General features: G+C 46.1%; 95 protein-coding genes, 1 rRNA gene and 2 riboswitches. Of the genes, 33 read left to right on the top strand and 63 right to left on the bottom strand.

Features of this window, described 5'->3' with window-relative positions; all coding sequences use genetic code 11:
- Positions 1-229: 229 nt before the first annotated feature.
- The 6 genes from BMW94_RS09160 to BMW94_RS09135 all read right to left on the bottom strand — a co-directional run bounded on the left by BMW94_RS09160 (position 230) and on the right by BMW94_RS09135 (position 10,784).
- The gene (locus BMW94_RS09160; protein WP_090997374.1) at positions 230-2,665 is read right to left on the bottom strand and encodes a DEAD/DEAH box helicase family protein; all 2,436 of its coding nucleotides are present in this window, start codon (positions 2,663-2,665) and stop codon (positions 230-232) included.
- On the bottom strand, positions 2,649-2,975 hold the full coding sequence (locus tag BMW94_RS09155) for a nucleoside triphosphate pyrophosphohydrolase (RefSeq protein WP_090997371.1): 327 nt from the start codon (positions 2,973-2,975) through the stop codon (positions 2,649-2,651). The genes BMW94_RS09160 and BMW94_RS09155 overlap by 17 nt, the downstream gene beginning before the upstream one ends.
- Before the next feature lie 334 nt (positions 2,976-3,309).
- On the bottom strand, positions 3,310-6,465 hold the full coding sequence (locus BMW94_RS09150; protein ID WP_090997368.1) for a type I restriction endonuclease subunit R: 3,156 nt from the start codon (positions 6,463-6,465) through the stop codon (positions 3,310-3,312).
- Between the two features lie 23 nt (positions 6,466-6,488).
- Positions 6,489-7,706 carry a restriction endonuclease subunit S gene (locus BMW94_RS09145; RefSeq protein ID WP_090997364.1) on the bottom strand — a complete coding sequence of 406 codons (1,218 nt, stop codon included), beginning with the start codon at positions 7,704-7,706 and terminating at the stop codon, positions 6,489-6,491.
- The gene (locus BMW94_RS09140) at positions 7,696-9,288 is read right to left on the bottom strand and encodes a type I restriction-modification system subunit M (protein WP_090997360.1); all 1,593 of its coding nucleotides are present in this window, start codon (positions 9,286-9,288) and stop codon (positions 7,696-7,698) included. The genes BMW94_RS09145 and BMW94_RS09140 overlap by 11 nt, the downstream gene beginning before the upstream one ends.
- Positions 9,289-10,277: 989 nt before the next feature.
- The gene (locus BMW94_RS09135; RefSeq protein WP_090997357.1) at positions 10,278-10,784 is read right to left on the bottom strand and encodes a hypothetical protein; all 507 of its coding nucleotides are present in this window, start codon (positions 10,782-10,784) and stop codon (positions 10,278-10,280) included.
- A 141-nt stretch (positions 10,785-10,925) separates the two neighbouring features.
- Here BMW94_RS09135 and BMW94_RS09130 point away from each other — a divergent pair, with 141 nt between their 5' ends.
- Complete coding sequence (locus BMW94_RS09130; RefSeq protein WP_090997354.1) at positions 10,926-11,267, top strand: helix-turn-helix domain-containing protein; 342 nt, start codon at positions 10,926-10,928, stop codon at positions 11,265-11,267.
- An 80-nt stretch (positions 11,268-11,347) separates the two neighbouring features.
- On the opposite strand, the gene BMW94_RS09125 is transcribed toward BMW94_RS09130, so the two are convergent.
- From BMW94_RS09125 to BMW94_RS09080, 10 genes are all read right to left on the bottom strand, one after another.
- Positions 11,348-12,082: a restriction endonuclease gene (locus BMW94_RS09125; RefSeq protein ID WP_090997351.1), complete on the bottom strand. Its 735-nt coding sequence runs from the start codon at positions 12,080-12,082 to the stop codon at positions 11,348-11,350.
- A gap of 11 nt (positions 12,083-12,093) precedes the next feature.
- Positions 12,094-12,555 carry a hypothetical protein gene (locus BMW94_RS09120; protein WP_063565988.1) on the bottom strand — a complete coding sequence of 154 codons (462 nt, stop codon included), beginning with the start codon at positions 12,553-12,555 and terminating at the stop codon, positions 12,094-12,096.
- Between the two features lie 19 nt (positions 12,556-12,574).
- Positions 12,575-15,142, bottom strand: coding sequence for a hypothetical protein (locus BMW94_RS09115; RefSeq protein ID WP_090997348.1), 2,568 nt, complete (start codon positions 15,140-15,142; stop codon positions 12,575-12,577).
- 160 nt (positions 15,143-15,302) lie between these two features.
- Positions 15,303-18,440, bottom strand: coding sequence for a DUF3427 domain-containing protein (locus tag BMW94_RS09110; protein WP_090997345.1), 3,138 nt, complete (start codon positions 18,438-18,440; stop codon positions 15,303-15,305).
- 232 nt (positions 18,441-18,672) lie between these two features.
- Positions 18,673-19,044, bottom strand: coding sequence for a hypothetical protein (locus tag BMW94_RS09105; protein WP_175480631.1), 372 nt, complete (start codon positions 19,042-19,044; stop codon positions 18,673-18,675).
- 23 nt (positions 19,045-19,067) lie between these two features.
- Positions 19,068-19,331, bottom strand: coding sequence for a hypothetical protein (locus BMW94_RS09100; protein ID WP_090997340.1), 264 nt, complete (start codon positions 19,329-19,331; stop codon positions 19,068-19,070).
- Positions 19,332-19,432: 101 nt separating this feature from the next.
- Positions 19,433-19,921 (bottom strand): hypothetical protein, encoded by a 489-nt coding sequence (locus BMW94_RS09095; RefSeq protein ID WP_090997337.1) that lies wholly within the window; start codon positions 19,919-19,921, stop codon positions 19,433-19,435.
- 313 nt (positions 19,922-20,234) lie between these two features.
- Positions 20,235-20,666 (bottom strand): hypothetical protein, encoded by a 432-nt coding sequence (locus tag BMW94_RS09090; RefSeq protein ID WP_072735082.1) that lies wholly within the window; start codon positions 20,664-20,666, stop codon positions 20,235-20,237.
- Positions 20,667-20,690: 24 nt separating this feature from the next.
- Positions 20,691-21,131, bottom strand: coding sequence for a hypothetical protein (locus tag BMW94_RS09085; RefSeq protein WP_072735215.1), 441 nt, complete (start codon positions 21,129-21,131; stop codon positions 20,691-20,693).
- A 49-nt stretch (positions 21,132-21,180) separates the two neighbouring features.
- Positions 21,181-22,317, bottom strand: a complete 1,137-nt coding sequence (locus BMW94_RS09080) for an EndoU domain-containing protein (RefSeq protein WP_175480630.1) — start codon at positions 22,315-22,317, stop codon at positions 21,181-21,183.
- 238 nt (positions 22,318-22,555) lie between these two features.
- Between BMW94_RS09080 and BMW94_RS31140 the strand changes: the two genes are divergently transcribed.
- Together BMW94_RS31140 and BMW94_RS09075 are read left to right on the top strand one after the other, a co-directional pair.
- The gene (locus BMW94_RS31140) at positions 22,556-22,690 is read left to right on the top strand and encodes a hypothetical protein (protein ID WP_256336499.1); all 135 of its coding nucleotides are present in this window, start codon (positions 22,556-22,558) and stop codon (positions 22,688-22,690) included.
- A gap of 78 nt (positions 22,691-22,768) precedes the next feature.
- Complete coding sequence (locus tag BMW94_RS09075) at positions 22,769-22,978, top strand: VOC family protein (protein WP_090997331.1); 210 nt, start codon at positions 22,769-22,771, stop codon at positions 22,976-22,978.
- Positions 22,979-23,106: 128 nt separating this feature from the next.
- Here the strand turns inward: BMW94_RS09075 and BMW94_RS09070 are convergent, their stop codons facing one another.
- Entirely contained in the window at positions 23,107-23,577 is a 471-nt protein-coding gene (locus BMW94_RS09070) for a DUF4362 domain-containing protein (RefSeq protein ID WP_090997328.1), read from the bottom strand.
- A 199-nt stretch (positions 23,578-23,776) separates the two neighbouring features.
- Between BMW94_RS09070 and BMW94_RS09065 the strand changes: the two genes are divergently transcribed.
- Positions 23,777-23,974 (top strand): hypothetical protein, encoded by a 198-nt coding sequence (locus BMW94_RS09065; RefSeq protein WP_090997324.1) that lies wholly within the window; start codon positions 23,777-23,779, stop codon positions 23,972-23,974.
- Between the two features lie 264 nt (positions 23,975-24,238).
- On the opposite strand, the gene BMW94_RS09060 is transcribed toward BMW94_RS09065, so the two are convergent.
- Both BMW94_RS09060 and BMW94_RS09055 read right to left on the bottom strand, forming a co-directional pair.
- Entirely contained in the window at positions 24,239-27,718 is a 3,480-nt protein-coding gene (locus tag BMW94_RS09060) for a glycoside hydrolase family 2 TIM barrel-domain containing protein (protein ID WP_090997321.1), read from the bottom strand.
- Positions 27,719-27,984: 266 nt separating this feature from the next.
- Positions 27,985-30,069, bottom strand: a complete 2,085-nt coding sequence (locus BMW94_RS09055; RefSeq protein WP_254790192.1) for a pectate lyase family protein — start codon at positions 30,067-30,069, stop codon at positions 27,985-27,987.
- Positions 30,070-30,455: 386 nt separating this feature from the next.
- On the opposite strand from BMW94_RS09055, the gene BMW94_RS09050 reads away from it, so the two are divergent.
- Both BMW94_RS09050 and BMW94_RS09045 read left to right on the top strand, forming a co-directional pair.
- Entirely contained in the window at positions 30,456-31,034 is a 579-nt protein-coding gene (locus BMW94_RS09050) for a hypothetical protein (protein ID WP_090997318.1), read from the top strand.
- Between the two features lie 199 nt (positions 31,035-31,233).
- Positions 31,234-33,003 carry an alpha-glycosidase gene (locus BMW94_RS09045; protein WP_090997315.1) on the top strand — a complete coding sequence of 590 codons (1,770 nt, stop codon included), beginning with the start codon at positions 31,234-31,236 and terminating at the stop codon, positions 33,001-33,003.
- Between the two features lie 232 nt (positions 33,004-33,235).
- On the opposite strand, the gene BMW94_RS09040 is transcribed toward BMW94_RS09045, so the two are convergent.
- Genes BMW94_RS09040 through BMW94_RS09030 form a run of 3 tightly spaced genes read right to left on the bottom strand, consistent with a single transcriptional unit; the run spans position 33,236 to position 37,442 of the window.
- A complete protein-coding gene (locus BMW94_RS09040; protein ID WP_090997312.1) occupies positions 33,236-34,648 on the bottom strand; it encodes an ANL family adenylate-forming protein in 1,413 nt (470 codons plus the stop codon).
- Positions 34,645-36,066, bottom strand: coding sequence for a hypothetical protein (locus BMW94_RS09035; protein WP_090997309.1), 1,422 nt, complete (start codon positions 36,064-36,066; stop codon positions 34,645-34,647). The genes BMW94_RS09040 and BMW94_RS09035 overlap by 4 nt, the downstream gene beginning before the upstream one ends.
- Positions 36,067-36,068: 2 nt before the next feature.
- Positions 36,069-37,442, bottom strand: coding sequence for an alpha/beta hydrolase (locus tag BMW94_RS09030; protein ID WP_090997306.1), 1,374 nt, complete (start codon positions 37,440-37,442; stop codon positions 36,069-36,071).
- Between the two features lie 482 nt (positions 37,443-37,924).
- Here BMW94_RS09030 and BMW94_RS09025 point away from each other — a divergent pair, with 482 nt between their 5' ends.
- Positions 37,925-40,084 carry an alpha-amylase family glycosyl hydrolase gene (locus BMW94_RS09025; protein WP_090997303.1) on the top strand — a complete coding sequence of 720 codons (2,160 nt, stop codon included), beginning with the start codon at positions 37,925-37,927 and terminating at the stop codon, positions 40,082-40,084.
- Positions 40,085-40,187: 103 nt separating this feature from the next.
- On the opposite strand, the gene BMW94_RS09020 is transcribed toward BMW94_RS09025, so the two are convergent.
- From BMW94_RS09020 to BMW94_RS09005, 4 genes are all read right to left on the bottom strand, one after another.
- On the bottom strand, positions 40,188-41,474 hold the full coding sequence (locus tag BMW94_RS09020; protein WP_090997300.1) for an MFS transporter: 1,287 nt from the start codon (positions 41,472-41,474) through the stop codon (positions 40,188-40,190).
- A gap of 159 nt (positions 41,475-41,633) precedes the next feature.
- Positions 41,634-42,470 (bottom strand): sugar ABC transporter permease, encoded by an 837-nt coding sequence (locus BMW94_RS09015; RefSeq protein ID WP_090997298.1) that lies wholly within the window; start codon positions 42,468-42,470, stop codon positions 41,634-41,636.
- Positions 42,467-43,822, bottom strand: a complete 1,356-nt coding sequence (locus BMW94_RS09010; protein WP_090997295.1) for a carbohydrate ABC transporter permease — start codon at positions 43,820-43,822, stop codon at positions 42,467-42,469. The genes BMW94_RS09015 and BMW94_RS09010 overlap by 4 nt, the downstream gene beginning before the upstream one ends.
- Positions 43,823-43,916: 94 nt before the next feature.
- The gene (locus tag BMW94_RS09005; RefSeq protein WP_090997291.1) at positions 43,917-45,203 is read right to left on the bottom strand and encodes a sugar ABC transporter substrate-binding protein; all 1,287 of its coding nucleotides are present in this window, start codon (positions 45,201-45,203) and stop codon (positions 43,917-43,919) included.
- A 455-nt stretch (positions 45,204-45,658) separates the two neighbouring features.
- Here BMW94_RS09005 and BMW94_RS09000 point away from each other — a divergent pair, with 455 nt between their 5' ends.
- A complete protein-coding gene (locus BMW94_RS09000; protein ID WP_090997288.1) occupies positions 45,659-46,687 on the top strand; it encodes a LacI family DNA-binding transcriptional regulator in 1,029 nt (342 codons plus the stop codon).
- A gap of 202 nt (positions 46,688-46,889) precedes the next feature.
- Here BMW94_RS09000 and BMW94_RS08995 read toward each other — a convergent pair whose 3' ends face one another.
- Complete coding sequence (locus tag BMW94_RS08995; RefSeq protein ID WP_064640518.1) at positions 46,890-47,648, bottom strand: SDR family oxidoreductase; 759 nt, start codon at positions 47,646-47,648, stop codon at positions 46,890-46,892.
- Between the two features lie 190 nt (positions 47,649-47,838).
- Between BMW94_RS08995 and BMW94_RS08990 the strand changes: the two genes are divergently transcribed.
- Both BMW94_RS08990 and BMW94_RS08985 read left to right on the top strand, forming a co-directional pair.
- The gene (locus BMW94_RS08990) at positions 47,839-48,432 is read left to right on the top strand and encodes a TetR/AcrR family transcriptional regulator (protein WP_090997283.1); all 594 of its coding nucleotides are present in this window, start codon (positions 47,839-47,841) and stop codon (positions 48,430-48,432) included.
- 154 nt (positions 48,433-48,586) lie between these two features.
- Positions 48,587-49,204 (top strand): hypothetical protein, encoded by a 618-nt coding sequence (locus BMW94_RS08985; protein WP_139209326.1) that lies wholly within the window; start codon positions 48,587-48,589, stop codon positions 49,202-49,204.
- A gap of 119 nt (positions 49,205-49,323) precedes the next feature.
- Here the strand turns inward: BMW94_RS08985 and BMW94_RS08980 are convergent, their stop codons facing one another.
- From BMW94_RS08980 to BMW94_RS08960, 5 genes are all read right to left on the bottom strand, one after another.
- Positions 49,324-50,463 carry a toxic anion resistance protein gene (locus BMW94_RS08980; protein WP_090997276.1) on the bottom strand — a complete coding sequence of 380 codons (1,140 nt, stop codon included), beginning with the start codon at positions 50,461-50,463 and terminating at the stop codon, positions 49,324-49,326.
- 81 nt (positions 50,464-50,544) lie between these two features.
- Positions 50,545-52,233 (bottom strand): vWA domain-containing protein, encoded by a 1,689-nt coding sequence (locus BMW94_RS08975; protein WP_090997273.1) that lies wholly within the window; start codon positions 52,231-52,233, stop codon positions 50,545-50,547.
- A gap of 12 nt (positions 52,234-52,245) precedes the next feature.
- Entirely contained in the window at positions 52,246-52,977 is a 732-nt protein-coding gene (locus BMW94_RS08970; protein ID WP_254790191.1) for a hypothetical protein, read from the bottom strand.
- A 362-nt stretch (positions 52,978-53,339) separates the two neighbouring features.
- Positions 53,340-53,906 (bottom strand): Uma2 family endonuclease, encoded by a 567-nt coding sequence (locus tag BMW94_RS08965; protein WP_090997267.1) that lies wholly within the window; start codon positions 53,904-53,906, stop codon positions 53,340-53,342.
- Between the two features lie 82 nt (positions 53,907-53,988).
- A complete protein-coding gene (locus BMW94_RS08960; protein ID WP_090997264.1) occupies positions 53,989-56,310 on the bottom strand; it encodes a glycoside hydrolase family 127 protein in 2,322 nt (773 codons plus the stop codon).
- A gap of 192 nt (positions 56,311-56,502) precedes the next feature.
- Here BMW94_RS08960 and BMW94_RS08955 point away from each other — a divergent pair, with 192 nt between their 5' ends.
- Together BMW94_RS08955 and BMW94_RS08950 are read left to right on the top strand one after the other, a co-directional pair.
- A complete protein-coding gene (locus BMW94_RS08955; protein ID WP_139209325.1) occupies positions 56,503-57,270 on the top strand; it encodes an AraC family transcriptional regulator in 768 nt (255 codons plus the stop codon).
- A gap of 184 nt (positions 57,271-57,454) precedes the next feature.
- Positions 57,455-57,964: a GNAT family N-acetyltransferase gene (locus tag BMW94_RS08950; protein WP_090997261.1), complete on the top strand. Its 510-nt coding sequence runs from the start codon at positions 57,455-57,457 to the stop codon at positions 57,962-57,964.
- A gap of 197 nt (positions 57,965-58,161) precedes the next feature.
- On the opposite strand, the gene BMW94_RS08945 is transcribed toward BMW94_RS08950, so the two are convergent.
- From BMW94_RS08945 to BMW94_RS08935, 3 genes are all read right to left on the bottom strand, one after another.
- Positions 58,162-59,916 carry a methyl-accepting chemotaxis protein gene (locus tag BMW94_RS08945; protein WP_090997258.1) on the bottom strand — a complete coding sequence of 585 codons (1,755 nt, stop codon included), beginning with the start codon at positions 59,914-59,916 and terminating at the stop codon, positions 58,162-58,164.
- Positions 59,917-60,096: 180 nt separating this feature from the next.
- Positions 60,097-61,437 (bottom strand): amino acid permease, encoded by a 1,341-nt coding sequence (locus BMW94_RS08940; RefSeq protein WP_302847999.1) that lies wholly within the window; start codon positions 61,435-61,437, stop codon positions 60,097-60,099.
- Between the two features lie 358 nt (positions 61,438-61,795).
- Positions 61,796-62,251 (bottom strand): GNAT family N-acetyltransferase, encoded by a 456-nt coding sequence (locus BMW94_RS08935; protein ID WP_090997250.1) that lies wholly within the window; start codon positions 62,249-62,251, stop codon positions 61,796-61,798.
- A gap of 183 nt (positions 62,252-62,434) precedes the next feature.
- On the opposite strand from BMW94_RS08935, the gene BMW94_RS08930 reads away from it, so the two are divergent.
- Positions 62,435-63,010, top strand: a complete 576-nt coding sequence (locus tag BMW94_RS08930; protein WP_090997246.1) for a GNAT family N-acetyltransferase — start codon at positions 62,435-62,437, stop codon at positions 63,008-63,010.
- A gap of 423 nt (positions 63,011-63,433) precedes the next feature.
- Here the strand turns inward: BMW94_RS08930 and BMW94_RS08920 are convergent, their stop codons facing one another.
- From BMW94_RS08920 to BMW94_RS08910, 3 genes are all read right to left on the bottom strand, one after another.
- Positions 63,434-64,738, bottom strand: a complete 1,305-nt coding sequence (locus tag BMW94_RS08920; RefSeq protein ID WP_090997240.1) for a DUF1963 domain-containing protein — start codon at positions 64,736-64,738, stop codon at positions 63,434-63,436.
- A 76-nt stretch (positions 64,739-64,814) separates the two neighbouring features.
- On the bottom strand, positions 64,815-65,990 hold the full coding sequence (locus tag BMW94_RS08915) for an alanyl-tRNA editing protein (protein WP_090997237.1): 1,176 nt from the start codon (positions 65,988-65,990) through the stop codon (positions 64,815-64,817).
- 265 nt (positions 65,991-66,255) lie between these two features.
- A complete protein-coding gene (locus BMW94_RS08910) occupies positions 66,256-67,173 on the bottom strand; it encodes a ketopantoate reductase family protein (protein ID WP_302847998.1) in 918 nt (305 codons plus the stop codon).
- A 142-nt stretch (positions 67,174-67,315) separates the two neighbouring features.
- On the opposite strand from BMW94_RS08910, the gene BMW94_RS08905 reads away from it, so the two are divergent.
- Positions 67,316-67,867: a TetR/AcrR family transcriptional regulator gene (locus tag BMW94_RS08905; protein ID WP_090997234.1), complete on the top strand. Its 552-nt coding sequence runs from the start codon at positions 67,316-67,318 to the stop codon at positions 67,865-67,867.
- 583 nt (positions 67,868-68,450) lie between these two features.
- Here BMW94_RS08905 and dhaK read toward each other — a convergent pair.
- Positions 68,451-70,220, bottom strand: a complete 1,770-nt coding sequence (gene dhaK / locus BMW94_RS08900; RefSeq protein ID WP_090997230.1) for a dihydroxyacetone kinase subunit DhaK — start codon at positions 70,218-70,220, stop codon at positions 68,451-68,453.
- Positions 70,221-71,363, bottom strand: coding sequence for a glycerol dehydrogenase (locus BMW94_RS08895; RefSeq protein WP_090997227.1), 1,143 nt, complete (start codon positions 71,361-71,363; stop codon positions 70,221-70,223).
- Positions 71,364-71,733: 370 nt separating this feature from the next.
- Between BMW94_RS08895 and BMW94_RS08890 the strand changes: the two genes are divergently transcribed.
- Positions 71,734-72,765, top strand: coding sequence for a PocR ligand-binding domain-containing protein (locus BMW94_RS08890; RefSeq protein WP_090997222.1), 1,032 nt, complete (start codon positions 71,734-71,736; stop codon positions 72,763-72,765).
- Positions 72,766-72,905: 140 nt separating this feature from the next.
- Positions 72,906-73,895 (top strand): aldo/keto reductase family protein, encoded by a 990-nt coding sequence (locus BMW94_RS08885; protein ID WP_090997219.1) that lies wholly within the window; start codon positions 72,906-72,908, stop codon positions 73,893-73,895.
- A gap of 41 nt (positions 73,896-73,936) precedes the next feature.
- Here the strand turns inward: BMW94_RS08885 and BMW94_RS08880 are convergent, their stop codons facing one another.
- The 4 genes from BMW94_RS08880 to BMW94_RS08865 form a co-directional block, all read right to left on the bottom strand.
- Complete coding sequence (locus BMW94_RS08880; protein ID WP_090997214.1) at positions 73,937-74,836, bottom strand: LysR substrate-binding domain-containing protein; 900 nt, start codon at positions 74,834-74,836, stop codon at positions 73,937-73,939.
- 32 nt (positions 74,837-74,868) lie between these two features.
- On the bottom strand, positions 74,869-75,339 hold the full coding sequence (locus tag BMW94_RS08875) for an SMI1/KNR4 family protein (RefSeq protein ID WP_090997212.1): 471 nt from the start codon (positions 75,337-75,339) through the stop codon (positions 74,869-74,871).
- 200 nt (positions 75,340-75,539) lie between these two features.
- Positions 75,540-76,640: a threonine aldolase family protein gene (locus BMW94_RS08870; protein ID WP_090997209.1), complete on the bottom strand. Its 1,101-nt coding sequence runs from the start codon at positions 76,638-76,640 to the stop codon at positions 75,540-75,542.
- Positions 76,641-76,646: 6 nt separating this feature from the next.
- On the bottom strand, positions 76,647-77,522 hold the full coding sequence (locus BMW94_RS08865) for a LysR family transcriptional regulator (protein WP_090997206.1): 876 nt from the start codon (positions 77,520-77,522) through the stop codon (positions 76,647-76,649).
- A gap of 137 nt (positions 77,523-77,659) precedes the next feature.
- Between BMW94_RS08865 and BMW94_RS08860 the strand changes: the two genes are divergently transcribed.
- From BMW94_RS08860 to BMW94_RS08850, 3 genes are all read left to right on the top strand, one after another.
- Entirely contained in the window at positions 77,660-78,649 is a 990-nt protein-coding gene (locus tag BMW94_RS08860) for a zinc-binding dehydrogenase (protein ID WP_090997203.1), read from the top strand.
- 225 nt (positions 78,650-78,874) lie between these two features.
- A complete protein-coding gene (locus BMW94_RS08855) occupies positions 78,875-79,093 on the top strand; it encodes a bacteriocin immunity protein (protein ID WP_090997200.1) in 219 nt (72 codons plus the stop codon).
- Positions 79,094-79,197: 104 nt separating this feature from the next.
- Complete coding sequence (locus BMW94_RS08850) at positions 79,198-79,986, top strand: formate/nitrite transporter family protein (RefSeq protein ID WP_053784134.1); 789 nt, start codon at positions 79,198-79,200, stop codon at positions 79,984-79,986.
- A gap of 203 nt (positions 79,987-80,189) precedes the next feature.
- Here BMW94_RS08850 and BMW94_RS08845 read toward each other — a convergent pair whose 3' ends face one another.
- The 5 genes from BMW94_RS08845 to fabF all read right to left on the bottom strand — a co-directional run bounded on the left by BMW94_RS08845 (position 80,190) and on the right by fabF (position 88,814).
- Positions 80,190-81,176: a WXG100 family type VII secretion target gene (locus BMW94_RS08845; RefSeq protein WP_090952727.1), complete on the bottom strand. Its 987-nt coding sequence runs from the start codon at positions 81,174-81,176 to the stop codon at positions 80,190-80,192.
- Between the two features lie 51 nt (positions 81,177-81,227).
- The gene (locus BMW94_RS08840; protein ID WP_090997197.1) at positions 81,228-81,530 is read right to left on the bottom strand and encodes a GNAT family protein; all 303 of its coding nucleotides are present in this window, start codon (positions 81,528-81,530) and stop codon (positions 81,228-81,230) included.
- A 306-nt stretch (positions 81,531-81,836) separates the two neighbouring features.
- A complete protein-coding gene (locus BMW94_RS08835; RefSeq protein WP_090997194.1) occupies positions 81,837-86,822 on the bottom strand; it encodes a DUF4132 domain-containing protein in 4,986 nt (1,661 codons plus the stop codon).
- A 26-nt stretch (positions 86,823-86,848) separates the two neighbouring features.
- On the bottom strand, positions 86,849-87,268 hold the full coding sequence (locus tag BMW94_RS08830) for a hypothetical protein (RefSeq protein ID WP_090997191.1): 420 nt from the start codon (positions 87,266-87,268) through the stop codon (positions 86,849-86,851).
- 307 nt (positions 87,269-87,575) lie between these two features.
- Positions 87,576-88,814: a beta-ketoacyl-ACP synthase II gene (gene fabF / locus BMW94_RS08825; RefSeq protein ID WP_090997188.1), complete on the bottom strand. Its 1,239-nt coding sequence runs from the start codon at positions 88,812-88,814 to the stop codon at positions 87,576-87,578.
- 142 nt (positions 88,815-88,956) lie between these two features.
- Here fabF and BMW94_RS08820 point away from each other — a divergent pair, with 142 nt between their 5' ends.
- Positions 88,957-89,820 carry a helix-turn-helix transcriptional regulator gene (locus BMW94_RS08820; RefSeq protein ID WP_090997185.1) on the top strand — a complete coding sequence of 288 codons (864 nt, stop codon included), beginning with the start codon at positions 88,957-88,959 and terminating at the stop codon, positions 89,818-89,820.
- 124 nt (positions 89,821-89,944) lie between these two features.
- Here the strand turns inward: BMW94_RS08820 and BMW94_RS08815 are convergent, their stop codons facing one another.
- The 10 genes from BMW94_RS08815 to BMW94_RS08770 form a co-directional block, all read right to left on the bottom strand.
- On the bottom strand, positions 89,945-90,784 hold the full coding sequence (locus BMW94_RS08815; protein WP_090893494.1) for a MetQ/NlpA family ABC transporter substrate-binding protein: 840 nt from the start codon (positions 90,782-90,784) through the stop codon (positions 89,945-89,947).
- A gap of 77 nt (positions 90,785-90,861) precedes the next feature.
- The gene (locus BMW94_RS08810) at positions 90,862-91,530 is read right to left on the bottom strand and encodes a methionine ABC transporter permease (protein WP_082350946.1); all 669 of its coding nucleotides are present in this window, start codon (positions 91,528-91,530) and stop codon (positions 90,862-90,864) included.
- A complete protein-coding gene (locus BMW94_RS08805) occupies positions 91,520-92,338 on the bottom strand; it encodes a methionine ABC transporter ATP-binding protein (RefSeq protein ID WP_090997182.1) in 819 nt (272 codons plus the stop codon). Before BMW94_RS08805 ends, BMW94_RS08810 begins: the two co-directional genes overlap by 11 nt.
- A 131-nt stretch (positions 92,339-92,469) precedes the next feature.
- Complete coding sequence (locus BMW94_RS08800) at positions 92,470-93,414, bottom strand: outer membrane protein assembly factor BamB family protein (RefSeq protein ID WP_090997179.1); 945 nt, start codon at positions 93,412-93,414, stop codon at positions 92,470-92,472.
- Complete coding sequence (locus tag BMW94_RS08795) at positions 93,411-94,751, bottom strand: hypothetical protein (protein ID WP_090997176.1); 1,341 nt, start codon at positions 94,749-94,751, stop codon at positions 93,411-93,413. Before BMW94_RS08795 ends, BMW94_RS08800 begins: the two co-directional genes overlap by 4 nt.
- Before the next feature lie 114 nt (positions 94,752-94,865).
- Positions 94,866-95,660 carry an energy-coupling factor transporter transmembrane component T family protein gene (locus tag BMW94_RS08790; RefSeq protein WP_090997173.1) on the bottom strand — a complete coding sequence of 265 codons (795 nt, stop codon included), beginning with the start codon at positions 95,658-95,660 and terminating at the stop codon, positions 94,866-94,868.
- Positions 95,635-97,143 (bottom strand): ABC transporter ATP-binding protein, encoded by a 1,509-nt coding sequence (locus BMW94_RS08785; RefSeq protein WP_090997170.1) that lies wholly within the window; start codon positions 97,141-97,143, stop codon positions 95,635-95,637. The genes BMW94_RS08790 and BMW94_RS08785 overlap by 26 nt, the downstream gene beginning before the upstream one ends.
- The gene (locus BMW94_RS08780; protein WP_079694965.1) at positions 97,144-97,737 is read right to left on the bottom strand and encodes an ECF transporter S component; all 594 of its coding nucleotides are present in this window, start codon (positions 97,735-97,737) and stop codon (positions 97,144-97,146) included.
- 228 nt (positions 97,738-97,965) lie between these two features.
- Positions 97,966-98,076, bottom strand: a riboswitch (TPP riboswitch).
- A gap of 319 nt (positions 98,077-98,395) precedes the next feature.
- Positions 98,396-99,064, bottom strand: coding sequence for a pectate lyase (locus tag BMW94_RS08775; RefSeq protein WP_090997168.1), 669 nt, complete (start codon positions 99,062-99,064; stop codon positions 98,396-98,398).
- A 365-nt stretch (positions 99,065-99,429) separates the two neighbouring features.
- Positions 99,430-100,305, bottom strand: coding sequence for a radical SAM/SPASM domain-containing protein (locus tag BMW94_RS08770; RefSeq protein ID WP_090997165.1), 876 nt, complete (start codon positions 100,303-100,305; stop codon positions 99,430-99,432).
- 296 nt (positions 100,306-100,601) lie between these two features.
- Between BMW94_RS08770 and BMW94_RS08765 the strand changes: the two genes are divergently transcribed.
- From BMW94_RS08765 to BMW94_RS08710, 12 genes are all read left to right on the top strand, one after another.
- On the top strand, positions 100,602-101,744 hold the full coding sequence (locus BMW94_RS08765; protein ID WP_090997162.1) for an iron-containing alcohol dehydrogenase family protein: 1,143 nt from the start codon (positions 100,602-100,604) through the stop codon (positions 101,742-101,744).
- Complete coding sequence (locus tag BMW94_RS08760; protein ID WP_254790189.1) at positions 101,741-102,796, top strand: ABC transporter substrate-binding protein; 1,056 nt, start codon at positions 101,741-101,743, stop codon at positions 102,794-102,796. The genes BMW94_RS08765 and BMW94_RS08760 overlap by 4 nt, the downstream gene beginning before the upstream one ends.
- 27 nt (positions 102,797-102,823) lie before the next feature.
- On the top strand, positions 102,824-103,609 hold the full coding sequence (locus BMW94_RS08755; protein WP_090997160.1) for an ABC transporter permease subunit: 786 nt from the start codon (positions 102,824-102,826) through the stop codon (positions 103,607-103,609).
- A gap of 23 nt (positions 103,610-103,632) precedes the next feature.
- Positions 103,633-104,409: an ATP-binding cassette domain-containing protein gene (locus BMW94_RS08750; protein WP_090997157.1), complete on the top strand. Its 777-nt coding sequence runs from the start codon at positions 103,633-103,635 to the stop codon at positions 104,407-104,409.
- 24 nt (positions 104,410-104,433) lie between these two features.
- A complete protein-coding gene (hisC, locus tag BMW94_RS08745; protein WP_090997154.1) occupies positions 104,434-105,555 on the top strand; it encodes a histidinol-phosphate transaminase in 1,122 nt (373 codons plus the stop codon).
- Positions 105,556-105,660: 105 nt separating this feature from the next.
- A riboswitch (TPP riboswitch) is annotated at positions 105,661-105,763 on the top strand.
- Positions 105,764-105,930: 167 nt separating this feature from the next.
- The gene (locus tag BMW94_RS08740; protein WP_090997151.1) at positions 105,931-106,698 is read left to right on the top strand and encodes an ABC transporter ATP-binding protein; all 768 of its coding nucleotides are present in this window, start codon (positions 105,931-105,933) and stop codon (positions 106,696-106,698) included.
- A complete protein-coding gene (locus BMW94_RS08735; protein ID WP_090997148.1) occupies positions 106,685-107,530 on the top strand; it encodes an ABC transporter permease in 846 nt (281 codons plus the stop codon). The genes BMW94_RS08740 and BMW94_RS08735 overlap by 14 nt, the downstream gene beginning before the upstream one ends.
- 48 nt (positions 107,531-107,578) lie before the next feature.
- Positions 107,579-108,646, top strand: a complete 1,068-nt coding sequence (locus BMW94_RS08730) for an ABC transporter substrate-binding protein (protein ID WP_090997896.1) — start codon at positions 107,579-107,581, stop codon at positions 108,644-108,646.
- 296 nt (positions 108,647-108,942) lie between these two features.
- Entirely contained in the window at positions 108,943-109,752 is an 810-nt protein-coding gene (gene thiM / locus BMW94_RS08725; RefSeq protein ID WP_090997147.1) for a hydroxyethylthiazole kinase, read from the top strand.
- Positions 109,752-110,564 carry a bifunctional hydroxymethylpyrimidine kinase/phosphomethylpyrimidine kinase gene (thiD, locus tag BMW94_RS08720; protein ID WP_090997145.1) on the top strand — a complete coding sequence of 271 codons (813 nt, stop codon included), beginning with the start codon at positions 109,752-109,754 and terminating at the stop codon, positions 110,562-110,564. The genes thiM and thiD overlap by 1 nt, the downstream gene beginning before the upstream one ends.
- The gene (gene thiE / locus BMW94_RS08715) at positions 110,564-111,229 is read left to right on the top strand and encodes a thiamine phosphate synthase (RefSeq protein WP_090997142.1); all 666 of its coding nucleotides are present in this window, start codon (positions 110,564-110,566) and stop codon (positions 111,227-111,229) included. The genes thiD and thiE overlap by 1 nt, the downstream gene beginning before the upstream one ends.
- Before the next feature lie 163 nt (positions 111,230-111,392).
- Positions 111,393-112,136, top strand: coding sequence for a MerR family transcriptional regulator (locus BMW94_RS08710; protein ID WP_090997140.1), 744 nt, complete (start codon positions 111,393-111,395; stop codon positions 112,134-112,136).
- Positions 112,137-112,522: 386 nt separating this feature from the next.
- Here BMW94_RS08710 and BMW94_RS08705 read toward each other — a convergent pair whose 3' ends face one another.
- Positions 112,523-113,005: a hypothetical protein gene (locus BMW94_RS08705; RefSeq protein WP_090997137.1), complete on the bottom strand. Its 483-nt coding sequence runs from the start codon at positions 113,003-113,005 to the stop codon at positions 112,523-112,525.
- Between the two features lie 192 nt (positions 113,006-113,197).
- Here BMW94_RS08705 and BMW94_RS08700 point away from each other — a divergent pair, with 192 nt between their 5' ends.
- Positions 113,198-113,659 carry a ferritin-like domain-containing protein gene (locus BMW94_RS08700; RefSeq protein WP_090997133.1) on the top strand — a complete coding sequence of 154 codons (462 nt, stop codon included), beginning with the start codon at positions 113,198-113,200 and terminating at the stop codon, positions 113,657-113,659.
- A gap of 94 nt (positions 113,660-113,753) precedes the next feature.
- On the opposite strand, the gene BMW94_RS08695 is transcribed toward BMW94_RS08700, so the two are convergent.
- The 3 genes from BMW94_RS08695 to rrf all read right to left on the bottom strand — a co-directional run.
- Positions 113,754-114,404 (bottom strand): deoxynucleoside kinase, encoded by a 651-nt coding sequence (locus tag BMW94_RS08695; protein WP_090893473.1) that lies wholly within the window; start codon positions 114,402-114,404, stop codon positions 113,754-113,756.
- The gene (locus tag BMW94_RS08690; protein ID WP_090997130.1) at positions 114,401-115,024 is read right to left on the bottom strand and encodes a deoxynucleoside kinase; all 624 of its coding nucleotides are present in this window, start codon (positions 115,022-115,024) and stop codon (positions 114,401-114,403) included. Before BMW94_RS08690 ends, BMW94_RS08695 begins: the two co-directional genes overlap by 4 nt.
- A 224-nt stretch (positions 115,025-115,248) precedes the next feature.
- A 5S ribosomal RNA gene (rrf, locus tag BMW94_RS08685) occupies positions 115,249-115,343 on the bottom strand; the annotation flags it as partial.

Below are 115,343 nucleotides of genomic sequence, written 5' to 3'. Positions count from 1 at the left end.
TAGCCTCTGTACTCGGTTACGGACTTTTAATTACTCTTTTTATTTTTTTTCTTATTGCACTAATTGCTATTATAATTCTGGCTATCTATGAATTTAAAAACTAGATTGATAAGCAAATTAATCGTTATGAATCGATTAAAAAAATATAAGTGGCAACAAAGCAAGGGTCTTACCAGCTTCGTTGCCACTTATCCTTTATTAAACAACTTCAATGAATCTCAATAGAGGATTACCCCCGCTCAAAATACGTATGCAAACGATACAAACAAATCTCCTTCGTCCAACGATACAGTAGCGCCCGTTCCTCTGCATCCTCCACCTGCACATTCAGCGAGAACACACCATCCTCGAAACGGGTCATACTACCCTTCGCCCCGCTCCACTTGGACATCGGCATATCAACGATCAGCTTCTCGACTTCAGCTGCCGTTTTCTCGTTCCATCCCCAGAGCGCTTGCTTGTCCTTGTCTGAAAAGTCTTTCCGTTTCCGGTACTCCTTCTCCGTCAGGTACGTATGGAAGAACCTTGCCATCTCTCCCGGTGTGATCGAATCCATCCAGTGCGCTTCTCCTCGCTCCAGCATGTACAGCAGCACGATCATTTTGTAGCTTTTGTTCATGATTGTCTTCTCCACATCACGCAGCCACGCCTCATGCCGGACGTACATCTCTCCCTCATATGGGGACAGCAGCTCCGCCCAATACAGAAACCCAACATACGAACCAAATTCACTCCGGTACCCGATACTCTTCGAACGTCCCATCAGATGCAGCTCCAGATACGTCGGAATACGCCCCAGCTCTCGTTTCACATCCAGAAAATCCTGATGCAGCTTCTCTCGCCGTGGCAGCCGTTTGCGGCTTAGCTCCTGAAGCAGATTCACCACTCGGGTCTCCAGATGAATCCCGCAGTTGTCTGGAACTTCCGGTACAGCCGAATCCCGGTCTTTCGCGGTTCCCTCCAGCTCCCCGCGCACATCCAGCAAACTCAGCTTCACATCCGCATTGCGGTAATTCCCGATCAGGTCGATGATGACACAATGCGATTTGCCCTCCGCCAGCCGCAGACCGCGACCCACTTGCTGGGTAAACACCGTGAGTGACTCCGTTGGACGCACAAAGAGCAGCGTGTCCACACGCGGAATATCCGTCCCCTCATTGAACAGATCCACCGTCAGCACAACCTCCAGATCGCCCGCATCAAGCTGGCGAATGGCTTCCTCCCGCGACATCTCCGTTGTACGCGAATGCAAGCTGAGTACCTTCACGCCCTGACTTCGAAAATACGCAGCCAAATAATCCGCCTGCCGGATCGACGAGCAAAAGCCAATCGTTCTCGTCTGCTTGTGCCGCCGCCAGGCTTCATAGATCGTTTCCACATGCTCCTCTTGCAGTTGAACGGCCATGAGCTGTTCTTCATCATATTTTGTCCCGATCCAGCGAATCTGGGAATAATCCGTATCGTCGAATACTCCGTAATATTGAAATGGCGCCAGCCAACCTCGCCGGATCGCTTCAATAAAATGCATCTGGTACGCCACATTCCCATCACAGAGCGCATACACATCTTTGCCATCCAGTCGATCCGGAGTTGCCGTAATGCCCAGCAAGAACTTCGGCTGAAAATGCTCAATCACCGACATATACGTCTTCGCCGCCGCATGATGGAATTCGTCCACCACGATCAGATCAAATGCATCCACCGCAAAACCATCCCGGTGCTTCTGCATACTCAGCGTAAAGATCGAAGCATACACACAATCCGCGGTTCCATCCTTATACTGTCCGTTATAGATCCCATGACTGCGCTCCGGCATGATCCGTTGAAAAGATTTCTTCGCCTGGAACAGAATCTCTTCCCGATGCGCCACAAACAACACCCGCTGGAACCGCTGGGCGAAGAAACCCGCCAGATACGTTTTGCCAAGCCCGGTCGCCATGACGACCATCGCCTTGTCGTACTGCTCCTCCATCGTGCCATGGAGTGCTTCGAGGGCATCCAACTGCGCAAAGCGCGGTTGAATCGGCACCAGCGACAGCTCGGCGGTTTCTTCCTCTTTGTCCTCCGGTAGACCTGTGCCATATTCGGCTTCTTCCATCTCCGTGATTCGCTGGATCATCTCCGGGTTCTTCTGGTGATATTTGCGGTACTCTTCCTCATACAGTTCAATCGAATCCGGGTTCACCGGCAGGGTCGTCTCGTGGTAGAAGCTCTGCATGAACTTGTCCAACGCCATCTGAAACGTATACGGCTCCGCCTCCGCATTCATCGCGAGATTCCATTCATACCCCGTCTTCAGCGCAGTGAACGAAAAGTTGGACGAGCCAACGATCAGTAGTCCTTCCCCGTTGTCATGATCGAACAGATACGCTTTCGGGTGAAAAGAAGTCCCCATACTTCGCCACAGCCGCGCTTCAATTCGTGGATCAACCTCACAGAGTGCCCGCAAACCTTCGGGCTGTGTGATATACAGATAGTCTCCCGCGAGCATCCTTACTTCTGCCCCACGTTCTGCTGCCAACTTCAAATGCGGGGCAAGCAGCTTCACCCCAGACTGCATAATAAAGGACGTCATAATATAAATCCCGGATGCATGCTGCATCCGGGCAATCAGTTCGTCTGCCAAGTTATCTGTAATGAGTTTAACGTTAAGCTTCGTCGACATCGATCAGATACACTCTCTCCTGAAATCCACCGCGCGCCTCGGCTTTGTCTGCCCGAAGCTTATCCAGCTGTGCCGCATTCGCTCCATGCACCTCCGCCAGCGCCCGGATGACCTCCAGCATGTCGGCTAGTTCTTCTACCGCTTCCTGATCGGTTCCTGCACTCATGTACTCATCCGATTCTTCTTGCAGCTTCGTTCTTAGTTCTTGCTTATATTCCTCAGGGTCCAGAATGCGTGTGCGGCATTCCTTGCCACTGGATGTGATAATATGCGGAATCTTGTCCCGCACCAATTTGTTATATGTAGGCATGTGGTATAACATCCTTTCTGCTGTGAGAGCCTTCAAGCCTCGCGCCAGAATCTCCTTTTTGCCATTATACCATTTGCTATGGGGAACGGTTGATTTTGTAAAGTGTTGGAGTATCATTTGTGGTTAATTAAAAAACCCATTCCAACTTATATACGAGTTGAAATGGGCGATTATGAGTTTGAGTATTTTCTATTTTCGAATCCTCTCTAGATCAGAAGGATTCTCGTCTATATCTACTCACCATTTCTGTTGTGAAGCAAAGTAATTACTAACGCACCCTTTACCTCATTGCTTCTGATATAGTAAAAAAATTACCAGCAGGAGACGAGTGAATCTAGCGCAATTCATCATCCAACGGCACAATAACTTCATCTAAGGCAATCTTCCATTGACGCTTCATTTCTGGTGCGTATTTCAATGGCTTAGCATCTGGATGTATAGCTTTATACTTATCAAACTGCTTACTATCAATGATTCCTCCGATATTTGGGATTGGATCCATGCCTATGACGTATTGAACCGCAGATAAATAAAGTTCATTTTCCTCCACAAACCAAGTTTGTGCAAATTCATGAATTGCTGTGTTGCGAGCGTTCTTGAAAAATCTCCTCTTCACAACAAGAATATCTTCCTCCGTGTCTACCTCTTTGGTGTCAATCGCATTTAAAATGGCCCGATATACATCCTTAACCATTTCTGATTTTTTCAGTTTTTGGAGAGCTTTTTCGATCTCGTCACGGATATTTTGATTATTGGCCAAGTAGGATTCTAGTAATCGGTCAATATAAGTTGAGTCAATATCATAGATTTTAATCGTGTTATCCCCATAAAATTCAATGTCTGAAAAGTTGGGAGGTAATCCTTCGTTATCATCACCTTCAGCGAGTAATGATCCCTTAACCGTATTATAAATGCCAATGTATTCTTCTAGAGTCTTCGCCTGTTCTTGAAGTATCGTTGATTTCTCCATTTCATCGTTGTAATCATCGTAGGTGACCAATGCTTCAAAGGCGTTGTTTAACTCCTGGAATGCCTTTACAAATTCAATTCGGGTTTCTAGGGCTGAATGTTCGTTGATGTCACTTGGATCTGGAACTAGTTTTGTTAGCTTTTTGTGAGCTTTTTGGAAGCGTTCCTTGGATTCACCATAAGTTGGATATACAAGCGTAGATTCCTCTTGTGCATGTGAATACAACTTCGTGGCATCCTCCACATTTTTCTCCATTGTCGCAGGCTTTCGGAAAGTGACAATCAACCCTTTTTTCTTATCCGGGTAAGTACGATTCGTCCGAGAAAAGGCTTGGATCAAATTCGCGTAACTCAAATTCCGATCCACAAATAACGTTTGGATCGTTGGTGCATCAAATCCAGTCAACAGGCGATCTACAACAATGACCAGGTCAATCTGTTTTCCAAGTTGTTTAAATTCCGCTTTTTTTCGGGCTAACCGATTATTGATATCGCCATTATATCGTTCAATATCCTCTATAGACCAAGCTGTACGATAGTAATTGTTATAATCGTTTATTACTCCCTTCATCTCATCTTGAATTTGTTTGGAATTCTCTTCATTTTCCTGCATCGAATAGGTGATGGCAATCCGAGGGAAGTCTGGATCCTCAATGGTACGGCCTGTTCGAATTGGTTGTCCTGCAAATTCTTTCGTTAACCATTCAGGATCCTGAGTCATCTCTTTAATCGCCTGGTAATACCGTTTGGCCATATCAATAGAGCTTGTGGTTAAGATCGCAGACTTTTGCGGGCGGCCATTTTGAAAATCAAATTTGATGTAGGCATTATCGGGCCGGAAGATCTTATGGATTACCTTCTCGATATGTTCATCACTTTCAAATGTGGAAGGATCAAGATAAGACTCCTTTTCTATTCCTTCCATTTGATCGATTCGTTCATTAATATCATCATCACTGTCATCAGGGAACTTTATACGAAGTTGATTAAAAATATAATTATTTAACGAAGTAGGCTCAATTGTATCCTCATGCTCTACCTGAAATCCCAATACAGCCCCGTCATCCAAAGCATTCTTAATCGTATAAGTATGTAAGACTTCTCCATACTGATCATGTGTGGTACGAGCTAGTTGTCCTTTAGACTGCTTTTTATTTTCCTTCAATATCGGTGTGCCTGTGAAACCAAACCATGTTGAATTGGGGAAGAATTCCTTAATAGATTCCATCCCTTCTGCACTTAGCGCCCGGTGGCATTCATCAACCACAAACACAATGTGCTGCCCCAGAAGCTTCTTGAAACGCTGGGTGCCTTTTTGTTCTTCTTGCTTCTCAGCATAGCGTAAGGCTGCCTCTAATTTTTGACGAGTCGTGATGATCACGACATTAGAATTGGCATCCGATAGTAAAGTTTGGCTCAGATCCTTCGCACTTCCGGTTCCAACAATTAAACTGTTCGACCTCACATGACCTGAAGAAATACCTGTATTATATTCAGAAGCAAATTTAGTAAACTCCGTCGTGGTTTGGCTATCTAAGTCTTTTCGGTCAATGAGCATAATGGTACGATCTACACCGGGCTTACGAGCCAATAACTTCGTAGAAACAAAGCTGGTCAATGTTTTCCCTGACCCGGTCGCATGCCATATATGACCAGATTGATGTTTCATGGCAGCAGTAAATAAAGCTTCGATCGCATGGATTTGATACGGCTGCAACACCATTAAGGCTTTGTTATCTTGATCTTCACTCACAATGGTGTAATTGGCGATCAAACGATGCGCATCCGGAATATTTAAGACCTGTTTTACAAATTCATAGAGATTTTCTACTTTTCGATTTTCCGTTGTCCGCCAACCGAAAATAAGTTTTTTATGCATATACTTAGGTAAAGCATTCGCAAAATAGCGAGTGGTTTGCTCATTTGAAATGACAAAGATTTGCAATGTGGAGAAAATATTACCTCGAAACATTCCTTCCTCTGCGTATTTCTTAATTTGATTATAAGCTTGAAACACACCATCCTTGGCGCTAGCTTGTTTGAGTTCAATTTGAACAATAGGTAGGCCATTAATTAAAAGAGTCACATCAAACCGGCGATCACGCTCATCAATGTTTATCTTCTTTTTCGCAATCTGATGAACAACTTCATATGTAGAAATCCCACCGCCAATGTCTTGATTCGAGTAGAGCACTAACGACATCGACCCTAGTGATACATCTTCACGTTCAATAGTGATTCGAGCTATTCCATTCTCCCCTTTGAGCCATTTAGCAGCATCAAAGGGGGTTTGAGTTTTGAGTAGTAATTCAGTTTTAATTGTGTCAAATTCCTTATCTGAAATAGGGTTTTCCCCAATTTCAGATAAGTTGTTTTGCGTAATTTTTTGACGCAAGTTCTTCCATAAGTCTTGTTCTGATTTTAGGTCTGGACGATAATTCCATTGATTACGTCCTTCGCCAAGCACTTCAATGAGGCGCCGTTCGATTTCAGCTTCATCATTATGGGGTATCTTTGTCACGCTTCTCCCTCTCTTCTCGTTGATTAGACAAACATTTTTTGGATGAAAGCTCTCTTGATTTCTTTTAAATCTTCTAACTCGCGTTGATAAAGGGCTATTGTATTATCAATTAATTTGAAAAAGTTACCAATTGCTAGTTGTTCTTCATATGTTGGGATATCAACCAGAAAGACTTTCATCTCGGATGCTAAAATATGCTTGACAGTATTTCCTGTTGTAATATTCCCTAACTTTTTTTTTGAATTATGGGTTTGGAACTGATAATTTAAGAAGTGAGGATCAGTTTTTTCTAGATAGTTAGAAAACATAATCAAAGCATGGGCAGCAGTATTATCTAATTCTTCTGGAATCACTGCTGTATGACCAACGTGTCCAGATTGGACCATAACTAAGTCACCAGTATGAAGCCAGTTATCTTTTTGTTTCTCGTAAAATTCATCATTAATGAATACTTCCGTATTTTTATTTATCTGTCCATCCTTAACATTGTTTGATTCTAGGTAAAAATGACCATCTTCTACATAATAAGGTGTAGCAGTACCAACAAAAGCATTTCGGATTTTCCCATAAATACTTTCTAGCTTCTGCTGTTTCCAATTACCAGAAAACCCTGGGAATCGAACCTCGGGTATGATCTCCCCTTCTTTTGGAAACATTTTTTGCAAGAATCCCTGTTTTGTTTGTTTAAGGGCGGTTAGTTCTTGCTGTTGAAGAGTGACAGCATCGTCTAAATTTTTGAAGAGGTATCCTATATCGGATTGTTCGTCCATTGTAGGAACAATCAGAGGCATCTCAAAAAATGTTTCTGAGTGAATTCTTTTAGCTTTTCGAGAACCATTTGCAATTGTTCCTTGATATAAATAAAATTCTCTCCTTGATACATATTCGAGAAAGAAAGATGAGTTCAGATTGTTTGCGATATCAAACGCAGGTGAATCTAATGTTGATTCATAGCCATCTAGCTTATCGGGAATAATTCCAAAAGCTTGATGAAGAAAATCTAATTTCCCATAAATAAATTGTCTTGCCTTGCGAGTATAGTATTTGGTTGCTTCGCTTCCTTGATAGATTTCATCTTTTGGAACGACGCCTTTCCCCCAAAGTTTAACGGTTAATTTCCTTGCTGAAAGACCATTTGTTCCCGGAAGTTTACTTTCTGTCAAAAAGTCCCCGATTTTACACTGATCCCAGTCCCCAGTATATCCAGGAAATCTAATTTCTGGTCTACGATTATTCTTCACGTTTAAACACCTCTAATGCACCCTTAATCCATTCTGCGTTTTCCTCTTCATGTTGCAGTGAAGAAATCATGTTATATAGGTTGGATTCGAGTTTTTCTTTTTCTTTTCGGATATCTTGAATAGTTGAACCAATCTTCGCCATATCAACAGGCTCTTCTTCCTTAAAGGTATCAACGTATCGAGGTATGTTTAGATTGAAATCGTTGCCCTTAATCTCTTCAAATGTAGCGACATGGGCATATTTCTCGACATTTTCTCGTCTTCTATATGCCTCGAGAATCTTATCAATATTTTTTTTGGAAAGATTGTTTTGGTTCTTACCTTTTGTGAATTCATGACTTGCATCAATAAATAACACATCACGAGTAGTGCGGTTTTTCTTTAAAATGATTACAGTTGTTGGAATTGAGGTCCCGTAAAACAGGTTAGCTGGCATACCAATGACAGTATCAATACTACCATCTTCTAATAGTTTCTTCCGTATCACCCCTTCTGCAGCTCCACGGAAAAGTACTCCATGCGGTAAAACGATAGCCATGGTTCCGGAATCTTTCAAATGGTAGAACCCGTGCAGTAGAAAAGCAAAATCTGCTTTGGATTTAGGCGCTAATTTCCCGTACCGATTAAAACGTGAATCATCTAATAATGTATCATCTGAAGACCAATTAGCAGAGTAAGGCGGATTCATAAGGACAGAATCAAAGGTATATGGCTCATCTGTCGGCCAATCTTTGTTCAAAGTGTCCCCGTTGCGTAAACGCATGTCTTCCTTATCTACACCATGCAAGATCAAATTCATCTTTGCTAGATTATAGGTCGTTGTATTAAGCTCCTGACCATGATACTTGACATTATCCGGATGATTAAGGTAATTTCGGACATTCAGCATCAAGGAACCAGATCCCATTGTCGGGTCAAATACGCTAAACAATTTTTTGTCTTCTTGGCCAATGACAGCTATACGAGCCATCATGTCAGAGACTTCGTGAGGGGTATAAAATTCACCAGCTTTTTTACCTGCCTCAGAAGCAAATTGGCTAATCAAAAACTCATAAGCATCCCCAATGATATCGCCGTTATGACCGATCACATCAATATCATTTAGTTTCTTCAAAACCTCGGTAATGGTAATGTTTCGTTGTTGGTCATCGGATCCTAGTTTTTTGGATGTCAGATCGACATCATCAAACAATCCATTAAACTGATCATACTTTGTAGACAGATCGATAAAAGCTTTATTCAAATCATTTAACTGAAATACGTTTTGTTTAGCCTGATTGGTTAGTACATTAAATAAATAATCTGGTCCAATATCATAGCCCAAAGTATCTACTAAAGTGTCAATAAGATCCTTCTCCACTTCTTTATCCGCTAATAAGTTTCTGTACAGTTGGGTTTGTTTTTCTTGTGTGCTGTATTCTTCTTTCGATTCATCGGCGATTTCAACAACTTTTTCTAATAACTTATCGGATAAATACTTGTAGAAGATCAATCCCAATAAGTAATTTTTGTATTCCGATGCATCCATTTTGCTGCGCAGATTGTCTGCAGCACTAAATAATTTAGAGTTTAATTCAGCCATGTTAAAGTCCTCACTTGTCTATTGTTGTAGGTCTAATTAATTCAATATTTCTAATTAAAGTTCCTCTTAAATTTGGACTTGCTTCTTAGCTAAAGAGTGCTGCTTTTTTAAAAGTAAAATAAGCTTTACCGATAATTACCAATATCCATTTTTTGGCAAATGGGAATCCACCCCAAATCTATGTTACGAGGTTCTAACAAGTTGCACTTAGAACAACAGTACCCTTACCTAAACAAATCCACGGCTAAGACACACTCACTTTATCCACTCCAAGCCACTAAGATTGCTTCTCTCACGATATTATTGTTGTGCATATCAATTGACTAAGCGCCTCCACTCACTGACTGTGGAATTACGCAACTAAATAGTTGCCCTTTGAATGGATGAGCAGCAACTTTCTACTATTATACCATTTTGCAAAGCGGTGAATTGCTTCGAAAGATAAAAAAACAGCCCACAACCACTCGAATAGGAGTAGACATGGACTTTCGCTTGGAAATTTCATGTTACTGAATTACTGAGTTAGCCTTGCAAAACCTCAAAAATTTATATATCCCTTCTTTTGATGACTCATTACAATCCTCAGCTAACAATCTTTTGAATAGCTTTTCGAATTAGACCTATAAGACTTCCGTCTAAATCATCAACTTTTAATCATATCGGTATATCTTTAAAATCACTCCACCATCTGTCTGTTACATGAAATAACAATTCATTTTCGATAAAAAGTTTAGTTGTATTCCTATACAAAATTTCAAAATTTCCTTGTATTGACCCTAGTCGGACATATTGTATATACGCTCAGCATAACGAAAGCAAACTGTGCCAAAAGAGTCGCTCCTACTCCAGAAAATAACATTCAGTTTACTTCCAACTGCTGTCTACCATATGTGAATCTGTAATACTTTATTTAAGTACATCTACTCACCTAGTACCTATTTTGTCTGAAAGAACCGCTTCAACATCTTACACCAACATTAGATATCAGACTATGCTAAGTTTAATCGACTCTCTATCTCCTTTAATATTTCTTCTGTTCGTTGAAGTAGCTTCTCGATATTGTTTGGCTTTTGTGTCTGATCCTGGTCAAACTCCTCTACGGAGGATATATGTTGAATAGTACCAATGAACAAAGCAATGTCCAATCCAGATTCAGTATCAGTGTGTACCAAAGGTAAAATATCATTCATAGTAAGCTCCTTCGGTAGATGTGTTGAATGATACTTATAACTATATAACGCCTTGATCATGGAGGATAGAGCCCAATCACATAGAATCAGGCAGGCTTTAAACTGATTATGATTACTCATGATGGCGGCAAGTTTGAGATGATAATTAGCATGTTGATGATATTCCATGATTGTAGTATGTAGCATGTGGTAAGCAGGAGTATGTTTAGACCTTGGTTGTGTGGAGTTATCATGGTATTGCAAACGTGGGGTAGAATCTACTTGGTGATTACAATGCGCTTCGGTTTTGGACCAATTTCTTGCCATTGCCATCCCTCCAAAGAGTTAATACCATTATTATACAATAAAATGATACATATAGTAATCAAATAAATTATTTGTATTCTTTGTTTGGTGTTTACCTTGAGGAAACTTGTCTACACTTTTGAACATAGAGAGGTGAATACCATGAACGAGGACAGAGAAGTTCTGAAGCTGGTCGGAGCCAGAATTCGCGCACTACGCAAAGAAAGAGGGTATTCACAGGAATCCCTCGGAGAAAAAGGCGGATTTCATTTTTCATACATAGGACAGATCGAACGTGGAGAAAAGAATGTTTCTTTGGTGAACTTGGCGAAGATCGCTGAGTCACTTGAAGTAAACTTAATACAGCTTTTCGCTTATGTAGACGAGGAATTTCATTTCACAGAGTCAGAAGTAGTTATACAGGAGATTGTAGCCATGTTGAGAGACGCCTCCCCTGACAGTATTCAACTAACCAAAAATGTGATACGGGAAATATTAAAGTGATCTTGAACATATAAAAACAAAGGCAAGGCAGCTTACAAGCTGCCTTGCCTTTGTTTTCTCCGTCATTTTAGTGAAGTCACTCAGATAGCTTTCGTTTTTCTACAAGTAGGGTAGCTGCTACATCCCAAAAATTCCGCCCCAGCTTTATTCTTACGTTTAACCATTGCAGCACCACAACTGCACTTGATATTAGATACGGTTTTAGATAAAGATCGTTCTTTCTTGGTCGTAGTAGTTTTTACTTTTCTATTGGAAGGCGTCCATTTCCCCCAACTGCGTAGCTTGCTGTCTACTAAACCACCGTGCCAATAATCCACTTTGAATTGATCAGCTTCTTTTCTTGCTGGACCCGTAAGATCAGATGTCGTCACGATCAGAGACAAAATACAGTCATGATTCCTTTTCGCACCTACCAGCTCACGAACAGTCATCACCTGAACCTTGTTATGATCCGCATAACATTTTGCCTGTACCGCTGTTTTTTCGCCACGCTTATCGGTGATAACCAAATCTACTCCACCATCTCTACCTCCAACACCAACTTCTTTTACCGTGTACCCATTGTCTCTAAAATATAGTGTCAGTAGTCGCTCGAACTCTGCTCCCGTCATTTTATCTAGTGGCAAGGTTAGAATTACTTCGTCAGTTCTGCACGTAGAGGATGAGCGATTAAATCCAGTATTCGCAGATTTCTTGATAGCTGGATTCTTAGTTCTTTTAGATCTTCTAGTTTTTTTCTTTTTAGAAGGTTGTAATACCCCCGCAATAACTGCTAGACAGAATATTCCTACAATAAAAATTATTATTGAATTCATGTATGTTGTTTCTACTCCTTCTGAAGTAACTGTAGTGAATCACCTATCACAAATTCTATTCCATAATCTAACCATAACGCTGTGCAGGTTTTTTCGTTTTGCTGTATCCTTTGATACATCAAATTGTCTTTAATTTCATTTCTAAATCTCTCATGTCCAAGTTTTTTTAATCGCTCTAGTCTGACTGGCAAATTTTTTAATTCTTTGAAGTTCTCAAATAATATTATAGGTATGAAATCATTATAATTAGTAATGCTTATATTTGTAATATTACCACTATTATTTTCTAAAATAATTATATTTGCATCGTGAAATACATAACTATAATAAGTATCATATTTAAAGATTTCAAACTCAGGGTTATATAAACTTAAAATATTTCTCTTTAGATCATTCATAAAAATATCAACATAAGAGCTGACTGCACTATTTTCAACTGTATTTAATGATTCGGAGTAACCCCTATTAAACATAAGCTCCTCCCTCGCAATCTTAGATATCTAAAATTTCCTCTCTTACTAGATCCGTTGACAAAACATTAATTTCAGCCTGTTCTCTTTTTAATATTATATTAAAACTTTTGTTTATATCATCTACCGTTAACTGACAACCTTCAGAAGTAAACAGTTTAAACAGATTCTTTTTAAAAACATTAGGTGAATCACGTATTACTTCAAAATTTTCTAAATACAGATTATACATGTGCACAAGCGTTTCTGAATCTAAAAAGATAGGTCTTGTGTCATAGTCATTACCTAGCATTTTATAAAAATGCTCTTGCATAGTGCTAAAATTATTTTCGTCAAATCTATTAGAAATAAAAATATGAGCTGATAGCTGATTTCTTCTACTAAAACGATTAACAAAACTATTTCTATTTAAATCTACAACATAATCTAGCGCTTTTCTTTGCTCATCCTTCCCTAAATCGTAGCCCTTCTCTTTTTTAGTTAGTTTACAATCGTAGGAGAAAACATAACTTTCAACATCGGTATTATTACCATTGGTTCTCGTCCAAGACATTGCAAAAATCCCTTCTGGAACCGCCTTTCCACTCATCTCTTTTCCCCATTTCTCACAGTTTGAGAACATATCTTTAAAGATAGCAAATACATCATCTTCAAACTCTTTATCCTTATATTTTTTGTCGATATCAACTGTTCCTGCTGTCTTCATAATAGATTCAAGGGCTTTATTTGCAGCATCAGATAGAAAAGTCTTTGTTCTACGATCTAACAAATCGTGAATTTTATCAACTAAAAATGAGAACTCACGTTCCTGTTTTATATATATATTACCAAATGTTACTGGATAAATGCAATTAGTATTATAATTTTCGATATTTTTTTCTTGTTCCCCTATAAATATAATCATAGTAGGAGTAAGCATTTTTTCGATTCTACGAATGACCCGACTAGGTAAACTATTTTCTGCAACAATCACTTGGAGCTTCTTATTGCTCGTTTGATTAGAAAGGTTTATAAACTTATATTTTTCGTCATAAAGACTGAGTTCGCTATCTTGAAGTACACTCCAATCAGTTAAAGATTTCAAAGTCCTCTTTATATAACTGTAGACCTCTTTCTTATTGACAGAATAGTTCTCAAACATTTTTTCTTTCAAAGCAGTCCCACATTCCTCAGGACATACTGTTGGGATACTACTCGATTGTTCAAAAACCTCTTTATACCCACAAGTACCACATGAAATCTCTCTTCTGTTGATTGAATTTAAAATATTTTCATCTATAAGATGCCTGTATAACTGTTTGGTTTCATCCGTATAAAAATCATCTGTACTGATCTTACTCATGATCAAATCCACTTTATCTACTTTTCCATCGTCAAATTTCTCATTAGAGATTACCGTGTTAAGTGGAAAGCCAAATCTATTCTTGAATTCTATATCGATTGACAATTTTGTATGATTAGCAATTCCGCTATCATCCATTAAAAAAATGATATTCCCGTCATCTTTCATTACGGTTCTAATCGTTCTATTAACATCACCATAAGTTAGATGCAGAGAAGAAATGTCTTTCAAGCTTTCCATCTCAATTATCCCTTTTTCATAAGCATGCTCTACAGAAGGCCATATTTCGATATTTTTTAAAGCTAACGTCAAATTAGGAGAATTCTTCAATTGACTCCCTCGAAAACTAATTTTATGAATCTTTAGGATAGAACCAGCATCAGAAACAGGAGTACCGTGAATTAACGCTGCCTTAATCTTCTCAGGGCTATACTCAGTAAACAAATCACTGGAAACCAATGTTAATTTACAATCAAATACATCTGACACAAACTCTTTTATTGCTTCCTTTTCTAACTTAGTACTTGATTTAACCTGAATAGTCCCATCTGAAATATTAATCGTAAATAGAACTGGTGCCACTTCTTTGTTCCGAATAGCTTCCTCAAAATCTGGTCTTGGTGCATCATTTATTTGCCTATACAGAACTACTAACAAATTTTCATTCCGTAGCGTTGCGTAAGAATGAACCTTGTAATTATTTTTCCGACCAGTTTTCTTATAAAGTGAATTAACTAATTTATCCTTCCCCTCTCTAGGTATCTTGAGAGCTTGCTCCATTGTTATCTTTTCACTCATTGTAAATTGTTCATCTGATCCTTTGTTGTCCCATAAATACCACGCTAAAACTTCAATAAGATTAGTCTGACTCTCATAAAACAAATGAAGAACTTGAGAAATGGTATGAACGAATTTAGTTTCCGCCTTTTGCAATCTATCATTATAAAAGTTTCTTAATGTTTTCTTTTTTCTCAACTGAAAATCTCGGCATAATAATATTTGCAACTTCTGTTCTTTAGTAAGAGATTTAAAAGAATCTTGAATTTCACCCTTTCCATTTAACTCATTATCTATTTTGAAAAGCGTACCAAGCTCAATTAAAGCCTCTAAACTTAACGTGCTCAGAATCACTAATAATTCGTTATCTAATCTAGCATCAGTGAGTTCATTAAAAGCATCAAATTTGACCCCAATCTCACGCCAAAATTTTGAATCAGTCTTATCTATATACTCCCTATTCAAAGTCATAAGGTCACTCCTTCTAAAATAAGTAGTTCAAATTGATTATTTCACATTATAAAAATAGGCTTATAGAATCATTATCCAATAAAGATCCACTTAATTCCACAATTAAATACATAATTAAACAAAAAAACCTGCTTTACATAGCAGGTCCAATGATTTCAATCTACATAATACATTTATTCGCCACTGCCACCATCTTCGCAGGCATCTCTTCCCGCAGTCGCCATACAAAGCTCATCGGTTTGTTCCCTTCATGACTCACATAATCGGCTTCCCCCAAGAAAACAAATGGAGACGTATAGCCATGCTCCTCCTTATACTCTCGTACGAACAGCGCGATCCGGTTGCCTGTCTCTCGATGATGAATATATCGCTGCGCAGTAGCCGTATGCTCCGACACCCGGCTCTGTGTCTGCCAGTGGAATAAACGCTCGTTGATCGCATAATCCTCATACAGCGTAGATGGAGAGAAATCTTTGTCCGATTTGTTCAATGTAATGAAGAAGATATCCGTCTGTTCGTCTGCAAAATACTTCACCCCTTCACGGAAGGCGGGTGATTGCTCAGCGTTCCAGTAGCCAAAGGCGGCAAGCACTTGATCGATGGAGTACATACAGTGGATATCCAGTGGACAAGTGTACGGGAACGAATTGCTTTTATCCACAAATCGCAGATGAGCCAGATTATATTTGAAAATATCCACAAGCTCTGCTCGGAATGCCTCACTAGACAGCACACACTGCAAACCCTCTTCGATGCTGATCAACCCTAGTTTCTCAGGCGCTGCCCGGTGGAAAGTGTAATAGAACATAATCAACATGCGCTGTTCATCCGCGTTCTTTGGTTCTTTGCCTTTTTCAATAAAGTCGATCAGGAACGTCAGCCAGCTTCTGGAGTTGATCGTCAGCACAGATGGCATTCTGCGGATATATTCCTCCTGCTCGCCCTCAATCGGCGCTGTTAATCCGGCTTCGGCCAGCATACCCCGGAAATACCTTTTCCCCGTACGTCCACCATACAATTCATATAGTGTCATCCCATGGTGCTCTACAAAATGAGCCAAGGTCAGCGGCAGTCCAGTGTCTTGCTGGAACGTTTGCAGCTTCTGGATCAACGCTCTGCGATTACGACTCATCTGCTTGAGGTTGCGCATGACGTATTCCTTCGCTTGTTTTTCCAATTGAATGAACGTGCCGCGAGGTAGATTTGAAAAGCCGTTCTCGACGTAGTGCGAGATGGAATGTTTGGTAGCGCCAATCAGGGCGCGGAATTTATCCTGGAACCTGTATTCCTGATGAGCTTGTCCGATGAAGTCGAGCACGGTCAGGCACTCTTTGCCATCCGCCATCCGTAGTCCACGTCCTAACTGTTGCAGAAATACGGTCAGACTTTCGGTAGGACGCAGGAACAGAATGGTGTTCACCTCAGGGATATCCACGCCCTCATTGTACAGATCCACGACAAAGATCATGCGCAGTTCCCCGTTCACCAGCTGTCCTTTCGCAGAATGACGTTCCTGTTCGCTCGACCCGCCATGCAGGGCTATGGATGGAATGCCGACTTCGTTAAATATTTTTGCCATATACATCGCATGATCCACCCCTACGCAGAAACCAAGCCCCTTTACATCGTCCAGATCGGTTACGTATTTGTTCAGACTTTGGATGATCTGGTTGGCACGGATTTTGTTATGGGTATAGAGCTTCTCCAGTTCATTCAGGTCGTAGCCTTTACGCGACCATTTCACCTGGGATAGATCGACAGTATCGGTAACGCCAAAATATTGAAAAGGACTCAGCAGCTTCCGGTCAATGGCATCGGTAAGACGGATCTCGGCGGCAATCGTATGATCGAAGTAGGCGGTAATGTCTTTGCCATCCATCCGTTCCGGGGTCGCTGTGAGTCCCAGCAAAATCTTCGGTTCGTAATGGGATAACAGCTTCTGGTATGAAGGAGCAGCCGCATGATGGAATTCATCCACAATAATGTAATCGTAATAGTCTGGACTGGTGATCTCCGTCAGCTTCATAGCGTTAAGGCTCTGAATGCTAACAAACAAGTGGTCCAGCGCCTCTGCTCGGTGATTCCCGACATGCAGCTCGCCAAAGTTCATATCCTTCAGGATATACCGGAACGTGTCCCGGCTTTGCTTCAAGATTTCTTCCCGATGGGCGACAAAAAGAAGCTTTGCTCCCGCATGGCTTGTACGAAAAAGCTTGTAGTCAAAGGCAGAGATGACCGTTTTGCCAACACCTGTGGCGGCGACGATCAGGTTGCGGGTTCGTCCATACAGCGTACGCTCGGCGTCCAGCTGTTCCAGCACTTCTTTTTGATAATCGTAAGGCTGAATGTCGAGGTGAAAGTGGTTAGATTGATCTTTTTTACGATTCAGAGCCGCCTTCAACTTTGCCTCATGGCCTTCCTCCTCAGCCACATACCGCGTGAATTCACGGTCATTCCAGTAGCTCTCGAAGGTCGCTTCAATCTTGCGCAGCACATCGAGTGAATCCTTCTCCGTCACCTTGAGGTTCCACTCCATACCACTGGTCAGCGCCGGGTTGGATAGGTTGGAAGAGCCAACATAGGCTGTGGTGAATCCAGTATCGCGGTGGAAAATGTACGTTTTGGCGTGCAGCCGAGTCACTTTGGTATCATACGAAATCTGGATTTCCGTGTTAGGCAGTTTGCTAAGTTCAGTAATGGCCTTGAGGTCGGTTGCTTCCATATAAGTCGTCGTGATGATCCTCAGCTTGCCTCCGCTAGCCGTAAATTGCTGGAGCTGTTCCAGCAGCAGGCGAAGCCCGCTGAATTTGATAAATGACACCAACCAGTCGATCCGATCGGCGGTCACGATCTCCTTTTGCAACTCCAGTAACATGCTCGGCTCGGACTTCGCACCTGTGAACAAAGAGCTTTGGGAGATTGGCGTATCTGGACGAACGATCTTGGTATCCCGGACCGCACGAATGCTGTTCAGTTTGGAATACACATGGGTCAGCACTTCCCCCTGCTCATCCAGTTGCAATTCGTTGTACTCTTCTTCCCCAAGCGTGCCTTTCAAGGTAGCAATAATCTCATTACACGTTCGAATCTGCGCCAATACTGCCGTCTTATCTTCCGTCTGTTCCCGTACAATCTTGAGCGCTCGCCGGGTCACCGCCGCCAAATACGTGGACAGCAGCTTGCGCGCTTCCTCTGCATCCAACTTCTCGGTCCCAATGTTATACACATCCGGGTCCAGCGCCGAAATGTCTTGCCTGGTGATAGTGTTGATAAGCTGTTCATATATACCTTGTTTCATGAATGTACCTCGTGAGAGTTAGGATAGTTGTGGATAGTTCTCTATGTATATGGTGAACTAAATAATTGGTATAACTAAGTATTACTTCTACTATATTATCGTCCAGTATGGGAATAATTTCATTAGTTGTTTTGATATAAAAAAAGTGGAGTTCTTCCTATTGCCTCTAAACGGCAGGAGTACTCCACTTTGAATGTGCATCTCATATCTAGTATCAATTAGCTCTTCTTCATCATTCGTATCTTGGATTCAAAGCGTCTTTCCAAACGTCATCATCCACGAAATTAACCTTTTTCTCACTAAAATAAGCTCGGGTCACTTGCTCCAGATCATTCAAGATTTGGGGCCAATCATTCTCGTTAATTTCCTTGGATTCAAAGTCCCCAACAATGTTCAGCCATCGATGATTTAACTGCTGGTACTCCTCGATTCTGGCTTTAAGTTCAGCTTTTACAGGATAACTGGTTATATCCAGCCTCTCGAACGTCATTCGCATGCGGTGAAGTGTAGGTGGCAAAATGTCATCTTGGCCTAAGTCGTTTGTAAATAATGCTGCGGGTTGTAGCAGCCAGTTGGCTTCTTCGCTGAAACTTAGATTCATCAAGTTATACTTATCTATAATCTGCGTCATATCTGTAAAGTTGTAATAGAGCTGGCTTGTTCTCCATCCTCAACCATCTCGTTTGTTATTATTTCATTCGTAAGTATTCGGTTAAATAAAATATCATTATTTATGATCGCACTCTTCATATCAACGATATCTTGGCGGACATTCATCGTTAGATACTGTTCATACATTCTTTTCTCTTTATAAAAGCTATAAGTTAGAACAAGTAAGATCACAAAGGCAATACAACATCCGATTATTAAAAGTCGTTTTTTTAGTATCATGGCACTTTGTTCTCCTAGATTTTATAGTAAGAACACCTCTACGATTGTGTGTAGAAGTGCTCTTCCATAATACGTTTATTTGACATACTAACCTGAATGATCTAAAAATTATTAATATCAATCGGATTTTTATCCACAAACTTCTCATACCAATTGTTTAGTGGGAAATGTGAGACTTTAATAATTTCTAGAGAAAGTGGCTTAATCGTGAAAGCTCCTCCACGTTCAAAAAGTTTAATTAATGGTTCATATATCTCTAAATATTGACTAATCCCCGGCCTTTCCTCTGAGTAGTTCGCCAGTTGTAGATAATATTCAAATATTCTTTTTACATATGAGTTTTGATTCAAATAAGCAACAGCATCTGAACTACAATAAGCTGAAATATCTAATTCCTCTTCTTGATCTCCTAGCAGTTTCGCTACATTTGTAAACGCAGGCGGCATAGGCTTCAGCTGCTCCACTTTATAAAATTGAGCCATTCTTCTGAGGAATTCATAACCGAGGTTAGCATCCTCCTCAGAGATAACAGTACCTACTGAGCCCCAATTTATACTATTTAGTTTGGATACTGCATTTTCCAATAACATTCTGTTTCACCTCAACATTTAGTAATCAATCTCATAATCGTAGTACTTGCTAGTATCCTTACTAAGCCCAAAACCTGAAAAGGGTGGCGCCCTCTCTATTGCATCTGAACGGCAGGGCTACCAAATTTCTCCATATGTATATTTCTGTAGGAACTGTAATTGGACTTAATATCCACAGACATTAACTGTAAGCTCCATACAAAGTATCATCCAGAAAACACCATCCATTATTAAATTCCATAAAAATGCACCTCTACTTTTTGTCTGGTAGAAGTGCCTGTAAGCATTATCAATTAATGGACATGTTGGTTTTTTACATGTTCTTGCGATCAATATAGCACCAATTATTATTGTAGGATGCCTTTATCTTTTTCATATTTTTCAAATTGTAAAACCAATCTTTCTCAATCCATACTCTTGCATCGGGGAATTCGCTCAGAAAAGCAAAAAGGAATTTAAATAATAAATCCTCATTATCATCAAAATCATCAGATACTACTGCTTTAAAATATTCATTTTGCGTATCATCCCAGTCATAAGTAACGGTTTGAAATTCATAAGGTTCATCATATACACTAAAGCTAAGCGTCCTTGAGTAATTCTCCTTGAATGGCGTGTCACTTATATATAGTCGAGTATATTTTAATGCACCTTCGCTATTGTAAGTTTCTTCATCCTTATCAAAGAAAAGTTTCTCTTTTCTACATATGTTCCGAGCAGCACTCGATAAAAGATAAGTCGGCATGATCAGGGATGAGCTTTATATCAGCTATTGTATAGATTCATTTTCTATACTCTCAACTTCTAACATCTTTTGTTCAACCCATTTCATAACCATTTCTGCCTCCTTTAAAGCAATCACTCCCTTTTTACTTTTAAATTTGTAAGTTTCGTAAGCCCATAGTAATATTATTTTTACGAATTCAACTGTCTCTAACTTACAAATCGGTTCAATTTCATCTTCTTCCTCATCATAAAATGGATCTTCAATTATTGTGTAATCTTTATGTGATATGACGCTGGATGCATTTCCTCCATGTCTATATTCGGGGATTCCTCCCCTTAATAAATCAAAATAATTCTCAATATCTTTTCTCAAATCTTCAAATCTCCAAGGTATATCAGATCCTAAAGGATCACTTATCATAGTGGCGAACTCAAGTGATTTTTCCTCGTCAAAATCCATTACAACCATATTAAATTCATCCATGTATTTCAATTTATAATTATATTTTATCTTCACTAATGTACCCTCCAATTCAGTATATTGGGTATGCTGAGATTATCTTATCATTTCTCAAAATAAGCTCTATTTCCATACCTGTGCTTGTTTTCCCTATATATTTATTGTTTTTTATATTTACTTTACTATTAAAAGCTTCATTTACTGAATCAATTACCTGTTGTGGTGTCCATTCCTTTGGAAAAAATGTGGATTTGGGTCCTTTTGGTACTCCATTAATTTCAACATTGGCTTGATAGACACCAAACTCATTAGGTGTATCAACTTTCCCGACAATTTTGCCGTTACTATTTGGCATCCCTTCATAATGAAAACCATTGGCATTCCCATTTTTGAGTATTTCACCACCAAAAATATGGCTTAATCCGTTTTCTTTAGTTCCTGTTTTAAAGTTTTCTGTATTTTGTAGACTCCCCAGCCACCTCTCTTTATCTACAACAGGTTTACCATCTTGTCCAGGCCCTTCTTTACCCTTATCCGATTCTTTCTTACCTCCCCCTAATCCCCCGCCCATATCCTCTTTCGAACGAAGCGCCCTGCCAACAAAGGCGTAGGCCAATACCTGACCCATCACAGAACCACTATAATATCCTGCCCCACTCTCATCCATCTGTTTCTTCTGCTCATCTACAAACTGCTCAATGTCAGACCTGGCTGTTCCTGTGCCCCAAGCGGCATCCCATGCGAATCCGATTCCTCGCCCAACATCGACCACTCTGCCCAAGGTCATAGCATAAGCCACACTGGTCACCGTGCCGAATGGATCATAAAAGAGCGCCTCCGCCGTCTGTCCAATTCCGGTTACGGTCTCTCCAACCGACTTATCGAGCAACCCAACACCGAAATTTCGTTTCAGTTCTTCAGGTATATATAGAGCAACCTCACCCGAACCATCGGCTGTTCTGAAATTCTTCGCTATAAAAATAAATTCGTTCTGAATTTTATCCAAAAGACCCAGTGTAGCAGGAAAAACTTCTTTCACCTGCATAAAATCCCAGAAGAACCGCTCTCCAGTGACACCAGACCATTCGGACTGCAACAGGTAAATTGACTTTTCCAGTTCCCGTACCATTCGCTCCAGTTCCAGCTTCTTCTGCTGGACGAGCCGGGCTTTTTCCTCTAATACATCGGGATGTACCTGAATACGCTGCATTCTATCTTCACCGCCAACCTGACCGTAGTATATGTACCTAAATTTTAACAAGTTAGAAAGTAGATTGGAATCAAACGGAGGATTCATTTTCACATATATCATCCGGCGCCGTGGTAAACACTCTTCGTCAGAACTATTGCGCATTCGTGCATATTACTCCAAATTTCAATCAATTGGTTAATATATAGGTTATATACCCATTGTGCTAGATTCTATTTTTCCGAAAGGAGCCTGTAAATTGAACAAAAAGAGTATCATCACCGCCGTAATCATCGGTCTAATCTTGCTCGCTCTTCCCTTTATATTCTACTTTTCCACTAATATGTCCGAAGGATCGGCGTTGCCTAAACCGATTAACCACACCAAGCTCTAAGGTATAATAAATGACATACTATTATATACAACCCTCGTTTTACAGGAGCTAATAATCCATTTCAAAGGAGGCTTATCCATAAAAATAGAACGACTCGATCATCTCGTGTTAACCGTGGAAAATCTGGAAGCGACGATTGCATTTTATACGAATGTATTAGGCATGCAGGTAGTTGAATTCGAAGAAGGACCAGTAAAGCGGACAGGTGCTCTGGGGCCAATCTGTTCGGTATATATACGTGATCCTGACGGTAATCTGATTGAACTATCCAATGTTTTGTATGCATAAACCACCAGCTCTCACTCTCCATATAGCAGCAAAAAGATCCTGAAAAGCTTCGGCTTCGCAGGATCTTTTTTGATTTACAGCATGAATAATTACATATCTCAACTATTTACGGTTAGATAGAACTCTCATCACTTGGGAATCGAAAAGGTACTGCCTTCCTTCTCACAACCGGTTAACACGTAAAAAACACGTCCCTGCTCACTCTTCATCGTACCGATCCCTTGGCAGGTGTTGGTCGTAATCCCCTGTTTGGAGCCATAGAGATCCCTTGAATCATCATAAGTCGATTGAATGGCTGAACCATCGTAAATCAATTCATAGATGATGGCCCCACCTTCAATGGTATACTTCGTCACACGAACCTGATCCTGCTGTTTGTTCTTCACATTCTTCACAAATGTTTTCCACTTATCCTTGTTCCGCATGCCTTCGAGAAGCACAACGACATCCCCACTTTGCTCCGCTTGCTCAGGGTTATGGGGCTCAATAATCTCCGGAAATGAATTTAAGATTACTGGAGAACCCACTGTCTGATCGTTTACCTTACAGGCAGTTAACAGCATTAACGCTAACGAAAGCGTGAGCAGTACTCTTTTCATCCAATCACCTCATGAATTAAGACGCTAATGTCTCCGTACATGTTACCTATGTGCTGTTAGAAATAACATAAACACACTCAGTACGGATCTTCAATATAAAGGAAATTTTATCATTTGTATGTAACTTCACCCCACCATAAAGTGTTTATATAACAATGCATCATTCACGTCCATCTCATCTGAAAAAGAGGCGATACCCATGCGTTCGATTAACCCATCCGATGACATAGCAAAAGAAAAACGACGCTCCACTTCACGCTTGAATCATAGACCCAATGGGAAAGGCAAATCGTCCCGACGATTCGCCATTGCAATGGTTGCCGCATTAGTTGCATCTAGCCTGTTGCTTGAGCTGACAGCTGAGCCAACAACTCAAGGAAGCTACCTGAACCCATAAATAATTACTCGGAAGCAACTACAGTGCCTTTTGAGGTATTGCGTGGTTTGGGATTGAACGTGTCCTGGGATTCAGAGAAAGCTATGCTGACCATTAACGATGCTGACATGAAAGATTCAGGAAGCTAAACGAATCGTTTAACATACAAAAAAATCCCCTCCAGATAAACGTCCTGTTCTGAAAGAACACCGTTTATCTGAAGGGGATTGATATAAATCCTCTCTATCCCTGAACTACCATATCTGAACTACTATATCTGGCGTCCTACTTCTCGAACCGGAACCAGCCAAAGTCAAACTGACTGCCCGGCAAGAAAATAAAGGTCACCTTCTGCACACCTTTAACCTGCTCAAGCTCAAACACTCGCTCCTCATATCCATCGGACTGTGTGAATTCGACCAGCTGATTGCTCTGTCCGTCCTCACCTGCAAAGCGGATATGGATCGTGTTTTTATCGATTGTTGAACGTCCATAGATCACAAGCTTGGACGTGCCTTCTGCTGTGAAGTCCATATTTTCAAACTCCAACGACACATTGTTCCCGATCCCCTCGACATGATCACCCTCGATCTTGAACGTATCCCCGTAGAGATGATCGCATGATGCAGCCGTATTCTGTTCAAATGCGCGGCTTTGGCGCTCGAACGAGAAGCCTTTGATATGAATCTTCTGCTTCAGTACAAAACAGATCGACGTAATCCCACTCAGCCGCTTGGACAGTTGATACGTCTCTTCCTGATACACATTCCATCTGGATTCTTTGTCATACACCACATCTGCCAGCAGTGTACTTCCCTCTTCATCCGGCATACCTTCCCAAATCTGAATGAAGTACTCTTCACTAGACAACGCAAAGATTGGAATCGTAATGGTATCGGAGCCGTACGGCCCGAAGTCGATATTGCGGAAGCCCACATGTGTCTCCCCGTCCCGGCTTGTCGCTACCCCACGTTCATTGCCGTTGCCGACATCCCCTTTGGTATAATCGTACAGCCCGCCAGTAATAAAGCCGTATGGATCTTTGTAAGCCGTACCCAGACCTGTTGCTTTGAACTCCAGTTGGGAGATCAGTTTCGTTTTATCTGTACCATTACTGCTCGTCGCACGAAGACGGAATTCCCCATCGCCCAGAGCGGATACGATGACTTCCAGACCGTTGGCTTCGACCTTGGCAATGTTGGATTCGATACCCGCATCGTTCACAACTGCCCACTCGATATCGCGGTAGGATGTGTTCTCCGGATACAGCTTGGCGCTCACCGTCATCTCCTGTTTCGATTCATCCAATAGCTGTCCACCTTCGCTGATAATCTCGATTTTTCGCAAAGGAATCTCCTGCACGTGGCCCGTCAGAACCGGACGTTCTGTATTACTCATGAGTACGATATGCTCCTGACCTGCAGCGGCCTCGAAATCACCTAAGGTACGATCTCCTGCGCCTGCAACAGCTCGTGATTCGAACTCGGCAGCTGCACTTTCCAATCCTTCCGAGGTCACCTCGATCCGTACCGTTCCTGATTCGTTCGTTGCCCCGATGATTGCCATCAGCTTGCCGCTGAACAGCCTTCTGCTCAGTCCTTTGTATGGATCATAGTCCGTGCTGTCCCCGTTATCGAGGCCCAACAGACGACCTGCACCTGTCACTTGGACCTGTACACGGTTGTTTGCATTTTGCACGGGATTACCTGCTTCATCTTCCACTTGAATTTCCACGAAAATAAGATCTGTACCGTCCGCTTGCAGCTGCTCCCGATCGGCTTGCAGACGAATCTTCTTTGCATCTGTATAGGATCTTTGCACATCCGTTGCAATAACGTTGCCGTGTTCATCATAAGCGATGGCTTTGAGCTCGCCTTCTTCATATGGCACTTTCCACCAGCCTGACAGCTGGGTTCCCTTTGCGTAATCGATATCATACGTGCCGATTGTTTTGCCATTCAGCTGCAATTCAATCTTCGGCGCATTACTGCACACGCGTACATCGATCAGCTGACCAGGACTGAAATCCCAGTAAGGGAACAGGTGAACCATCGGACTTTTCTTGTAATCCGTCCAGGCTGCTTGGTAGATATAGTAGGAATCTTTCGGGAACGTTGCTGTATCCAGCTGTCCAAAATACGAATTCTTCGTATGATACGGTGTCGGCTCTCCAATATAATCGAATCCCGTCCACAGGAACTGCCCCAAGGAATACGGCGTATCTCGTTCCGCCAAAATGCAATATTCTGCTGACTTTGCGCCCCAGCTTGTTGTACTGTTACCCAAAGCCGAACACTGCTCATCATCATCTGCCAGTATGGATTGCTCGAACGGGAAGTGATAGATCCCACGGCTCTGCACCACAGACGACGTTTCACTACCATAGATAATCCAGTCCGGATGTTCTTCGTGATGTTTGTCGTAGTATTTTTCCGCGTAGTTATAACCTGCGAGCTTCACGATGTCGGCGCATTTTTGTGCGTTTTCCCACGGCATGTAGTTCGAACCAATGGTCACACCTGCGTTCCCTTTTGGATCGAATTCCAGTACATACTCCATTAGCATCCGGGTTATTTCTTGGCCCCGCTCATCCGCATGAGTATCATAAATTTCGTTACCGATACTCCACATGATCAGACTTGCATGGTTACGATCACGCTTCACCCAGCTCTTTACATCGGTATGCGCCCATTCCGGGAAAAATCTCGCATAGTCGTAAGGGGTCTTGGCTCTCTCCCACATATCGAACGCTTCCGAAACGATCAACATCCCCATCTCATCCGCAAGTTCCATGAACTCTTTGGCAGGCATGTTATGAGCGGTCCGGATGGCGTTAACGCCCATTTCCTTCAACAGCACAAATCTTCTGCGCAGCGCAGTTAGGTTAAAAGCAGCCCCCAGCGCCCCAAGATCATGGTGTTCACACACGCCGTTCAGCTTCATCTTGACCCCATTCAGGTGGAATCCTTCGTTTGCATCCAGCTTGATATCCCTGAAACCAATCCGCTGTGTGGCGGTCTCGATCGTCTCATAGCCCTGCTCACCTGTAGCTACTTGCAGTTCTGTTACCAGATCATACAGATTCGGTTCATCCGGGCTCCATAACTTCGGAAGATCGACCGCCAGCTGTTGACTTTTCGATTGTATCTCTCCATGTCCGGTGTGTTTACCCGCTGTAGCTATAACGTCCTCTTTGCTGGATACGATCTGATTACCCTGATACCAAATCGTGTGCACAAGTTGTGCGTTCTGATTGAGACTCAGCTCCGTATCCACCTCAACCTGCCAACCTTCTGGCTGCTGCTGAATCGAAACATAGGTACCGTCTGTGACGATATAATTCCGATCTCTCGTTTTGAGCCACACATTGCGATAAATTCCAGCCCCGGAATACCATCTGCTGTTGGGACTCTGATGCACAACTTTGACTACAATTTCATTGTCACCTTCCACCAAAGCACTCGTGATCTCATGCTCAAAAGCCGAATAGCCGTACTTCCATTCTCCAACAAGCTGACCGTTCACATATACGGAAGAATCCATGTACACCCCGTCAAAGCAAAGCAGAAGCTGCTGCTCATCCTTCGTATATGGAAATGTCTTGCGATACCATCCGATGCTGTCCTCATACAGTTCAAGCGTATTATTGATCAGCCAATCATGAGGAAGCTCCACCGGTTCAAACGTTAACCCCGCAGGCTCCGTAACCTCCAGCTTACTTTTCGCAAATTGCCATCCATCCGTAAAAAGCTTTTTCTGATTCATCTCAGCTCTCACTTTCTGTGTGTATTATGATTGCGGTTACAAACAACAATAGACCACTTACCGAAAACCTTTTTGAAAATAACTTGGTGAGACAATAACACTTCAGCCGATTATATCATCTGACCGCCTCTGTACGTCACTTCTTAGAGAATTTATATCGAAAAACTGCATTCCAAATAGATATGACATTAGAAAAGAACTGCCTCATCCGTAGAAAGATCTACTTCAAAGGCAGCCCCTGGTCGCTACTATTTTAGTTAATGAACTTAATTATAACTCGTTGCCAGCCACTGGGCTGGAGCCCAAGACAGTTGTCCTGCCCCTGCGCCAGATGTAGAAATCAGTCTTGCCTGAAGTCCGGCAGGATCTTCTGCCGTGTAGCTGTATGGCAGCGCAGTTAATCCATTCCAGGAGAACGGCTTCAAGGATGCCGGTACTGGTGAAAGTGGACTTTTGGCATCGTCGCTGTTGCCTCTAAAGCTGCTTCCATCCAGTGAATAGATCGTATCTATCGCTGCAATTTTCCCCGTGTAATTGCTTTTCGACTCATCGGCCTGATTATTGCGCAGCGGATATTGCACGCCAAGGATGACCGAATTCTCTAACAGCACCGCACCACTTTCCGTAGAAATTGCGCCATTGCTGGTAATTCCAAAATGATACCCTTTGGCCGATATGGCTTTAGACATACTGGACGTGATGTTTTTCTTCAACTCCCAGGTGGCCGCATTATCCATAACGATATTGTATGCATGTACATTCCCTCCACGCAGGCGTGGCATACGATCCTGGATATCCTTGTAGTAATTGTGGTGCAAGGTGACTTCCAGATCAGCATTGTCACTTGCGAACTCAGTAGCACCAATTAGATGTCCCTTCTTCTGGCTCGCCGCCACTGCGATGATCTGCTCCTTACTCATGCCGACAGCATTGCTTCTCAGATAGGCATACATCGGGTAGGCCGATTTATTGGCTTCCAGCGCATTGATCTGCTGGGTGACCCAGCTATTAGGACCTTGATCGTCCCCTACAAAAGATGACCAGGAAATAGTGACGCCTGTACTGCCCTTTTTCACATCAACAAGTCCATCGTATGCTTTGTGGAATGTGGCATGATCAATCCAGACGTTGCTGCTATTCTCAACGGTAATGTAGTCCCAATCGTTTTTATCATAATTGCCCTTGGTTGCCTCATCCCACTCCCAAAGTTCATCGAATGCCAGGTTGCGAATAATTACGTTGTTGCTCCGTTTGAACGTGAACGCTGCATGCTTGATTGTTGCTCCATTAGTCGAGAAAATGGTCAGGCCATCGAAGTTATCAATGCTCACTCTGCTAACCCCTGTCTTCATCAGAACAGGATGTGTCAGCGCATTATTATGTGCGCTAAAAGGAGCAGCCTGAGCTGCCGCAGGAATCTCGTTCCATCCCAGATCCAGATCGTTCATGATCTCAATCACTTTGGTTTTGGAGCCTTTCTTCAAGGCCAGAGCCAGATCACTGGCGGTATATATCCGCATATAACGTGAGTCGGTATCCGAGATGATACCACCCCCGGTCGTATTCGCTGCGGCAAAACCAGTCAAATTATACGCAGCCCATTCTGTTGTCTGATCTGGCTCCGTAGGTTCAGTTCCAGGATCGGTCGGTGGTATTTCTGTTGACGGATCGCTTGGTGTACCCGTGGATGGTTCCGTTGTTGGATCGGTCGGTGGTGTGACTGGTGTTGGATCTCCGATATTCGAAATATTCACATTATCGTACATGACAAGAGACTTCAAGGTCACCAGCCCTGCACCCCCCTTGGTCATGTCGGTATCTGTAGCAGACAGCTCCAATACACCATTCACATACATGTTAATGGATGAACCGTTCATTTCAAGTTTGACGTTATACCATGTATCCACAGCCAGCTTATAATCGGATTTTGTGGCGAGTGTTGTGGTAGAACCATTCACTTTTTTCCGAATTTCAAGTTTCCCGCCACTGCTGTTATACAATGACGCTGCATAATAATTGTTGGCATCCGCATATCGGCCTGCTACATACGTGCGAGTCGAGCCGTTGAAATCCACGACTTTCACATCCGCTGCAATGGCATAGTTACTCCACTCCGCATCTCCCGCCGAACTTCTGCCCTCGCTCTTGCCCGATTGATAATATACTGCGTTTCCCTGATCCTGAACGACAGACCAACTGCCACTCGTGGACGTCCATTGGGCATCCCCATTCTCAAAGGAATCCTGCGTCCATCCACCCGCTTGAACGGGATGAATCAGCCCAAGCGAGAGCACAAGACTTATGCTTATCGCCAGGATCATCATTTTGGTAAATCGTTTGTTTCTACTCATGAACTATTCCTCCAATATGTATGAATCAACTCCAATGCTATTTATCGGGCGTATCGTTACAAACGGAAATAGGTTTAAAGTATTAATAAATAAACCCAACATCCATTATGATTTTGCATATATATCCTTTCTGAAAATATTCTGAAAGAACCAGACGCCTCATTTTTCCCGAACAAATATACACGTTTAAACATCGGGGTATCTCTTTATACCTACTTAATCAACCCCGCCGTTACAGCTTTCTATAATGGTGTACCACTATGCAAATGCATGAAATAATATGAAACAAACAATTTACTGTCAATCGATTCCTGTAATTTCTTGTCGTGCTATGTTAGATTATCCATTGGAATAATATCACATATATAGATAGGGGAAGTTAGAACGTGAAGAAATCATGGGTACTATCCATCATTATGAGTTTTGTTTTGCTCGGCGGGGTGTTGTCACCTGCAGGGTCCTATGCCGCTGCTGCGGATGACTCAACCACTACATATTCAGAAGACGCATACTCCGAGGTTGACACAACAGAAGAAGAACCGGAACTTACAGCCGACGAAGCAGATTTCCTGAACTACATGGATCAACTGGATAGCGCATCTGTATATGAGGAGAAAGCTTTCGATGCTTTGGCCGGGGGATTTTACATTACATCTTCCAATCGCAAGTCCGTTTTCCTGAAATTGACCAACACAGCGATTCCTAACTACACCAAATATGTATCCAAGCTGAAGCTGATCAAGCCGCAAAATACGGAGCTGCAAAAAATCCACGCCAACTTGATCAAAGGAAGCTATACTCAGTTGGAAGGATTCCAACTCGCGAAAAAAGCGGTCTCCAAAACAACGGTAAACAGCGCTGTCCTGAAACAATCCAACGCCAAAATTGATGCCGGCAAGAAAAATATCGAGAAGTTCCAAAAAGAATTGTCTGCCTATGCCAATAAACTCGGGTATGAGTTTTAAAAAATAGCACCCAAATTTACACGGTGAATTCAACTCATCTTTTCAGGAAAAAAAGTGTTTTCTTTTTTCGATTTAGTTCGTATAATAGCACTATAATCAAAAGGCTATGCTGCCGAAAGGTACAACCTCGTGAACATTGGGGTTGTGCCTTTTTTGCGTTTATAGCCATATGATCCATCCCAGATAAGGAGTGAATGCTATGTTACTTGAAGCTATTTATCATCGTCCCAAAATGAATTGGTCCTACGTATATGACCGTTCGACCATGCACTTGAGACTCCGTTCCAAGCGGGGCGACCTGGATGCCGTTATCGCCATCATCGGGGATAAATATGCGTGGGATCGTACGGTCCTCCACCTTCCGATGCGAATCTTTGCCCGTGATGCCCTGTTCGATTATTGGGAAGTGGAAGCGCAACCACCTTACCGTAGATTACGCTACGGCTTCCAACTGATCAAGGGAGAAGAATCGGTCTGGATGACGGAACGGGGATTCGAACAGGCTCTGCCTGATCATCCGTTGGAATTTTTCGATTTTCCATTTATGAATCCGGTGGATTTCTTCGAGGCACCTGCTTGGGTTAAGGATGCTGTATTCTATCAGATCTTTCCTGAACGTTTTGCCAATGGTGATCCGTCGATCAGTCCAAAAAACGCTGAGCCTTGGGGTGGTGAACCGACGCCTGTCAATTTTTTCGGAGGTGATTTACAAGGCGTTCTGGATCACCTTGACCATCTGAGCACACTTGGCATTAACGCCATTTATTTCTGCCCGGTGTTCCAGGCTACAACCAACCATAAGTACAATACCGCAGACTACCTGAGGGTCGATCCGCACTTTGGCACTAATGAGAAATTGAAGGAGCTTGTGGATGCATGCCATGCACGTGGGATTCGGGTCGTTCTGGACGCAGTGTTTAACCATTCAGGCAGAGAGTTCCTTCCATTCGCGGATGTGCTTGAAAAAGGGGCTGCTTCCCGTTATGCGGATTGGTTCCATGTCAGAGAATGGCCGGCACGTATCGAGGATGGTATTCCCACATATGATACCTTTGCCTTTGAACCCCTTATGCCCAAACTGAATACGGAGCATCCCGATGTCAAAGAATATTTGCTGGAGGTGGCCCGCTACTGGATTCAGGATATGGGTATCGACGGTTGGAGACTGGATGTTGCCAATGAGGTAGACCATCAATTCTGGCGTGAATTCCGCCAAACGGTCAAATCACTTAACCCGGATGCCTATCTGCTCGGCGAAATCTGGCATGATTCCATCATGTGGCTGCAAGGGGACCAATTCGATGCAGTCATGAACTACCCATTCACGAATTCAGTCATGGATTACGCTGTGCTCGGCAAGCTGGACGGTCTCGGATTCGCCAACGAGATTGGCAAACTGCTTGCTGCCTATTCACAGCCTGTAACCGAAGCAGCTTTCAACCTGCTCGGAAGTCATGATACGCCAAGACTGCTCACCCTATGTGAAGGGGATGTACGCAAGATGAAGCTGGCTGTCATTCTGCTGCTTACGTACCCAGGCGCTCCTTGTATCTACTATGGCGACGAGGTAGGGCTGGATGGTGGCTATGATCCAGGTTGTCGCAAATGTATGGAGTGGGACGAACAGAAGCAGAACAAGGATCTGCTCGATTTCTTCACTAAAGCCATTGCCCTGCGTAAACAACACGCTGCATTGCGCAGTGCGGACATCACGATGATTTACGCGGAAGCCGGAGATCCGTGCATTGCCATCGGACGCAAGGATCAGGATACCGGGGAACAATTCGTCCTCGTCCTGAATGCAAGCGAAGAACCGCGCAGTATGGAGCTGCCACTACATCAAGGGACTTGGCGTAATGTATTCCCAGCCACAGCTCGGGAAACTCAGCAGAACAAGCTGAAGCTGGACTTGGAAGCGTACGGTTTCTCCCTGTTGCAGTTGGATGTCAAATCACACGTGAAGGCATAACATCTTGCTTCATTCTAAACCCTTCCTCCGATGCGATTCTTGGTAGATCATATAATGATAATTTCACATTCAAATGTATAAGGTTTATCTCTCGTAGTTATCTCTTCGAATCTATTCAAAAAATGGGGAACCCTCGGTGCGTTATGCATCCGAAGGTTCCCCCTCTCCTATTACAACTCATGATGTCCCCTGCTGCATTGGCATTCATGAGTCACTTTATTCATTCGTTCATTCAGTATTGTGTTCGTCCCGAATCTTCCTCCTTGCTTGCCGCAACCTCATCCTGAGCGGAGGAGATAGGACCGGGAATTCTTATTTTCTTCATTCTTGAACTTGTTAATGTCTCCTGAGTAATCACAATCTTTTGCGGGATTTTGTACAGAGGAAGCTTTTCTCTACAATAGTCCCAGATTTGTCTGCGCAGTTCCGTAAGAGGCTGCTCACCTGTAAGTCTGACCGTAGCCATCACCATCTGTCCCATAATTCCACTCGGTTCCCCGCTCACCACAGCCGTTTCAATGGCATCCATTTGCTCCAGAATACTCTCCACTTCCGCAGGGTAAACCTTACGCCCGCCTACATTAATGATCTCGGAGGGGCGACCCAAAATGCGAATGTAACCATCCTCCATCTCTGCTTCATCCCCGGTCTGGAGCCAGCCATCTTCCGTGAACGGAGACGGAGCATTCAGATACCCGATCATGGCCGTTTTCGTTTGGATCTCAAGCAACCCGTCCACAATCCGATAACGAACTTCCCCATCACGAACCGTAAATAGCAATGAACCGGAATCTTTGGAGCGTGTCGGCAGAATACCAAGCTCCGACATGCCATAAGCCTGCACCGTGCGCACATTCGGAAACTGTCTATTCCATGCGGTAAGCAGTGCCTCCGGCATAACCTCTGAACCATAGGAAGCCACTTCGAGACTGGATAGATCGAACTCCCGATAGACTCCACTAAGAAGCAGCAAATTCAGGAACGTTGGTGAGACTGGCAGTGCCTGAACACGGTACTTTTCAATGGTTTTGCATACTTCCAGGGGGGAGCGATCCGGTATGACGCATAAACAGCCGCCGCTGGACAGGGATTGCAGCATCGTATTCAATCCGCCAATGTGGTCAAACATCATGAAAGGGATCGTACAGAGCGGCCGAACTTGCCGCCTGAATCCGTGCAACAGACGATCGGCGCTATGAACAGCAGCTTTGCTTCGTCCTGTCGATCCGGATGAGAAAATCACCAGACCTGCTTTCTTTTCCTGACTCAGCCTTGCCAAAATCGGGGATCGACTGCCTTGCACGGAACAATGTTTGGCAATAGCTTCCCCTTCCCCAACACTCATACGCCATTCTGCCTGAGCGAGCGTTGTATACTCATTCCGTTTGGCCTCAACCAAGTGTCGATCCAGCGGAACCACAATACAATTCCGCTCCAGAAGTGCGATCAATGCCGCTGCGGCATATGGAGAATAATCCTCTTCAAGCACAACAATCGCCTCTTCGAGCCCTTCTCTGGAAATCCACTGGCTAAAGGTCTGAATCTGATCCAATAACCAGTTATAACTATATTGCTCGTCCTTCCATATCAATGCGGGGCGATGGTCATACGCAGCGAACCGTTCCAGAAGAAAAGTGATATTCATCCCTTATCATCCTTCGAGCACTGTTTCAATTGCGCCTCCAGATATTCAACCAGCGATTCCACCGTTCGATAAGGACTCTCTGGCATGGAAGCAGCCGCCATTTCCGCGAGGGTTATCCCTACACCGAACGCATCTTCAACACTTTGCTCGACAACCGCAAGTAAAGTTACAAGTTCAAGGGAGTCCAGCCTTCCCCGACTTCCATACAGTGGCGCCTGCAAGCCATGCTCCAGAGGAATCGGCGCGTTATGGTATCGATTAAGCTCATCGCAGCTATCCAGCACAATCCGCTCAATGACTTCCCGATGTGAAGGCGTAGGCGCGGGATTTTCCACAGTCGATGGGATCTGTCTGAAGCGATCGGCATGCTGATGTGTCGTCATCAGCGCTTCGTACCAGCGTAATTCGTCCGCCGCCAATTGTTCGATAATATCTGTTAACTGCTCCCGCCATTCTGGGCTTCGTTTCATTCTGGCGATCTGCAGCAACTTATGCGCCTGTTCCCACCGGGCTATCATTGCGCCGAATTCTGCAACATATTGATCATGGGGAGAATCGAGCCATTCGGCGGCTTCCTCCAGCAAATCGCGGAAAAAGTAGCGGCTCCAGCGCATGTCGAACAGGAACGCGGAGATGGCTTTCTCCTGTTCCCGATCCACCTCGGCATCCGGGTGCAATCTTTGTAACAATTGTGATGTGACAGCCTGTCCAAAATAATAGCTTCGATTGCCCTGCCAGATCGTTCTGCCCGTGATGAATTCATGCGCCTGCGTTGCCAGCGCAGAGCGCAGCATGGTTCGGTAGCCTGCGGCGTCGAGTGTCTCCACAGCACGGATCTCCATCGTGCCATATGTTCGTAATGTTTCTTTGCGCCGGGCTATTTCGAGCTCGGAGATATTTTTGTTCCCTTTCCAGAACTCCTGGAAATCAGTAGACGATACAGCTCCCATGTATTTGGAGGGAACGGGGTCATAGACATAGAACTGCTCCTCATCCATCCCGTACACAGCCAGCCAATGATCGACCAGATGCAGGCGCGAACCTTGTTTAACGAGTTTATGAATATACTCCGGATTTCGATAATCCTCCCCGTAAGGCAAGCAGTAACTTGTGCCTGTAACGACCAAAGGCCCCTCATTTTCAAGCCGTTCCCGAATATATGCCTTTCCTTGTTCGAAGCTGTCAAACTCCCGTTCTCCAAACACTTCCCACATCGGCTCCTCATAATCCAGCTTATGAAAGTAAGGCTTAATTAGGCCACGATCTGAACAGGAAGTCAGACTATATAAGCGGCTGGAAGCTAACAGACCGAGACTGCTTATCGAGCCCTGACGCTGAAGGATTTCGTGAATCAAAGGAAAATTACAGGGATAATAATACGGAATATCCATCGTTGGTTGAAACGGTTGACTAATCATGGCTACCTCCTATTCCCGGCTTTGGCAGCCGTGCTGCCCCAAGACTGGATTTTGTAATGAAGAGACAGATTAGCATGGGCACGAAACACCCGATTGGGCAGTGCCTTGCCATCTGCATCGGTTTCAAACTGCCGGAAGCCTCGCGTGAACCTGAACCGAAATCCGCTGTCACGTGGAACCTCGAAACAGCCTTCATAATGACCACCTCCGGTGTGCAGAAGCTTCATGCCCATGCCTCCGTAGATCGAGTCATCATACATGTCCTGAAAGGGTACCTCGGCACTCATGCAGACAGTCACGTGACCCGATAATTCTTCCACAACCGTGTACATGCGTGATGCCGACAACTCTCCCACCGTCAGGGTAACCACTGCATGACCTATCTTGACAGGAAACAGTTCCCCATTGGGTCGAACCTCAAGAACATCAGGGTGATCGGACCTATAATCCCCTTCAAGCACACTCATGGTGAACCCGCTATCGTAATGAAGCAGCGCATTGATGTGCCCGCTCATGCCGCCCTTCAATCCAATAACGTCCCTTCCCATCAGCTCCAGAGAGACTGGATCGCCGATTCGGCCAAACATGTAAAGTAGCGGAAGGTGAACCCGCTCTCCCCAATCCGCCTCCTGATGACCTGCATCCGGCTGTTCCAGAAATGCGATGTCTTTGCCAGGCTTGTATCCCAGTGCGAGCATCTGATGGACGACATTCCTTACCTGGGAAGGCAGAAACAATCCTTCTGCGTCCCCAATATCCATCCACATTTGAATGGGAGCACTGCCCTCAGGCATGAGGTACATATCCTCTTCCTGTAACCTGCTCTCCGACGTTTCATCCAGCTGCACGTCCACGAAAAAGGGAGAGAGCATGATCAGTTTGCCAAAAATATCAGGATGACGTGTTCCTATATGGAAGGTGCTGAGTGCCGCTGCGGAAGAACCAAGCAGTCCCGTATTGTCCTTGTCTGGAAGTGTGCGGTAATGCTCGTCAATGAATGGTTTCAGTTCATGAATGATAAAGTGTTCATAATCCAGGCCTGAGCAGCCCACACTCACCGCTTCTCTTGCAGGCGCAATGAAATGATAGAATTCATTGTGCGTAACTGGACGAACATGGGCAATTCCGACAATGATCAGCCCATCCATCAAGCCTTGATCAATCAGTTGGTCTGCCGCCTGATCTACGTGCCACGTTTCATTTCCCGCAGTCGAAGAGCCGAAGGCCCTCTGACCCGCATGCATGTATAACACCGGATAGCGTTGATCCACATGCTCCTTATAGCCTTGTGGCAAATAGACAAAAATCTTTCTCGTGTTGTCCAGCCTGGATGCCTTGAAACCTTCCACACATTCGATAACAGAATGAGTGTTCACTGATCCATCAACCGCCTCTCCTATAGATTTCCCTTTTACACTACCGGGATTTACTTGTTAGTCCTGCTTCGTTCTTCCCTCGGCTACATCGACAAACAACCCCGTCTCTGAAGAGACGGGGTTGTTTTAAAACACCGAAATGTTCTAAAATGCATAGCCCTTATATTGGTGGGTCTGCGAATAGTTTAAATCTGTTGAGCCTGATTTGTAAATATGGAAATAGAAAAAAAATGCTCAAGAAAAAGTTATTGACAACCAAACCATTATTTAATTATCATAACGTTGTGATTATAACTAGAGGGCCATGCTTTTAAACCCAATCGGTTTAGGACAACCCCGGTAACTCCAGCAGGAGGTGCCGGGGTTGTTGGCATTCATAAAGGGGGGATATCGTTAAGAATAACTAGTCAACGTCTAAATTGAAAGCGCTTTTCTAATCAAAAAAGAGAGTTCACATCTAATAAACGAAGGGTGGATTACCAATGTTCAAATGGACCAAGCGAATCATCCTCAGTACCACGCTGAGCTTCAGCTTGCTGGCCGGAAGTGCACTGCCCATATTCCCGGCGGCCTCCGTATTCGCAGATGCTGATACGGCTGTAACCAACAAGCAGAACTTCAGCACCGATGTTATATATCAAGTATTTACCGACCGTTTTCTGGACGGCAATCCCTCCAACAACCCTACTGGGGCGGCCTATGACGCCTCCTGTTCTAACCTGAAGCTCTATTGCGGGGGCGACTGGCAAGGACTGATCAACACGATTAATGACAACTACTTTTCCGATCTAGGCATTACGGCACTCTGGATTTCCCAGCCTGTGGAGAACATTTACTCGCTGATTAACTATTCCGGTGTCAACAATACGGCTTATCACGGCTATTGGGCACGTGACTTCAAGAAGACCAATCCTGCTTTCGGTACGATGACCGATTTTCAGAACCTGATCAATACGGCACATGCCAAAGGCATTAAAGTCATCATTGATTTTGCTCCTAACCATACCTCTCCCGCCATGGAAACCGACACCTCGTTCGCAGAGAATGGAAAGTTATACAATAACGGAACTCTGCTTGGTGGCTACACCAATGATACGAACAAATTATTCCACCACAATGGCGGCTCTGACTTCTCCACACTGGAGAACGGTATCTACAAAAATCTCTATGATCTCGCTGACCTGAACCACAATAACAGCACCATCGACACCTACTTCAAGGATGCGATCAAGCTCTGGCTGGATATGGGCATTGACGGAATCCGGGTAGATGCGGTGAAGCATATGCCGATGGGATGGCAAAAGAACTGGATGTCCTCCATCTATGGCTACAAACCGGTATTCACATTTGGTGAATGGTTCCTGGGTTCATCCGCATCCGATGCGGACAATACCAACTTCGCTAACCAATCCGGTATGAGTCTGCTCGACTTCCGTTTCAACAATGAAGTACGTAACGTGTTCCGTGATAACACATCCACGATGGTTGCCCTGGATTCCATGATCACCAGCACTGCCGCTGATTATGCCCAGGTAAATGACCAAGTGACCTTCATTGATAACCATGACATGGATCGCTTCAAAACAAGTGCTGTCAATAACCGTCGCCTGGAACAAGCTCTTGCATTTACACTTACCTCGCGGGGCGTACCAGCCATCTATTATGGCACTGAGCAGTATATGACAGGTAACGGCGACCCTAATAACCGTGCCAAAATGCCTTCGTTCTCCAAAACAACAACTGCTTTTAACGTCATCAGCAAGCTGGCTCCATTGCGCAAAACCAATCCAGCTATCGCCTATGGAACAACCCAGCAGCGCTGGATTAACAACGATGTGTATGTGTATGAACGTAAATTCGGCAACAACGTGGCTGTCGTAGCGGTTAACCGTAATCTTTCGACGTCCACATCCATCAGTGGCCTGACCACTTCACTCCCTTCGGGTACATACAACGATGTTCTTGCAGGTGCATTAAGTGGTAATACCATTACCTCTACAGGAGGTAACGTCGCTAACTTCACTTTGGCAGCAGGAGCTACAGCGGTCTGGCAGTATACAGCCAATACCACTACGCCAACCATCGGGCATGTTGGCCCTGTAATGGGTAAAGCGGGTAATACCGTTACCATTGATGGTCGCGGATTTGGTACTACCAAAGGCACGGTCTATTTCGGTACAACCGCTGTTACCGGTTCAGCCATCACATCATGGGAAGATACTCAGATCAAAGTGACCATCCCTGCTGTTGCCGCCGGCAACTATGCCGTTAAAGTCGCAACGAGCGGAGTCAACAGCAACACCTATAACAATTTCACGATTCTTAGTGGCAACCAGGTTTCCGTTCGGTTTGTCATCAACAATGCATCTACTACACTCGGTCAGAATCTCTACCTGACAGGCAATGTTGCGGAGTTGGGTAACTGGTCCACAGGCCCTCTCGCCATTGGTCCGACGTTCAATCAGGTCATCTATTCTTATCCAACCTGGTATTATGACGTCAGCGTGCCTGCCGGAACGAATCTGGAATTCAAGTTTTTCAAAAAGAACGGCTCAACGATTACGTGGGAAAATGGCAATAATCATACCTTCACCACACCAACCAGTGGAACCGCAACCGTTACAGTGGACTGGCAACCTTAATTCCATCACCGTCCTATCATTCAACCCGGAGTCAGACGCGACAAGCGCCTGCTTCCGGGTTCTTTGATTAGGCTCGTCCTTACCTTTGGCATGACATGCTCTGCTATCGATAGGTCCGAATGGATTTTAATCCTGCTGCCGCAATAATTCCTACCACCAAAAGCAATGCTCCCAGGCTCTCCAGCACGGTTTGGGCACCCCACTGATCAGCGAGAACGGAAACCACCGTTAATCCCAGGATCGGGGCTGTACTTGTTATGGTTCCGAGCACCCCGTAGATTCTCCCCTGCAGCTCATCGGGAACCTCGGCACGCATCATGATCTGGGTTAACATCGTACAGCACGCAAACATGGCTCCCCCAGCAATGATCAGCGGCAAGGCTACCAAAGGAGAAGATACATTGGCTAACAGCATATACAGTGGGCCGAGAACCAGCAGACCGATGAACACCCATCGTCCCTTTCGTTTCAGTCGGTTGCCTGAGGCGATCAGAATTCCGGAACCCAGCATGTACCCCAGTGGAATACATGTCTCGATCAGTCCGAACTGGACAGGATTCGCCTGCCATACGTTGACGGCCATGACCTGAACAAGCATGATGGCTGACATGAAGAAGAGAATCAGCAGCGGATTAAGAATAACGATTGAACGAATCAGGGGATGAGAGAAGATGTAGGAAAATGAACCGCCCCACTCCTTTACGAACGATCCTCTATGCATGGAAGAGCGTTGTACATCCGGAAAACGCCCAGCCAACATCACACATAACGCAGACAGCAGAAAGGTCACACCCGTAATCATAATAGCCGTAAATCCTCCAAATGCAGAAACCGCAATGCCTGCTGCGGCCAGTCCGCTGATCCGGGCAATATTATCGACCAGATGGATGGTTCCTGTAGCTTGTTGCAGATGCTCCCTCCCCACCAGACTGGTTACCGAAGCATGAAATGCTGGCGCCTGAAACAGACTGGAAAACATCGAAAGGGAAAGCATGAGCAGTACGATTGGAAAAGGAGCGTGCAGCACAAACAGACTCACCGCGATGATAAACGCCATAGCCCCGCGAAACAAATCCGACGACAGCATCAATGTTCTGCGATCCAGTCTGTCGGCAAACGTACCTGCGAATGATCCGAACAGAAAACTGACGACCATGTTACATACTTGTACAGCTGCCATGCTCTTAGCACTTCCTGTGGTCTGCAATACCCACAGACTGATGGCAATGCCGTTGAAACAATCACCAAATACGGAGATGCCATAGCCACACAAAATTCTGCGATAAGCAACATTGCGCCAAAGCGCCCTGTTGGCGACTTTCTGACTCTCCGCAGCAACAAGAGCCCCGTTCGGTCCTAATTCCGGTTCTGGGGACTGTAGCGTTCCCATCGATCTTTTCCTCCTCTTGTCATTCGGATCTCAAACAGCAGGCAGGCGCTTCCGGAGCAGTTCCAGCGATGAATGGAACCTCTCAGAAGCGCCTGATTGGTGGCCTGAATATGTTCTACAGGCTGTTTATGCGATTTGGGTGTTTATCCTCTTATCCTTTTATCCTTTGGAGGCGCCAGAGGTCAGCCCCTGCACCAGGAAACGTTGCAGGAATACAAACAACAACGTAATTGGAATGGCGATTAGTACAGCCCCGGCAGCAAACATCGTAAAGTTACTGTCTTGATAACGGCTAACCAGATCCCACATGCCAACTGCAAGTGTCCAGTTCTCTTTTGTCCGAAGTACCAGCCGGGCAAAGATAAAGTCCATCCATGCACCAGTGAAGCTGGTTAAGGCTACATAGGTCAGCATCGGCCGGGACAACGGCAGAATGATGCTGGTGAACACACGCAGATGACTGGCACCATCAATTCGTGCGGCTTCATCCAAACTGCGCGGGATGGTATCAAAGAACCCTTTGACAATAAATCCACCCAGCACGGCCCCCGACGAATAGACCAGAATCAACGCGGCATGGGTGTCCAGCAATTTGATCTGAAGCAAAATAATATAAATGGCAATCATGCTCATGAAGCTGGGGAACATCCCGAGAATCAGCATCGTGGATAGAATGGTCTTGCGACCGCGAAACCGGAAACGGGACAAGGCATACATGCCCAAAGTGACCATGAGTGTTGAGAAAATCATCGTGAAAAAGGCGATCTTCAACGTGTTCAGATACCATGTTCCATACATGAACGACGGGTTATTAAACAGTTCCCCATAATGGGCCAGCGTGAACGCTTCAGGCCACAGACGTTCACTATACAGCGCTGCCCCTGGACGCAGTGACGAGAGAAATATCCACAAGACGGGATACACCGATACGATAGCTATGATGACCAGCAGCACATAGCTGATCGCCAGACGCATGGGATTGTTGCGCTTTTTCATTGAATCATGTCCTCCTCCTTGAACGATTTGGAACGACGGAAATTCCAGATGGAGAACGACGCAATAATCAGGAAAATAATGATGCCGACCGCCGAAGCCATATTGAACTTGTTGTTATCCAACGTCAGTTTGTACAACCAGGTCACGAGGAGATCGGTTGATCCCGCATACTGATAATCGCCACGAAGCGGATTACCGTTCGTCAGCAGGAAGATGACATTGAAGTTGTTGAAATTCCCGGCAAATTGCATAATAAGCACCGGTGTCGTAGCGAACATAATAAAGGGAAGCGTAATGATGCGGAATTTCTGAAAGCCGGACGCACCGTCCACCTCAGCCGCTTCATACAAATCCCGTGGAATCGCCGTCAATACGCCCAGTATGAGCACCATGCTGACCGGGATTCCGATCCACATGTTTACAATGACGACTGTAACTTTTGCCCAGAATGGATCGGTTAACCATGGCAACCCCTCAAGGCCAAAAGCCTTCATATACGTATTAATCGGACCAAACTGTCCGTTGAACAGGTTACGCATCAGAAGCAGTGAGATAATCTGCGGAATGGCATAAGGAAGAATGAAGATCGTCCGCCACACCTTTTTGAAGCGAATACCCTTCTGCTCGATGAGAAGTGCAACCAGCACCCCGCCAAAATACGTAGTCACCGTTGCCAGAATGGCCCAGATCACGGTCCATGTTAATACTCCAAAGAAGGTATGGCTCCACGATTTAAGCTGGATTAGATCCGTGAACGTCTTGAAACCGACCCAGTCCACCAGCTTGGCGGGCGGAATATGATCCGGTGCCGAGTAATTGGTGAAGGCCAGGGTAATCGTAAATAAAATCGGCATAATGGTGAAAAACAGAATACCGAGCGCAGGGATAGATAAGAAAAGATACGGGAATTGTTTATCGAGCAGATATCTCAGGGAAGCAGAGGCTCCGGTGGCCTGCTTTCCTTCCTCTCTTAATTTTCCCGTGAGGTACGCGTCCCGGATATTGAAAATATACAGAAGAAGGAAAACGAAAAATACCAAAAGTACTATGATTCCGTTGAGCAGCAAAAAGATGGAGTGGTCGCCCTGTTGCAGCACCGTTGATCCATTGACCTTGACGAAACGCTGCGTCTGCTCGCCCAGCGTCCATACGCCCCATACGGCCTGATTCAAACGGGGAATCAGATATGCGAGTCCCACTGCCTCTAAGATCAGAAAACAGATTCCCTTGATCCATTGACGGTTATACAACTGTCCAAGTCCTTGCAGGACAAGGGACAACACAGCCGCTGTCATGCGATGCTGTCTTTCTCGATTCGGTTTAACCGTGACTGGAACATGCTGTTGTTTCATTCATTCCTACTCCTTCCCGGCAAGCGAAGTTACCGATCAGTTATAGCAGAGTGCAGAGGACATGTTAGCTTCCTCTGCACCTGCTCTTTCTTTTTTATTGGACAGTTGCAAGGCTCTCCTTGACTTGTTTGACTGCGTTATCCAGAGAGGTTTTTACATCCTTGCCTCCATCCCATATGTCGGTAATTGCCGCACTGATGGGGCCCCATACGCTATCCATAGCAGGAAGCGAAGGCATTGGAGTGGAGTTGTTGAATTGCTCAAGGAATGCCTTCGTGATTTCATCCCCTTGAATCTTCGGATCTGCTGCCACATCTTTATTGGCCGGGAGAGTTCCGTTCATCTCAAAGTTGACCATCTGGGATTCGGCACTGGAGAGATAGGCCGCAAACAGTTTGGCAGCATTCGGATAGGTTGTAAATGCATTGACGTAATAGGCCTTGACTCCAGAGAAGGAGGTCATCGGTTTGCCTTCAATCGCCGGGAGTGGAGCAACACCGAAGTCAACACCAGCAGTGCGATAATCGGCGATGGACCAAGGTCCGTTAATATCCATGGCCAGCTTCCCGCTTGAAAAGAGACCTTTCTTGATGTCATAGTTCACATCGCCCATTTTTACAGGCAGTACTTCCGATTTCAGCGTTTGCAAGAACTGACCGCCCTTGATCGCTCCCTCATTGTTGAGGCCAATATCCTTGCTGTTCATGCCTTCATCACCAAAGATATATCCGCCCTGGGAAGCCAGATAAGCAAAGTTATAATAGAACTGCTGGAGCTCCCACATCAGAGTGTATTTGTTGTTTTTGGTGTCATTAAAGGTTTTGGCAAAGCTGATAATGTCATCAAATGATTTCGGTGCTTCGGGATAAAGCTTTTTGTTATAGAACAACGCATAGGTTTCTACGCTATAGGGATATCCATATAAGATGTCTTTAAATGTTACGGCTTTAACCGCATTGTCACTAGTGGATTGCGTAGTCTGTTGCTCAAAAATATCGTTCGGCAAGATCAGTCCGGCTTCTGAAGCGCTACCAATCTTGTCATGTGGGAAAACAACCACATCCGCAGCCAATCCCGCAGGTCCATCCGTTGTGAGCTTGGTCACTTGATCGGTCGGCGGCAATTCCTCAATCTTTACCGAAACGCCGTACTGCTCTTCAAATTTCTTCGCCCGTTCTTCGATAAAGCTGCGCTGATTTTTATCCTCCCATATGACAAGGCTTGCGCCCTCTTCTGGCTGAATATTTTCCGCGGTTACTGTGGTTTCTCCAGTCTCACCGCTGTCTGTTGTCGTTGGCGCAGCGCCACCACCTCCGCTTGAACATGCGGTAAGTGTGAGTGCCATGAATCCTGCAAGTGCTGCTTGCTGCCATTTTCTCATTGAATTTCCCCCTTTTCGTAGTCATGATCGATGCTGTACTCGCGCTTTTCACCCGTTTTTCTGTGTACTGTTCCTGTACTCCGAAGTTCGTGTATCCGTTTGAAAGCTATACAAACGTTTGCTCATATTAACCTCAGACTGGTCCAATCCTTATGTAATCGGGATGAATTCTCTAAGATGTATGTTGATTCAAGTTATGTAAGCGCTATAATAACAATCACATCATACAATAGCGAACTTTATTTGCACAAACGTTTGCACAAGTCATTTTCGCTCATTTTCCTTCACTTTTTGGGCATATATTCCTGTAATTTCCGATTTGCTTGATCTCCCACCATCTTCCTTTATTTTTCGTTTCCCCTCTTCACCATGAAACAGTTAGCAATTGATTTATCGAAGTCTTTGAATTAACATAGGAGACATGTTGAAATGCTTGTACAGAAGGGATTTTTCACATGATTACAATCAAAGATATTGCCAAATTGGCGGGTGTATCCCCTTCTACGGTCTCACGGGTTATTTCCAACCATCCCAGAATCAGTTCGGAAACGTCACTCAAAGTGAAGCAAATCATGAAAGAAATGAATTATCATCCAAATATGATGGCCAAAAGCCTTGTTTCCAAAACGACTCAAACCCTGGGTATCATGCTGCCCCGACCTGCTGAAGAGCTGTTTCAGAACTACTTTTTCGGAGAGTTGCTTCGGGGAATTATTACACATGCCACCCGCATGAATTATGAACTTCTTCTATCCACCGAAACGTCTTCCAGCGATGAGTTGAATGCCATATCCCGCCTGGTACATGGGCGACGCGTGGATGGTATTTTGCTGCTTGGCTCCAAAAGGGAAGATCCGATTATTTCGTTTTTGGAGGCGGAAAAGTTTCCTTTTGTACTGATTGGCCGCAGCGAAACGCATCCCGATGCACCGATGGTGGACAATAACAATGTACAGACAGCATTCGATGCAACCACACATCTGATTGCCCAAGGGCATAAACGAGTCGGATTTGTTAGCGGACCACCAGATTTGACGTTGTCTCATGATCGCCTGCTTGGATACAAAAACGCGCTTGAAGAAGCGGGTCTTGATGCTAACAATGACTGGATCGTGGAGGGAGAATTCCTGCAGGAAAGCGGCTTCCGGTCGATGTCCCTGTTCATGTCGTTACCCGACAGGCCAACCGCCCTCGTTGTCATTGATGACAATGTTGCCTTTGGTGTACTTCGCGCTCTGGCCGAGCTGGGATATAACGTTCCTGAAGATATTAGTGTTGTGAGCTTTAACAATATTGCCTTGTCGGAACTTGCATCCCCTCCGCTCAGTTCAATTGATATCGGAACCTATCAGCTGGGCTATACCGCGGTTCAGGTACTGCTGAAAATTCTAAATGGGGAGCAGTTGCCTCAGAATCCGGTCATTATTCCGCACCGCTTAATTGTTCGGGATTCGTCCCTATTTACGTTATCCGGAAATGTGTAGACATGTTTGTGCAAACGTTTGTCCTGCTGGTTTGATGTTCCACATTCTCGCCTGTTACGGACATGCAAAAAGAAGCCCATACATCGGTATGAGCTTCTTTCATATTTCAGTTATTTAACATTACTAACTAGCAGAACAGAAACAAGCAGGCTTCGTATTGACAACTTCCTCATTCCTGATGAATTCTGCGCTTAACGACAGATTAGTAAGAGCTCCATCCCGCATCTGCCGTTACGACTGTTCCGTTCACGAAGCTGGATTCATCCGAACCAAGGAACAGAGCTACCTGTGCAATTTCTTCACTTTTACCTGCACGGGGATTGATCGCCATTCCCAGCTGTTGTCTGCTGGCACCGAAGTGGTTAATGTTTGTCATTGTGGAAGCAATATTGGTTTCAACCCCACCCGGAGCAATGGCGTTACAGCGAATACCTTGCTGTGCATACATGAAGCCTGTATTTTTGGTGAATCCCACAACTGCATGTTTGGAAGCCGTATAAGCCGCGCCTGCACGTGCACCATGCAATCCGCCTGCTGAAGCGATGTTGACGATAACGCCTTTTTGTTTTTCCAGGAAGATTGGCAGCACTTTGCGGGTAGCACGCATGACACTTGTTGTGTTGATTGCAAAGATCCGCTCCCATTTGTCATCCACAATGTCACCAGCTGGTTCCATACTGTCCATAATGCCTGCATTATTGACCAGAATGTCCACTGTTCCATAGGTGTTAACCGTCGTATCGATCAGGTTCTGAATATCTTCTTCCTTCGCCACATTGGCAACCACAAACGTCGCTTCTCCACCATTTGCCTTGATATCCTCAGCAACCGCCTGCGCTGAAGCTTCATTGATATCCGATACAACCACCTTAGCCCCTTCTTGCGCGTACAGTGTTGCAATTGCTTTACCCATGCCTGAACCTGCACCTGTTACTACAGCCACTTTATCTTGAAGTCTCATATTGTATCATCCTCCATGTATTCGTTTACAATAAGTTAACAAACAAATGTTCATTAACTCTTATCCTTAGTATAATAAGTCATAGCATTCCTCTTCAATCAGTAAAAGCTTTCCCAATTGTACGTTAATCAACACTTCTAATTCCGAATGTACTTTATCTTAAAATACCTATTTACGAGGAGTACTGCATATGACCGAAATTCCGAGTTCCATGGATCGTAGAATCAAGAAATCCAAAGCGGCGCTGAAGGATGCCCTCATTCAATTAATGCAAAAGCAGTCATTCAAAGAAATATCCATTACCGAAATCGTGCAGCTGGCCGATCTGAATCGGGGAACGTTTTATAGACACTATCAATACAAAGAAGACCTGTTCAATGAGATCATCGATGACATTATTAAGGATCTGGTCTTCTCCTATCGTGAGCCTTATCTGGATAAAGAAATATTTGAAGTAAGTCATATGCCCTCTTCGGCAATCAAAATATTCGAACACGTGCATCAGCATGCGCAATTCTACACCCTTGTCGTGAAATCGGAGGCATCCTCCAATTTTCAGCAGATGATCTGCGATGTTCTGCGTGACCTTGCTCTTCAGGACCTCAACGAAATATTTCCATCCCACATCAATCGCGAGCTGCTGGCAAGTTATCAATCCCATGCGATCTTTGGCATGATTATTGAATGGATTCGGCAGGAATTCAAGCATAGTCCCGCTTATATGGCAGACGAGTTATTTAAAATCATTAATTACAAACCTGGCAATGTCGTACTGAGTGACTAATATTGATATCGCCCTACTTCCCTATAGTCTAGTGATTGAGCGGAATTATGAAAAAAATTGACCATTATCTTTATGTAAATACATCCCTGTAATTTCTGGTATCTATATGTTAGATTATCCAATGGGATAAAACAAAAGGAGGATGACAACATATTTGAAGAATTCGTGGATTATATCATCGATTACAAGTTTTGTTTTACTTGGCGGAGTGCTGCTCTCTCCAGCAGCATCTGCCGATGCAGCCAAAGTAGCCGCCTCTACATATTCAGATCAGAGTTATAGTGAAGACGAAGAGCATTTCAGTGAAGAGTTTACGGACGAGTCGGAATTTTCTGAGACAGAACAGAAGCTCACTAAAGATCAAGAGGAATTCGAAAAATACCTTGATCAGATAGCTACTCTCGTGCCTTATGAGAATAAGGCCATTGACACATTAAGAAGCGTCGGCGGAGAGGTAACTTCAGCCAATCGCAAGTCCATGTATCTCAAACTTACGAATACGGTGATACCCAATTATACGAAAATGGTCTCCATGGCAAAACAAATCAAGCCCACCAATTCAGAACTCAAGAAAATACATGCCTATTTCGTCAAGGGAACCTACCTTCAACTTGAAGGATACATGTTGTACAAACAGGCTGTTTCCAAAAACAAAGTGAATATCAAGATACTGCAACAGGGCGCTGCCAAAGTAAAAGCGGCTGGCGTTTTGCTTGACCAATGCAATCAGAAGCTATACGCTTATGCAAGAAATATTGGGTATGAAAATTAGTACCCATCTTCATAGAAGCCCAAAAAGCGACCATTCCCCATGTCTGTATGAGGAACGGTCGCTTTTTCTAATTATAAATAAAGATAACAATCTAATACTTATTTATTTCTATTCTCTAACTACAGCCCCAGCTTCTGCCCTTTCTCCAACCGCTGAATCTGCTGCTCCCCGGTATCCGCCAGTTCACGGAACTGATTAATGGTCTCCCGCATCCTTGGCAATGCCTCCTGCTTATAGATACTGATGGAGTCGAGTGCGGAAAGCACATCCGTGAACGCCTGCTTCATCGTATCAACCGAAATGCTGGCATCATAAGCTTGCTTCTGGATGGCAATGCCCTGATCTTTCAGCATTTTGGACGTACCTGCGATCAGGTCGTTGGTCGTCCGGTTAAGCAGTTCAATTTTCTGCAATACAATCTTCTGATTGTACAGTGCACTCGCAACAGTGACGGCAATTTTCAATGCCGAGATCGTAACGTTTTTCGCCCGATCAACACCACGGATCAGCTCCTTGTTGTTGCGGATGACAACTTCAATTGCCATGATGCCCTGCTGGTTCACCACCAGCATTTGCTGTAAATCCATGACCCGCTGACGAAGCGGGAACAGTACTTCTTCCGTGATAAAGCGGACTTTCTCCGGGTCCTCGTTACGGACTTTGGCAGCTTCAATCTGTGCGTCAATCGACTCATCCATCAGCACCCCAAGCTGAATTTCCTTTTGCAATCTTTTGGTGAGCTCCCGCAGATTTTGCTGTTCAATCTCCAGTGTTGTATTGTCGTTTCTCAAGGTCGCTCTGCCTTTATCCAGTGAGGTCACAATATCAGCGATGACCGCGTCAGCCTTCTGGTATTTCAGGAAATACGCCCGCAGCGGATTGAACAATTTGCCAAGGAATCCGGTCTTGGCAAAGTCGACCACGCTGGGGTCGAGATCCTTCAGTTGCATATGCAGCTCGGTCAAGCCTTTGGCGACCTGACCGCCCTCGTCTCCCGTCTTGGACAGATGTCCAACGGAGACTTGAAGCAACGCGTTTTTCTCGGAAGAGGATCTCATCGTGTTCATGCCAAAGCCGTCAATGGATTGCAGAATCTCCTTGCGTTTCTCCAACGATTCGAGATCCAGTGTCATGATCATCTCCACGTTGGCATTGGCGACTTGCTGCAGCTCCGCCACCTCGGCAGGTACGGGCTTTATCTCCTCCTCAATCACCTTCTGAATTTCCTTCTGGCTAGGTATCTCCATCGAAAACGACATCCAAGTTCCCCCTTCAATTACGTGCAATATAAAATGGAATAATGAACCTTACATTAGGTCAATTTGAGTGCAGTCCCCGTGCTACATCTGCACGTTGAACAGGTTACCGATTTTGTACACCACATCGTCGGTATCCGCGTTAATACTCGCTGCTTCGTTAATGCTGGAGATGCTCTCCAAAGCTTTGATGTCCGCGTTGTAACCAATCGTGTAGATTGGCACTTTGTACGTCTCGACCAGATCACGAATATCCTTCAGTGTATGACCTTCATTGGTTTCTCCATCACTTAGGACAAAGATCAATGGCTTCACATTCGGATCAGTAGCCATATAATCTTCCAGCATCTTCATCGCCACGACGATCCCATCAAAGGTTGCCGTACCGCCACCTGCTTGCAGGCTATCCACCGTACCAACAAACATCGACTGCTGATTCGTATCATACTTGGCAATGGGCAGATTCACCGTTACTCCACTAGAGTAGGAAACGAGGCCGATACTGTTATCTGTGCCCAGGAACTTCTGGCCTTTGCGCAAGGATTCCTTGAGTCGGTTCAGCGGTTCGCCGTCCATACTCCCGGATACGTCGGTTACAAATACGGCTGCAATCGGTTTACTGCCGTTCTTTTTCTCTTTCCATACTTTCTGAGCGGACAACAAGGTGCCCCCATCCACTGTGTTCAATTCGGACTTGTAATCCTGCAAGCCGTTGAAGCCGAATTCCTCAGCCGATTGCTGATACTTCGCTTGGGTTACGAATTCCGCATACTTCTTAATGATCTCTTGCTTGTTCTGCGGCAATTGCCCCAGTGCATACAGCGGGCTGTCATGTCTTACGCCAAAAGGGGTAAAGACGTATCCGCTTTTCAGATCTGCGGTGTTTACATAAGTCTGATACTCCAGTACAAATGCGTCCAGTCGCCCTGACTTGGCTGCCTCACGCATCTGAATAGTTGTGGACGCCGTAAACGGTACGTTCGCTTGGAATTTCTCGAACCCCTCAATTGCTTTCTCTCCGAGCGGATTAGAGCTGTCGTATGTGTTGAGTGCCGTCACGAGAAAGTTCAGCCCTGTGGAGCTGGCAAATGGATCGGTGTACCCCATCGCGAGCTCATTGTTCGCAATCGCTTCGGTCACAGTTTTTACATTAACCGAGCCGTACGTGTCGACCAGCGCATCATATTTGGCTTTCGAGATGACGATTCCGGGAACGTTCCCCACCAGCCTGTTGGATACCAGGTCTGTCTTTACTCCGCTGGCAGCTACCATCTCGCCCCATAACTCATTCGAGGGAGTATACGCATCAGGCACATATTTACCAGACTTAATATAATCAGCCGCTGTACCGGATGCGATATTGCGTAATTTTACTGAGACCTGTTTGCCGTCAACGGTAATGTTAGCCTTGTTGAACTCTTCGGTAACCTCGGTCAACCAGCCATCTCCGCCAGTGCCTGCTTTCTCCGGGGATGAAAAGATTTCCACATAATCATTCGTTGTATTCTCGACCGTGATCGGAAATTTGGAGATATCCGGCAGGGATTCAGCCACATCCACCGGATCGAGATCAATCTGTCCCTTCACGGGTTCAGCCGTTGCCGGCGCAATGTCCGCATACAGCTTGCCTAACTCTTTGCCTGCATTCTCTGTCGTTACCTGGGTACTGGATTTACCAACGTTCGACGTCAGCGTAATCCCTGCATATACGAGGCCAAACACGAGTACCAGCATCAAGATCGATATGAAAAAAAACTTTCCCTTCTTAGCCATACGTACAACCCCTCACTGTCTGTATAATTTGGTGTGCTTGATTAATTGGTCAATTTCCTGCATACAAGGCATCTGTTCGATATTGCCAGCTTCAAAGCTGTCCAGGCGGGAAATTTCCAGCATTAACTGGTCGAGTTTCAAAAGAATTTCCTCATTGGAATGAAGCGAGCTTTTCACATAACTCAGATAGTCGTTATATACTTTGGTCTTTTCCTGAAAGAGCTTCTGGGGAAGTGTGGCGGATTTGGATTTCATCAGGCTGGCGTACTCCGCTTCATCGAACACATTAAGTCGGTTAAGTACACTTCGGATGTTGAGGTATAACAGCTTCTCCACTTCGAGGGTGACCGAAGCAAATTTCTTGTAACTCAGTTCCCCCGGATCAAATCGCTGATTCAGCACGTTCAGGAGGGTTTCTTTCTTTTTCTTCATGCGGCTTAGTTGAGATAATCCCAATGTGATATCTTCCTCAAGCACTTTAATGCGTCGATAAAAGGATAACGCTTCCACATAATCTTCATGGGTTTCGATATTCTTCACAGGCAGGACTACAGGCTGTCTGAACAACAAGGTGTAGCTTCCATAGAAGAGCGCCATCACGCTGCCGAACAGAAATGTCACCGAGAGCGCTGTCGTAAATGCTCCCCCGCCAAACTCCAGTCCGATGAATCCTGGTGAGAACAATAGAACATTCATGACCACAACGCCGAAGATCAGCCCCAGCAGTTTTATGTACTTTATCATGTAAATCATCAGACCTCCCTTCGCGCTATGTGTTGGAGCTTTATGTCGATATTTACCATTGGAACTTTATTTCATTGTACATGATGTTGCCGCATTCGGGTGGATTAATATGGATATTCATAATATACGTGGCTTGGGCTTATCCCATTTCATCTTTAGAGGGACAACGTGGATAAGATTTTGTAACCTCTGGGAAATGAGCCTGGTATCCTTGAACAATCGGTGGCGGAAAAAGAAATGTTATCAGGTAATACGTGGAAATTTGCAGGGCGTGCCATTTTTTATATAGGGCTTATTCGATACGATAAAAAGCAAAAAACGCCCCGACGCTCGGCGCCGGAGTGATGATGATGTTGTCAGATCTAATTCAGCTTGAATAAATTTCGAAGCGGAATCGCAAGTTCCGGATATAACACCGATTGAATCGTTTCTTGCTCCGTGTACAGATGACGGTTTTGGTAACTGCCTTCTTCCAATGTGTACACATGAACGGTCTGATTGCCAGGGTCTACAATCCAATATTCATTCACACCATATTTCTGATACAGATTAAACTTCTCGTTAAAATCCTTCAGCGCAGTTGAAGGAGACAGCACTTCTATGATTAGAGACGGCGCACCTTGACAGCCGTTTTTGGATATTTGGTCTTTGGAACAAACCACCGATAAATCTGGTTGGACGACATGATCAGGTACGTCATACTGTTCATTCTCGCTGAAATACACATCAAAGGGAGCAACAAATACGATACATTTCCGATTCTGAAAAAAAGTACGCAAGGAGAAGTGCAGCTCACCCACAATAAACTGGTGTAATGAGGTGGGGGCTGGAGACATATTGAAGGCTTTGCCGTTAATTAACTCCCAAGTCCCCTCCCAAGTTAACCAATCCTGAAAACTATAGATGCCTTTATTATCCGGTTTTGCCACACTTCCATCCTCCTCTTTTACCTAATCAGCATTTTGCTATTATTATACCATTGTGTTTGCCCATTTTCATACAATGCCTCTTTTACGAGAAGATAGATTCCGGTTTGCTGCGCGTTGTACGTACCTCCACCACTTTACCGGCACAACCATTGTCGTCCAACGCCTGGAATGCAACCCGAACGCTGTCTTTACCTGACGTTACCTTCTCAGGGATGTCATAGGTAACGTAGAATACTTCGCCGATCTTGTTCATATGAATCCGCTGTTCACCGACCACATGTCCATCGACGGCGATACTAAATATTCTTTCATGCCGCGTTCCTTCCCGCTCAAAAGGAGAATGATCCCCGCCCCAGTATGCCACGCATACATAGTTCGGTGAAGAACCATCCACCGCCAGCTGGTAGCTGAAGTAAGACCCGCTAACACCATATGCTTCTCGCCACATATGCAGCTTGTTGTGGCTGTCTGTATAGGAACCGTTATGATGTTCTGCACGGCAATTACTATCCAGATGATGTCCAATCTCATCCTGCTGACCGTCAGGCTGCACCCTGTCGATGGTGATATCATTCAATTCCTTCTCCAGCGCATCCCCTTCATCGTTAAAGAGCCAATAGACCGTATAGAACTCATGATGCACATCATAGAACGGAATTAGCTTCACCGGATTGCCGTCCGAGGTGACGTCCTTGCTGATCTCAAACGTCAACGTACTTGCGTCCACGATCTTGATCCACTCGCGCACATCCTCCTGCTCTGTCCAGATCACAGGTACAGGTGCGGTTTTGGGATTCAGTGCCGTTTCATCCACGATGGTATCCTCAGGCAGCCCTTCGTTTCCCAAAGCCCCCGCCAGCACAATCGGACCGTACAGGAATGCCACTTTGTGTGCATCATCCCTGGACGTGTATTGGTGGAGCGACATCGGTAGCGTGATGGTGATAACATCGCCAGCGGTCCATGTACGCTCGATGTCGAGGTATCCGGGTTCCATCCGGGTATGCGGATGGGCCGTATCCCCGTTGACCGTTGCCGTCATTGGCTCCTGAAGCCATGAGGGCACGCGTAGTCTAAGATTGGCCGAGGCGCTGCCTTCGGTGATCGTAAGGGTACCCTTTTCCGAATAAGGAAAGTCGGTTTCGAGCTTCAGCGATATGCCTTGGGATCTCCAATCCAATTGGGAAGCGATATACAGGTTAACGTACAGATTCTGTTCATCCTCGAAATAGATCGCCTCGGCGTATTTGCCCGGGTTCTCCATGCCAGATCCTGTACAGCACCACCAGGCGGTATCGTGAGTACCGTAGATTTTGTAGTGGCCTTGCAGTGTTGATGCAAAATACGTTTTGTTGCCTGTGTCCGGGTCCTGTGTGCCCAGGATATGGTTGTAGATCGCATTTTCATAATAGTCCATGTAGGCACTGTCGGGATTCCAGGTGTAGAGCTGCTTCGTCAGATGCATCATGTTATGGGTACAGCAGCTCTCTCCGGTTTTGATGCCCAGACTCTCCATGCCTTTCGCTTCATAATGCTCCGAAATGCTCGTAGCACCAAATACATAAGACCGATGATGAATCGTAGTATCCCAGAAAAAATCCGCCGCTGTCCGGTAGCTCTCGTGATTATGATCCTGATTGTATATTTCGGCTGCACCGATGACTTTCGGAATCTGCGTATTCGCATGTTTGCCCTGAAGATCGTCCTGCTTGTGCTCCAACGGTTCGAGGATTAATTGATGTGTGAATTTGTTGGCTATCTCAAGGTATTCAGACTTCCCGGTAATTCCATACAAATGTGCAAACACTTCGTTCATACCGCCATGTTCACATAGAAGCATGACCTGCATCTGTTCTTCTGTCATCGGGCTTAGACCTTCTACCGCCCAATCTGCAAACCGTGTTACCACCTCAAGAGCCTGCCCGTTGCCCGTTAATTTGTAAGCGTCAATCAGACCACGATAGATTTTGTGCACGCTGTACCAAGGCACCCAGTATTCGCCGATGTTGAAACCACCAATATGCTCTGCCCGAAAGGCAATACGGAAAGCTTCTTCGGACAAGCCCCCGACATACCCGCTGCCTGTATGCTGTTGAATGGATGCAAGCTCGCTAACGGCATAATCCAATGTTTCTTTTAACGTTTCATTACCTGTCGCCTGATAGGTCACAGCCAGGGCAGACAGATAGTGTCCAAGGGAATGCCCGCTAATCGAGCGTGCCTCCCAACCCGCGTATCGTTCCTTTTTCGCTGGTAACCCATGGGCCTCAAAACATGGTGCCAGGAAACGGTCAATGTCCAGGGATAACAAATATTTTTCTCCAACCTCCTGTGACGTTTGAAAAACGCCATTTAACAGATTGACATGCGCAGGTCCCAGAAATCCCTTTTTGGTTTCAATCATTCTGCTCGCGCCTCCTCGGTATGTAGTGGATATTTAGAAATACTTTTATAGATATACAAAGGGTAAAATCCGTGTTGCAATCCAATTGTCTCTTGCGTTCTTTCTTCACAGGCCTTGAATATCCTCATATTATCAAATAAAATACAACTACATCAGACTCATAATCCAAGAAAAGGTGGAGAAATCCGTCCTATGCAAAAGCCATTGGAACATTACCTGTGCGGCAAGTTCATAACCGAAGGCAATTGGAGCCACATGAAGCGCAGCATGCCTGTTCACGAGGTCATTTTGATGTTGGAAGGCGAGATGTACATTGCGGAGGAGGACGAGCAGTTCGTGGTTCGTGCAAATGATCTGCTGTTTCTGAGGGCTGGACGCACCCATTATGGTTATCAGGTCAGCGATGCTCCCGTCAGCTTTTACTGGGTTCATTATGATTCGATTGAGAACGAGTTCGACCAGTATCCCACCCATGCGACTATTCAGGTCCCGTCTACTGCCAATCAGCTGTTCAAGCAGCTGCTGCATAGTTCATCGTTCTCACCGGAAGAAGCAGACGCGGCATTGCTGCTGCTGCTCAAAGAACTGGAACGCAATACACAGGCGGGTTATCGGCCGCACAATGCGATCGTTGACCACATCTGCAAGTGGGTGGATATTCATCTGCATACCGACATTACGGTTGGTAAGATTGCCGAGACTTTTAATTTTAACAAGGACTATATCTCCAAAATGGTCAAACGCGAGAAAGGCATTGGTCTCAAAACCTATATCCTCACGGAACGGATTCGCCGGGCCAAGCAGATGCTGCTCAATACCAATGCCAGTGTGAAAGAAATTGCCGGACAATGCGGTTTTTCGGATTACAAACTCTTCCTGCGCATGTTCAAACAATACGAAGGCAATACTCCCACCGAATATCGCAATAATTTGTATTCCACACAGCTCAACCGCCTATAATGAACCTTATACGTACGAACCTTGGATGTGCTTGTGCTTGTGCTTGTGCTTGTGCGGATATACCAACTCATAGAATTTCATGAGTCATATATAGAAGATTTCAATTAATCCAGTACTTTCAGGTGTGATACAATTCAAGTCAACTATATCTCTTATTAAACCAAGATCAGAAGGAGAACTTGAGATGACAACGGCAGTAACAATTCATCCCGCTACAGATGCTGACCATGAAGAAATTGTACATATTCTCATTGAAAGTTACTCCGAGTACCGGGACACGTTCCAAACACAGGAACAATGGGAACATTATCTGAAGGATATTCGGGAATCCCCGAGCAATCCTTATATCAAGCAATTATGGATTGCCAAAATAGATAATCGGATTGTCGGGACGGTGCAATTGTTTGAGACTGCACATAAGGCTTACCCGAACTTCGAGCTGCCTATTGATTATCCGTTTATTCGACTGCTGGGTGTTGATCCCAAGTGGAGAGGTCATGGCATTGCCAGAGAACTGCTTCAACAATGTGTTGAATCTGCCAAAGACATGGGCAAAAATACGGTGTATTTATATACGGGCGGTCAGATGGTCAACGCGATCCGATTATACGAACGTTTCGGTTTTGTCGAAGACCCCGAATTCAGTTCCGAGAGTGATGGAGGCAAAGCGATCTGCTACCGTTATGATTCATAATTCTCGTAAATGGTAATAAGCGTGGATAACACAAAAGGGGATGCCCATAAGTCATTAATATGACGGAGGACATCCCCTTTTTAGCGTTATTCTATTCTGAGCTAAAGAATCGAGATCGAGCAGCAAATGCTAGTCGCTTCATTTTCCTAACTATTAACCGTCGATTTTCACCGGAATTTTCGCATGGCTCTTGTCGGTCATACCTTTACTTTTCTTACAGCTTCGCTCAGCTCAATCGTTTGCTGCCTCAGCAGGGTAGACGTCTGTGCCACCTTCTGGAACATGCTCGACTGCTCCCCTGTCAAACGATAAATGTCATCCGAATGATCTGAAACGCCGGATGAAATTTGCGAGATCGTATTGACCGACGCTGCCGCTTCCTCGGAACCCGCCGATATCTCCTCCGCTGCTGCGGATACCTCCTGGATACGATGTGTTACCACACGAAATGCCTCAACCATTTGGGTGAAGGCATGCTCTGCTTCTGCTGTGCTCGTCACTCCCTGGCCGATCTCTTGCGAGGTAATATCCATCTGTGATCCGATATGCTGGGACTCCTGCTGAATGCCGAGCAACAAATCCGATATCGTCTGCACGGATGTGCTTGATGCCTCCGCCAACTTCCGCACTTCATCCGCCACAACGGCAAATCCCTTTCCATGCTCTCCCGCATGAGCGGCTTCAATTGAAGCATTCAGCGCCAGCAGCTTGGTCTGACTCGCAAAATCCCGCACCGTATGAAGCGCACCGCCGATTTGCTGCGAGAAGTTGTTAAGCACTTGGACCATGGCTACAACTTCAGCGGATACAGCGGAAATGCTCTCCATCTGTTTCTTCATTTGCGTCATGCTCTGCTTACCCGATTGTGCCGTAGCAAGTGCACTTGTTGCAGCGTCGGACACAGCTGTAGATGACTCTGAAATGTCGGTAATCCCTTTAGCGATTTCTTCCATCGCATTGGCGCTGTCGCTAGCACCTTGCTTCTGGGTGTGTGCTCCCTGTCTGATCTGCTGCACGGATTGGTCAACGCTCTTATTCATCTCAAGCATGTCTTCTGCATCACGATTGAATTGCTCGGTTGATTCCGCGAGAATATCGGTAGTTACCGAGACACCCGCGACCATGTCACCGATCATTTTATTTAAGTCCCCCGACATATGAATCATCGCCTTGAATGTACTGCCAATCTCATCCTCACTTTGCAGGCGATACGCTGTCAGGATTCGGTTGGCTTCCGCCAGCTCACCTTGCGCCATTTGTTCGACGCTTGCCTTCAGCGGTTTCAGCGGTCGCAGCCCTCTTACGATGAACCACAATACCACCGCGATGCCTGCAAGCGTAATGAATAATAACAGGGCATACAGCGGAATGCTGGATTTCATAATATCTGACTCAATACTTCCAATAACCGACACTGCTGTATCGATTCCAATTACACCTGTCACAGCTCCATTGCTGTTCAAAATCGGAGCATAAGAGGAAATGTATTCGCCATACTCCTCATTATGAATGATAGGGGAACTGGCTGTTTTCCCTTGCAGAAGCTTTTGGACTGCATCACCTGGGATATCCGTCACTTCATTGATCGGTGATGCTTTATCTGCATCTTTCATGCCGTCCACCATAATGAGAGGCGTGCCTGTATCGTCTATTTTTACAAAATACACATACATCGCACCGATGCTCATACGAAAATCATCCAGCTCATCACGAATCTTCAAGAACACGTCATTTTCCTTGGGATCTTTGGCAAATTCCACATATGGCTCTGTGTCCAGCTGTTTCACATAACTCTCGGCAATTTGAATATTGTAACTCGATATGGCCTCCTGCGCAGCTAACTTCATATTCGCCAGCTGAAGCAGCATGCTTCCCGCAGATATAATCATAATGACCAATGTAACCATGGCAACAATGCGAACAACCAAACGTTTCTTGAAAAACCCGACCATCCAATCCTCTTCCTCTCACGCCTGTATGTAAGCCTTTTCGACTACGCCCTACCCAAAAACAACATGCTTGAAGCACTATGTAATGTGAAAATAGTATATGAAGTTGTCGAATTAGGCAAGAAAATATTGGATGAGGACAACGATAAAAAAACACCTCGGCACGAACGCCGAGATGTCGTTTTAAACCGTCTTCCGGAATCGAACCAGAGACCAGAGAATCAGTAATACGAGTACAGTTAGACAGATGCTGATGCTGAAACGGTTGCCCTCATCAAATACGAATACAACTGCAATGACGCCGAGACACAGCACAGCAGCTCCAGTTACGTAGGGAAATCCCCAGACCTTAAATGTCGGTTGTACCGGATATCTCTTGCGCAGCTTCAGCTGTGAGGTGGCAATACAGATCCACACGAGCATCACGACAAACCCCGGAACCGCCAGCAGCACGCGGAAGAGCTGATCTTGTGCGAACAGTCCCAGCATGGAGCCACCAAGCAGAATCACAGCACATACCAGCAATGTATTTACCGGACTGCCGTTGCGATTCGTATGTGATAATGCCTTGGGAGCTTCACCACCTACTGCCATGGAATGCATCATACGGGATGCGCCGTAAATGCCGGAATTTGCAGCAGACAGTACAGCGGTCACCAGAATAAAGTTCATAATATGTGCTGCACCCGGAAGTCCCGTGGAAGCCAGCACCTGTACAAACGGACTGCTTTCAGGCCCCAGCTCATTCCACGGAATGAGCCCACAGATGATGAGAATCGGCAGCGTAAAAAATAAAATGATTCTCAGCATAAAGTTCCCTACAATTTTGGGCATCACCTTGTCCGCATTTTCTGTCTCCGTTAAGGTTAAGCCAATCAGCTCAGATCCTCCATACGAGAACATGACGACCAATAATGCCGAGAAGACCGATGACCATCCATTAGGCAAGAATCCACCAGCTTGTGTGTAATTTTGCAGATAAGGCGTGTTGTCACTTGGAATGATCCCGAAGATCAGACCCGCCCCAAGGATAATAAAAATAATAATCATGGCGATTTTAATGCCAGCCAGCCAAAATTCGAATTCCCCAAATACCCCTACACTCAGCAGATTAATCAGTATAATAAACACCGCACATGCCAAGCTCAGCATCCACAGCGGCACTTCCGTGAACCAATACTGCAAAAAGCTCCCTGCTGCAATCACCTCAATCACACATACTGACAACCAAAGGAAACAATACATCCATCCCATAATAAAGGAGACTCTGCTGCCGAACGCTTCCTGCACAAAGTCTTTCATATTTTTGTTCTTGTACACCGTAGCCATCTCCGCCATTGCAGCCATGACAACCAGTAACAATAAGCCTGCAAATATGTACGTTACAATGACTCCTGGACCTGCAAGTCCAATCGTTTCGGCGCTTCCTTTGAAAATTCCGGTTCCAATGACACCGCCCATAGCCATAAAGCTAATATGTCTTGGTTTAAGTTTCTTCTGCAATGTTCCTTCTGTCTGAGCCAATTCAAGTCCTCCTGATGTAAAAAACGTCTGCATTTCTGTTTCATGTTTACATAAACATAATGTCCAGTATACCCTATTGTCCATGCCTCAGCCCAGCAGTTCCGTACGGCCAATTCATCCCAAACCGTCGCTGACATGACCTATGTTTTATACCCCATAATGATACAAGGCAATCTGTATAAAATCCCATTCGTTCATTTGAATACATTCTACTCTTCTTACGATCTCCAATTATGTATGATTTGTTGCAGTCCACCACTTCGCAAAACAATCATTAAACGCCAAAAAACCAGCGGTCTGTATGCAACAGAATACTGGTTTCTTGTGTTCCTGCTATGTTTGCTGCCTATCAAGTAATTTATAATTCCTTTGTCATAAAAGCGCTGTTCGGGTCCAAACTATAATCTGCAAATGGCTCACAGTATACAAACCCAAAGTCTTCATACAGCTTGCGCGCCGGAATAAAAGAATCCATCGAACCTGTCTCCAGACTGATCCGTTTATAGCCCCGATCCTTGGCAACCTCGATAATATAGGCAAGGATTTGTCTTGCTACGCCTTTTCTCAGGTGAGCCGATGCTGTACGCATCGATTTCAATTCTGCATGCTCCGAATTCAATTCCTTCATGGCACCACAGCCCAGTAGCTCTTCCGCTTCCCATGCGCACCAGAATGTAATCTCAGGTTTCTTTAACCCATCCAGATCCAGAGCGTGAATGCTTTCCGGCGGCGAATCTGCTGCCATGCCATGCAAATGTTCTGCAATTAATCCAATGACTTGATGACCGCTCAAATCGTCTACTTTGATCTCCATATCTACCACTCCTGCCGACAATTTTGTTGTGTGTTGTAACACTGAATACATGTTCAATCTATATATAGTACTACCATGGCAGGTTTTCTGACAACACCTTCAAAAAAAACGAATGGAATGTCTGTTGTGCTACCCTTAAATTTCCAATATAGTGAGGTTATCTGAAACCAAAAGGAGATCATCATGACATTATCAACTGAAAATCTGTTTTATAGCAAACGATTGAAAATGACCCCGCCCCGTGCAGAAGATGTGCAGACCATGCTGCAATGGAATGAAGATCCTGAGTATTTGCGAAATGTGGATACAGATATTGCCATTCCATTTTCGGAAAAGCAGCTTGAGGATGAAGGCGAAACGAAGGACAAGGAAGTTTACTTCCGGCTTCGAACACGTGAGGATGAACAACTGATTGGATTTGTTGTCATTCACGGCATTGAATGGAACAACCGCTGCGGTCAGCTTGCCATTGGCATCGGACTCGCAGAGCATCGCAACAAGGGATACGGAACGGAAGCGTTGAATCTTATGTTGCGGTATGCCTTCCATGAATTGAATCTGGACCGGGTAGGTCTGGATGTCATCGCCTATAATGCCAAGGGCATCCGTGCCTATGAGAAGGTCGGCTTTCAGTTGGAAGGTCGTGCTAGGTCAGCCGTGTATCGTGATGGAAAACGCTATGATCGCTTATGGATGGGAATTCTACGACCGGAATGGGAAGCACACAATCAGATCCATGTGGAGGGTGGACAAGCATAAGTATGTATGCGGGAGTTACTGAATTTATTTTGAACAGATCCGGGGACGCTAACGAATCGTACACACCTTATTCTGAAGGTAAACAGGCATTTGATATTCTAACGAATTCCAGCAGTGCTATTGCAGAAAAAACCTGCGATGTTCTTCGAAAAACCGTGCAAATGAGAGAACTAGCGTGGCTACAATTCGTTAGAATGTCACCCTGCTTCAAATTCGCCCAATAAGACCCGCTGAGTTCGTTAAACGGTTAGCTCCGCGAATCACAATCGTTCATTGATGAGCTACAATCATTTTTCCACAAGCTATAACTGTAGGGGTATCCCGTGATGTTCATAACTTACGAGATACCCCTTTTTACTATAGTCTGTGGCTGTCCACTCAATCTCCACAGTCTGCTAAATCAACGGATGATTACTTCCCTCATCAGGATTGTTGATAAGATACCGCAGTCATCTGACACGGCTCGCAAATGAACATGTAATACATGCCATCCCCGTATTCCTCAACCTCGCTCCAGTCCATTTGTCCAACGGCCCTCATCCTAGAAGAACAGCATGGACAGTTCGGATACTCTGCGTCCTGAACCCATCCGGGATGGCCCCCAATCTGGGATGTAGAAGGCTCCATCGCCCACTCACTGGCATGGAACGCGTGACGTGGTGATGTGGCAATCCGAAACTGTCGGCCTGCATCCGGTGCAAGCTGAACATCGTCGTCCGGGTCAAGATCATCCGCGCCCATCGGCATCACATTATGCGCACTCCAGCATGGCTCACCTGCTGAATCCATCTCCATATAAACGACGCCATAACAGCTGCAACTAACGCATGTCTGTACTTGAAGCCGCTCACTGTTCCAAGCAATGTCCTGCAATGCTGGATGCCGTACATCCAGATCCATTAAGGTTGTTAACTGACTGCCACACCACTCACAGGTATCGGCACTGGTCAGCAGCATGGAGATTGGATCGCCAATTGATGGGTCGTCTGCCCCTTCATTCTCTTTTACTTTATAGAGTGAATAACTTGGGGTAATGAATAAATCCCTGCGCTGACCTTCAATCGTTAACTCCCAACCGGCTTCGGTTGTATAGTACTCTGGTGCAACATGCAGCTGATCTGCCCAACGAGGTGGCGACTGCCTCCATTGCTGGAACTGACGTACGACCACTTCATCTCCAATATAGGCGAGCATGAGCAACAGAATATTCCGATTCTCATCATCGGTGTTCACCTGCTGCAGGAGTTGATCACGTACTTCCGGCGAGGCACTCTTATACAAAATGGCAGGGTAGTCAATTTCGTACTCCAGCAGCTCAGGAATCTGTGCAGACAACGACGTATCATGGTAACAGACCAGATATACCAGTATATCTTTACCTGTATCATCATCCCCTGAACGAATCAGCTGCATCGCATACTCGATCATAAGGGCTTGCTGCTCCGCAGACAAGGACAGATATACTTCTTCTTTGGAATGATCGTATGCCACATAACGGATTAGCGGATCATGAACCTGGCGTGTATGCATAACTTTCAAAATCTCCACAGGGTCCGTCATTCCCTCATACAAGTTCACGTCGCGCCGATTGGCTTCAATGTATCTTTGATGTGCCTCGCGTTCCATCTCCTGCTTGCAAGGCATGCAGTAACCACCTGTTCGGGCAGCCGTTGCTGGCAAAATCGTATTTGGGCACCCCTCTCGGATGCACGGAATGCGTTCTGTCATCTATGGGTACCCCCTCTGCTTTTAATCCTTCTTCACGTTCTACTAGCTCAATCATGTCGATCAGTGGGATGGTAGATTAGTGATGTCCCAGTTGGTCCTTCGTAAATTCATAAAATGCGAGCGCATCTTCGCTGCTGGCAAAGCCCGCCTGAGCCATTTTGTCGCTGCCGCCACCTTTGCCCTGGTAGGCTCCGAGATTGCCCTTGAAGAAAGGTCCACAAGCCCACTCCGGCGGCTGCCCGTTCTGTGCCAATACAACTTTGGCCTCCGAGATGCTCACAAAGAGTACAAGCCCCTCATGTTCTGATGTCAGCTTGGTCGCCAGACTCTGCATATCCTTGAGCGATTTGTCTTCAAAGATTTGGGCAATGACAAGCCCTTCCCGTGCAGATAAAAGCTCCTGCGCATAATAAGCGTCATTGGAAGCTTTCACCACGTTCAACTCTGCTTGCAGCTGCTTTTGTTCTGCTTCCATTTTATCGATCCGATCCGCAAGCTCTTCCCGGCTGGTCTTCAATTTGGCTGTAATTCCGGTCAGCACGCTTTGCGCGGCGCTGAACTCATTCAGTGCACGGTATCCGCATTTAAAATAAATCCGGGTGCCGCCCTTCACTTTCTCGGTTTTCAACAGTTTAATAATTCCGATCTCTCCTGTGGCTGACACATGTGTTCCACCACAAGCGTTATATTCCACGCCCTCGATCTCCACGATGCGAATATCTTCGGTTACGGAAGGCTGCTTCACCAGCGGCAGACGTGCCGCCTCTTCCGCAGTGACCCATGAACTGCTGATTCTGGCATTCCGGTATATCTGCTGATTAACTTCCATTTCAATTGCAGCCAGTTGATTCGCTCCCAGTTCGGCTGCCACATCGATCGTGATGTAATCTGTGCCCAGATGAAAGCTGAGCGTCATCGCATCTGCCAGCTTCAGCGTAATAGCCGACAGCAAATGCTGCCCGCTATGCTGCTGCATATGATCAAATCTGCGCTGCCAATCGATGTGGCAATCCACGTCATTCTGCTCCGGTGCACTCTCCAGCTTGTGCAGCACCACACCGTCTTCACTAATTACATCCAACACATCCATGCCGCCGATCTGCCCCAGATCACAAGGCTGTCCACCCCCATGCGGATAAAAAGCCGTCTCTGCCAGCGTCACATATATACCGTCTTCCTTGTCCACTCTGCCTGTAATTTGTGTATGCCACTCGCGTGTGTATGCCGAGTCATAATAGATTTTTTGCGTCATCGAATCATCCCGATCCCTTCTCGTTCAAAGTAGAGTGCTGCTTTAGCATTTTAACGAATGCAACGTCACTTTCTGATCTATGCAAAATCCTTATGTATCTGATATCCAGATTACACTATCTGGCATAAACAAGCCAAGTTTCAGCCTGCAAGCATTCCTTTTCATATCCAAAAAACCGCTCTGCAAGTGATGCTACAGGGGCGGTCATGTGAGTATCATTAGCATGACGATACAACTTACTAACCCTACATCTCTGTTTTCGTTCTTAGGGTGTAATATTATTTTGACTTAAAAACTTCAATAAATCGTTATTCAGCTGCACAACTTCGTTGTTTGCACTACTCGCATAGTCCGGCAACATCATATCCTTAACCATTTTAGTTCGTAACCATAGCATAAAGAAGAAATCCAAAATCAAATCTGGACATGTAAGCACCACTTTAAATGCAGAGGGATTAATAGCAACGCCCGCTTTTTGTATAGCCCTTAGATATGTTTTTAAAGTGTGTGTTATTTCATGTGCCGTTTTTCTGTTGTTAGCTGTATCGGGGTCAATGATCTTATTATCAATTTTCAAAAAGCCAAGCATTGCAATGTCCGATACTGAATGTGTTATTAGATACGATCTCATATCCTTATTCATTGCCCAGGGAAGTTTTGCTGTTTTAAATATTTTTGCCAGGTTCTCTACACGTTCAGTCACTAAACCACTAATTTCTCCGAACACAGTAGTCACTAGAATCTTTGGTGGAAATCGGGCATACAATATTCCTTCTTTAATCTGTCCGCCAACACCGGGAAAAGCGGGTAAAAGTCTATCTCCAACCATATCTAGCCACGACGAAAATCCAATTGAATTATTAGTCATTGTAACAATAGCTTTGCTTTGATTGTTTTGTAGAGCTAACAATGCTGATTCGGATCGATCATAACGAACTGTAACGAAAATAAAATCATATATATCATCATTTTCAAGCGTATCAATAACATTGACTTTTATAGATTTAACGGCGCCTTTTTCATTGTATTGCAGGCCATTTTCTTTCAATGTTCTAAATCGATTAGAACGTGCAAACATCGTAACGTCAAGCCCTGCTTCAATGAATCTCATTGCGTATATGCTGCCTATAACCCCTGCACCATAAATTAAAATTCTATTTTGTCTTACTGACAGAACAATCACCCCTTTCTTTTAAAATAATCTCCCTTGACTATGCAACAACGTGTTGTATGATGTAATCATAAATCGTTATTTGCTCTTGATCAAACATCAGTTTTTAAATATTTGTTGGATAATATTTTTGTTTTAACAGGAGAATACACAAATGAAAAAGCAGCCCCAAATCACGAAAAAAACAAGACAGACGTTTATAGATGCTTTTTGTGAGTTATATAGTCAAAAGCCGATTGAAAAAATCTCGATTCAAGAGATTTCGAATAAGGCGGGATATAACCGCAGCACATTCTATCAATACTTTACTGATATTTACGAACTGTTAGACTTTGTTGAAAATGATTTATTGAACTACATAAAAGAAGAATTGGCGAAAAAAGATTTATCTTCCCATACTGTTCAAGATGCGCTTCATTGTTTGGAAAAAAAGGAATATCTCTCGGTTCTCACTGCCTTTTTGGGCGATTATGGAAGTTTTCGTTTTTTAGAACGCTTGAAAAGAGAAATCACCCTTGGCAGATTGGAATTAAACTTACCGCCAAACAGTTCCATAACGCCATACTTGATTGAGTTTCACATAGCAACATCCCTTTCTTTATTTCGTCTTTGGCTCCAGCGACAAAAGGATTTATCGACAGAAGAGTTTTTCAAATTAGTGGATAACCTATATACAAAGGGAGTAACGCCATATTCCAAAAAATAAATCTATTTAGACACATTCCCTAAAATAACAGAGCAGAACCGTTTCAAAATAGGAGTCAGGTCTTCACCAGTGAAAATTGAAAAAAGGATAGAACACCAAAAGGATTCAGGAGGTGGAATCAAAACCGGCGGTGCGATTGAATATCGATTCTACGAGCTTGAGTAAACGATCCATACGAAAAAGAGGATGTCCCCTACGTCATGAAATATGACGGGTGACATCCTTCTTTTAGCGTTATTTTATTTTAATGAACCTGACACATGCTATTCGCTCCTATTTGCCCAGATCTGAGATCTAACGAATCACAGAGACGTTACTTCGTCGATTCACATGATTTTTTAGGTTTTAACGCCCTTTTATGACGAGATAGCGCGACTGAGGTTCGTTAAATCTGGCAACCGTTGATGATCTGCCTTTTAAGGTGTGGTACGTTCGTTAGCGCTTGGAGTAGCTCTTCTTCGTTGCATGTCTCCACACAAGTTGCCGCGTTATTTCAAAACGACATGTCCTATCTTAAAATGTATCACCACGAAGAGAGGCTGCAAAATCTACATCGAGTTATAATCGACTAATCACATTATACTTATTTCATTGACTCGGATAGCTCTGTGAAAATAACACCCAGCGCATATGCGCCAGCATCCGGGTATCCGAGACTGCGATCGCCAACAGCACCCGCGCGGCCCATGCGTGCCACAATGTCTTCTGTTTTCTTCGCGCCTTCTACCGCGGCTTCAGCACCTTTGGCAAACGCCGTTTTGAAGTCATCTCCAGACTTCGAACTTTGCGTCCATGAGTCTGTACAAGGGACAAGTGCGTCAATTAATGTCTTGTCACCTACAACGGCACCACGTCCGAAGGAACGTTCACCTGTAGACTGAATCCCCTGCACTGCCGCCTGCATCATGTCAGCGAACTCTGCAACGTTCAATTGCTGCTTGTCACCAACGGCTTTGCCTGCTGCCCGGAATGCCGAACCCCAGATTGGGCCGGATGCACCACCGCAGTATTCCATAATGACAAGAGAGCATGCATCGAGGAATGAACCGATATTCTTTTTCTCTTCGTTCACGATATGGTTCCATTCGCGTTTGAGCTGTCTAAAGCCCTTCGCTACGCTCATGCCAAAATCGCCGTCACCTGCATGGGAATCCAGTTCACAGAATGGTACTTCGTTCTTGATGATGATCTCACTCATCTTATCGATCAGGTAGACGATATTATCCAGGGAGAATTGATTGTTGTTGATCACCGCAGACGTTGCAGGTGTCTCCACTTCATAGGATACTGGCGCATCTTCAGTTACGACGGCTTCCAATGCTTCGGAATATGCCACTTGCGCTGCTGGAGGACCAGACACTTTGAAAGCAGGTGTATCACTTTCCTTAAACAACAATGTTTTCATTTCATCGTCCAGTTTCAGGATGGTTACTGATGCTCCTGCCATATCGATACTCGTCATGTAATTGCCAACAAACGTAGTGGCTACACCCAGTCCTGAACGCTGTGCCAGCTCACGCTGAACCGAGTTGTTGAGCAGATAAAGCTCCTGTAAAGGTGTCGCACCAAATCCATTTACAAGCACTGCAATCTCAGCGGAAGCATCGTTGTCCAGCTTCATGTCTGCAAGCAGTGCTTCAACCATACGTCCTGCAAGCTCATCCGCAGATACCAATTTCTCGCGGCGAATGCCGGGCTCACCATGAATTCCCACACCGAATTCCATCTCATCTTCAGCGATTTCAAATGTCGGTGTTCCTTTGGCAGGCACGGTACAGGATGTGAATCCAAATCCGATGCTGCGAACGTTCTGGGCTGCTTTCTCAGCAACAGTTTTCACCTCTGCCAGACTGCGGCCTTCTTCGGCTGCGGCTCCAGCGATTTTGTGCACCAGTACGGTTCCGGCAACGCCGCGGCGTCCTACCGTATACAGACTGTCTTGAACAGCAATGTCATCCTCAACCCGTACATATTGCACGTCAATGCCATCTTCCTCGGCAAGATGCGCTGCGTTTTTGAAGTTCATCATGTCGCCGCTGTAGTTTTTAATGATTAGCAGCGTGCCCTTCTTGCTGGCTGTGGACTTGATCGCCTGATATAACTGAATCTGGGAAGGAGATGCGAATACATCTCCACAGACCGCAGCATCCAGCATGCCTTTGCCAACATAACCCGCATGAGCAGGCTCATGACCACTACCGCCGCCGCTGATGAGGCTGACTTTGTCCCCATTAATCTCTCTGCGTTTAATGACCTTATATTTTTTCAAAAATTCAAGCTCCGGGTGCGCCAGCGCAATCCCGTTGCACATTTCCATGACAACATTTTCAGCCTGATTGATAATTTTTTTCATTTATTTCGCCTCCCGGCGAGCTTTTTTGTAGTCCCGTCCCATCCGGTCAGCAGCCGCAATGGCAGCAGCCACTTCAGGAACAGTAATCGGGAACGGCATGGCGTGAATGGATTCTTCCGGAATACATGCGATCTCGGCCACCTTTAACAACTCTTCCTGACTAATGGTATCTACACCGATATCCGCCAAGCTTACAGGCAGTCCCACCGCGAGACAGAAGTCCATGACTTCATGCAGCTCTTCGGTTGGTGCATTTTCAAGGACGAGTTGTGCAATCGTACCGAAGGATACTTTTTCACCGTGGAAGAAGTGATGTGTACCCTCCAGAACTGTCAAACCGTTGTGGATCGCATGTGCAGCAGCCAGACCGCCACTTTCAAAGCCAAGACCAGATAACAGAATGTTGGTCTCAACGATGTTTTCCAGCGCTTGAGTCACGACGTTGCCGTCACTGGCTACTTTTGCTTTCAATCCATCCGTCAGCAGCATTTCATAACACAGTTTTGCAAGGGCAAGTGCTGCATTCGTTCCTACAGCGGATGGCGTGTATCCTTCACGGGAGCCCATCGGCAGACTTGCGTTCACACGAGAGTACGACTTCGCTGTAGCTCTTGCTTCAAAGTACGTCGACAATGCATCACCCATACCCGATACGAGGAAACGTGTTGGAGCGTTGGCGATAACCGTTGTATCCACGAGAACAACACTTGGGCTTTGTTTGAAATACGCATAGTCATCAAAAGCACCTTCAGGCGTGTACAACACAGCCGAGTGACTTGTTGGCGCATCCGTTGCTGCGATGGTAGGACAGATGATCAGCGCTTCGCCTTCTGCAACACATTTGGCTGCGTCGATCGCTTTACCGCCACCAAGACCGATGGTACAATGACATCCTTTTTCCTTCGCGATCTCTTGCAGACGAGCAACTTCCTCGCGGGAACATTCCCCTTTAAAACCGCTTTCAACAAACGTAATATTGAATTTCTGTGCCGTTGCATCGAGCTTCGCCTTTACACGCTGTACATCATCCGGATGTGCGATCAGCAATGCAGATTCACCAAAGGATTTCACAAAGTAACCGAGGTTCAACAATTCGTCTTCGCCTTGCACATATTTCGTTGGGCTAATAAATGCTTTTCTCATAATGATATAGACCCTCCTATGGATGATATAAGTTAAGTTCGTTTACTGCATAAATGTCCTGCATACCTACAACAAGGCTACCTGATGTCATTCTTGGATGAACTTATACATTAAATTTTAAATGCTCACAATTAACCTAAATATATACCATGCATGTGAGGTTTACAGTGGACTTTGATAACAAATTATTATAATTTGCAATCGTAATTTTTTGCTTTTCAACGGAAACATGGTATCTTATTGTCATGCGATAGGTTAATTTTAGACATCATCTATACATTACCCGTCATTAACTCATCTTAATATGTACAACTTGCTAACTTTTAACGAACGAAATCATTCATCAGGTTAGCTATGGAGGGTTCCACCCATGATTAAAGAATATCTGCACATCAATAAAATCCTTGACCTGAATAAATGGAAGCGTCTACAAGATTCCCTAGCCACCGTAACCAAGCTGGCCATTCTAACCGTTGATTATAAAGGCATTCCCGTAACCAGTCACAGCAGCTGTCAGGCCTTTTGCCAAAATGTTCGCAAAGATCCCGAGCTGCTCCCCTACTGCCAGAAATGTGATTCCCGCGGTGGTCTGGAAGCCGTTCGATTGAACGAGCCTTATGTCTACCTGTGTCATTTCAATATCGTGGATATAGCGATTCCAATCACGATTGATGGGAAATATATTGGTGCCGTAATGGCAGGACAAGTGAAGCTCGCTGACCCGGAGAAAGGGACGGAACTGGAACAGATCGTCACGTCCAAGAACGTGCCTATGCATGCTGCAAAGCTAAAGGAATTACAGGACGATTATGACCAGTTGCCTGTCATGACCTATGATGAGGTTGTGAAAATTTCCAACATGCTTTCTTTACTCTGTAATTACATCGTGGAGGAAGCACTGAACAAAAATTTGCTGGTGGAAATGTTCGAGAAAGCTTCGGGTCATCAGGAGTCTCTGAATCTGTCCACTATTTTGCCTGGATACTCCATCCGTAATATTGAGTCGATCAAAAAAGAAATGACCAATGCGATTGCGGATGCCTATCTTAAAAACAGTCCAAGTGATACAGAGAGCTCCAGCCCGGTGCTTCAACCTGCTTTTGAATATATTCACAGTCACAAGAGTGAGCAAGTCTCACTCAAACAAATGGCCGATCTGTGCCACCTGAGTCCAAGTTATTTCAGCAGGCTGTTTGCCAAAGAAACGGGAGAGAACTTCACGACTTACATTGCACGACTCAAAATCAAATGGGCCAAGCAACTGCTGGAGGTTACGGACATGCCCGTATCACAGATCAGTGATGAACTGGGGTTCAATGAATCGGGGTATTTTATTAAAATATTCAAAAAGTTTGAGGAGATTACGCCTGCCCTCTATCGCAAATACATGCAGGAACAATGAGCAAGCCTAACTATACATTTTTGTTACAAGAGAAAACTCAGTGATATCTTTTTCGTATCAAAGATGAGGTTAAAAGATATTTCACCTATTAATCTGCCATTGCTACAATGGAGTCCAGATTACTTAGGGAGGCGTCACGAATGGAATATCGCAAATTGGGAAACAGCGGTCTAACCGTCAGTGAGATTTCACTGGGCAACTGGATTACACACGGAGCACAGGTGGATGATGGAACCGCAAAAGCCTGTGTCCAGGCTGCTTTGGAGGCAGGCATCACGACATTTGATACGGCAGACGTCTATTCCAACACCAAGGCAGAAACGGTGTTAGGACATGCTCTAAAGGAGATCCGAAGAGAAAGTATTGAACTGTGCACCAAAGTCTGTCATCCAACCGGCTCAGGTCGCAACGACAGAGGACTTTCCCGCAAACATATCATGGAGGCCTGCAACGCGTCATTGCAAAGATTGCAGACCGATTATATCGATGTCTATTATGCTCACCGTTATGATCCAAATACGCCGCTGGAGGAGACATTCCTTGCATTTGCGGATCTGGTTCGTCAGGGCAAGGTTCACTATATTGGAGTTAGCGAATGGAGCGCGGATCAAATTGCGCAAGGAGCCGCATTGGCACGGAAACTTCACGTTCCTTTTATTGCGAGCCAACCACAGTATTCAATGTTATGGCGGGTTATTGAGCAGGAAGTTGTGCCAGCAAGTACACAAGCAGGTCTTGGCCACATTACATGGTCTCCCCTGGCTCAGGGCATACTATCTGGTAAATATATTCCGCACGAAGCGCTGCCAGCGGGATCACGTGCAGCGGCCCAGGCAGGAGCACCCTTTTTCAACAATCTGGCTGGTCGGTGGTTACGTGACGATGTTCTGGCTGCTGTGCAGCAGCTTATTCCACTCGCGAAAGAGATCGGGCTGACGCTCCCTCAACTCGCCGTCGCCTGGGTTCTCCAGCATCCGTATGTGTCATCCGTCATTATTGGAGCATCGCGCCCAGAGCAAGTCCTTGAGAATGTGAAAGCCTCTGGTGTTCGACTGGATCAGGAAATCCTGTCCCGCATTGATGAAATATTGGGTGAGTGGATTGAGAGAGACCCTGCCAAAACGGGTTAAAATAGGTTGTTCGGTCATCGTAGTGCAAGTGTAAATAATCTTTAGCTCAACTTATATTCCACATCAACACATTCATCTACAATATTCATAAAACGGGAAATCACTTCCTGATTCATGTCCGTCCGCCATGCCGTGTACAACGGTACGGAGGGCGGACTTTCTGCTAATGGTAGAAATACCACACCCCTCCGCTCGAACACATCTACTGAAGAAGGAACGATGGATATACCCATGCCCGCTGCAACGAGATTCACAATCGTGTACATCTGAATGGCTTCCTGTGTAATACGAGGATCTACACCATGCTCCCTGCAATAATCCAGAACGAGACGATGGAACGGAGAACCCAGATGCCGTGGGAATAAAATAAATTCTTCGTCCGCTAGTTCTGTTATTGACACCTGAGTCTGTGAAGCTAAAGGGTGATGGTCTGGCAGCACTGCGATTAATGTTTCCGTCTGACAGACTCGGAATGACAAATGTCCGTTATGATCCTGATACCGCAAAAATCCAATATGGATCTGTCCATCTGCTAGTGCCTGCAATTGTTCGGACGAGGTCATCTCGTGCAACGTAAGTTCAATCTGCGGGTACGCCGCACGGAATTTTCTCAACACATCGACCATAATACTCCCTGAAGCCGAATCCACAAAAGCAACCGTTAAATGTCCAATGATCCCCTGGTCAGCCTTCTGCGTAAGCTGGATGGATCGCTCAAGTTGGGCCATGATCAGCCTCGCCTGTTCCAGAAACACGGCACCGGCTGCCGTGAGACGAACCATTTTTTTCGTGCGTTCCAACAGCTTCACGCCGAGCTCTTCTTCCAGATTCTGAATCTGCTGGCTCAGCGGCGGTTGCGTCATATTTAATTTCTCAGCCGCACGGTGGAAATGAAGCTCCTCCGCCACGGTGATAAAGTATCGTAATTTTCGAATATCCATACGTCTGATGTACTTCCCTTCCGACTAACCTGTTAATTCATCTGTTCCTGAACCCAAATGGCTGATTCAGCCAGCATCATCATTAATTCATTAAATTCCACGGCAATCTCACGAAGAGGCAGTTCTCCCGCATCGTGGATCAACATCAGGACCTTACCGGAAGTTTGATCCAGTATAGCGATGCTTCCTTCGCCAAATCCACCAATCGGGAATGGTTGTAGCTCAACGTGCAACTCGTATTCCTTCTCATATTCACGGTATACAACCAGGAACCCGGGATACGCCCAATCCAATTCTTCCACCGAATACAAGGCAGGATCGCCAAAGTTGCATGCACCAAATTCAAGCAAGAGCTGACGATACACTGCGGGCAATTTCACGTTATGCTTTTGCTCAAAATGCTCTATGCTCTGTTGCCTTTCAGGAGTACACCCTTCTCCCATGGTTGTATGGTAAGCTTCAACCAAAAGATCACGAATGGGTTCCAAACCTATCGACTCCACTTGAACTCCTCCTCTATAAATGAAAATCAATGAAATTTTGGTCCACAAATATGTTCACTATTAACGACACGATGATACCAGAAGCTGCATTATTACTGTTATTGCTGCATTAAAGTACCTTTCGTCACCTATCTTTCTTTTCCTGCAACAAAAATACCCTATCCAGCAAGTGGATAAGGCAGAATAACCATAGCTTTATTTTAGTTCACATGTTTCCGTAGTTCTTCATCCAGCCATTCCAGCGCTGAACGCAGCTTGTCCTTGGGTACATTCTGATAACGATCCCCCGTTGACAATTCAAAGGCACAGCTATGAGCACTGGTCTGCTGCAAGTAAGAAGTAATCCCTAGGCCAAATTGCTGAGTCATGGATGCCAGAATACGCTCCACCTCGGCTTGGGCCAAGGGAAAATGTACGTGAAACATATTGGAGACGGGTACTTCTGGCAATGTACGTATACCGTGACACGCATTTAACAAGGAAGCAAGTTCCTTTGCCTGCTCATAATAAAGTCCCATTTTGCCAATTCGTTCATTGAAATAATATTGAGAACTAAGAATATATGGATATAGGCCGATCAGATCGCCGCCGTGCCGACGCTTCCATATTTTCGACTCTTGCATCACATCCGTATCCCCTGCCAATATAGCCCCAGCGATTCCTCCAATGCCTTTGTAAAAAGACACGTAGACACTATCAAACAGACTGCAAATCTCGGCTGGTGTTTTCTGATAATAAGGCGTGATTTCGAACAAACGTGCCCCGTCCAGATGAAGTTTGATCCCGCGTTCACGGCAATAGGCCGAGATGGCCTCCAACTCTTCATAGGCAGGCAATTGTCCACCAATCTCGCGTTGAGGCAGTTCAAGCAGCAGGCAGGAAATCTCTTCATTCATCCCCTCCACATCTTCCAATCGAATCAATCGGTCCTTATCCGCCAGCAAAATGGATTCAATCTGATGCAGTTCCTTCAGTGCGTCTTCCTCATGGATTTCCAGGTGGGATAAAGGGTGATAGGCTACTCGCTTGATGCCTTTGCGATCACACCAGATACGTAAGGCGATTTGCTGTGCCATCGTACCACTGGGGAAAAATACAGCCGATTCTTTACCCAGAACGTCAGCCATCTGCTGCTGGAATTGATCAATGATTTTACCGTTGCCATAATGATCACTATACTGTTCCCCATCCACCTGCTCCAGCGCTTTCTGAAGTACTTTGACTTTACGACTTCCGTGACCGCCTATAATAAACTCTGCCTGATTAAAAGCTTCCGCTAATGTTAACTCTGTATTCTTCAAGGTTATTTACTCCTTTATTGTTCTGGTTTTTTGGTTCGTTATGATCTGCACCAATGCATCCAGCGCCCCGGATCGATGCTCACTCCGAGAATGCACAAATCCCACTTCCAACCTGCGGTATTGATCAGGCAAAGATAACACTGCAACCTCGCCTCTTCGCTCTGCTTTAGTAACCGAGGAGCGTGGGAGCAATGACACACCCAACCCTGCAGATACGCCATTCAGAATAGTGTCCAGTGTTCCGTATTCCGTGACATTGAGGGTGTGCACGCCTTGATCTTTCAAAAAGGCTTCAGCCTGCGCACGATGGGTACAGCCTACTTCAAAAAACAACATCGGTTTGCACAATAAATCATGCAGGTCATGGGTTCCCGGTTCGGCAATCAGTACCAACTCTTCGTCGTACACTTTCATATAGTTCAGCTCAGGGTGGTCGACCGGTCCATATATTAAAGCCCCATGCAGCTCATGTTGAATGACCTTCTGATTGAGTTCATGTGTACCCCCTGTAATTAACGAATGCTGAACCTCGGGGTAACATAAACGGTATTCAGCGAGCAGCGGCGTCAGATAACTGGAGGCTGCGGTCTCAATCGCACCAACACGAAGCATACCTGAAGGTGGATTTCCGATCTGCGTTGCCTGCTCCGCTTCATATAACAAATGTAATATTTTATCCGCATATCCCAGTAAATTCTCACCCGCTGGTGTGAGCGACATGCCCCGGTTGGAGCGATGAAACAGCGGTACTTGCAGCTGATCCTCCAACTTTTTAATTCGTGTTGTTACATTGGATTGCACATAATTCAGCGCTAATGCTGCCTTGCTGATACTGCCTTCGCGGGCAACCGCCTGAAATATTTTCAAATCTCCTGCATCCATGCCCTGATCACCTGCTTGTTATCTATGATCTGAATTGATACTGACATTCATTTTTGTTCATTTTACGTGAATCTGCCCCATCTGTACAATGAGGCTCAGTAGTGAAGTTTTTGTATACACAAGGAGGAATTTTGAAAATGAAAGCTATTATACATTCCGGCCAAAGCGGCCTTGAAGGTCTTCAATATACAGAGTCAACATCTCGGGCACCAGAAGCCGGTGAAGTACAGATCCAACTGAAATCTGCTGGAATTAATCATCGTGATCTGTTCATCATGGTAGGACGTACCTTCCAGGACACGCCGCTCATTCTTGGTTCCGATGGGGCAGGTGTAATCGTTGAGATTGGCGAAGGTGTACACGACTTATCTGTAGGTGATGAGGTCATTATCCACCCTACTCTTGGTTGGGACCACGCAGTAGACGTGCCCATTGTGCCCGATATTGTAGGGGGCCCTACGGATGGAACTCTCGCACAATATATTACGCTGCCTGCCAGAAATGCCTTGCCCAAACCCTCTCATCTATCCTGGGCGGAAGCAGGGGTGTTGTCCCTTTCGGCTTTGACAGCATACCGCGCCCTATTCACTCGTGGCGGACTTAAGCAGGGTGAACATATCCTCATTCCCGGCATTGGCGGCGGTGTAGCGACCTATGCCCTGCTCATGGCCGCAGCCGCTGGTGCCAAGGTATCCGTTACATCCCGAAGTGAAGCGAAGAGACATGAGGCCCTGCATCTGGGCGCTTTCCAAGCTCTGGACAGTCATGCAGACTGGAGTTTGCAGAACGACCTTGATCCTGTTGATTTCATCTTGGATAGCATCGGACAAGCCATGTTCCCCAAATATTTTGATATAATCAGACCAGGTGGACGTATCGTGATGTATGGCGCAAGCTCGGGAGATGATCTGAATGTTCCGATCCGCTCGATCTTTTTCCCGCAAGTTAGTCTGATCGGCACCTCCATGGGCAGCCGTGAAGAGTTTATCCAGATGCTGCAATGGGTGGAGCAACATAATATACATCCTGTAATCGATGGTATATATCCGCTACAGGACACAGCGAAAGCATTCGAACGTATGGAAAAGGGAGAGCAATTTGGCAATCTTGCTATACTCGTGGAGTGACATCTGGTTATAGATGGACCTTCATTAATTGGTAAAAATCATTTTACGATAATGGGGGAATCCATCTGACCCGTCTCGCTAAACGTACAGTAATTGTTCTTGTTGCGATTATACTTTTGGATGCTTGAGCCCAAATTTTTACCGGTGATCGTTACGTATGATCCATTGGATCAACCCATGAAAGACTAGATTATTCACTCTGTGAATCATTCAGGAGGTATCGACATGTCTAACCATTTGCATTTGGTCGAATGGGTTCGCAAACTGATGAATGCCGAAGGAACCGAAGATGAACTGGATGAGATGCTAACCAAGTTAGAGCAAGAGATGCCTTATGCGGAGATCAGCAATCTGATTTTCTGGGATGATCGAGACCTGACACCCGAACAGATTGTGGAGGAGGCGCTGGCAGCTCGTCCAATCCCTCTTCCGCCCAGCCCTTAGTTCTTATCCTATTAAATAAAGATCACAAATCCAGGCCAACCCTCCCCAACTTCCATATTTTCGTTATAATGTAAACAAGACATCAGGAAAACGGGAGGCGAATTATGGAAACGGAAGGTTTACGCAACGTTGAGAAGCTCGCGCTGAAGAAACACAAGATTTACAAACAAAGCTTGATCAGGTACCTTGCACGCTCCATGCTCGCCAGCATGTTTATCGGGTTTGGCGTCATCGTGGCGTTCAAGACGGGTAACTTCTTTTATATGGAGGATTCCCCTTTTACATACCCTATGGCTGCCCTCACGTTCGGCGCGGCAATTATTCTGATCGCCTATGGTGGCGGTGATTTGTTCACAGGAAATACGTTCTATTACACCTATGCCGCCTTACGCAAGAAACTGAAATGGTTCGAAGTGGTGAAGCTGTGGATTGCAAGTTACAGTGGAAATCTGATGGGTGCGGCGGTATTTGCCTTGTTAATCTACCTGACGGGTCTGTTCGATTCATCTCAGGTGAATGGTTTTCTGCTGAGTGTCGTAGAGCACAAGATGGAGGCACCAGCCATGCAGCTCTTCTTCCGGGGCATTCTGTGTAACTGGCTCGTATGTTTGGCGTTCTTTGTGCCAATGTTCATGAAGGAGAATGGTGCAAAAATGTTCGCCATGATGCTCTTTGTCTTCTGTTTCTTCATCTCGGGATATGAGCACAGCGTCGCCAATATGTGTACGTTTGCGATTGCGCTGGTACTGAACCATCCAGGGACGATCTCATTCGGCGGGGTTATTCATAACCTGATTCCGGTCACGCTCGGCAATCTGGTGGGCGGCGTGCTGTTGATGGGCTTCATGTATTATGCGGTGAACAAACCGTTTCTGGACGAAGAGACACACTAATCTTTGGGCAAAAAAAGCCCCCTTACTGGCCCGGTCACCTGACCTTGGCTGGACGGTAAGCCAAACCACAAACACCCGCGCAACCTTTCCATCCTGTGATGAAGGTTGCGCGGGTGTTTGTTTATGGGCAGGTTCCCTATATACCTGCCCTCAGTTCTACCTGCCTTGTACCCGAATGGGGCTACAAGGCTTGGCTCCGTAGCTTAGTTATACTCACGCCACGGAATATATTCAATATCGTTGTCGCCACGCGTGACCACGATCATATTCTCGATTTTGCCTGTATCCTTGTTGGTTCGGTAAATCATCGTACGCGTCTCGCCTTCTTCCGGCACGGAGAACAGGAACTTGTCCGCAACAAAGGAGGAACCGAGCCCTGTCGCATGTTCTGTAAAGGCAGATCCGCTCTTGCTGGTCAACAGCAGGCCGATTCCATAAGCTGTAGCCGTTTGTGCGCCTTTGCCAAAGAGATGCTCCCCTTGACTGGTCGTATGGGTTTGTTCCCAATACTCGTATTTTTTCGTATCCTTGTTGTAATCCACTACATTGCCCTGTTTATCCAGGCTGATGCTGGTCGTTTCACCCTTGTCACTTTTCACCTGATACGTACCTACAATCGAATCCTCGGTAATTTTCACCGTCTTGCCTGTGTTCGGATCGGTTTGATAGATTTCGTCCTCATATTGAAGCCGAATAACGTTCATGCTGGCCTGAAGCTGCTGCGCCAGTTTCTCGTCACCCATTTCCTCGGCTTTCTTCAACATTTCCTCATAGTTTTTGTAATCCTCGGCGTCCTTCTTATCCCAATCCTCCATATTCTCCGGAGGACCTGACGTTTTGCCCGAGCCATCACCTTTATGTTTACCGAGGGACGTAAGAGTCTGTGCCGCAGCCAAAGCCACCATAAGAGCCTTGTTCACAACATCTTCATCCGTGGTGCGGAAACGCTCGGCAATTTTCTTGAGTTCGGATTGGATGGACAAGACCAGCTCAAGAACAGACTTCATTGTAGCTTGGGCCGTTGCATAATCGTTATAAAAGCGCTCCCGCTCCATTCCGTCCCAATTGCTGCGCATGACACGGATCTGGCTATCCAATGTGGACATAAACCCCGACAATTGCTGATGTGCCTGGGCGAATTGCCCACTGACTGTATCCAGTTGTTCCGGTGTTACCTTAATCTGTGTCATCCTGCACGCTCCTCTTCGTCATATTCCTCCTATTTCGTGGTCCACCGTTCTTTATCTTGCAGCCTGATCTGCCTTGATCTCCAGATGCAGCAGCGGAAACGGATTACCGGAACCATCCAACTCGGAACGACCCATTTGTACAAATCCCATTTTCTCGTAGAATCGGGCTGCTCCAGCATTCAGCGCTTCCCATACCTCGACCTGCCTTTGCTGCAGCACATCGCTCACTACTTTTTTATAGAACTCGATGTGATGTTCTTCCAAAAACGTATGGGTTGCCCGAACAGCTCTCTCCCAAATCTCGACCAACTTGTTATGATCCTGTTCACGATATGAAGCGATTAACATTTCCAACGTATTCTCCTTTTCTAGAAAACAATTATGTAAACATCCGATCCTGCGATTGGACTTGGTTAATACATCAAATTTTATATAACTCTACGCATATTTTACCATGCCCAATACTCAATCTGTACCCACCATTACCAATCTTGAGACAGCTTTTTACTGCTATTTAAGGATTCCTTACCAAAAAAACAGAAAATAAAAGGCAGCTAAAGTCACCCTGACCCTGGTGCTCTAGCTGCCTGATATTCGATAAGTTCACTCGGCATCGTCAATCTAATGCCGCTTGGCTGCAGCATCATTCAACATTACTAATCAATGCTGCAATTGCGCAAGGATTTGCGGGTCCTTGATCTTCTTGTCTTCAGCCAATAACATCACTTTGGATAAGATTTCTGCCGTTCTCGGATCTTCATCAAGGAATGGCAGGAATATTCTGCCTCGATGCTGACTGTGCACAGGAACGATATGAAGCGCGCCCGTCGCCTGTTTGAACACATTGCCGCTGCCAAGATGAACGGCATACTCTCCCAGTTCACCATCAATTCGAGCGTAATTTCCATCGAGACGTACGTTATCGACCTTCAACAGACGCAGTGACTCATTCACAATCACATGACGCATCTCAATCGTGGTCAAGCTGGCTTCCGGATCTACTCCGCCAACATGCGCAACGCTAACCACCAAATCAATGTCACGCATGACTTCTGAGAAGAAGACTGGCGGTACATCTTTTAACGCGACAGGTTTATACGTTTTTCGATCATAGAACTGCACCGTCTCCAGGGTAGGCGCTTCTGTATCTGCGGGCGAGAACCAGTCTGCCATAGCATAGAGATTGGCAATCAGATTATGCTCATAGCTTACCTTTTGCAGTCCTTCCTCATAGCTGACGGTCCATTGACGTCCTTTAAGCAGAGCAACTGCTTTTTTCGGCTGAATCTGATAACCTGCATACCGACGGGATACCGTTCCATTAGCCAGCTCATCCTCATTTGGAAGATAGAGTTCACGGAACACCTGCTTGAATGGCTGACGTTCCTGACGGTTGAACAGATCCCGTTGGAATTCACTCCAGCTTCCACTCTGGAACAGATGCAATGGATGCGCAATCAGTAGGCGATCATGTGCCGCCAAGGTTTGTATCGAGCTTGTCGAATCATCCGAAGCCGGAGTAACCAACCCACCGGACGTTACATCGAATCTTCCAAGCTTGTCATCTGCTTGGAACACAAGCGTGCGAACCAGTGGACGAAGAACCGGATTCTGCAGCAGACTTGAAACTTCCTCACTCGTAAAGGATGTTCCTGCCGTCATGGAACGCTCCAATTCCTGTCTTGCCCGGCGATACTGATCAACCAGATCCGTTTTTAATTCCTTCAATTCGGCGATGTATCCATCTTTCTTGAACCGAGCAGGTACAGATTTGAGTGTTTTCCCTTTGCTTACGATGAGCAGTTCCGGCTGGCCTTCTTCATCAATGACCAATTGGGCTGTAGTAGCCTCATCCAGTTCATGCGGCTTAAAATAGGACTTCATCTCATCCAGCTTGCGAGCTTCCATATCCCACATCAGCCGGGTAACATCGGCATATCCTGCATTACGGGCAAGGTTGCCCAGCGCTATCTGGGATACCAGACCTTCACTGGCACGGCGCTGTGCACCAAACTGTTTGCTCTGCATCAGAAATTTCTGAATGAAGTCGTACCGCTCACGCAGATCCTGTTCCCGTTCTTCTGCAAATGGAATCAGGCTGTAGGTCAACAAATGATCTTTATTGCGTTTATCTTCCACGGACTCACGCATATCTTCAAGTTTCAGCTTCCCAAGTGCCGCATCCGCGAACAACTGTGATCTGCGGTGATTGGCTCCCCCGGAGATATATTTGGCACAATCGTACAACAGGCTGAACCGCTCCTCACCGACGGCCTCGTATGCCTCCTCGAACCAGGCGATATCAAATGCGCCTTCGTTAAAGTCCTGAGGTGAAATTGGAGAATAATGCGCTACAATGGTTTCCTTTTCAGCAGTGAACCGTTCATTAATATGGGCATGGAAGTACCAGGCTGCACTTCGCAGTCCTTCCCATCCGAGATGCTTCGCAACAATCTCCATCCATTGCGGCGCGTACATTGCAGCTTCCAGGAGCTTCTTCTCCTGGATGGGATGCTTCGCCAGCAATTGTCCCAGCAGTACTTCGTCCTCTCCATCACGCGGATGGCAAACCTGGATCAGATGGCTGAACGTTTCTTTACGTGTCGTATTGTCACCGTAGCTGTAGATATATCCACGGACAAAGGTATCCTGATCCATGGCAGCAACGAGATGCACCCAATGCTCCATACCTTCAATGCGTTCAAGCTTCATGGCCAGCGTACTTACTTCTGTTGAAAGTTCTCCTCGGGTCAACTCAATCTCCAAAACTCGTTCAACAACTGTTCTTCGCAGTTCTGCCAATACCGGTTTCTCCGTAATCCAGTCGGACCGACTGGATGTCAATTCCCGAATAAACAGGGCACGAGACTCTCCCACAAGCAGCTGCTTGTAGACTTCCTGTACATCAATGAAGTCCAATTCATAGGCACGCAGGTAATCGTTCAGAGTGAGGAAGGAACCTCGGTTACTTTCCTTATTTAATCGGTCGAATTGGCTTAGCGTCTGGAAGTATCGCATGAAACTGATATCGTCATATACACGATCCCGGACAATATAGAACCATGGGCCAGACAAAAGAGCGAGCATGCCCGATTCCTTTTCCATTTGTTCCTCAGGCATCATTTTCATCAGCGTATAGAGTGTCCGCTCAGCGATTTCAAATGTATCTGACTTATCACTGTCCTCATAAACGGCCTCCATCAGCGTTTTCACCTGATCTGCGTAACGAAGCTCACTGACCATCTTTTTCATGTCCTGGATATATTGAACCGGATAGACCTCTTCGGCAAATTCCTTGCGCCATCCTTCCAGCAGCCAGTGTTTCTCCATTTCACTATATTCGTATACATTGGAATAGTAGCGATAATAATCATCCAGCTTCTTATTCAGATCCTCCAAACGGATTGCAAATAAAATTTGCAGCAGCTCTTTACTATCCAGACCACTCTTTTGGACATATTCTCCCCATATATTATGGAGAGGGAACTGCTCCAATAAAGCTATATCTTGCCGCTGATCATAAGGAATGTAGACCATGGCACGCAATGTCGCACCTACAAGCAAGGTTTCTTTGTAGCCGGCATAATATTCTGCCTCATATTCATATTCCCTGTGCTCATGTAGCAACGCATCCAACCCTTCAAGAAACAGCTTCGCTTTTTCCAGGGAAAGGGTAAACATGTCCTTCGGCTTGAAGCCGCCGAGATCACGTTCTTCATGAAGCAGTGGATTTTCCCATGAAGGATCATACAGGCCGAATCCATTAGCCGCCGTATACCTGCTGCTCTGCTCTGTAAGCTTGTCCAGCAGCTTCTGCTCCTTGGCTGTTGGTGTCTTGATTAACGCTAGGATTGGCTGCATCTGCTCCTTCTGCTCCATGCGCTCTGGATCTGCGGAGATCTCGGTCAACAGTTCCATCGCACCCAATCGCTGCAGTTCAGTTTTGGATTGTACAAGTCGTTTCAGGGATACCATCAGCTGATCTGTTGGCTGAAGCAGTAACACCTGAATGGTCTTCTGACGCAAAGATCCCGTTTTCAGTTTGAGCAACGCCTCCATTTGCAGCATCTCTTCGAGCGTAAGCGTCAGCAGCTTGGCTTTGAGCAGAGCATTCTCACGGTTGTTCATGCTCTTATCCGACAGACTGTCAAAAATAAACTGTCTTTGTACTTCATTCTCGGGATGATGGACAAACTGGGACAACAATTCTCCTCGCAAATCCGGGCTTAGCTTGTCTTTGAGCGCAATGACCTCGCCAATCCATTCCGGGTCCATGTCATACGCAGCAAGGTATAGCATTTTTTTCACTACATCATCCGGATCGATCCGATATTGAACCAATTCAAGAACACCGGATGGTCCACCTGCACCTCCCTGCGGAATATAGGCCAGCATTTGTTTAAACAGATTAAAGTCACGCCGACGCACGGCTTTATCTTCAAAAACAGACAGCGGCCAGACATGAACACTACGTTGATTCTCCCCATTTTCAAAGCTCCAGTTAAACATGTACATGGCATCATAATTCTCAATCACCCAATGCAGCAACTCCAGATCCTGTACTTCAAGATACTGACGTGCCATGTTTAAGCGCAGTCCTCTGTTCTGACTGTTAGCAAGTACGTATTGTGCAACAATCTGCTGATATACTTGCCCGTGATCCATGATCTGGATGACTTTTCGCTCCAACTCATTTTCTTCGATGACTGCCGTTGCCCAGAGACTGATAAATAATTGGTTTGCATTAGCGCTTTCCTGCCATTCCTCTCGCACCGCAGGATCAGTCAATGCTTGATGTGCTTGTGTAATTAGTTGCGCAGCAACACGCTGATTCGCCGCTTCAATTCCGATCCCTGTCCATACGGCGAGCGCTCTCACTACCGAACTGAACCGAATCAGGTTGTTGTCGATGATTATTTTTAATATGTATATATACGCCTCAAGCGTTCCTTCATCCATCCGTTCCACAATGCTCTGGCGCAAACCCTCCTGCAGTCTGGCTGCTACCAGCAATTCTCCAACCATCTGGTAAGCATCCACCTGATCGCTCATGAAGATACCTTTGATCATTTCAGTGGTCAGCAATGCATTCTGATTGTCGCCATAGATAATATCATGCAGCGCCTGCTTCATATCCCCGGTTTCATGATCCAGTTCATAGGCAATGCAATCCGGTAAAACGGCTCTAATCTCATGAAGATAATCAAACTTGTACTCCCGAATGGATACATATTCGTTCAGAGAGAAGCCATGCATCTCCATACGGAACAAGGCAATCATTTTACGAAGAACCTGTCCAATATGCTGTTCGGGATCGGTCGTACGAAATGGTCTGCGCTCATAATTCTTACTATATGGAAAATTTGCGGTACGTTCTGCAATGTAACGGAACCGAGCCAAAAAGGATTCACTGACCAGTTGCTCCAATACATCCAATAATGGACGGAACAATGGAGTTTTCGTCTCAGCAGACATACGTTGCAATTGCTGCTCTGCATCCAAATAGGCCTTTTCGTCTTCGCGCAAATAGGTAAATCCAGCCATCTCTGCAACATAGCCTGCGAGTTCCTGCTCCACACCCTTCAACGATTTTACTTTTTCCTGCAACTCTTGTTGATACTGTTGAACTTTATCTTCCTGATTCATTCCATTATCCTCCTCGTCATCACTCTCTACCACAGACGCCCAGCAAGCATTGTAAAGCGAATAAATACCACGTTATCGTCTTCCTGTATAATCAACGGCTCATCCAGTGCCTGCAACTCTTCATCATTGAGAAACACTTTAAATAACCCATCTTCATATGCGGTTACAGCTGTATCCATGGCGCCTTCTACATCGGGAACCCCTTCGTTATATATCGTGCCAAAGCCTACTTTTCCTGCTGCTCCCTGCTCTTGAATGTCCTCGGGCATCAGGTAGGCAAGCCATTCTGCTTCATTCTTCTTGTCCTGAAGAGCCTTGAGCTGTTGAGCCACCATGTTCTTAATAAGCTGTCTCAACGTATCGGTTGTTTCCGGAAGTTCGGCAGCCTGTTTGGCAAGTGCCGGCTTGCGTTTACCCAGACTTTTCACCGTAATCCATACATTCACTGCTTACCCTCCTATGTATAGCTTTATGTTAAAAGAAGCCTCTATCAGCCCTTATATCTATACCACCATGGAAAACGGACCAAACTTAAACTTCGTCCTATTTCGTTATCCATTCAATTATGCGTACATATGTGCCCCTATTGAACATTTTAACGAATATCCCTACCATATTCATGGGCCATTCCTCATGTTTACATGCAACCAGCGAACTAATGACCTATATAGCACTTTCGCAGCCGGAACAGCCTTCCCACAGCAAATAAAAAGAGAACAGTGCGCCCTCGGGCAGTCACTGCTCTCTGTAAGTTTACGATGAATATTTCTGCAAAATAATGACCGCATTATGACCACCGAAGCCAAATGAGTTGGACATGCCAATATTCAGGTCAGCTTCTCTTGCAACGTTGGGTACATAATCGAGATCACATTCCGGATCGCTCTGCTCTTGATTGATTGTCGGTGGAATGATGCCGCTACGCAAGCTTTGAATGAGCGATATGGCTTCCGCCCCACCAGCCGCACCCAGCATATGTCCGGTCATCGATTTGTTTGCTGTTACCGGAATATGATAAGCTTCCGCACCAAACAGCTGCTTAATTGCTCGTGTCTCGGAAAGATCACCCGCTTCCGTACTGGTAGCATGAGCATTAATGACATCAATCTCATGTGGCTGAAGCTGTGCATCCGCCAGAGCGGCTTTCATGGCCAAGTATGCACCACGTCCTTCGGGATGGGTTGCTACCATATGATACGCATCTGAACTGGCACCATAACCTACGATCTCTGCAAGGATGTTTGCACCTCTCGCAAGGGCGTGGGACAAAGACTCCACAACCAAGACCCCGGCACCCTCAGCCATGACAAAACCATCTCTGCCTGCATCAAATGGTCGACTCGCTCCTTCGTACGCTTCGTTTCGTGTAGATAGCGCCGTCGCATTGCCGAAGCTTGCCAGTGATACTTCGGTGACAGCTGCCTCCGTCCCTCCAGCAAAAATTACATCCGCTCCACCATGACGGATCAGCCGGAAAGCCTCACCTATCGCGGTGTTGCCGATCGAACAGGCTGTCACTGGCGAGAGAGTGGGTCCCCAACAGCCAAACCTCATGCTCACCATAGCCGCCGCCATATTGGATATCATCATGGGTACCAGTGTTGGACTGACTCTTGCAGGCCCACGTTCAGACAGGAGTTTACCTTGCTCCATCAGGGTCTGGATTCCGCCAATGCCAGAACCGATATACACGCCTACTCGCTCCCTGTCCACATGCTCCATCTCGAGACCGGAGTCAGATAAAGCCTGATCTGCTGCAGCAATAGCAAATTGCACGAACCGGTCCATACGCCGTGCTTCCTTCCGTCCAAACCGTTCTTCTCCGTCAAAATCACGGACTGCCCCTGCTATCTTCGTTTTATAGGCCGTTGTATCAAACGCTTCAATCGGTGAAATTCCAGATTTGCCTTCCACCAATCCATTCCAAAATGGTTGCACATCATTCCCCAAAGGAGAGATAATCCCCATTCCTGTAATAACAACACGCTCCATAATGCATCCTCCTTTAGTGCTCTTTCCATACTTGTTTAGTTAAGTTATGCACTTATATTGCCATTCGTATTATCCTATTACAAGTTGTCAATTATAATAGTATAATGACTACCATGATAAACGAAGGAACGAAGGTGATGGAATGAACCATGATGTCAGGCTGCAGGCACTGTCCGCTTTTCTGAAAAACCAGCGCTCCAAAATCTCGCCAGAATCCGTCGGATTACCCGCGGGCTCCCGGCGAAGAACGCCTGGATTAAGAAGAGAAGAAGTATCCCAATTGGCAGGTGTGAGCACAACGTGGTACACCTGGCTTGAACAGGGCCGAGATATTCAGGTATCTCATTCCGTATTGGATAACATCGCCTCAGCTCTCAAGCTGACAGCGGATGAACGGAAGTATTTGTTTTCCCTTGGTCTGGATTACCATTCGGAACTTCATATCCTGGATGAGAAGCCACTCCAAATACATCCCTCTTTACAAAAAATATTGCAGGAACTTCGCAATTGTCCCACAATCATCTCAGACCGACGCTGCCACATTGTGGGCTGGAATGACGCAGCGCGGCATGTGTTTATGGACTTTGAACAGATTCCGGCTGAACAGCGGAACATGATCAGCTTGTTGTTTGAACGAAAAGAATTTCGAAGACTGGCCGTCAACTGGGAGGATTTTGTCAGCGGATTCCTGGCTATTTTCCGTGCTTATTATGGTCAATATGTAGATGACGAATGGTACAACTTGTTTTTGGATGACATGATGGACAGATATCCTGATTTTCAACCCCTTTGGAAACAAAGCAGTGTTAGCAGCGCCCCGGACGTTTTGATTGAATTTAGACATTCCAGAGCTGGTAAAATGCTTTTTGATCTTACCTCACTCCAGGTTCAGGGAAATGCCGATTTGCGGTGCAGCATCTACACGCCTGCAACAGACACGGCTACAGAGCGGAAATTGATCCGCCTCATGGAGCCCAAGGTAGAACACGACTCAGACAAAAGCTGATGTTACTTTTTCTCATTTATGCCGGAATACAAATGAACAAAAAAGACCCAGGCGATCAGCCCTGGGTCTTCATGTTTGTTTTGAACCTATCTGTACCATCATTTCAGTTGCAGATTAACCGATGTTATTTAAAAGCCGGGATTGCAATATCTGCATACTTCTCTTCAAAGAAAGCTTTCACTTCTGGACCCGCCATACGCTTCGCCAGCTTCTGAATGGCTTCCGAATCCTTGTTATCTTCACGGGCAACCAAGGTAATAGCAAAATGAGAATCGTCCTTCTCAGTGAACAGCGCATCCTTCTTCGGTGTAAGACCCAGCGGACTCGCATAAGCTGGCGTCATGGCAACCAGATCGGCATCATCCAACATGCGGGCCAGCATCAACAGGTCCACTTCCTCGAACTTGAAGTTTTTCGTGTTTTCCGTGATGTCTGCTTGCGTTGCATTAAAACCGACGCCTTCTTTCAGCTTAATCAGGCCGTTCTGTTCCATCATCACCAGCGAGCGTCCAATGTTGGACGGATCGTTGGCAATCGCTACCGTTGCACCTTCAGGCAATTCTTCAATGGATTTATACTTCTTGGAATATGCTCCGTAGATGGCATTGTAGATCGGTTGAACAGCCACCAAGTTAGCGTTATTTGCTTCATTGTACTGATTCATGTAAGGTACGTGCTGGAAGAAGTTTGCGTCTACTTCTTTGTTCGCGAGTGCAGTATTCGGTTGAACGTTATCGGAAAGTACAACGACTTCCAGATTAACGCCATCTTCTTTCAGCAATGGCTTCACAATATCCAGCACATCCGTCATTGGCGGAATCAAAGTAGCTACTTTCAACGTCACTTCTTGTCCGGCTTGAGCACCTTCCTTAGTACCTTCCGCCGCAGGTGTTTCTTCTTTTTTGCCGCATCCGGCTGCTACGAGCATCACTGCCAGCAGCATGAGCATTAGTTTTGCTTTCATCTGATATAAACCCCTTCATCATATAATCTGTATTGTTCATGCTGTAATTCAAATTTCTCTGCAATACCTGTCCTTCTTCAGGATCGGCGATCGAGCCAGCGGGACAGTCTGCTGCCAGTAAATTGGATCATCTGTACCAGGATAATCATAATGATAATCGTAAATACCATAATCTCCGTCTCGAATCGCTGATAACCGTAACGAATCGCAAAATCACCAACCCCGCCACCACCGACAATACCCATGACCGTAGAGTAAGAGATAAAGCTGATGGTTGCCGTTGTTAAGCCGAGTACAAGACTTGAGCGAGCCTCCACGTACAGGAATTTCACCACAAGCTGTAGGGTCGATGCACCCATCGAAGAAGCAGCTTCAACGACACCTTTCGGGACATCAAGCAATGCCTGTTCTACCAGTCTGGCGTAATAAGCAATGGCTATGACCGAGAGCGGCACGGTTGCCGCGAGCGTCCCGATGGATGTTCCAACAATCAGACGTGTGAACGGAATCATAAATACGACTAGCAGCAGAAACGGGAATGAACGAATGATGTTGACCAGACTTCCCAGAATCGTGAACAGAGGTCGATTCTGATAACGTTGCCCTCTTCTGAACAGATACAACAGTGTACCCAGAGGCAACCCGATTAACACGGCTGCGGTGATAGAGATTCCCACCATGACAAACGTCTCTCCGATGGCCTGCCAAATTTCATGCTGATATTTCACAACGGACTCAGGTATCATCGTTATGGTCCTCCTGACCGCCATGAAGAGAGGTATTTCGTCCGCTCATGGATACATCTTCGCCCATCAACAAGGATGTTAGAAGATCAGGCTTCGGTGCCGGTATGCTGCGTACTTCCGCTTCCGACAGCGTTTTGATGATCCGTCCCTCTTTCATCACCGATATCCGGTCGCAGAGCTTTCGGGCAACCTCCATCTCATGTGTAACGAGTACAATAGTTACCCCCAGCGTTTCATTGACATGACGCAGCACATCCAGAATTCCACTCGTGGTCTGCGGATCAAGCGAAGATGTTGGTTCATCACAGAGCAGCACATCCGGGCGGCTGGCAAGTGCTCTGGCGATGGCAACTCGCTGCTTTTGCCCTCCGCTTAACTGTGCAGGATACTGGTTGGCCTTATCTTCAAGTCCGACAAATCTCAACACCTCAAGTCCTCGTGCAACCCGTTCGGTCCGGGAGACACCCGCAAGTTCCAGAGGCATGCAGACATTGCCACTTACGGTCCGATTGCTGACCAGATTGAAATGCTGAAAAATCATGCCAATGGACCTGCGTGCCTGGCGCAAACTATTCTCACTCATCCGGGTCAGATGCTGCCCATTCACAATGACTTCACCGTCATCCGGCTTCTCCAATCCATTGAGCATACGCAGAAGTGTGGACTTCCCTGCACCACTGGAGCCAATAATACCGTGAATCTCTCCCTGGCCTACTTCCAGGGAAACCGAGCTTAACGCTTCGAATCCCTGATCTTCACGGGACCCACGCTCGTTATAACGCTTGCTTACCCGGTATAATGAAATCATGGGAGATTCCTCCTGCGATTAATCGTACATGGTCCTTCAAGAACACATGAAGAAAGCCCGCACAGCCGATAACCGGAGCGCGAGCAATCCTGTTTATTTATAATAAATCATCATCCCACATGAGACAAGCTTTAACGTGAGATATCTGTTTTTAAACTACCTGCATTATATAAGCTGAACCGTCCGTTGGACGAACCAATATAGACTTCATTTCCAAGTCGATTCATGGTTCCGTTCTTCGCATCCCGATCACGATGCTCCGGGTTTCCCATCACAACGTCATGCACACGACCAAGCAAAGTACCGTCCTGTTTGTTCATCACCAGAAGATCATCACCCATCGGCAGCAAAAGCTGATCATCAATCACCACGTAACTCCCCTGATTGGTAGGGTATTGAAAGGCAGCAATCGTGTTTTGTGCGGACCAACGAGTCTCTCCTGAATCATATGCAAGGGCTGATGGGTACCCATTTTTGATTACATATAATTGATCGTCCTCCACAAACCCTCGTTCGATCTTGTTATTCTGCGTCCACCATTTTTTTTCGGTCATGGGATCATACAAGGTGGTTATGTAATCCTCGTATTCACCATACATTTCCCCGTTGTTGTTCTCTCGAATGAGCACCATGCCGTCATTCAGCACCTCAATTTGCTGTCCAACCCGGGCCGGAAATTGTGCAAGCTTCTGTCCGTTGTTCAGATCAACCAGCACCCACTGGTCATCTAGCAGCATCCAGCGTTCTGGCTGTGAGGGCACAAACGGATCGATACGAGCAATTCCGTCAAAATAAGGATTCCGTTCGGGATGCTCTATCGTCGATTTCCCTGCTGCAATGCTCCACACGGTGCGGCCTGATCGCGGATCAGCTGCAATCAGTTTATCCTTTTCCCAATACATGACATAAGGATCTTCGGCGCTCTTATTCAATAATTCATAACCGGTCGTCAGTTTTCGCTTCCATAATGTTTTTCCGTTTGTACTATCCAGCACCGTTAACCAGCTATTGCTGGAGCCTTCAACAACCGCGCTGTCCACAATAACGACATTCTTCGCTGCCGTAATCCCATTCAATCGAAATTTTGCTTGGGGGTATACTCCCACTCGACCTTTCCGTTCTTCAAGCCCAGATGGCGTATACGATCCACGTATTTTTTCTTGCCAGGGTCATAATCGGTGTAGATGGTAACGTATTGGCGTCCCACATCCACCTCTGCCTGCTGTCTTCCAAACCCACCATTGATCGCCCATAATTTCTGGCCGGAATGTCGGTCAAGAGCATATATGGAACCTTCATAGTACCCCCCGCTAAATCCACCGTCATCCCCTTTTATCAGGAGCACATCATCCGTTGCTGCTTGTAAAAAAGTGTAGTTAATCTCCCCCTGATTGGTCCATACCGATTTCCAGGGTAAGGTGGCAGGCAGCATTGTGCCATAGATTTTAGTCGTGAACTGATATTCATCTGAACCACCAAATTCCCAATTAGACAATACACCGTTTCGATCGTCCTGGGGTATATTCCAGCGTGTTCGAACCAGCCTGCCGTTCTTGTTAAATGTCACGAGAAAATGAGCATCTGCTCGCTCGTACCGCCAGGTCTTCCCTATACTCATAGCATAACCCGTATCGTTTAAATTGCCGGAATGCTCTTGCCAATCCGGTTCGCCGAGCCACTGCGCCACCTGTTTCGAGGTCGTTTTTGAATTCAGCACAATATCTGTCAAATGACGTATAGTGGACGTGGGCATCCCCAATGGTCTACTGAACCAGCCATCCGCAACCTTGGTATGCTGTGCTACATCCTGTGCCTTAACCCAAAGCAATGCAGGACGATAAGTGGACGATTCCTTACTCCAGACGCGCGGGGCAATGGACACGCCATACCAGTCCTTCGTCGCTGCAACAATGAACGCCTGCTCTTTCAGGAATGCCCCTGAAGACCATGTTGCCTGACTTCCGGGAAACAGGTACAGCTTGCTGCCCGATTGAAGCTTGAACGTTTGTAGAATGGATTTCGTCAGGCTGCGGCTTTCTTTGGAGGTATACCAGCCAGGTATCCAGAATTCAGTGTAATCGCTACCTTTTAGTTTGACCCATTCCCCGCGAACAGCGTCGATTTTCAAGCTTCCTTGGGCGGAGCTATACCCGTTTATGACCATCCGATCAGGAGAAACACTGCTCTCGACCACACCGCTGTAAATAGGCACACCTTCAGCTACCGTCACCTTATCCCCCTTTTTATAATTAAGCTTCACCGATTGCATTTGCATAACTGCGACGGAACCTTGTCCTTCAACCGCCCTGACATGGTTAGTCAGCAACAGTCCCCCCGTGACCAGCACAACTACGATACCAGCAATTATATTCCACGGGTAGCCCGTCCCTTGCCTTTTACGCCCGGTCTTCACGTCAGTCCACTCCAATCATTTGAAGTTATTTCCAATAAAGACGGTTTGAACAAGGAAAAGTTACTGTTACTCCCAAATATATTTACAAGTTATGAAATAATTACAGGTCTCACCTTATCTTACATCCACAAGCGTTGAATGATATGGGATTGTGGTTCCCAATATATAAGCAGCCGTTAACATGATGATAAAATACCCCATGAACCATACATCCGCTCTGGAATACCCGATCTGAACGTAATAGGTCCGGCTCCCGCCTTCCTTGAATCCTTTTGCTTCCATCACCACCGCCATACGCTGCGCACGGCGAATACTCTGTGCAAGTAGTGGAATAGCATATCGTTTCAGTGTGCCGTATACATACCATCGGGAGCCGCGCTGCCTCGTTCCCCGAATGCGGATGGCATACCGCAGCGTCTGAAATTCATCCAGCAAAATCGGAATCATGCGCATCGCCGCCAGGAAACTATAAGCATACTTGGGTGGGAGCCTCCACTGCTGCATGAGGGAATAAAAGAGACGCACAGGCTTGGTCGTCAGGCCAAACAACAATCCAGCTGCCGCCATACTTAGGGAACGAAATCCCAGGTGCAACCCGCGGTAGAAGCTCTCTTCGGTAATATGAATCAATCCCCACTGAAACCAGGTGGTCTCCCCTTTACCAAACATGATCATACCTGTGGAAGTTGATATAAATACCAAAATGAACGGAGACGCATACAGCAATAATCTGGGCCATGGGTGACCCGTCCAGCCCAGCAATAACAGCATCACAACTGCCACATTCGCCATTACATTCAGGTTGTGAACAAGGATGACGAAGACAAACAGCAATGTCAGGAAAATCATTTTCAACCCCGGATTCACCGCGTGAAGCCAAGTCTCACGATGAGGAAACGAGAGCTGCATCCGTTAACCTCCCCTCATGCACCGTCCAGATCCGGGTGCAATAACGCTTCACGATTTCACGGTCATGTGTAACCATCACGATGGCTGTCCCTTCACGCCGCAACCGCTCCAGCTGTGATAACATGGCAAAGGTATTCCGCGCATCCTGTCCAAAGGTAGGCTCATCCAGTAACAAAATACGCTGTTCCCGTACCAGAGCTGATGCTACACTCAGCCGTCGTTTCTGTCCCATCGACAATTGGTATGGATGCCTACCGGACAGCTCACTCAGTCCGAATTGCTCCAGCATATGATCGGTACGGATACCTCTTTCTTCGGCAGTTAGCTTGCCGCTCAGCAAGGAGAATCCCACTTCATCCCGAACCGTATTGGTCACGAATTGAAATTCAGGATTCTGGAATACAAAGGCAATGCGATCTGCAAGCTGCTCGGTTTTTCCGGCCGATTGTCCTTCCACAACATAATGACCTGTCGTTTTCAGGATATTCATCATGGACAGCAATAATGAACTTTTACCTGCCCCGTTAGCCCCGACAATCCCCACCCAATCTCCGTGCCATACCTTGGCCTGTTCCACCTGAATGAAAGGTGTTTTTCCGCGCCATCCGGTGAATTGCTGCATTTCCAGGGCTGGTTGGGGCTGCGCAGAAGCTCGCTCCTCCTTGTTATCCATACTTTCAGTTTCTGTTGCCCCATAACGAATAAACTCTCCTGTGACCAACGTCTGTGCTTTCGTCTGCCCTCGCTCTTCCCAAACCCCTGGATACCAGATTCCGTATTCCCTGAGCATATTCCGCTCATCTGTAAATACCTGATTCGCCGGGCCATCTGCCACAATCTTTCCTTCAGGCGACAATACGATGATTCGGTCTACCCACTCGACAATTTCATTAATTTTATGTTCCACGATCATGAGTGTTTTGTCCTGTGCAATCTGTTTCACCGTTTCCCACACCTGAGAGGTTCCTTCATCATCCAGCAGTGCCGTTGGTTCATCCAAAAAGAGTACGTCTGGCTCCATCGCCAGAATTGAAGCCATCGCAAGACGCTGCTTCATGCCCTGAGACATGGATTGAATGAGTGTTCGATTATGTTCGAAGCATAGCCCGACCTGTTCCAGGTATTGATGGATAAGAGCAGGCATCTGCTCGCGTGGAATATTCCGGTTTTCCAATACAAAAGCAATCTCTTCATCCGTATATGACATACAGAACTGGGTATCCGGATCTTGAAAAACAATACCGGGCTGCTCAGGCACCTGAATGTCATCACATTTCATCGGAATCTCCACAGATCGCGGAATCAGACCACTCAGAATTTGCAACAAGGTTGATTTGCCAGAGCCGCTTGGTCCAAGCAACAACACTTTCTCCCCTTGACACACAGAGAGAGACAAGCCTTGGAACACCAAGGCCTTCTCTCCCGGGAACTTACATCTTAGAGTCGTAACACCTACCGCTTGCACATTCTCCACTTCATTCATCTAGTCCAGCGCCTCATAATCCTGCTTCGACACCGGTCTAAGGGATCGTGTTACACCTGTAAGCTCCAGCGCTTTGGCGAGATAATAGGTGAATACACCCGCAATCAGAATACTTCCAATGAAGCGGAATCCGATAAACAGTGTATAGTTCCAAGCCGAGAGGGAATCAATGTACCCATACTGATAATCGAGTACAAGCGAAGCCGCTGCTGCACCAATAGCCGCAAGGCAGGTGACGAACAGATTGCTTTTCCGATACAGAAATGCGGCGAAGAAAATCTCTGCACCCAGCCCTTGCAGCAGCCCATACACCAGTGTCGACATGCCCCACTCACTTCCGAGAAAAGCACTCACCGTGGATGCCGCAACTTCAGCCAGAATGGCTACACCCGGCTTACGAATAATTACAAAGGCAAAGGTTCCCGCCATGAACCACATGCCGTAAATCATCTGTTCCGCATGAACGCCGAATGGCTTCATCAGATCATATGTAGGTCCCCATATTTTGTAGATCACCCCGAATACCACTGCGATCACAATCGTTACCAAAATATCGGTTAACTTCAATCTGTTGCTGCCTACTGCTGTTGACATGTTCTCTACTTCCTTCCTCTGTTTGCCTAGATTCATAAAACAAATAAAAAAAGCCTCCCCGGTTTCCAGGCAGGCCATACGCACAGTTTACAATTCTCACGATGCTGCGCATTAGGCAGATATAGAGAAAGAAGAAAACAAACGACACCATTCCCGTCACATCAGAAAATCCCGCTGCACCCAAGAAACGCTGACATTTATGTTCTATCCCCTATCGCTTACCATTGCACATCGCAAATTCATGTTCTCTACGCTGGCATTACCCAGATCAGATATACGGTCAGCGGCACAAGGCCGCTCTCTCAGCCCAACTTCATTGAGCTCCCGGTTCACTTATTTCATTGCTTCTACTGTACAACACATGGGTATTTGTGACAATCCCGATAAGAAAAAATCAGTATAACCTAGAAGAAAGAGTGATTAACTATATGTTTCATTTGTGCGCCATATACCTCTGCTTCAAGAAATAACGACTCTGTAATTCGTTACATCTCAGAACGGTGCAAATGACAGCGAATACCGTGTGCCAGGTTCATTAGATCAAAATAACGCGAACCAGGGATGCCCCCGTCATATTCATGACTCATGGGACATCCCCTTTAATTGTTATGCTTCATATCGTTTAGAGGAAAATTATTGCGAACAGGTATGCTCTGTTTTAATATTGTGTATTCCCGGATTGACTTGTTTTGCCCGATGCAAAGCCTTTAAACAAGGTCGGGACTTTAGAATAACGGGTATTTGTAATTTTCCCTTGTGATGTACTGCTGTCCGTACGCATAATCGAATCCTTGACGTTGGAAATATTTGAGTTGTCCAGCGTCATATTCACCGTGAAGGTGGTTCCACCATTTTGACGCACCAGCTTGCCAATATCGTCTGCACGGAAATTTTTAATGTTAATCGTTCCGGCTGCATTGATTTGAAATACTTTATCATAGGCCTTGTAAGCTGCCCCGCCAGTAATGTTGACCGTTCCCGCTGACTTCAGCGTTAGCGCATCTTCGCCGACATCCTCCCACACCACATTTGAAATTGTGCAGTTACCGTAACAATGAACACCGTCCGCTGCGGGTGAACCGATATTTACATTTTTGAGCGTGGCGCCTGCCTCCAACCGAAACACCGGCTTCTGGTCTTCCGCTTGAGATCCATCTCCCAGTGTGGAAGGGTTGGCTACATACGTTTGGCCTTTGCCGTCAAACGTTTCACCCTTGGGTACAATAATCGTTGAGTTTACAACAGTAGGTGCGGCAAAAGCTGGAATTGCACTGAATAATGAAGCGACCAGACCCGCAGACAGCAATAACGTCAACATTTTTTTCATAACTTAAATCCTCCCTTATTCTGATGAATTGGCGTACAAGCATGAGCTTGTCCTCAAGGAACCGATCTGAGGTGCACCTCTGGTTCGGAACCTACCCTGATCCTACCAAAAAAGGGATGTTACGATAATAATCATTAGCTTAGATATAGAAACGACAGCAGTATGCCTGTGTTCTCGGCATTTTTTGCATCGTACTCCATTGTGTAATATGCCGATCTCAACTTCGGGTATGCTTCTTTTACAACTTGTAATCTATGTTTATATGCTCCTTTATCTTCTAGCAAAAAACGAAAGACCACTTCATCTGTTTCCAGACGACGTGATCTCTATTAATTTGAATCTCATTTTATTTATTAATTTACGCTTCAGGCTCCGAACCGCTGACGATATCCGCACTTCCGACATAATTCCTCCACGGCTTCCCGTTTGGAGAAACCATAGAACAGATTGTTGGCTCGTTCACCATCCACAATCTCAGAGAACGATTTTTCGTGAACGTTGCCCAAGTTTATGACCCCCTCACCATCGAGACAGCATGGAACCACCGTTCCATCGACAAGCACAGCTGCCTGACTACGAAGTGCATGACAGAAGCCTTTACCATCATCCTCGGGTGCATCCAGACTCGGCCACTGGAATTCATGATCCTGATTCAGATACACATTCGGGGCAATTTTGACACCGCTCCCCGGCACCACCTTCTCCTCAATACGGAAATCCAGATTGAACTCCCGTTCAAGAACTTCCAGCGTCTCCCGGTTTCGGTTCATCTGCGCATTCGTGAAGTTATCCTGTGTCAGATTCCAGAGTCGGAATGAAATAATGACATTGTGCTTCACGGCTTCCCGGACAAATGACAACACATTACCCAGATAGCCCTCACGGTCTGTAGAACCTTCATGACCATCAAAGCTGTGCAGGGAGAAGTTCATCTGACGCAGCGCCGGTTTGCCGAGCAGTTTGTGCTGGGTTTTGGGCAGCAGCGTACCGTTGGTCGTAATGTTAACCTTGAATCCCTTTTCATGCGCTGAATCCAGCAGTAGATCAATTTTGGGATGAAGCAACGGCTCACCTTTAACATGTAAATAAATATGTTTGGTATGGGGTTTGATCTGATCCAATATATTGTTGAAGACTTCAGGGTCAATGAAATTTTTGGCACGTTTGGTCTGTGGACAGAAGGTGCATGCCAGATTACATATACTTGTGATCTCAATATATACTTTCTTGAACGTTTTCAACTCGGGGTCCCCATTCTGCTTAGAGGGAGAACAGTCCCACCCTCATTTGTGATCCGGCCCATATGTGCCACTACTATTATATCGGGTTCGGGAGCCTAGGTAAATCGACCAGGATGTTAATTCCCTTTTTCTCATCGAATTCATTAATTAACGTTCACCTATAGATTCTTTCAATCGAAGTATAGGATGTATTGATTGTCCAGGTCATTGTAGTTGCCGAGACGCGATGCTAGAATCTAAACAATTTAAAACCAAGTTAAAACGTAAGAATAATAAGTTATAAGGGGAGTGTATTCATGATTACTGTTAAGGCACCCGCAGTATATGTACACGAGGCTAACATTCTTGAGCAAAGTGGTTCGCGGATTGCACAGCTTGGGCAGCATGTTCTCATCATCGCCGGTGAGTCTGCATTAAAAGCTGTACAGCCTTACCTTCTTCCTTCATTGGAGGAGCATCAGATTAAGTTCCATGTACAGTTGTTCCACGGCGAGGTTACAACAGGCCAGATTGATAATTTCACACAGCAAGCTTTCGATCTGGATGTTGATCTGATTATTGGCGTCGGTGGTGGTAAAGTGCTCGATCTGTCCAAAGCGGTGGCCGAGCAAGCCCAATTGCCCATTGTAACGGTCCCAACAATTGCCGCAACCTGCGCTGCCTGGTCTGCTTTAACTGTGCTCTATGATGAACAGGGCCAATCTGCAGGATATCGTCCCCTGCGTCGTTCGCCTGATCTCGTTCTGGCTGACCCTCATATTCTGGCGAGTGCACCAAGGCGGTATTTGGCCGCTGGGATCGGTGACACGCTCGTAAAATGGCATGAGTTCGCCGTTAATCTAAGTGGCAACGCCACCAGCCTCACTCTCCGAAACAGTGTCAGCACTGCCAAGCTTGCACTCGATATTCTTGAAGCGCACGCCATCGATGTCTATGAATCCAACGATACAACCGGTAGTTCACCTCAATTCCGTGATGTTGCCGATGCCATTATTGTGCTCGCCGGCCTTGTCGGCAGTATTAGCGATGGATCACTTCATGCCGCGATTGCTCATGGGCTACATGATAGCCTCACCAAATTACCCGAAACACACGCTTCACTACACGGAGAAAAGGTAGCCTTTGGACTGTTCGCCCAGTGGATTCTTGAAGGCAAAGCAGGGGATGAGCTTCATGAGCTGATCACTCTGTTACATAAGCTGAATCTGCCTATCACTCTTGCCGAGCTTGGCATACAACAACAGCCTCAGGAAGCTGCTGCACGCATTGCAGCAGGACTACAGCTGCGGGAAGGCAGTGCGGCACACCTCTCCTTCGGAGTTAACACAGCACAGGTAACTGAAGCCATTCTTCAGGCAGACCGTATCGGCCAGGCATTTATTGAATCCAGTCAGCCCAGTGAAAGCAGTACATACACCAAGGAGGTTTCCTCCCTATGATCCGTTCAAACCGCCATTACAAGCTTCCCTTAACTGCCTTTCTGAGCGCTCTTCTGTTGATGCTGATCTCCGGCTGCTCTGCCGGAACTGACAATCAGGCCGCGGGTACAGGTACAACACCGACAGCGGCATCAGCTGCTTCTAATAAAGATGTTACTATTCGTGTTGGTCAGACCGGATGGGGCAATCTTGAATTGGGGCTAAAAGCCGCCGGACTCGATGACACCCCCTATAAAGTCACTTATAACGTATTTCAGGGAGGTAACCTGATCCTTGAAGCGATGGCTGCAAACCAACTGGACTTTGGTGTAACCAGTGAAATTCCGCCCATTTTTGCATCTCAGGCTGCCAATGGTGGAAGCTTCAAAATTATTGCGGTACAACAAGGCAGTACCTTAAACCAAGAGGTCGTTATTCCCAAAGGTTCATCGATCAAATCGGTTGCTGACCTGAAAGGCAAGAAAGTTGCTTTCGTAAAAAATACAACGGCCCACTATTTCCTGCTCAAAATGCTGGAAGAAGCCGGATTAACCTGGGATGACATCAGTCCGGTCGAACTTACAACAGCCGATGGACTCAGCGCCCTGATTAGCGGGAAAGTGGATGCCCTCGCCAGTTACGGTAACGCCATCATCTCCGCACATCAGAATGAAGCAACAACGCTCGCCAGCGCCAAAGATATCCTGTCAGGCAGCTTCCTAGTAGCCGCCTCCGATCAGGCTATTGCCAATGAGGAACAGAAAAAGGCTCTTGCCGATTATCTGGAGCGAATCAACAAATTCAATGACTGGGCTCGTGCCAATAAGGATGCATGGGCTCAAATTACAGCAGACAACACCCACCAGCCGGTGGAACAAGCCCTTAAAACCTACACGGATGGAGAAGCCCAACGGCCATCACGTATTGTTGCCATTTCTGACGAGGCCATCAAGTCCGAACAGGACGTAGCGGATACGTTTCAGCAAGCGGGAATTTTTGACAAGGCAGTCGATGTGAGCACATTCTGGAGTGATGCTCTTCAAGATCAACTTCCAGCTCCAGGTAGCCAATAACGAAGGAAGCAAGGAGGTAGGCATAACGTGCGGTCCAACACCTTTAACCGGGCATGGTTTAACCGATTTATTCCTTTTGTTGTACCACTACTCATTCTGGCTCTGTGGCAATGGCTGACTGCTTACGGAGTTGTTGCAGCCAATATTTTGCCCCGTCCCGCTCAGGTACTGGAGGCCTTCATTCGTCTGCTTCGTAACGGTGAACTACTGAACAATATCAGTATTAGCGCCAAGCGAGCTTTGGGAGGATTCCTCATTGGTGGGGGTCTCGGTTTCCTTCTGGGTGTGCTGAACGGCATCTCCTCCCTTGCGGAAAAGATCGCTGACTCCTCGGTGCAGATGATCCGCAACATTCCGCATCTGTCCTTGATCCCCCTCGTTATTGTGTGGTTCGGGATCGGTGAAGAAGCCAAATTATTTCTCGTTTCCCTGGGTGTATTCTTTCCGGTATATCTGAATACGTTCCACGGCATACGATCGGTTGATCCCGGTCTGATTGAAATGGGCAAAGTATATGGACTCAGCCGTTGGTCCCTTTATAAGGACATTATCCTGCCTGGTGCACTGCCTTCCATTCTGGTGGGCATTCGATATGCACTTGGCATTATGTGGCTGACCCTCATCGTAGCCGAGACGGTTGCGGCGGATGCGGGGATTGGTTACATGGCAATGAACGCGCGGGAATTCATGCAGATGGACGTCATCGTCTTAAGCATTCTGCTATATGCTCTGCTGGGCAAGTTGTCCGATACCATCGCCAAATGGCTGGAACGGCGCTGGCTGCGCTGGAACCCGGCCCTATCCCGCAAGTAAAGCCAAAGGAGCGTGATTCATCTATGAGCACAAGTCAGATCAGTCCTTTTCTTCAAGTAGATGGGGTTCAGAAATCGTATGATCAGCGGACGATTCTGTCCGACATCAACGTCAATGTAAGACAAGGGGAATTTGTAGCCATCGTTGGACGAAGCGGCTGTGGCAAAAGCACGTTGCTGCGTCTGATCGCCGGTCTGGAAGCCCCCTCTTCCGGGAGCGTTATGCTGGGCAACAGAAAGCTTGGCAGTACGGCACCCGAGACACGGTTTCTGTTTCAGGAAGCCCGGCTGCTGCCTTGGAAATCCGTGCTCGACAATGTACGGCTCGGCATCCCCGACAAGAACAAGGAAGATGCACGCCAGTCGCTTCGCAATGTGGGACTCGGAGAGCGTGAAGGTGACTGGCCGGGGGTACTATCTGGCGGACAAAAACAACGTGTCGCCTTGGCACGGGCACTCGCTAGTCATCCGCGCTTACTGCTGTTGGATGAACCGCTGGGTGCATTGGATGCATTAACCCGAATTGAGATGCAGCAATTAATCGAACGCTTGTGGGTAGAAGAAAATCTGACCGTCATTCTGGTCACGCATGATGTCAGTGAGGCGGTTGCGCTGGCAGACAGGGTGCTGTTAATCGAGGATGGTCATATAACGATGGATACCCGAATTACGCTGGAGCGGCCACGTGTTCGGGACAGCGGCTTTGCTCATTTTGAAAACCTGATTCTGAATCGCTTGTTGACTCCTCCACAAGAGACACCACAGCAGATTGCCCAGAAACAGATATCATTCTCGATCTAATTCCACTGGAAAGAAGGCATGATTATGCAATCCCTTTCACCCGTTCCCTCTCCACCTGTCAAAGACCTGTTAACTCAAATTCCGGCTTATACGCCTGCCAAATCCATGGAACAGATCCGGCGGGAGTTGGGACTGGAAAGTGTGGATCGCCTTGCAGCGAACGAGAATCCGTTTGGTTCTTCTCCCCTGGCTGCGGAAGCGGTCAGATCGCTCGGCTCCGATCTTCTGGCTCAATACCCCGACGGTTCCAGCCAACTATTGCGTGACAAACTTGCGGAGCGACTGAGTGTGCGTACCTCCCAACTGGTATTTGGCAGTGGTTCATTCGAGCTCCTTACCCTTACCGCCCAAGCCTACCTTAATCCCGGCGAGGAATCACTCATTCCGGTGCCCTCCTTTAACTGGTATAAAGGCGCTACGCTGCTGGCAGGCGGGGTCATCCATGAAGTTCCTTTGGTCAACCATTCACTGGACCTGGAGCAATTCCGGCAACGGATCAATGCTTCTACCCGAATCATCTGGCTGTGCAATCCGAATAATCCAACCGGAACCATTTTCACGGCAGATGCCTTACTTGGTTTACTCAAACATGTTCCCTCCCATGTCGTGGTTGTCCTGGACGAAGCGTATTATGAATTCGTGGAAAGTGAAGATTATCCTGATACGGTTAAGCTGCTGGAGCAGTATAATAATCTGATTATTTTGCGGACCTTCTCCAAAATATATGGACTTGCCGGCCTGCGAATTGGATATGGCATCGGGAATGAAAGTATCATTGAAGGCATTAACCGGGTCAAGCTGCCCATCAGTCTGACCGCCACATCCCAAGCCGCTGCTTTGGCCAGCCTGGATGATCATGAATTTGTTTCTCACTGCCTGCACTACAATCGTCAAGGAAGGGAAACGTTAATGCAGTCCTTTGATCAGTGGAACTTACCCTACATCCCTTCCGAAACCAATTTCATCATGGTTGATCTGTTGCAGGATAGTGGCCCGATTACCAAAGAATTGTTGAACAGAGGCATCTCTGTCCGCGGCGGTGCCGAATTCGGTATGCCTACCTGGCTTCGGATTACGATTGGAACACCTGAGCAGATTGCCCGTCTGATCGTTGAGCTTGATTCACTGTTACATTCAAACGATTAGAATAGGTTACTTTCCTAACTCACATTACGCACACTTCTTTTAAGCCGCCCTCTTTACATTCCACTTGCATGTGATATATGCTGAACACACAACTGCATATCTTAATCATTACACTAGGGGAGCCTTGCGGCTGAGACGAATCGAACGATTCGGACCCTTTGAACCTGATCTGGATCATACCAGCGGAGGGAAGTGGAGCGGCCTCTCAGTAAGCGGATTTTTTCATGTTGATGATGAAATTTAATGAATTGAACTTACAGACCCACTCATTTCTCCGGAAATGGGTGGGTCTTTTTCGCGTTCTGCGAGCAGATCAGAAGGTGTAATTAAAGATCCCGCGGTTTGAAGTTGAATAATAAAGGGGAACGGATCGAGATGGATAACGACATAACCATTCATAACATGAGCTTCGCCTTCCCGGGAAAAAGGGATTCCCCCGTGCTCTCCAATGTGTCGATGCGTGTAGCCAAAGGCGAATTCGTCTCGCTCATGGGTTCCAGCGGCTCCGGTAAAAGCACCCTCTTCAAGCTGCTGGCAGGCCTGCTTGAGCCAACCCACGGAACCATTAAAATCCCTTGGGTTCAAGAAGGAAAGCGACTGGGACAGGTGGCCTACATGCCGCAAAAGGACCTCCTGTTACCCTGGCGAACCGTCATGGAGAATTGCATGCTCCCCGCTGAACTTGCTCCAGGTCGGCAGGATAAGGTACGAATTCGAGCGGACATTCTGGCTGGTCTCGACAGATTTGGCTTATCCGGCCACGCGCATGCTTACCCGGACGAGCTGTCAGGTGGCATGCGCCAGCGTGTCGCGCTGCTTCGTACTTTGCTGACAGGTGGCCAACTGATGCTGCTAGATGAACCATTCGGCGCACTCGATGCCCTGACCAAACGGGATATGCATCGCTGGCTGCTGGAGCTATGGGAAGGCCTGGGCAAAACCGTGTTGTTCATCACGCATGACATTGAAGAAGCCCTGCTGCTCAGTGATCGGATTATCCTGTTAACTCCGGTGGGCCAAGGTCAACAGCTGCAGGATCTGTCGGTACCTTTGCCACGTCCAAGACATTCGGACATGATCTACGAACCGGCTCTCGTTCAGATGAGACGACAACTGGAGGAACAATTGCATGCAAGACGGTAACTTGAGAGATAGCACGAAGTATAGCGTAAGAGGTTGGCTTGCCCGTTATGGTCTGTTTCTTTTGCTCATGATCTTGCTGCTTGCTCTCTGGGAGTGGATTGTACGTATGGGATGGGTGCCTTCCTTCATCATTCCAGCCCCGACGGCGATTGTCCGTTCCCTGTATGAGCATCGCCACCTTCTGCTGGGTACACATCTGCCCGCTACCTTGATGGAGGTTGTCGTTGGTTTTGGCTTATCCATTGGTGCCGGAATTGCACTTGCAACGGGTATGTATATGAATCGGTCGATTGAAAAAGCGTTATATCCCTTCATCGTGCTCAGTCAGACGATCCCGCTGATTGCCCTCTCCCCCGTCTTCATCCTGTGGTTTGGCTACACCTTGTGGAGTAAAGTTGCGGTGGTGTTCCTGATCGCATTTTTCCCGATTGTGGTGAGCACCTACGATGGCCTGCGCCAGGGTGATCCGGAGCAGCGTGAACTGCTGCTGACGATGGGGGCCAGCAAGTGGGATATTTTTCGCAAACTCCAGATTCCACTTGCCCTTCCCTCCTTCTTTTCGGGACTGAAAATGTCTGTGGTGTATTGTGTGGTCGGTGCAACGATCGGGGAATGGCTCGGTGGAAGCAAGGGTCTCGGTTACTTCAGCCGCAGAATGTCGAGCAATATGAACACGGATGCCATGTTCGCCGCCATTGTGCTGTTATCCCTTCTCGGTATCGCCCTGTTTGTACTCATTGCATGGATGGAGAGAAGATTCAGTACACCACGTCATGCAGGTAAAAGAAAAGCTGGATCAGTTCCGGAGGCAGACCTACCAAAACAGACTTAAAATTTATGATTGATTAAACTGATAAAAGGAAATGAGGAATTTGAAGCTATGAAGAAAAAACATATCTACTCCCTGCTCCCCATTCTGCTCATGTTTCTGTTGCTGATCGTCAGCGGATGCGGAAATACGGGTACCAACACACCTGCTACAGATTCAGCTTCCAATGCAAAAGATACAGAATCATCTGCGGCCGAGAGGTCATCGGCATCCAAAGACAAGCTGTCCATCATGCTCGATTGGTATCCGAATGCAGTGCATTCCTTCATCTATGCTGCACAGGAAAAAGGTTACTTCGCGGATCAAGGTCTGGATGTTGATATTCAGATGCCTGCCGATACCAATGACTCACTCAAGCTTGTTGCTGCCGGGAAAATCGATCTGGCGCTGAGCTATCAGCCGCAAATCTTGCTCGCGCGTGGGGAAAACATTCCTGTACGTTCGATTGCAGCCGTCGTTCGGCATCCGCTTGTGCATCTGTTAACCGAACTCAACGGTAAAGTGAAATTGCCAAAAGATCTTGAAACGCTGACGGTCGGCTATTCCTCAATCCCTCTGTATGAAGCGATGGTGCGTACCATGATCAGCCAAGATGGCGGTAATGCCGACAAGATGAATCTGGTCGATGTAGGATTTGACCTAATCCCTTCCCTGGCTTCCGGGCAGGCAGATGCCATTATGGGTGGTTTTATTAACCATGAACAATTGATTCTGGAAAAGGAAGGCCATGCCATGAAAGCGATCAATCCCGTCGATTACGGCGTACCTGATTATTATGAACTGGTCCTCACTGCAAGTGATGCGGGCATTGAAGCGAAGAAAGATCAGCTTACCCGCTTCATCAAAGCGATGCAGGAAGGACAGAAATATGTAACAGAGCATCCCGAGGACGCGCTGAACATTCTCCTCGCACATGAGAACGAAACGTCTCCACTTGATCCGGAGATCGAAACCAAAAGTCTGAATATTTTACTGCCACTGATGAATGAAGAAGATAAGCCGTTTGGCAGGCAGGACGCCTCTTCTTGGGAAAACGTACGGGCATGGTTGGTTCAAAGTGAACTGATTCCGGATTCCGTAAAGGCTGAGGATGCTTTTATCAATTTGCAGGGTGAGTAGGAAACTCGACTGCCGGGTGAGATCAAGAGATTTTGAAAGTTGTACATTCATTATCGGATGACGCCCACATGAGTAGCTGCAGAATTCAATCACTGTACGAATGGAATCTTTATCGAGGATAGGAATTTTAATTAAGCTTTCTATATGCACTTTGTAGCTATCCGAGAATAGCTTTTAGTTCCCATGATTTAATGGCCCCCCTATTCAAGAACGTTGCAGAATAACAACATAAATAAGGCCCACCCTGCCCTGACACTTTTATTGATTAATTTGCTTATTTATAAGGAGGAACTCATATGTCTTATCTGGAACGTGTTCGTACGCAAAATCCGCTAGTTCATAACATTACAAATATTGTCGTTGCTCCGTTTACGGCAAACGGTTTGCTCGCACTAGGTGCATCTCCCTTTATGGCCTATGCGCATGAAGAAGTCGCAGATGTTGCCAAGATGTCGGGAGCGGTTGTACTGAACATTGGTACTCTGGACGAAAAGGTAGTTGAGGCAGTCCGCCTGGCTGGGCAATCGGCTAATTCAAATAATGTGCCTGTTGTGCTCGATCCGGTTGGAGCTGGCGCGACCGCCTATCGTACGGAAACCGTTCAGATGCTCGTTCGTGAGCTTCATCTCACGGTGTTGCGGGGCAATGTGGCGGAAGTCGCCAATGTCATCGATGAGCATTGGAGCATCAAAGGTGTGGATGCAGGTCAAGGCGATGGAGATCGAATCGGAATAGCGGAACGGGCAGCACAAAAACTCGGCTGTGTGGTCGTCATTACCGGACGCGAGGATGTCATTACGGATGGACAAACGACGTTCCTGACGAGTAATGGACATGCCTTGCTTACCCAAGTAACTGGTGCAGGCTGCTTACTCAGCTCGGTAATTGGTGCTTTTGCAGCCATTGCGAAACCGGGAGACGACTTGCTGGGCAGTGTTGTGGAGGCACTCGCTTTCTATGGCGTTGCAGCAGAGATTGCGGCGGAACGTACCGCTGACCTGGGACCGGGCAGCTTCCAGATCGAATTGCTGAATCAACTGGCCCAAGTTACACCTGACGTTCTTGCACAGCGTGCACAGGTTCGCCAGTTTGATGGAGGTGCGTAATGAGTATTGCGCAGGCTTTGACGATTGCTGGTTCCGATAATGGTGGCGGCGCCGGAATTCAAGCTGATCTGAAGGCCTTTCAGGAGCTCGGTGTATACGGCATGACTGTGATTACAGCTATTGCTGCCCAAAATACAACAGGTGTGCAGGGCGTCTTCCCTATTTCATATGAAGGTATCGCTCAACAATTGGATTCGACCGGGGAGGATTTTCAACCTTCAGCCGTGAAGACGGGCATGCTCTACAGTGCCGAAATTATTCGACTGGTCGCCGAGAAAAGGCAGCAATACGGCTGGTCCAATCTGGTCATCGATCCGGTTATGGTTGCCAAAGGCGGCGCCCCTCTGCTGCAGCAGGAGGCCATTCAGGCGTTAATTACAGAGCTGCTGCCTCATGCACTGATCACGACACCGAACATTCCGGAAGCCGAGCTTCTTACTGGAATGTCTATTATGAATTTGAGTCAGCGTGAAGAAGCCGCAAGGCGGCTCGTACAGATGGGCTCCACGTATGCATTGGTGAAAGGTGGTCATGATGAGGGAAGTGGCATGATTGTCGATGTGCTTTATGATGGGCAGTCTTTTCACTATCTGGAGAACGTTCGGGTGGTGACAAGACATACCCATGGAACGGGATGTACGTATTCTGCGGCCATTACTGCCGAATTGGCGAAGGGCTCTACTGTGCTGGCTGCCGTCACCACCGCGCGAGCATTCATTCAGGCAGCCATTGAAGATGAGCTGGGGATTGGGGCCGGACATGGGCCGACGAATCATTTTGCGTATCAGCGCAGACTGCGGGGTGAACAATAATGCGCCCTCTGGATGCAGAAGCGGTACGACGTGCGATGCAGGTGTATTTGGTCATGGGCAGCGTGAATACGACGCGTGACCCGGTGGAAGTGCTGCGCCAAGCCATCGCTGGCGGCATTACGCTGTTCCAGTTCCGGGAAAAAGGAACTGGCGCTCTGGTTGGCGAAGCACGCATCACGCTTGCGATGCGGCTTCGCGAGGTGTGCAGCCAGCACGAGATACCGTTCATCGTGAACGATGATGTGGAGCTGGCTGTGGCGGTGCAGGCCGACGGCATGCATGTCGGCCAGGACGATGCGGACGCGGCGCTGGTACGCGCCCGCATTGGAGTTGGGCGGATGCTTGGCGTATCCGCCCACTCCGCGCTGGAAGCCCGCCGTGCGGTGCAGGCGGGCGCCGACTATCTTGGCGTCGGGCCCATGTACCCGACGCAGTCCAAAGCGGATGCCCACGCTGTGCTGGGCCCCGCAGGGGTTGCAGAACTGCGCGCCGCAGGCATCGCAGTTCCGGTGGTGGGTATCGGCGGCATTACGCCCGATACCACGGCCGCCGTGATGGCGGCAGGAGCCGACGGCGTAGCCGTCATCTCCGCCATCGCGGGCGCGGCCGAGGTGCGCGCAGCGGCTGCGCAGTTCGCTGCGGCGGTGCGCGGGATGCAGGCGTAGCCATGCGCTCCCTGCACCGCCAGCCCGTGTGCTGCACCAAATAGTTCGTGCAGCACACTCAGTCATTCTCAAGATGCAGTTTCCGTGCCTGCATCTTATTTTTACTTGTTGACTCTCACGTAACGTGACGCTGTACAATCGGTGGTGTAAGGAGGTTTCCATCATGGCCATGAAAGTAAAAGAAGTGGCCGAACTTGTCGGGATCAGTGTGCGCACACTGCATCATTATGATGAGATCGGACTGTTAACACCGGACGAAGTGACTTCTGCCGGATATCGACTGTATTCAGATGCCAATCTGGAAATGCTGCAGCAGATTTTATTTTTTAAAGAACTCGATTTCTCTCTGAAAGATATCAAGGAGATCATAAACAATCCATCGTTCGATCGAGAAGAAGCCCTGAATATGCATCGCCGTATTTTGCTGGAGAAACGCCAGCGGTTGGACCAAATGATCGCCACCATTGATAAATCGGTTCAACATGTGAGAGGAGAAATTAAGATGACAGCCAAAGAACAATTTGAAGGGTTTAATTTCAGTCAACATCCGTATGAACAGGAAGCGAGGGAACGTTGGGGAGACCAAGCGGTGGATCAGGCTAATCAAAAGTTACACAAACAGTCTCCTGAGGAGCAAAAAGCTATATCCGATCAAATGAATTCAATCTACACCCGTCTTGCAGCAATCCGTCACACGGATCCAACCTCTGCCGAAGCTCAAGCCGGAATCTTGGAATGGTACCGCTGTCTGAACAACGTGGGCAATTATTCTCCTGAAGTCTTCAGAGGGCTGGGCCAAATGTACGTAGACGACGAACGGTTCACACGTAATATTGATCAATTCGGGGAAGGCTTGGCTGTATTTATGAGGGATGCCATGGCAGTGTTTGCTGATCGAAACAGCTAATCTAGGCCTACATTGATTCCACCTATAGCATTATCCGTATTATCCGATGCCCCTCGCAATCAGGTATAAGTTGTAGACAAGTAGTTCCATTTCGAACTTTCTATTGCTAATGAAAACTTGCTCTCTCGATATAGGCAATATGCTCGTGTTAAATAGAATTCCGTTCTGCCACATCTTTTCCGTGTTCATGCAATGTGCTGGACAGCCGAGGGATTCACCATGACTCAGTTTACACAAAAAAGGGACGTACGCACTAAGGCGTCACGTCCCTCTTGTAGTATCTCAGCCGCAATGTGAATAAACCATTACAGTCATTCACTCTGAGTACTTTTTTTAATCGATGTAGTCCCTGTATTACACAGGTCTTGCTTCCTGATATCCATCCGTTAAGCTCTGGGAGCGTGATCAGACGAAGAAGCATCCGATGCCAGACTGGTCTTCGCCATCCGTCCTGGAATCTGCCATGCCGATACAATCGCCAGCACGATGAATAACAGGTCAACCGGCTCGCTGAAATAATCCATAAAAGTATCCACAAATGCACTTACCATCTCACCATCGAACACCAGATCCATCATGCCCGCATCGCTGAACAACTCGGAAGTAAAATACACCACCGTCAAATACTTCCCAAGCAAAATACCGATAAGTGCAAAGATGACTGCAATGGCTTTATGTACCGTCGCGATCCTTTTGTTCGAGAACAATACAACCGCGTAGCCTGTGAGTGCCCCAATGACGATAGCAATGAGCCCAAGCTCCCTTTCCGTCATGGCAGCGATCACTGCCCACACAATGCCTCCTACAATTGCTGCCAATAATCCACCAACGATTGGCATGCCGATCTTGATCCCTTGTTTCTCTCCCACGTTGACTTTCCCTCCTGAGTCATGCTTATGCTTCTTTTCCAGAAATCACCTTTCCTATGAAACCACAAATTCCCCATTTATTCAACAAATTTCTCCCTGCTTTTGTGACGTTCCCTCACTCTTTAAGAAATAGGAACATCCGCCCAATAACCGCATATTCTGGTTAAAACGTGTTTGGAAGGAGTACTCCCCATGTACTATGTTCCCTATTTCCGGAATGACAACATGCTGTTAGCGCAAATTTCCAAAGCTATTAATGGAGAATCCTCAGCAATTGCCTGTTACGCAAAACTGGCAGAATTGGCACCCTCAGAAGTGGAAAAAGCCCGTATTCTGGAGATACGTCTTGATGAACTAGAGCATCTTCAAAAATTCACCGCTATTTATGTTTCGTTAACAGGTACGCAACCTACGGTCCAAATCTCTCCGGATTGTCCATCAGAGTATTTTGCGGGAATAGATTATGCTTTTAATGATGAGCAAAATACGGTTGAGTTTTACTCACAAGTCGCAGATCAAGCAAATGACCCTTACATTAAGGAAACGTTTCGCCGTGCAGCAACGGATGAACAGAGACATGCCGTCTGGTTCCTGTATTACTTAACAGAGCATAAGTCAAAAACATCTTTTGAGAATTCTCCTATTACCAAATAACGAAAAAAATCCCCTCTAGAAGCTTTCGCTGGCATAGAGGGGAAAACGATATAACTCTCATCATCTCTTGTCAAAAGGCAGTTTATATATACACTTAAGCTCTCTTGGAAGGATTAATGACAGCAGCAATCTGCGCCAAAATGGCATCCACCGATGCTGGGTCATTCACATCATACTCATCAATGTTCAACCGCAGTACCGGACAGGCCGTAAACTGATTAATCCATACCGAATAGCGCTCATGCATATGCTCCCAGTAAGAACGGTCCGTCTGAATCTCCATCTCCCGTCCGCGTTCCGTAATCCGATTCAGAATGGATGGCAGGCTGCCTTCCAGGTAAATCAGTACGTCCGGATGAGGGAAATACGGTGTCATCACCATTGCTTCAAACAAACTGCTGTACGTCTCAAAATCCGTAGCCGACATTGTGCCCTGATCCGCATGCATTTGCGCAAAGATACCTGTATCCTCATAGATAGAACGATCCTGTACAAATCCACCGCCCAGTTCAAAGATTTTCTTCTGTTCCTTGAAACGTTCTGCGAGGAAATAAATCTGCAAATGGAAGCTCCAACGTTCGAAGTCATGATAGAACTTTTCCAGATAGGGATTGTGGTCGACCTGCTCAAGCGAAGTCTTGAAGCTCAAACGCTCTGCCAGTGCTGCTGTTAGCGTAGATTTGCCCACCCCAACGGTACCTGCTACCGTAATTAACGCATTGGCCGGAATGCCATAGTTGTTCATGTGATATACTCCTTTACCTGATTAACAATCTGTTTGAAATGTTCGGGATGTTCTACAAAATCGAGCTGCTCCGCATTCACCTTAATGATAATTGGCGGATTCGGTCTGCTAGCCAGGTACGCCATACCTGTTTTATAATCTGCAATTAACTGCTCCATATAAGCGGGGTCCATATCCTGCTCAAAAGACCGTCCGCGTTTATTGATACGTTTCATCAATGTATCGAGTTCAGCCTCAATATAGAGCACCAGATTAGGTTTCGGCAAATCATCCGTTAAGAGATGATAGATTTGACGGTATTTGTCCCGTTTCGTTCCCTTTAAGGTACGTTCGGCAAAAATCATATTTTTATAGATATGATAGTCCGAAATGACGGGGGTATTCTTCTTAATATAGTGCACGCCTGTGTCTTCCAGTTGCTTAAACCGGTTACACAGAAAAAACATTTCAAGCTGGAAGCTCCACTCATCTATATCCTGATAGAAGGAAGCCAAAAAGGGATTCTCTTCTACAATTTCCTTGACCAGCGGAAGGTTCAATTCCTGAGAAAGCATCGTTGCCAACGTTGTTTTCCCCGCACCAATCGGACCCTCCACGGCAATAAACGGGGCTGATTTCATCTTGATTCAGTTCCTCCTCGTACTCATGCGTGTTTCCGTTTCTATATAGACCCCACCTATTGTATCACAGCTTGGATGATGGGAAGGCCAGTATTTTATGTATAAAATGAGTTTTATCTCTAAGACGAAGATATATAAAACAGTCTACAGTAATTATAATCATTCCCAAAATCATAATAACAGAAAAAGACACGATCGCTTATATACGATCGTGTCTTTTGATTGCTTGGCGGCGTCCTACTCTCCCAGGACCCTGCGGTCCAAGTACCATCGGCGCTAGAGGGCTTAACGGTCGTGTTCGGGATGGGTACGTGTGGAA

This window comes from Paenibacillus sp. OK003 (genome assembly GCF_900109515.1).
Classification (GTDB): domain Bacteria; phylum Bacillota; class Bacilli; order Paenibacillales; family Paenibacillaceae; genus Paenibacillus; species Paenibacillus marchantiae.
Note: the sequence above shows the minus strand (reverse complement) of the source record. Positions and strands in the feature narration are given on the sequence as shown.

Bases quoted from the DNA above. Each gene is read 5' to 3' on its own strand.
- BMW94_RS08805 (WP_090997182.1), bottom strand. From the start codon at position 92,338: ATGATTTCATTATACCGGGTAAGCAAGCGTTATAACGAGCGTGGGTCC.
- BMW94_RS08790 (WP_090997173.1), bottom strand. From the start codon at position 95,660: ATGCAGCTCTCGTTTCCTCATCGTGAGACTTGGCTTCACGCGGTGAAT.
- BMW94_RS08700 (WP_090997133.1), top strand. From the start codon at position 113,198: ATGTACTATGTTCCCTATTTCCGGAATGACAACATGCTGTTAGCGCAA.
- BMW94_RS09060 (WP_090997321.1), bottom strand. From the start codon at position 27,718: ATGAATCAGAAAAAGCTTTTTACGGATGGATGGCAATTTGCGAAAAGT.
- BMW94_RS08865 (WP_090997206.1), bottom strand. From the start codon at position 77,522: ATGGATGCAGGAGATTTGAAAATATTTCAGGCGGTTGCCCGCGAAGGC.
- BMW94_RS08960 (WP_090997264.1), bottom strand. From the start codon at position 56,310: ATGATTGAAACCAAAAAGGGATTTCTGGGACCTGCGCATGTCAATCTG.
- BMW94_RS09140 (WP_090997360.1), bottom strand. From the start codon at position 9,288: ATGGCTGAATTAAACTCTAAATTATTTAGTGCTGCAGACAATCTGCGC.
- BMW94_RS08995 (WP_064640518.1), bottom strand. From the start codon at position 47,648: ATGAGACTTCAAGATAAAGTGGCTGTAGTAACAGGTGCAGGTTCAGGC.
- BMW94_RS09125 (WP_090997351.1), bottom strand. From the start codon at position 12,082: ATGAATTCAATAATAATTTTTATTGTAGGAATATTCTGTCTAGCAGTT.
- BMW94_RS08845 (WP_090952727.1), bottom strand. From the start codon at position 81,176: ATGACACAGATTAAGGTAACACCGGAACAACTGGATACAGTCAGTGGG.
- BMW94_RS09135 (WP_090997357.1), bottom strand. From the start codon at position 10,784: ATGGCAAGAAATTGGTCCAAAACCGAAGCGCATTGTAATCACCAAGTA.
- BMW94_RS08885 (WP_090997219.1), top strand. From the start codon at position 72,906: ATGGAATATCGCAAATTGGGAAACAGCGGTCTAACCGTCAGTGAGATT.
- BMW94_RS08810 (WP_082350946.1), bottom strand. From the start codon at position 91,530: ATGATACCTGAGTCCGTTGTGAAATATCAGCATGAAATTTGGCAGGCC.
- BMW94_RS08820 (WP_090997185.1), top strand. From the start codon at position 88,957: ATGAACCATGATGTCAGGCTGCAGGCACTGTCCGCTTTTCTGAAAAAC.
- BMW94_RS09045 (WP_090997315.1), top strand. From the start codon at position 31,234: ATGTTACTTGAAGCTATTTATCATCGTCCCAAAATGAATTGGTCCTAC.
- BMW94_RS08990 (WP_090997283.1), top strand. From the start codon at position 47,839: ATGACCGAAATTCCGAGTTCCATGGATCGTAGAATCAAGAAATCCAAA.
- hisC (WP_090997154.1), top strand. From the start codon at position 104,434: ATGCAATCCCTTTCACCCGTTCCCTCTCCACCTGTCAAAGACCTGTTA.
- BMW94_RS09120 (WP_063565988.1), bottom strand. From the start codon at position 12,555: ATGTTTAATAGGGGTTACTCCGAATCATTAAATACAGTTGAAAATAGT.
- BMW94_RS09155 (WP_090997371.1), bottom strand. From the start codon at position 2,975: ATGCCTACATATAACAAATTGGTGCGGGACAAGATTCCGCATATTATC.
- BMW94_RS09020 (WP_090997300.1), bottom strand. From the start codon at position 41,474: ATGGGAACGCTACAGTCCCCAGAACCGGAATTAGGACCGAACGGGGCT.
- BMW94_RS09115 (WP_090997348.1), bottom strand. From the start codon at position 15,142: ATGACTTTGAATAGGGAGTATATAGATAAGACTGATTCAAAATTTTGG.
- thiE (WP_090997142.1), top strand. From the start codon at position 110,564: ATGCGCCCTCTGGATGCAGAAGCGGTACGACGTGCGATGCAGGTGTAT.
- BMW94_RS08950 (WP_090997261.1), top strand. From the start codon at position 57,455: ATGACAACGGCAGTAACAATTCATCCCGCTACAGATGCTGACCATGAA.
- BMW94_RS09100 (WP_090997340.1), bottom strand. From the start codon at position 19,331: ATGATACTAAAAAAACGACTTTTAATAATCGGATGTTGTATTGCCTTT.
- BMW94_RS09065 (WP_090997324.1), top strand. From the start codon at position 23,777: ATGCGTTCGATTAACCCATCCGATGACATAGCAAAAGAAAAACGACGC.
- BMW94_RS09090 (WP_072735082.1), bottom strand. From the start codon at position 20,666: ATGCCGACTTATCTTTTATCGAGTGCTGCTCGGAACATATGTAGAAAA.
- BMW94_RS08935 (WP_090997250.1), bottom strand. From the start codon at position 62,251: ATGGAGATCAAAGTAGACGATTTGAGCGGTCATCAAGTCATTGGATTA.
- dhaK (WP_090997230.1), bottom strand. From the start codon at position 70,220: ATGAAAAAAATTATCAATCAGGCTGAAAATGTTGTCATGGAAATGTGC.
- BMW94_RS08780 (WP_079694965.1), bottom strand. From the start codon at position 97,737: ATGTCAACAGCAGTAGGCAGCAACAGATTGAAGTTAACCGATATTTTG.
- BMW94_RS08890 (WP_090997222.1), top strand. From the start codon at position 71,734: ATGATTAAAGAATATCTGCACATCAATAAAATCCTTGACCTGAATAAA.
- BMW94_RS09035 (WP_090997309.1), bottom strand. From the start codon at position 36,066: ATGATTAGTCAACCGTTTCAACCAACGATGGATATTCCGTATTATTAT.
- BMW94_RS09070 (WP_090997328.1), bottom strand. From the start codon at position 23,577: ATGAAAAGAGTACTGCTCACGCTTTCGTTAGCGTTAATGCTGTTAACT.
- BMW94_RS09005 (WP_090997291.1), bottom strand. From the start codon at position 45,203: ATGAGAAAATGGCAGCAAGCAGCACTTGCAGGATTCATGGCACTCACA.
- BMW94_RS08765 (WP_090997162.1), top strand. From the start codon at position 100,602: ATGATTACTGTTAAGGCACCCGCAGTATATGTACACGAGGCTAACATT.
- BMW94_RS09010 (WP_090997295.1), bottom strand. From the start codon at position 43,822: ATGAAACAACAGCATGTTCCAGTCACGGTTAAACCGAATCGAGAAAGA.
- BMW94_RS08855 (WP_090997200.1), top strand. From the start codon at position 78,875: ATGTCTAACCATTTGCATTTGGTCGAATGGGTTCGCAAACTGATGAAT.
- BMW94_RS09160 (WP_090997374.1), bottom strand. From the start codon at position 2,665: ATGTCGACGAAGCTTAACGTTAAACTCATTACAGATAACTTGGCAGAC.
- BMW94_RS08750 (WP_090997157.1), top strand. From the start codon at position 103,633: ATGAGCACAAGTCAGATCAGTCCTTTTCTTCAAGTAGATGGGGTTCAG.
- fabF (WP_090997188.1), bottom strand. From the start codon at position 88,814: ATGGAGCGTGTTGTTATTACAGGAATGGGGATTATCTCTCCTTTGGGG.
- BMW94_RS08955 (WP_139209325.1), top strand. From the start codon at position 56,503: ATGCAAAAGCCATTGGAACATTACCTGTGCGGCAAGTTCATAACCGAA.
- BMW94_RS09085 (WP_072735215.1), bottom strand. From the start codon at position 21,131: ATGGATGAATTTAATATGGTTGTAATGGATTTTGACGAGGAAAAATCA.
- BMW94_RS09055 (WP_254790192.1), bottom strand. From the start codon at position 30,069: ATGAGTAGAAACAAACGATTTACCAAAATGATGATCCTGGCGATAAGC.
- BMW94_RS08775 (WP_090997168.1), bottom strand. From the start codon at position 99,064: ATGAAAAAAATGTTGACGTTATTGCTGTCTGCGGGTCTGGTCGCTTCA.
- thiD (WP_090997145.1), top strand. From the start codon at position 109,752: ATGAGTATTGCGCAGGCTTTGACGATTGCTGGTTCCGATAATGGTGGC.
- BMW94_RS08945 (WP_090997258.1), bottom strand. From the start codon at position 59,916: ATGGTCGGGTTTTTCAAGAAACGTTTGGTTGTTCGCATTGTTGCCATG.
- BMW94_RS08835 (WP_090997194.1), bottom strand. From the start codon at position 86,822: ATGAATCAGGAAGATAAAGTTCAACAGTATCAACAAGAGTTGCAGGAA.
- BMW94_RS09080 (WP_175480630.1), bottom strand. From the start codon at position 22,317: ATGCAGCGTATTCAGGTACATCCCGATGTATTAGAGGAAAAAGCCCGG.
- BMW94_RS08915 (WP_090997237.1), bottom strand. From the start codon at position 65,990: ATGACGCAAAAAATCTATTATGACTCGGCATACACACGCGAGTGGCAT.
- BMW94_RS09095 (WP_090997337.1), bottom strand. From the start codon at position 19,921: ATGTTATTGGAAAATGCAGTATCCAAACTAAATAGTATAAATTGGGGC.
- BMW94_RS08760 (WP_254790189.1), top strand. From the start codon at position 101,741: ATGATCCGTTCAAACCGCCATTACAAGCTTCCCTTAACTGCCTTTCTG.
- BMW94_RS08710 (WP_090997140.1), top strand. From the start codon at position 111,393: ATGGCCATGAAAGTAAAAGAAGTGGCCGAACTTGTCGGGATCAGTGTG.
- BMW94_RS08905 (WP_090997234.1), top strand. From the start codon at position 67,316: ATGAAAAAGCAGCCCCAAATCACGAAAAAAACAAGACAGACGTTTATA.
- BMW94_RS08690 (WP_090997130.1), bottom strand. From the start codon at position 115,024: ATGAAATCAGCCCCGTTTATTGCCGTGGAGGGTCCGATTGGTGCGGGG.
- BMW94_RS08695 (WP_090893473.1), bottom strand. From the start codon at position 114,404: ATGAACAACTATGGCATTCCGGCCAATGCGTTAATTACGGTAGCAGGT.
- BMW94_RS09015 (WP_090997298.1), bottom strand. From the start codon at position 42,470: ATGAAAAAGCGCAACAATCCCATGCGTCTGGCGATCAGCTATGTGCTG.
- BMW94_RS08785 (WP_090997170.1), bottom strand. From the start codon at position 97,143: ATGAATGAAGTGGAGAATGTGCAAGCGGTAGGTGTTACGACTCTAAGA.
- BMW94_RS08930 (WP_090997246.1), top strand. From the start codon at position 62,435: ATGACATTATCAACTGAAAATCTGTTTTATAGCAAACGATTGAAAATG.
- BMW94_RS08920 (WP_090997240.1), bottom strand. From the start codon at position 64,738: ATGACAGAACGCATTCCGTGCATCCGAGAGGGGTGCCCAAATACGATT.
- BMW94_RS08815 (WP_090893494.1), bottom strand. From the start codon at position 90,784: ATGAAAGCAAAACTAATGCTCATGCTGCTGGCAGTGATGCTCGTAGCA.
- BMW94_RS08735 (WP_090997148.1), top strand. From the start codon at position 106,685: ATGCAAGACGGTAACTTGAGAGATAGCACGAAGTATAGCGTAAGAGGT.
- BMW94_RS08895 (WP_090997227.1), bottom strand. From the start codon at position 71,363: ATGAGAAAAGCATTTATTAGCCCAACGAAATATGTGCAAGGCGAAGAC.
- BMW94_RS08980 (WP_090997276.1), bottom strand. From the start codon at position 50,463: ATGTCGTTTTCGATGGAGATACCTAGCCAGAAGGAAATTCAGAAGGTG.
- BMW94_RS09130 (WP_090997354.1), top strand. From the start codon at position 10,926: ATGAACGAGGACAGAGAAGTTCTGAAGCTGGTCGGAGCCAGAATTCGC.
- BMW94_RS09110 (WP_090997345.1), bottom strand. From the start codon at position 18,440: ATGAAACAAGGTATATATGAACAGCTTATCAACACTATCACCAGGCAA.
- thiM (WP_090997147.1), top strand. From the start codon at position 108,943: ATGTCTTATCTGGAACGTGTTCGTACGCAAAATCCGCTAGTTCATAAC.
- BMW94_RS08970 (WP_254790191.1), bottom strand. From the start codon at position 52,977: ATGATAAAGTACATAAAACTGCTGGGGCTGATCTTCGGCGTTGTGGTC.
- BMW94_RS08850 (WP_053784134.1), top strand. From the start codon at position 79,198: ATGGAAACGGAAGGTTTACGCAACGTTGAGAAGCTCGCGCTGAAGAAA.
- BMW94_RS09000 (WP_090997288.1), top strand. From the start codon at position 45,659: ATGATTACAATCAAAGATATTGCCAAATTGGCGGGTGTATCCCCTTCT.
- BMW94_RS08860 (WP_090997203.1), top strand. From the start codon at position 77,660: ATGAAAGCTATTATACATTCCGGCCAAAGCGGCCTTGAAGGTCTTCAA.
- BMW94_RS08730 (WP_090997896.1), top strand. From the start codon at position 107,579: ATGAAGAAAAAACATATCTACTCCCTGCTCCCCATTCTGCTCATGTTT.
- BMW94_RS08975 (WP_090997273.1), bottom strand. From the start codon at position 52,233: ATGGCTAAGAAGGGAAAGTTTTTTTTCATATCGATCTTGATGCTGGTA.
- BMW94_RS08740 (WP_090997151.1), top strand. From the start codon at position 105,931: ATGGATAACGACATAACCATTCATAACATGAGCTTCGCCTTCCCGGGA.
- BMW94_RS09040 (WP_090997312.1), bottom strand. From the start codon at position 34,648: ATGAATATCACTTTTCTTCTGGAACGGTTCGCTGCGTATGACCATCGC.
- BMW94_RS09025 (WP_090997303.1), top strand. From the start codon at position 37,925: ATGTTCAAATGGACCAAGCGAATCATCCTCAGTACCACGCTGAGCTTC.
- BMW94_RS08880 (WP_090997214.1), bottom strand. From the start codon at position 74,836: ATGGATATTCGAAAATTACGATACTTTATCACCGTGGCGGAGGAGCTT.